Annotated in this window: 116 protein-coding genes, 1 tRNA gene and 1 pseudogene (1 of these 118 cut by a window edge); 50 read left to right on the top strand and 68 right to left on the bottom strand. The window is 69.1% G+C overall.

Translation table 11 applies throughout. The features are described 5' to 3' along the window. A tRNA-Lys gene (locus tag E1202_RS01795) sits at positions 1-64 on the top strand (it extends 12 nt beyond the left edge of the window). A 53-nt stretch (positions 65-117) separates the two neighbouring features. On the opposite strand, the gene E1202_RS01790 is transcribed toward E1202_RS01795, so the two are convergent. From E1202_RS01790 to E1202_RS01740, 11 genes are all read right to left on the bottom strand, one after another. Next, positions 118-1,314, bottom strand: coding sequence for a tyrosine-type recombinase/integrase (locus tag E1202_RS01790; RefSeq protein ID WP_132680496.1), 1,197 nt, complete (start codon positions 1,312-1,314; stop codon positions 118-120). A gap of 1 nt (position 1,315) precedes the next feature. Beyond that, positions 1,316-1,495 (bottom strand): helix-turn-helix transcriptional regulator, encoded by a 180-nt coding sequence (locus E1202_RS01785; protein WP_132621655.1) that lies wholly within the window; start codon positions 1,493-1,495, stop codon positions 1,316-1,318. A gap of 2 nt (positions 1,496-1,497) precedes the next feature. Then, positions 1,498-2,871 (bottom strand): replication initiator, encoded by a 1,374-nt coding sequence (locus E1202_RS01780; RefSeq protein WP_132680495.1) that lies wholly within the window; start codon positions 2,869-2,871, stop codon positions 1,498-1,500. Between the two features lie 115 nt (positions 2,872-2,986). Continuing rightward, a complete protein-coding gene (locus tag E1202_RS01775) occupies positions 2,987-3,865 on the bottom strand; it encodes a hypothetical protein (RefSeq protein WP_132680494.1) in 879 nt (292 codons plus the stop codon). 12 nt (positions 3,866-3,877) lie between these two features. Next, entirely contained in the window at positions 3,878-4,063 is a 186-nt protein-coding gene (locus E1202_RS01770) for a hypothetical protein (RefSeq protein WP_132671907.1), read from the bottom strand. Between the two features lie 12 nt (positions 4,064-4,075). Further along, positions 4,076-4,603 (bottom strand): GGDEF domain-containing protein, encoded by a 528-nt coding sequence (locus tag E1202_RS01765; protein ID WP_235877551.1) that lies wholly within the window; start codon positions 4,601-4,603, stop codon positions 4,076-4,078. A 118-nt stretch (positions 4,604-4,721) separates the two neighbouring features. Further along, positions 4,722-6,203, bottom strand: coding sequence for an FtsK/SpoIIIE domain-containing protein (locus tag E1202_RS01760; protein WP_132680492.1), 1,482 nt, complete (start codon positions 6,201-6,203; stop codon positions 4,722-4,724). An 82-nt stretch (positions 6,204-6,285) separates the two neighbouring features. Continuing rightward, entirely contained in the window at positions 6,286-6,465 is a 180-nt protein-coding gene (locus tag E1202_RS01755; RefSeq protein WP_132680491.1) for a hypothetical protein, read from the bottom strand. Further along, complete coding sequence (locus E1202_RS01750; protein WP_132680490.1) at positions 6,465-6,713, bottom strand: hypothetical protein; 249 nt, start codon at positions 6,711-6,713, stop codon at positions 6,465-6,467. The genes E1202_RS01755 and E1202_RS01750 overlap by 1 nt, the downstream gene beginning before the upstream one ends. A gap of 104 nt (positions 6,714-6,817) precedes the next feature. Continuing rightward, positions 6,818-7,051, bottom strand: coding sequence for a hypothetical protein (locus E1202_RS01745; RefSeq protein ID WP_132680489.1), 234 nt, complete (start codon positions 7,049-7,051; stop codon positions 6,818-6,820). Positions 7,052-7,344: 293 nt separating this feature from the next. Then, positions 7,345-7,704: a hypothetical protein gene (locus E1202_RS01740; protein WP_165943703.1), complete on the bottom strand. Its 360-nt coding sequence runs from the start codon at positions 7,702-7,704 to the stop codon at positions 7,345-7,347. Positions 7,705-7,843: 139 nt separating this feature from the next. On the opposite strand from E1202_RS01740, the gene E1202_RS01735 reads away from it, so the two are divergent. Continuing rightward, complete coding sequence (locus tag E1202_RS01735) at positions 7,844-8,689, top strand: winged helix-turn-helix domain-containing protein (RefSeq protein ID WP_132680487.1); 846 nt, start codon at positions 7,844-7,846, stop codon at positions 8,687-8,689. Continuing rightward, complete coding sequence (locus E1202_RS01730) at positions 8,686-9,357, top strand: HAD family hydrolase (protein ID WP_235877549.1); 672 nt, start codon at positions 8,686-8,688, stop codon at positions 9,355-9,357. The genes E1202_RS01735 and E1202_RS01730 overlap by 4 nt, the downstream gene beginning before the upstream one ends. Position 9,358: 1 nt before the next feature. On the opposite strand, the gene E1202_RS01725 is transcribed toward E1202_RS01730, so the two are convergent. Continuing rightward, the gene (locus tag E1202_RS01725) at positions 9,359-9,544 is read right to left on the bottom strand and encodes a helix-turn-helix domain-containing protein (RefSeq protein ID WP_132680486.1); all 186 of its coding nucleotides are present in this window, start codon (positions 9,542-9,544) and stop codon (positions 9,359-9,361) included. A gap of 95 nt (positions 9,545-9,639) precedes the next feature. Here E1202_RS01725 and E1202_RS01720 point away from each other — a divergent pair, with 95 nt between their 5' ends. Then, entirely contained in the window at positions 9,640-9,840 is a 201-nt protein-coding gene (locus tag E1202_RS01720; RefSeq protein WP_132680485.1) for a hypothetical protein, read from the top strand. 343 nt (positions 9,841-10,183) lie between these two features. Then, the gene (locus E1202_RS01715) at positions 10,184-10,432 is read left to right on the top strand and encodes a hypothetical protein (protein WP_132680484.1); all 249 of its coding nucleotides are present in this window, start codon (positions 10,184-10,186) and stop codon (positions 10,430-10,432) included. A 687-nt stretch (positions 10,433-11,119) separates the two neighbouring features. Here the strand turns inward: E1202_RS01715 and E1202_RS01710 are convergent. Further along, positions 11,120-11,758: a LysE family translocator gene (locus tag E1202_RS01710; protein WP_132680483.1), complete on the bottom strand. Its 639-nt coding sequence runs from the start codon at positions 11,756-11,758 to the stop codon at positions 11,120-11,122. Between the two features lie 62 nt (positions 11,759-11,820). Here E1202_RS01710 and E1202_RS01705 point away from each other — a divergent pair, with 62 nt between their 5' ends. Further along, positions 11,821-12,354, top strand: coding sequence for a CGNR zinc finger domain-containing protein (locus tag E1202_RS01705; RefSeq protein ID WP_132680482.1), 534 nt, complete (start codon positions 11,821-11,823; stop codon positions 12,352-12,354). Positions 12,355-13,284: 930 nt separating this feature from the next. Here the strand turns inward: E1202_RS01705 and E1202_RS01700 are convergent. Then, the gene (locus tag E1202_RS01700) at positions 13,285-14,805 is read right to left on the bottom strand and encodes a serine/threonine-protein kinase (protein WP_132680481.1); all 1,521 of its coding nucleotides are present in this window, start codon (positions 14,803-14,805) and stop codon (positions 13,285-13,287) included. Positions 14,806-15,032: 227 nt separating this feature from the next. Next, positions 15,033-16,058, bottom strand: a complete 1,026-nt coding sequence (locus E1202_RS01695; RefSeq protein WP_132680480.1) for an LCP family protein — start codon at positions 16,056-16,058, stop codon at positions 15,033-15,035. Positions 16,059-16,375: 317 nt separating this feature from the next. On the opposite strand from E1202_RS01695, the gene E1202_RS32010 reads away from it, so the two are divergent. Beyond that, positions 16,376-16,816 carry a hypothetical protein gene (locus tag E1202_RS32010; RefSeq protein ID WP_235877547.1) on the top strand — a complete coding sequence of 147 codons (441 nt, stop codon included), beginning with the start codon at positions 16,376-16,378 and terminating at the stop codon, positions 16,814-16,816. Positions 16,817-17,186: 370 nt separating this feature from the next. Here E1202_RS32010 and folP (E1202_RS01685) read toward each other — a convergent pair whose 3' ends face one another. The 3 genes from folP (E1202_RS01685) to folP (E1202_RS01675) all read right to left on the bottom strand — a co-directional run bounded on the left by folP (E1202_RS01685) (position 17,187) and on the right by folP (E1202_RS01675) (position 19,766). Further along, positions 17,187-18,002 (bottom strand): dihydropteroate synthase, encoded by an 816-nt coding sequence (folP, locus tag E1202_RS01685; protein WP_132680619.1) that lies wholly within the window; start codon positions 18,000-18,002, stop codon positions 17,187-17,189. 151 nt (positions 18,003-18,153) lie between these two features. Further along, on the bottom strand, positions 18,154-18,900 hold the full coding sequence (locus E1202_RS01680; protein WP_132680479.1) for a pyrimidine reductase family protein: 747 nt from the start codon (positions 18,898-18,900) through the stop codon (positions 18,154-18,156). Then, positions 18,900-19,766, bottom strand: a complete 867-nt coding sequence (gene folP, locus E1202_RS01675) for a dihydropteroate synthase (RefSeq protein WP_132680478.1) — start codon at positions 19,764-19,766, stop codon at positions 18,900-18,902. The genes E1202_RS01680 and folP (E1202_RS01675) overlap by 1 nt, the downstream gene beginning before the upstream one ends. Before the next feature lie 115 nt (positions 19,767-19,881). Here folP (E1202_RS01675) and E1202_RS01670 point away from each other — a divergent pair, with 115 nt between their 5' ends. Together E1202_RS01670 and E1202_RS01665 are read left to right on the top strand one after the other, a co-directional pair. After that, positions 19,882-20,160, top strand: a complete 279-nt coding sequence (locus E1202_RS01670) for a hypothetical protein (protein WP_132680477.1) — start codon at positions 19,882-19,884, stop codon at positions 20,158-20,160. 197 nt (positions 20,161-20,357) lie between these two features. After that, positions 20,358-20,729, top strand: a complete 372-nt coding sequence (locus tag E1202_RS01665; protein WP_132680618.1) for an ArsC/Spx/MgsR family protein — start codon at positions 20,358-20,360, stop codon at positions 20,727-20,729. 21 nt (positions 20,730-20,750) lie between these two features. Here E1202_RS01665 and E1202_RS01660 read toward each other — a convergent pair whose 3' ends face one another. Continuing rightward, positions 20,751-21,050, bottom strand: coding sequence for a hypothetical protein (locus tag E1202_RS01660; RefSeq protein ID WP_132680476.1), 300 nt, complete (start codon positions 21,048-21,050; stop codon positions 20,751-20,753). Between the two features lie 425 nt (positions 21,051-21,475). On the opposite strand from E1202_RS01660, the gene E1202_RS01655 reads away from it, so the two are divergent. From E1202_RS01655 to E1202_RS01625, 7 genes are all read left to right on the top strand, one after another. Then, entirely contained in the window at positions 21,476-22,102 is a 627-nt protein-coding gene (locus E1202_RS01655; protein ID WP_132680475.1) for a superoxide dismutase family protein, read from the top strand. A 126-nt stretch (positions 22,103-22,228) separates the two neighbouring features. Continuing rightward, positions 22,229-23,383 (top strand): tRNA dihydrouridine synthase DusB, encoded by a 1,155-nt coding sequence (gene dusB, locus E1202_RS01650; RefSeq protein WP_132680474.1) that lies wholly within the window; start codon positions 22,229-22,231, stop codon positions 23,381-23,383. A gap of 9 nt (positions 23,384-23,392) precedes the next feature. Then, positions 23,393-23,788 (top strand): hypothetical protein, encoded by a 396-nt coding sequence (locus tag E1202_RS01645; protein WP_235877544.1) that lies wholly within the window; start codon positions 23,393-23,395, stop codon positions 23,786-23,788. A gap of 268 nt (positions 23,789-24,056) precedes the next feature. After that, positions 24,057-24,911, top strand: a complete 855-nt coding sequence (locus E1202_RS01640) for a GGDEF domain-containing protein (RefSeq protein WP_408006067.1) — start codon at positions 24,057-24,059, stop codon at positions 24,909-24,911. A 251-nt stretch (positions 24,912-25,162) separates the two neighbouring features. Beyond that, positions 25,163-27,454: an LCP family protein gene (locus tag E1202_RS01635; protein WP_235877543.1), complete on the top strand. Its 2,292-nt coding sequence runs from the start codon at positions 25,163-25,165 to the stop codon at positions 27,452-27,454. 103 nt (positions 27,455-27,557) lie between these two features. After that, positions 27,558-28,205 (top strand): phosphate signaling complex protein PhoU, encoded by a 648-nt coding sequence (phoU, locus tag E1202_RS01630; protein ID WP_132621699.1) that lies wholly within the window; start codon positions 27,558-27,560, stop codon positions 28,203-28,205. Positions 28,206-28,356: 151 nt separating this feature from the next. Then, complete coding sequence (locus E1202_RS01625; RefSeq protein WP_132680472.1) at positions 28,357-29,196, top strand: helix-turn-helix domain-containing protein; 840 nt, start codon at positions 28,357-28,359, stop codon at positions 29,194-29,196. A gap of 268 nt (positions 29,197-29,464) precedes the next feature. Here the strand turns inward: E1202_RS01625 and pstB are convergent, their stop codons facing one another. The 6 genes from pstB to E1202_RS01595 form a co-directional block, all read right to left on the bottom strand. Further along, positions 29,465-30,241 (bottom strand): phosphate ABC transporter ATP-binding protein PstB, encoded by a 777-nt coding sequence (gene pstB / locus E1202_RS01620; protein ID WP_132621701.1) that lies wholly within the window; start codon positions 30,239-30,241, stop codon positions 29,465-29,467. A gap of 11 nt (positions 30,242-30,252) precedes the next feature. After that, positions 30,253-31,167, bottom strand: coding sequence for a phosphate ABC transporter permease PstA (pstA, locus tag E1202_RS01615; RefSeq protein ID WP_132680471.1), 915 nt, complete (start codon positions 31,165-31,167; stop codon positions 30,253-30,255). Then, on the bottom strand, positions 31,164-32,129 hold the full coding sequence (gene pstC / locus E1202_RS01610; RefSeq protein WP_235877578.1) for a phosphate ABC transporter permease subunit PstC: 966 nt from the start codon (positions 32,127-32,129) through the stop codon (positions 31,164-31,166). Before pstC ends, pstA begins: the two co-directional genes overlap by 4 nt. Positions 32,130-32,294: 165 nt before the next feature. Next, the gene (pstS, locus tag E1202_RS01605; protein ID WP_132680469.1) at positions 32,295-33,410 is read right to left on the bottom strand and encodes a phosphate ABC transporter substrate-binding protein PstS; all 1,116 of its coding nucleotides are present in this window, start codon (positions 33,408-33,410) and stop codon (positions 32,295-32,297) included. A 221-nt stretch (positions 33,411-33,631) separates the two neighbouring features. Further along, a complete protein-coding gene (gene mshD / locus E1202_RS01600) occupies positions 33,632-34,585 on the bottom strand; it encodes a mycothiol synthase (protein ID WP_408006066.1) in 954 nt (317 codons plus the stop codon). A gap of 77 nt (positions 34,586-34,662) precedes the next feature. Continuing rightward, positions 34,663-35,421, bottom strand: a complete 759-nt coding sequence (locus E1202_RS01595; protein WP_132680468.1) for a winged helix-turn-helix transcriptional regulator — start codon at positions 35,419-35,421, stop codon at positions 34,663-34,665. A gap of 209 nt (positions 35,422-35,630) precedes the next feature. Between E1202_RS01595 and E1202_RS01590 the strand changes: the two genes are divergently transcribed. From E1202_RS01590 to E1202_RS01565, 7 genes are all read left to right on the top strand, one after another. After that, positions 35,631-36,401, top strand: coding sequence for an alpha/beta hydrolase (locus tag E1202_RS01590; RefSeq protein WP_235877541.1), 771 nt, complete (start codon positions 35,631-35,633; stop codon positions 36,399-36,401). Next, the gene (locus tag E1202_RS01585; protein WP_132680466.1) at positions 36,398-37,201 is read left to right on the top strand and encodes an LmeA family phospholipid-binding protein; all 804 of its coding nucleotides are present in this window, start codon (positions 36,398-36,400) and stop codon (positions 37,199-37,201) included. The genes E1202_RS01590 and E1202_RS01585 overlap by 4 nt, the downstream gene beginning before the upstream one ends. Further along, the gene (locus E1202_RS01580; protein WP_132680465.1) at positions 37,198-37,635 is read left to right on the top strand and encodes a TlpA family protein disulfide reductase; all 438 of its coding nucleotides are present in this window, start codon (positions 37,198-37,200) and stop codon (positions 37,633-37,635) included. The genes E1202_RS01585 and E1202_RS01580 overlap by 4 nt, the downstream gene beginning before the upstream one ends. Positions 37,636-37,726: 91 nt before the next feature. Continuing rightward, positions 37,727-37,792 (top strand): putative leader peptide, encoded by a 66-nt coding sequence (locus E1202_RS32885; RefSeq protein WP_363786369.1) that lies wholly within the window; start codon positions 37,727-37,729, stop codon positions 37,790-37,792. Positions 37,793-37,922: 130 nt separating this feature from the next. Then, complete coding sequence (locus E1202_RS01575) at positions 37,923-38,366, top strand: DUF4395 domain-containing protein (protein ID WP_132680464.1); 444 nt, start codon at positions 37,923-37,925, stop codon at positions 38,364-38,366. A 32-nt stretch (positions 38,367-38,398) separates the two neighbouring features. Further along, complete coding sequence (locus tag E1202_RS01570) at positions 38,399-39,238, top strand: sulfurtransferase (protein ID WP_132680463.1); 840 nt, start codon at positions 38,399-38,401, stop codon at positions 39,236-39,238. Between the two features lie 34 nt (positions 39,239-39,272). Continuing rightward, positions 39,273-39,572 (top strand): DUF1416 domain-containing protein, encoded by a 300-nt coding sequence (locus E1202_RS01565; protein ID WP_132680462.1) that lies wholly within the window; start codon positions 39,273-39,275, stop codon positions 39,570-39,572. A gap of 52 nt (positions 39,573-39,624) precedes the next feature. Here E1202_RS01565 and E1202_RS01560 read toward each other — a convergent pair whose 3' ends face one another. Further along, on the bottom strand, positions 39,625-40,368 hold the full coding sequence (locus E1202_RS01560) for a class I SAM-dependent methyltransferase (RefSeq protein ID WP_132680461.1): 744 nt from the start codon (positions 40,366-40,368) through the stop codon (positions 39,625-39,627). A gap of 257 nt (positions 40,369-40,625) precedes the next feature. Between E1202_RS01560 and E1202_RS01555 the strand changes: the two genes are divergently transcribed. Next, positions 40,626-41,267, top strand: coding sequence for an FABP family protein (locus E1202_RS01555; protein WP_132680460.1), 642 nt, complete (start codon positions 40,626-40,628; stop codon positions 41,265-41,267). A 252-nt stretch (positions 41,268-41,519) separates the two neighbouring features. Here the strand turns inward: E1202_RS01555 and E1202_RS01550 are convergent, their stop codons facing one another. Next, positions 41,520-42,368 carry an aminodeoxychorismate lyase gene (locus E1202_RS01550; RefSeq protein WP_132680459.1) on the bottom strand — a complete coding sequence of 283 codons (849 nt, stop codon included), beginning with the start codon at positions 42,366-42,368 and terminating at the stop codon, positions 41,520-41,522. 96 nt (positions 42,369-42,464) lie between these two features. Between E1202_RS01550 and E1202_RS01545 the strand changes: the two genes are divergently transcribed. From E1202_RS01545 to E1202_RS01525, 5 genes are all read left to right on the top strand, one after another. Then, positions 42,465-42,893 (top strand): Fur family transcriptional regulator, encoded by a 429-nt coding sequence (locus tag E1202_RS01545; protein WP_246536093.1) that lies wholly within the window; start codon positions 42,465-42,467, stop codon positions 42,891-42,893. 37 nt (positions 42,894-42,930) lie between these two features. After that, positions 42,931-44,073 carry a CAF17-like 4Fe-4S cluster assembly/insertion protein YgfZ gene (ygfZ, locus tag E1202_RS01540; RefSeq protein WP_132680458.1) on the top strand — a complete coding sequence of 381 codons (1,143 nt, stop codon included), beginning with the start codon at positions 42,931-42,933 and terminating at the stop codon, positions 44,071-44,073. A 212-nt stretch (positions 44,074-44,285) separates the two neighbouring features. Then, entirely contained in the window at positions 44,286-44,846 is a 561-nt protein-coding gene (locus E1202_RS01535) for an RsiG family protein (protein ID WP_132671944.1), read from the top strand. After that, positions 44,843-45,760, top strand: coding sequence for an asparaginase (locus tag E1202_RS01530; RefSeq protein WP_132680457.1), 918 nt, complete (start codon positions 44,843-44,845; stop codon positions 45,758-45,760). Before E1202_RS01535 ends, E1202_RS01530 begins: the two co-directional genes overlap by 4 nt. 160 nt (positions 45,761-45,920) lie before the next feature. Then, positions 45,921-46,727, top strand: coding sequence for a methyltransferase domain-containing protein (locus E1202_RS01525; protein WP_132680456.1), 807 nt, complete (start codon positions 45,921-45,923; stop codon positions 46,725-46,727). 114 nt (positions 46,728-46,841) lie between these two features. Here the strand turns inward: E1202_RS01525 and E1202_RS01520 are convergent, their stop codons facing one another. Further along, the gene (locus E1202_RS01520) at positions 46,842-47,720 is read right to left on the bottom strand and encodes a hypothetical protein (protein WP_132680455.1); all 879 of its coding nucleotides are present in this window, start codon (positions 47,718-47,720) and stop codon (positions 46,842-46,844) included. 246 nt (positions 47,721-47,966) lie between these two features. Here E1202_RS01520 and E1202_RS01515 point away from each other — a divergent pair, with 246 nt between their 5' ends. Further along, on the top strand, positions 47,967-48,155 hold the full coding sequence (locus E1202_RS01515) for a DUF3073 domain-containing protein (protein WP_093419982.1): 189 nt from the start codon (positions 47,967-47,969) through the stop codon (positions 48,153-48,155). A 656-nt stretch (positions 48,156-48,811) separates the two neighbouring features. On the opposite strand, the gene purM is transcribed toward E1202_RS01515, so the two are convergent. From purM to E1202_RS01485, 6 genes are all read right to left on the bottom strand, one after another. Next, positions 48,812-49,924 carry a phosphoribosylformylglycinamidine cyclo-ligase gene (purM, locus tag E1202_RS01510; RefSeq protein WP_132680454.1) on the bottom strand — a complete coding sequence of 371 codons (1,113 nt, stop codon included), beginning with the start codon at positions 49,922-49,924 and terminating at the stop codon, positions 48,812-48,814. A gap of 82 nt (positions 49,925-50,006) precedes the next feature. Continuing rightward, a complete protein-coding gene (purF, locus tag E1202_RS01505; protein ID WP_132680614.1) occupies positions 50,007-51,569 on the bottom strand; it encodes an amidophosphoribosyltransferase in 1,563 nt (520 codons plus the stop codon). A 163-nt stretch (positions 51,570-51,732) separates the two neighbouring features. Beyond that, a complete protein-coding gene (locus tag E1202_RS01500; protein WP_132680453.1) occupies positions 51,733-52,122 on the bottom strand; it encodes a sterol carrier family protein in 390 nt (129 codons plus the stop codon). A gap of 167 nt (positions 52,123-52,289) precedes the next feature. Further along, positions 52,290-53,078, bottom strand: a complete 789-nt coding sequence (locus E1202_RS01495) for a helix-turn-helix domain-containing protein (protein ID WP_132680452.1) — start codon at positions 53,076-53,078, stop codon at positions 52,290-52,292. Positions 53,079-53,347: 269 nt separating this feature from the next. Continuing rightward, a complete protein-coding gene (locus E1202_RS01490) occupies positions 53,348-54,520 on the bottom strand; it encodes a S8 family peptidase (RefSeq protein ID WP_132680451.1) in 1,173 nt (390 codons plus the stop codon). Between the two features lie 289 nt (positions 54,521-54,809). Further along, entirely contained in the window at positions 54,810-55,226 is a 417-nt protein-coding gene (locus tag E1202_RS01485; RefSeq protein WP_132680450.1) for a PRC-barrel domain-containing protein, read from the bottom strand. Between the two features lie 184 nt (positions 55,227-55,410). On the opposite strand from E1202_RS01485, the gene E1202_RS01480 reads away from it, so the two are divergent. Further along, positions 55,411-55,986 carry a type VII secretion system-associated protein gene (locus E1202_RS01480; RefSeq protein WP_132680449.1) on the top strand — a complete coding sequence of 192 codons (576 nt, stop codon included), beginning with the start codon at positions 55,411-55,413 and terminating at the stop codon, positions 55,984-55,986. Positions 55,987-56,139: 153 nt separating this feature from the next. Continuing rightward, entirely contained in the window at positions 56,140-58,026 is a 1,887-nt protein-coding gene (locus E1202_RS01475) for a glycoside hydrolase family 15 protein (RefSeq protein ID WP_207918419.1), read from the top strand. On the opposite strand, the gene E1202_RS01470 is transcribed toward E1202_RS01475, so the two are convergent. Continuing rightward, positions 58,002-60,140: a putative bifunctional diguanylate cyclase/phosphodiesterase gene (locus tag E1202_RS01470; protein ID WP_207918418.1), complete on the bottom strand. Its 2,139-nt coding sequence runs from the start codon at positions 60,138-60,140 to the stop codon at positions 58,002-58,004. The genes E1202_RS01475 and E1202_RS01470 overlap by 25 nt on opposite strands. 417 nt (positions 60,141-60,557) lie before the next feature. Between E1202_RS01470 and E1202_RS01465 the strand changes: the two are divergent. Together E1202_RS01465 and E1202_RS01460 are read left to right on the top strand one after the other, a co-directional pair. Beyond that, positions 60,558-61,340, top strand: a pseudogene (locus E1202_RS01465) (lysozyme). A gap of 133 nt (positions 61,341-61,473) precedes the next feature. Continuing rightward, positions 61,474-62,457, top strand: a complete 984-nt coding sequence (locus E1202_RS01460) for a pentapeptide repeat-containing protein (protein ID WP_132680447.1) — start codon at positions 61,474-61,476, stop codon at positions 62,455-62,457. A 6-nt stretch (positions 62,458-62,463) separates the two neighbouring features. On the opposite strand, the gene purL is transcribed toward E1202_RS01460, so the two are convergent. From purL to purS, 3 genes are all read right to left on the bottom strand, one after another. Further along, complete coding sequence (gene purL, locus E1202_RS01455; protein ID WP_207918428.1) at positions 62,464-64,734, bottom strand: phosphoribosylformylglycinamidine synthase subunit PurL; 2,271 nt, start codon at positions 64,732-64,734, stop codon at positions 62,464-62,466. Between the two features lie 35 nt (positions 64,735-64,769). Then, on the bottom strand, positions 64,770-65,447 hold the full coding sequence (gene purQ, locus E1202_RS01450) for a phosphoribosylformylglycinamidine synthase subunit PurQ (protein WP_132680446.1): 678 nt from the start codon (positions 65,445-65,447) through the stop codon (positions 64,770-64,772). Between the two features lie 136 nt (positions 65,448-65,583). Beyond that, positions 65,584-65,823 (bottom strand): phosphoribosylformylglycinamidine synthase subunit PurS, encoded by a 240-nt coding sequence (gene purS, locus E1202_RS01445; RefSeq protein ID WP_132680445.1) that lies wholly within the window; start codon positions 65,821-65,823, stop codon positions 65,584-65,586. A gap of 233 nt (positions 65,824-66,056) precedes the next feature. Between purS and E1202_RS01440 the strand changes: the two genes are divergently transcribed. Continuing rightward, positions 66,057-66,470, top strand: a complete 414-nt coding sequence (locus tag E1202_RS01440; protein WP_132680444.1) for a hypothetical protein — start codon at positions 66,057-66,059, stop codon at positions 66,468-66,470. A 103-nt stretch (positions 66,471-66,573) separates the two neighbouring features. Next, positions 66,574-67,209 carry an MBL fold metallo-hydrolase gene (locus E1202_RS01435; RefSeq protein ID WP_132680443.1) on the top strand — a complete coding sequence of 212 codons (636 nt, stop codon included), beginning with the start codon at positions 66,574-66,576 and terminating at the stop codon, positions 67,207-67,209. A 66-nt stretch (positions 67,210-67,275) separates the two neighbouring features. On the opposite strand, the gene E1202_RS01430 is transcribed toward E1202_RS01435, so the two are convergent. Both E1202_RS01430 and E1202_RS01425 read right to left on the bottom strand, forming a co-directional pair. Next, on the bottom strand, positions 67,276-68,019 hold the full coding sequence (locus tag E1202_RS01430; RefSeq protein WP_132680442.1) for a DUF2334 domain-containing protein: 744 nt from the start codon (positions 68,017-68,019) through the stop codon (positions 67,276-67,278). Between the two features lie 212 nt (positions 68,020-68,231). Further along, the gene (locus tag E1202_RS01425) at positions 68,232-69,122 is read right to left on the bottom strand and encodes a phosphoribosylaminoimidazolesuccinocarboxamide synthase (RefSeq protein ID WP_132680441.1); all 891 of its coding nucleotides are present in this window, start codon (positions 69,120-69,122) and stop codon (positions 68,232-68,234) included. Positions 69,123-69,194: 72 nt separating this feature from the next. Here E1202_RS01425 and E1202_RS01420 point away from each other — a divergent pair, with 72 nt between their 5' ends. Continuing rightward, on the top strand, positions 69,195-69,842 hold the full coding sequence (locus E1202_RS01420) for a TenA family protein (RefSeq protein ID WP_132680440.1): 648 nt from the start codon (positions 69,195-69,197) through the stop codon (positions 69,840-69,842). Positions 69,843-69,967: 125 nt separating this feature from the next. Here the strand turns inward: E1202_RS01420 and purB are convergent, their stop codons facing one another. From purB to E1202_RS01390, 5 genes are all read right to left on the bottom strand, one after another. Further along, on the bottom strand, positions 69,968-71,401 hold the full coding sequence (gene purB, locus E1202_RS01415; protein WP_132680439.1) for an adenylosuccinate lyase: 1,434 nt from the start codon (positions 71,399-71,401) through the stop codon (positions 69,968-69,970). A gap of 215 nt (positions 71,402-71,616) precedes the next feature. Continuing rightward, complete coding sequence (locus E1202_RS01410) at positions 71,617-72,843, bottom strand: threonine synthase (protein WP_132680438.1); 1,227 nt, start codon at positions 72,841-72,843, stop codon at positions 71,617-71,619. A 508-nt stretch (positions 72,844-73,351) separates the two neighbouring features. Further along, on the bottom strand, positions 73,352-73,936 hold the full coding sequence (locus tag E1202_RS01400) for a TetR/AcrR family transcriptional regulator (protein WP_132671967.1): 585 nt from the start codon (positions 73,934-73,936) through the stop codon (positions 73,352-73,354). An 89-nt stretch (positions 73,937-74,025) separates the two neighbouring features. Beyond that, the gene (locus tag E1202_RS01395; RefSeq protein ID WP_235877537.1) at positions 74,026-74,643 is read right to left on the bottom strand and encodes a hypothetical protein; all 618 of its coding nucleotides are present in this window, start codon (positions 74,641-74,643) and stop codon (positions 74,026-74,028) included. 51 nt (positions 74,644-74,694) lie between these two features. After that, positions 74,695-75,210, bottom strand: a complete 516-nt coding sequence (locus E1202_RS01390; protein ID WP_132680435.1) for a SigE family RNA polymerase sigma factor — start codon at positions 75,208-75,210, stop codon at positions 74,695-74,697. Between the two features lie 167 nt (positions 75,211-75,377). Between E1202_RS01390 and E1202_RS01385 the strand changes: the two genes are divergently transcribed. Together E1202_RS01385 and E1202_RS01380 are read left to right on the top strand one after the other, a co-directional pair. Then, on the top strand, positions 75,378-76,400 hold the full coding sequence (locus E1202_RS01385; protein ID WP_132680434.1) for a threonine aldolase family protein: 1,023 nt from the start codon (positions 75,378-75,380) through the stop codon (positions 76,398-76,400). A 21-nt stretch (positions 76,401-76,421) separates the two neighbouring features. Continuing rightward, positions 76,422-77,018 (top strand): HAD family hydrolase, encoded by a 597-nt coding sequence (locus E1202_RS01380; protein WP_132680433.1) that lies wholly within the window; start codon positions 76,422-76,424, stop codon positions 77,016-77,018. Between the two features lie 221 nt (positions 77,019-77,239). On the opposite strand, the gene E1202_RS31205 is transcribed toward E1202_RS01380, so the two are convergent. The 3 genes from E1202_RS31205 to purD all read right to left on the bottom strand — a co-directional run bounded on the left by E1202_RS31205 (position 77,240) and on the right by purD (position 80,005). Next, the gene (locus E1202_RS31205; protein ID WP_165943701.1) at positions 77,240-77,404 is read right to left on the bottom strand and encodes a hypothetical protein; all 165 of its coding nucleotides are present in this window, start codon (positions 77,402-77,404) and stop codon (positions 77,240-77,242) included. 118 nt (positions 77,405-77,522) lie between these two features. Next, positions 77,523-78,686, bottom strand: a complete 1,164-nt coding sequence (locus E1202_RS01375; protein WP_132680432.1) for a pyridoxal phosphate-dependent aminotransferase — start codon at positions 78,684-78,686, stop codon at positions 77,523-77,525. 56 nt (positions 78,687-78,742) lie between these two features. Then, positions 78,743-80,005, bottom strand: coding sequence for a phosphoribosylamine--glycine ligase (gene purD, locus E1202_RS01370; RefSeq protein ID WP_132680431.1), 1,263 nt, complete (start codon positions 80,003-80,005; stop codon positions 78,743-78,745). A gap of 185 nt (positions 80,006-80,190) precedes the next feature. On the opposite strand from purD, the gene E1202_RS01365 reads away from it, so the two are divergent. Both E1202_RS01365 and E1202_RS01360 read left to right on the top strand, forming a co-directional pair. Further along, a complete protein-coding gene (locus E1202_RS01365) occupies positions 80,191-81,291 on the top strand; it encodes a glycerophosphodiester phosphodiesterase (RefSeq protein ID WP_132680430.1) in 1,101 nt (366 codons plus the stop codon). Between the two features lie 218 nt (positions 81,292-81,509). Next, positions 81,510-81,887 carry a hypothetical protein gene (locus E1202_RS01360; RefSeq protein ID WP_132680429.1) on the top strand — a complete coding sequence of 126 codons (378 nt, stop codon included), beginning with the start codon at positions 81,510-81,512 and terminating at the stop codon, positions 81,885-81,887. Positions 81,888-81,890: 3 nt separating this feature from the next. On the opposite strand, the gene E1202_RS01355 is transcribed toward E1202_RS01360, so the two are convergent. Beyond that, on the bottom strand, positions 81,891-83,177 hold the full coding sequence (locus E1202_RS01355) for an adenylosuccinate synthase (RefSeq protein WP_132680428.1): 1,287 nt from the start codon (positions 83,175-83,177) through the stop codon (positions 81,891-81,893). Positions 83,178-83,343: 166 nt separating this feature from the next. Here E1202_RS01355 and E1202_RS01350 point away from each other — a divergent pair, with 166 nt between their 5' ends. The 3 genes from E1202_RS01350 (at position 83,344) to E1202_RS01340 (ending at position 85,110) form a co-directional block, all read left to right on the top strand. Next, entirely contained in the window at positions 83,344-83,982 is a 639-nt protein-coding gene (locus E1202_RS01350; protein WP_132680427.1) for a hypothetical protein, read from the top strand. A 152-nt stretch (positions 83,983-84,134) separates the two neighbouring features. Then, complete coding sequence (locus E1202_RS01345; protein ID WP_132680426.1) at positions 84,135-84,767, top strand: HNH endonuclease family protein; 633 nt, start codon at positions 84,135-84,137, stop codon at positions 84,765-84,767. 100 nt (positions 84,768-84,867) lie between these two features. Continuing rightward, on the top strand, positions 84,868-85,110 hold the full coding sequence (locus E1202_RS01340) for a hypothetical protein (RefSeq protein WP_132680425.1): 243 nt from the start codon (positions 84,868-84,870) through the stop codon (positions 85,108-85,110). Between the two features lie 116 nt (positions 85,111-85,226). On the opposite strand, the gene E1202_RS01335 is transcribed toward E1202_RS01340, so the two are convergent. The 4 genes from E1202_RS01335 to E1202_RS01320 all read right to left on the bottom strand — a co-directional run bounded on the left by E1202_RS01335 (position 85,227) and on the right by E1202_RS01320 (position 88,733). Further along, on the bottom strand, positions 85,227-86,312 hold the full coding sequence (locus tag E1202_RS01335; RefSeq protein ID WP_235877534.1) for an FUSC family protein: 1,086 nt from the start codon (positions 86,310-86,312) through the stop codon (positions 85,227-85,229). 196 nt (positions 86,313-86,508) lie between these two features. After that, positions 86,509-86,919, bottom strand: a complete 411-nt coding sequence (locus E1202_RS01330) for a DUF3151 domain-containing protein (protein WP_132621800.1) — start codon at positions 86,917-86,919, stop codon at positions 86,509-86,511. Positions 86,920-87,211: 292 nt separating this feature from the next. Beyond that, on the bottom strand, positions 87,212-88,246 hold the full coding sequence (fbaA, locus tag E1202_RS01325; RefSeq protein WP_132680424.1) for a class II fructose-bisphosphate aldolase: 1,035 nt from the start codon (positions 88,244-88,246) through the stop codon (positions 87,212-87,214). Positions 88,247-88,454: 208 nt separating this feature from the next. Beyond that, complete coding sequence (locus E1202_RS01320; protein ID WP_132680423.1) at positions 88,455-88,733, bottom strand: YciI family protein; 279 nt, start codon at positions 88,731-88,733, stop codon at positions 88,455-88,457. A gap of 94 nt (positions 88,734-88,827) precedes the next feature. On the opposite strand from E1202_RS01320, the gene E1202_RS01315 reads away from it, so the two are divergent. The 3 genes from E1202_RS01315 (at position 88,828) to E1202_RS01305 (ending at position 91,670) form a co-directional block, all read left to right on the top strand. After that, a complete protein-coding gene (locus E1202_RS01315) occupies positions 88,828-89,397 on the top strand; it encodes a SigE family RNA polymerase sigma factor (protein ID WP_132680422.1) in 570 nt (189 codons plus the stop codon). Between the two features lie 125 nt (positions 89,398-89,522). Then, the gene (nagA, locus tag E1202_RS01310) at positions 89,523-90,677 is read left to right on the top strand and encodes an N-acetylglucosamine-6-phosphate deacetylase (protein ID WP_132680421.1); all 1,155 of its coding nucleotides are present in this window, start codon (positions 89,523-89,525) and stop codon (positions 90,675-90,677) included. Positions 90,678-90,998: 321 nt separating this feature from the next. Beyond that, positions 90,999-91,670, top strand: coding sequence for a DedA family protein (locus tag E1202_RS01305; protein WP_132680420.1), 672 nt, complete (start codon positions 90,999-91,001; stop codon positions 91,668-91,670). A 120-nt stretch (positions 91,671-91,790) separates the two neighbouring features. Here the strand turns inward: E1202_RS01305 and E1202_RS01300 are convergent, their stop codons facing one another. From E1202_RS01300 to E1202_RS01280, 5 genes are all read right to left on the bottom strand, one after another. Further along, entirely contained in the window at positions 91,791-92,435 is a 645-nt protein-coding gene (locus E1202_RS01300) for a TrmH family RNA methyltransferase (protein ID WP_132680419.1), read from the bottom strand. Continuing rightward, positions 92,432-92,974, bottom strand: coding sequence for an orotate phosphoribosyltransferase (gene pyrE / locus E1202_RS01295; RefSeq protein ID WP_207918417.1), 543 nt, complete (start codon positions 92,972-92,974; stop codon positions 92,432-92,434). The genes E1202_RS01300 and pyrE overlap by 4 nt, the downstream gene beginning before the upstream one ends. Positions 92,975-92,992: 18 nt before the next feature. Next, complete coding sequence (locus tag E1202_RS01290; protein ID WP_132680418.1) at positions 92,993-93,766, bottom strand: SDR family NAD(P)-dependent oxidoreductase; 774 nt, start codon at positions 93,764-93,766, stop codon at positions 92,993-92,995. Positions 93,767-93,800: 34 nt separating this feature from the next. Beyond that, the gene (locus E1202_RS01285; RefSeq protein ID WP_328590932.1) at positions 93,801-94,499 is read right to left on the bottom strand and encodes a type III secretion system chaperone family protein; all 699 of its coding nucleotides are present in this window, start codon (positions 94,497-94,499) and stop codon (positions 93,801-93,803) included. 109 nt (positions 94,500-94,608) lie between these two features. After that, positions 94,609-95,232, bottom strand: a complete 624-nt coding sequence (locus tag E1202_RS01280) for a TetR/AcrR family transcriptional regulator (RefSeq protein WP_132680416.1) — start codon at positions 95,230-95,232, stop codon at positions 94,609-94,611. Between the two features lie 90 nt (positions 95,233-95,322). Here E1202_RS01280 and E1202_RS01275 point away from each other — a divergent pair, with 90 nt between their 5' ends. Further along, a complete protein-coding gene (locus tag E1202_RS01275; protein ID WP_132680415.1) occupies positions 95,323-96,528 on the top strand; it encodes an MFS transporter in 1,206 nt (401 codons plus the stop codon). 93 nt (positions 96,529-96,621) lie between these two features. Here E1202_RS01275 and clpB read toward each other — a convergent pair whose 3' ends face one another. Further along, complete coding sequence (gene clpB, locus E1202_RS01270) at positions 96,622-99,207, bottom strand: ATP-dependent chaperone ClpB (protein WP_132680414.1); 2,586 nt, start codon at positions 99,205-99,207, stop codon at positions 96,622-96,624. Positions 99,208-99,433: 226 nt separating this feature from the next. Here clpB and E1202_RS01265 point away from each other — a divergent pair, with 226 nt between their 5' ends. Next, entirely contained in the window at positions 99,434-101,011 is a 1,578-nt protein-coding gene (locus tag E1202_RS01265; protein WP_132680413.1) for an alanine/glycine:cation symporter family protein, read from the top strand. 186 nt (positions 101,012-101,197) lie between these two features. On the opposite strand, the gene E1202_RS01260 is transcribed toward E1202_RS01265, so the two are convergent. The 5 genes from E1202_RS01260 to E1202_RS01240 form a co-directional block, all read right to left on the bottom strand. Further along, positions 101,198-102,064, bottom strand: a complete 867-nt coding sequence (locus tag E1202_RS01260) for a YceI family protein (protein WP_132680412.1) — start codon at positions 102,062-102,064, stop codon at positions 101,198-101,200. Between the two features lie 121 nt (positions 102,065-102,185). Continuing rightward, positions 102,186-104,693 carry an MFS transporter gene (locus tag E1202_RS01255; RefSeq protein WP_132680411.1) on the bottom strand — a complete coding sequence of 836 codons (2,508 nt, stop codon included), beginning with the start codon at positions 104,691-104,693 and terminating at the stop codon, positions 102,186-102,188. Beyond that, positions 104,690-105,181, bottom strand: a complete 492-nt coding sequence (locus tag E1202_RS01250) for a MarR family winged helix-turn-helix transcriptional regulator (RefSeq protein WP_132680410.1) — start codon at positions 105,179-105,181, stop codon at positions 104,690-104,692. Before E1202_RS01250 ends, E1202_RS01255 begins: the two co-directional genes overlap by 4 nt. A gap of 156 nt (positions 105,182-105,337) precedes the next feature. Continuing rightward, a complete protein-coding gene (locus E1202_RS01245; RefSeq protein WP_235877532.1) occupies positions 105,338-105,802 on the bottom strand; it encodes a MarR family winged helix-turn-helix transcriptional regulator in 465 nt (154 codons plus the stop codon). 320 nt (positions 105,803-106,122) lie between these two features. Next, entirely contained in the window at positions 106,123-106,884 is a 762-nt protein-coding gene (locus tag E1202_RS01240; RefSeq protein ID WP_408006064.1) for a pyridoxamine 5'-phosphate oxidase family protein, read from the bottom strand. 306 nt (positions 106,885-107,190) lie between these two features. On the opposite strand from E1202_RS01240, the gene E1202_RS01235 reads away from it, so the two are divergent. Beyond that, positions 107,191-108,294 carry an FAD-binding oxidoreductase gene (locus E1202_RS01235; protein WP_132680608.1) on the top strand — a complete coding sequence of 368 codons (1,104 nt, stop codon included), beginning with the start codon at positions 107,191-107,193 and terminating at the stop codon, positions 108,292-108,294. A gap of 285 nt (positions 108,295-108,579) precedes the next feature. Here E1202_RS01235 and E1202_RS01230 read toward each other — a convergent pair whose 3' ends face one another. From E1202_RS01230 to dnaK, 4 genes are read right to left on the bottom strand one after another with little or no spacing between them, the layout of a single operon-like run. Continuing rightward, the gene (locus tag E1202_RS01230; RefSeq protein WP_165943708.1) at positions 108,580-109,008 is read right to left on the bottom strand and encodes a heat shock protein transcriptional repressor HspR; all 429 of its coding nucleotides are present in this window, start codon (positions 109,006-109,008) and stop codon (positions 108,580-108,582) included. Between the two features lie 44 nt (positions 109,009-109,052). Further along, positions 109,053-110,246, bottom strand: a complete 1,194-nt coding sequence (gene dnaJ, locus E1202_RS01225; protein WP_132680408.1) for a molecular chaperone DnaJ — start codon at positions 110,244-110,246, stop codon at positions 109,053-109,055. 25 nt (positions 110,247-110,271) lie between these two features. After that, positions 110,272-110,976, bottom strand: coding sequence for a nucleotide exchange factor GrpE (gene grpE, locus E1202_RS01220; RefSeq protein WP_132680606.1), 705 nt, complete (start codon positions 110,974-110,976; stop codon positions 110,272-110,274). Positions 110,977-110,993: 17 nt separating this feature from the next. Beyond that, positions 110,994-112,868 carry a molecular chaperone DnaK gene (dnaK, locus tag E1202_RS01215; RefSeq protein ID WP_132680407.1) on the bottom strand — a complete coding sequence of 625 codons (1,875 nt, stop codon included), beginning with the start codon at positions 112,866-112,868 and terminating at the stop codon, positions 110,994-110,996. Positions 112,869-113,056: the final 188 nt, after the last annotated feature.

Here is a 113,056-nt window from a genome sequence, read left to right as displayed (position 1 = left end):
CAACTGGCAGAGCAGCGGACTTTTAATCCGCGGGTTCAGGGTTCGATCCCCTGGCGGCCCACCAAAAACCCCAGGTCACAGGCCTGGGGTTCTTTGTTGCCGAGGCCCGGTTGCCAATTAATTGCCAACTTTCCCCGGCCCCTCGATGGGCACCACGAAGGCCAGGGCTTCGGCACTGGCGCGGGACTGCTGACCCCGACCGAAGTACACGTCTTGGGTCATCGACACCCGCGAGTGGCCCAGCAGGTCGGCCACCTGGCGAGCGGTCAGGCCAGCTTCGTCCAGCAGAGTCGCGACCGTCTTGCGCAGCGTGTGGAAGGTCACCCACTCGTAGCCAGCGCGGGTCCGGAACGGTGCCCACGTCCGGTTGTAGACGTTCGACGCGTTGAGGTACCCACCCTTCGTGTTGACGAAGATCGGCTTACCAGGATCAACCTCACCCAGTTGCTCAGCACGTTCCCGGAGCATGTTCACCGCCCAATCGGGGAGCGCGATGTCTCGCGCCGATCCGTCCGTCTTCCCATCGTTGCGCAGCGCACCCTTGCCGCGTGCACGGATCAGGTTGCCGCTCATCCGCAGCTTCTTGGACTCCGGATCGAAGTCCTCCCAGTGAGCACCCAGAGCCTCACCGGCTCGTTCGCCCGTCGCGATGAAGAAGCGCACCAGGTCAGGCAGGTCCCGCTTCTTCGCCTTCTCATCCTGGTCAAGGATCTTGAGCAGGTCGCTCAGTTCGCCCTTGGTCAAAGCCCGCGGCTTCTTCCGCTTGATCTTGGCTCTCCGCTCGGACAGGGCAGCGATGCCCTTCGTTGGGTTGGTCTCGACAGCCCCAGCCTGAATCGCAAAGATCATGACGTTGCTGATCACCGCTTTGACGAGCTTCGCCAGAGTCAGGCTGTTGCCCTTGAGCTTCGACTGACAGAGCTTGTTCACCACCGGTGTCTTCACCTCGTACAGCCGCAGCTCACCAAGACTCGGCTTGACGTGGTTCTCGTAGACGTTCTCGTACGTGTCCAACGAAGTCAGCGAGTATGTGCCGTTCTCGGCGTCCTTCCTGAACTGGTCGAACCAGGCTTCGGCAGCATCCGCGAACAGCGATGTGGCCGCGAGGTCGATGCCGTCAGACACCGGCACCAGGTCTTTGATCGCATCCCGGACAGCCTGCCGAGCCAGCTCCTTGGTCCGGCCGCGGCGACGCACGTCGGCATAAGTCCCGTCCTCACGCCGGTACCAGGCCCTTGCCGACCAGGACTTCCCGACCTGCTTGACCGAGACCTCCCCCATCGTTCCCAGCGGGAGCGGCAAACGACCCGCCATCTCAGATCACCCCCGCAGCTTGGGACTCGAACCAGTCCTCGACGTCCTCGGGCTTGAACCTGACGTACTTTCCGATCTTGCGCCCAGTCGGGCCGTATCCACGGCTGCGCCACTGGTAGAGCGTGCCGACCGGCACACCCAGGTAGCTGGCGACGTCGTCAATTCCCCACAGATTGCGCATGGTCAGTCCTTCCTTTCGTTGGCGTAGCGGTGTTTTCGTGCCTCGCGTTGGCGGTCGGCGATGGCGAGTGCGAGTTCCTGTTCCTCGGGGTCGCGGTGGCCGATGCTGGTCATCGCCCAGTGGTTGATCACGGCCACGGACTCGGCGGTGACGCCGATTTCGTCGAGATTCTTTTCCAGCCGCCAGGTCTGGCGGTCGCCCCGGATCTGCTTGAAGGTCGTGGAGTAGCGCTGGGACTTGGACAGGAAGTGCCCTCGGAAGGCGAGCATGTGACACCAGCGCCGCAGGTTGAGACCTTCGAGCTCGTCCAGGCCGCCGAGGTCCCACGCGGTGCGCATGATCTGCTTGTGGTGCTCGCTGGCGTCCAGGAGCTCGATGTGCTCGCGGGAGCGGATCGGCCGGTCTGCGGCTTCGGACTTGCCGGTGCCCTTGGTGGCGTACTTGGCGACGTAGGAGGCCAGCCGGTCATCGGTGATGGCGCCCTGGTCGTCTTCGACCTGGTGGGCATCCACCGCACGGATCAGGCGGACGTCGATCTGTTCGCCCCAGGTCAGCAGCCGCGTGCTGGGGTCGATCTCGGGAGCTTCGACGCCGGTCGCGGCGTGTGCGGCGTGGACGGCGTCGGTGAGCAGATCAGCCGTGGCCCACGAGGGCGCGGCGTCAGCGGCTCCTTCGGGGCCGTCGAGGCGGATCATTGCGTGGAAGTGGATGGTGCCGCGCTTCTGGAACTCGGCGACCTTGGCGTAGGACAGCCGGGCGTGGTCCTTGAGCTGCTTCTCGGTGATGCCGGCCGCGCGGGCGATGTGCCGCCGGAGATAGATGGTGAAGCGGTTCCACAGCTTCCCGGCGTGGGCCTGCCACAAGACGTGGCCGGTGTAGTCGTAGCCGCTCGGGTCGATGGGCTGGCCGATGGCCGGGTCGTGTTCGTGGTGGTAGCGACCGCAGCGGCACGGGACGTGCTTGCCGTTGGCCGAGGTCCGGCGGTTGTGGACCGGCCCGAAGCTCGGTGCGGTCAGGGTGACGAACAACCGCGGTTTGTCGGCCACGGTGACCGGCACGCCCTTGGAGCCGCCGGACATCCCGGCACGCACGAGGTGGAACGCGTCAGCGGCGTAGCGGTCCGAGCATGCGGGGCAGACGGACTCGCGGCGGTTGCCGCAGGGGGCAAACAGGTGCCCGGACTTCATCGCCGGGGTGCCGTCGGGCTTGGAGAGCACCGTGCCGGTGGTCTTGTCTGTGAGCATCCAGTGTCCGGACAGTCGGACCGGGTGAGCGCATCCGCCGGTGGCTTCCACCATCGAGCGCCACTGCTGGTAGTCCGGGGACTGGAGCCGCCGGGCGAGGCGGTCCACAGCCGGTAGTTCGGGCAATGCCATGTGACCTCCCAGGAGAGAGCTCGGCGGAGCACCCACGGAGGTCGTTCCCGTGCCCGGTGGATGCCCGCCGAGCAGGGGTTGAACTCGCGATATTCAGTTGAGCGATGCCGTCGCATCAGGCCACGGCGTGGCCGTTGGTGACGGGCTTTTCGGTGGCGTTGAGATCGGCGACGATCTGCGCGGCCATCGGTTCCGGCAACCGGACAACCTGACGGACATCAGCCGGAGTGAACTCCCGGCCCTCGGTCTTCGCGCGCTCCCAGGCGTCGGAAATCCCCTTGAGGACGCCCGCCGGAAGGTTCATCGATTTCCCGATGACCGAGGTGGTGTCCGGTCGTTCCACCGGTCGCGGACGTTCGATGGACTCGGTGGCCGCCCTTTCCGGCACCTCCGGCTGTTCCGGCGGAGGTGGTGGGTCTGCGGCGGCGTAGGCGGCCAAGATGACCTGCCGTTGCCGGGCCTGAATGACCGGGATGACTTCGGCGATGCCGTAGACGATCACCGGGATGATGCCGTGCACGACCGCCGAACCGGCGTTGAACTCCGCCCACCGGCCCGCCAACAGCGGGATCAGTTGCGGGATGACGTTCATCAAGAGCGTCGAGGTCAGCAACACCCGCTTGAGCCGCGACCACCACTGATGATCAGGTGAAACCCCGTGGGCGAGGATCACCGCCTCGAAGTTCAGCAGCACGATCAACAGCCCCGCGAACATCGGCTCCACCGTCCAGGCCGCCCACCACAGCGGGTCATCCCGTGTGGAATCCCCGGCGAGGAACTGCTGCACCCCCGTGGTGGTGAACACCAGCCCCAACGCCAGGAAGAACCACAGCCCGACGAGGGTCCGCCTCCCGTTGCGCTCCATCTCCACGGCCTGAAGGTCAGGGTCGCGGATCAAGCCCCGTAGATGTCGAGCCTCGGAGATCCGGTCTCCGAGCTTGCGGACCCGCCGTGTCTTGCCCTCTTCGGCATCGTCCTGCTCTGACTGCGCCATCGGTTTCCTCCCCTACTGCGCCGGGCTGAACAGCTTGATCAGGCCCCGCACGAGCAGCACCAGGCCGACGCCGATGCCGATCGCCACAGCCGGGCTGAACACCAGCCAGACCAGCGCCAGCACGGCCAGCACGAACGCCAGGACGCCGAGACTCATCAGGACACCCTTGCCGGACAGTTCAACGTGGACGATGTGCATAGGTGAATCTCCTTACTGTGATTGAGGAATCGCGATCTCGATGCTCGATCGAGCAGCGTGCTTGTCGCCGTACATCCGGTCGTCAGCCGAACCGAGCAGGCGGCTCAGGTCCGCCGATTCGGCCGGCATCGTCATCACCCCCAGAGCCATCGAGACCTCGACCGGCTGGCCGTCGATGGTCGTGATCCGGGCGATGGCGCTTTGAAGCTGCCGCACGCGGTGTTCGGCCGTGCCCTGGTCGGTCACCCCGGGCAGCAAGACGGCGAACTCATCGCCGTGCAGCCGAACCGGGAGTTCACCGCGGTTCGTTTCGCGTGCCAAAACCCGAGCGACCTCGATGAGGACCTGGTCGCCGAAGCGGTGGCCGTAGGTGTCGTTGAACGCCTTGAACCCGTTCATGTCCCCGATCGCCACCGCCACGGGACCGGAGCGACGCCGCCGCCGGAACTCGGTCTCCAGTGCGGCCCGGTTGGCCAGTCCAGTTAACGGGTCAGTGAGGGTCCGTTGCCGGTATCGCCACGCGCAGCCGGTGGCTGCCACCGTGGTCACCGTCGTGACACTCAAAGCGAGTCGTGCCAGCATGGGTCTTGCCTCCATTCGAGGTAAGGCCCGCCCGACTCCGCCAAGAGTTCTCGGGCGGGCCGCTTGAATTTCCTGGTTAGGCGATCTCTTCGTCGTCTTCGTCGTCGCCTTCGAAGTGCTCGATCTCTTCGAGCTCGTCGTCCTCGAAGTCTTCGAAGTCGACTTCGTAGGGGTTGGTGAAGGTGCCGTCCGGAAGTTCGATCTCCTTGCGGATCGGGGTCACGTTGGACAGCTCGGTGCAGAAGGCCACCAGCTCGGCGATGTCGTCATCGGTGCTGAAGGCCGCCCGTACGCGTTGGGGCTCCTTGCGGCCGTCGTTCTTGGCGTAGGCGACACCGGCGAGGTAGGTGGGGATCTTGTCCGCGAAGGCGCCGAGGTCCCGCATCCCTTCACCGAGGCACATGTCCACGTACGAGGCGGCGTCGACCCGGAGCGCGATCTTGGTGGGGAACAGTCCGCGCATCGGGACGACGTCCTTGGTGGGTTCCTGCGTCGCGGCGATAATGCGGCCGCCTACCGCGCGGAACTGCGTGAGGCCCTTGGACAGCAGCTGGTGGAACTCCACCCGGATGTCCCGGTCGGTGTAGGCGGTCATCGCGGCCAGCTCGTCGCAGATCAACACGTCCAGCGGGGTTTCCCGGGACGGAGTCGCGTTGCGGATGCCCTGACGGCCGAGCTCGAACTTGCGCTCGTCCAGGGTCTCGACGTACTCCCGCATCAGCGCCAGTCCAGCGCGGTCGGAGTCGGCGAAGCGGTGATACATCTCCCGGCCGCCGCCGAGTTCCATGCCGCCCTTGGGGTCGATCACCCACAGCCGGACGTGACCGGCTCGGATCAGCGGTGCCAGCGCCCGCTGGATGCCCCAGAGCCACGAGCCCTTGCCCGCGCCGGTTTCCCCGGCCAACAGGACGTGGACGTCCCGCTTGGCCAGGTCGAGTTGGAAAGGCCGGCCGAATTCAGTCCGGCCGATCTCCAGCTTGCGCAGGTCCACCGCGTCCACCGATTCCGGCATCGCCGGGAGCGGGATCACCATCTCGTTGAAGGGCTCGCGTCGCTGGAAGTCCAGGGCGATCTTGCCGGGCTGGAGGATGCGCATCGAGGCCGCGTGGGCCTTGAAGGAGTTCGCCAGACGGTCGAGCGCCTGGCCGTAGTCCTCGGGTTCCTGGCCCTTGGCCATGCGGATGTGCAGCGAGTCCCACACCCAGTTCGAGCGCACCGCGACCAGCTTCGGCACCAGCGAATCGCCCCGGTGGTCAGCGGTGACGAGTCCGCAGGAGGCGACCACGCGCATCCACTGACGCTGGTAGATGACCCATCGTCTCCACCAGGCCCGCAGGAGCCGTCCGGCGAAGCGGTCGAAGGTCGGGGCGTCCAGCAGCCGCCAGGAGGCACCGGCCAGTACCGCGATCCCTGCGGCCCACAGCACCGTCTGATAGCCGAGCGTCACGCCCGCCGTGCCCACCGCGGTCGTGCTGGCCATCGTGCGGGGGTGCCGCAGCATCCAGCCGCCGACCACTCGTGCCGGAGTCCGTTCCGTGCCCACTCGCGTGTCTCGCATGACTGCCTGCCCTTTCCATGAAGAAGGGCGTCGGACTCCCGCTATGGGAATCCGACGCCCTGCCGTGCTTGGGGTTGTTCAGTTAGCTTCTGCGCTGCGACATCTCCAGGTGAGCGACCAGATCGCCCACGGCTCGCTTGAGCCCGTTCAACGGACCACCCAAGCCCTTCGGGACACCGAAGCTGGTCACGGTCTTGGTCAGCTCCAGCATGGTCGCGTCGATCTCGCGCACCGTGCCGGTCACACCGTCTGCATTGGCCATTACTTGTACTCCTTCGCAACACTCGATCCACCGTGTTCAGCGATGCCCTCACGCACCGCGTCCGCCGCCTTCGCGACCGCAGCGGCCAACTCCTGGGCCTCCGCGTAGTGCCGGTCCTCGACGAACTCGCCGTCGAGGAATTCGACCTTGTTCACGTCCTGGTTCAGCTGATCCATCAGCGAACCGATTGCCGACAGCCGCTTGATTCCGCGCGAATTGCGCCGGAACAGCTGTTTCGAGATCTCCACCAGCGATCACCCTCTTCCTTTCACCCGGGACGTTCCCGGGAAAACCTGGTTACCGACCGCCGACGCAGCCCGAACCGTGAAAACCGATCGGCGAATTGAACAGCTCACTCATCGCTCTCGCCCTCCTGCTCTTCAACCCTGCGGATGACGGTCACAACGGTCTGGAGCGACGCGAGCAGTTGGCTCGTGACCTCGTGCATGTCAGCGCCGCACGCGGTCGGCCCACCCGGAACGTCCACCGCGTATGCCACGTCGCCAGCGGTCCCGAAGGCCTCTGTGAGCTCTGTGGAGAGCCGACGCAGGTCCTCCAGCGCCTGATCCCTCTGAAGACTGTTCACAGGTACACCACCCACTTTCGATCCGAGCAGTACTGGTCGTGCGAGTGCCGGTAGAGCCACTTGTCGCAGTGGCACGCCGGGCAGTACTTGAGCGACATTTCCAAAATCTCCTTTCCCGAAGGCCATAAAGACCCCCGGAACATCCGCAGACGGCCGGGGGTCAATAAAGCCCTACCGGTGCAATTCCTACCGGTTTTGGGCATAGCTCGGCCCACTATGGAATTCTCAAACAACAAGCAGCCGGAATCGGCTTAGAAAAAATCAGAACGAAACGGTCAGGATCAGCGGCTCAGTCAGGCGGCGGCCGAGACCTGCGCGCCGACCGGGGTCATGCCGTGGGCCCGGAAGGACAGGCCCGAGCGGCCGTTTCGCTCCCAGTAGCTGACCGTCGCGTCGATGAGCTCGACGTAGGCGCCTTCCTCGAAGCCCTCGCCGGGGTCGGCGGTCAGGGTCACCTTGATCTCCTCGCCCTTGCCCGCGAACTCGCCGGGCTGAGCCTTGCGCTTGGCGAACAGCGACACCACGAACTGCTGGACGCCCTGCCGGTCGGTCACGACCTCGGAAACGCCTCGGTCGTTCTCGAACATCTTCAGCGTCGGGGCCTCGGTGATCATGAGCTTGTGACCCTGCAGGTTGACCGGGATGTTTCGCACTGTCTTACCTCCGCTTGATCTCTCTGAATGTTGGCCAGCTTGGCTAGCCATGTACAGATTAGACCAGCTTGGCTAGCCATGTCAACAAGTTGGCCAGGCTGGCTAGTCAGATCAAGGGACGCTGCGTTAACCTGGGCAAATGACAGAACTTGACCCGGACGACCCCCGGCCGCCGTATCAGCAGGTCGCGAACTCGCTGCGAGCTTCAATCCTCACGAAGAAGCTCAAGCCGGGCGACAAGCTGTCGTCACAATCCGAGCTGGCGCAGCGGTACGGCGTCGCACGGATGACGATCCAGCAGGCGCTGCGGATCCTGCGCGAGGAAGGCCTCGTGGTCTCGCGCCAAGGGAGCGGGGTCTACGTACGGGAGCGAACCGAACGCCCCGTCGGCCTGCGTCCGCACCTGGAGCGCGCGTTCGAAGAGCCCGAGGTGCGGATCGACTTCGCGGGTTTCTCAGGCGAGACGCTCCACGGCGCGCTGACCGAACCGCTCGACAAGATCCGGAGCGGGCGCGTACGTCCTGAGCTCGTTCGCGTGCGCCTCCTGGTCCCGGACACGGACGTGCCGTGGACGCTTCCCGCCCGCGTCGAGGACATGGGCGACAGTCCCGAGTTCCGCAAGCGCGCGGCCGGCATCATGGAGCGCCACACGTTCGCCATCGTTGACGCGGTCAATGAGATGGAGCGCATCGGTCTGATCGCAGATGCCAAGGCAGAGCTTCGCGTTTACCCAGCCGTGCCGCTTTTCAAGCTCTACCTGATCAACCAGCTCGAAGCGTTCTTCGGCTACTACCCGGTCCGCGAGCACGTCGTGAACCTGGAAGGTGCCGATACACCGATCTGGGATCTCATGGGCAAGGACGCCACCCTGTTCCACCACGCTGCCGAACCTGATGAGGAGTCTCTGAGCTCGCTGTTCATCCAGCAGTCGCAGATGTGGTTCGACAGCATCTGGAACACCGTCGCGCGGGAGGTGTCCCGATGACCCAGGCTGCCGAAATCCTCGACCGCAGCAGGGTTGTGCTGCTGGACTTCGACGGACCGGTATGCGCGGTGTTCGGCGGCATGAGCAACCAGGACGTAGCCGTCGAGCTCCGCGCGCTCTTCCCGGAGCCTCTGCCAGAAGGCATTGAGCAGAGCCCTGATCCGTTCGACGTTCTTGAGTACGCCACCCAGTTCGGAGACCTGGCGACCCAGGTCGAGGAACGCCTGCGCCAACTCGAAGTCCGCGCGGTCTCAGTTGCTCCCGCCACCCCTGGGGCAACCGACGTTCTCGAAGCTCTACAGCGCCGCGGACTATCGGTAGTCATCGTCTCCAACAACTCCGAGGCAGCAGTCCGCGCGTACCTCCACGCCAACGGCCTTGAAGCACTCGCCCAAGGGGTGTCGGCGAGGACCAGTGCCGAGCTCGCCGAGCTGAAACCGTCGCCCTTCCTCTTGCAGCAGGCCATCACCAACATCACGGCGGATGCGGCGGAATGCGTGATGGTCGGCGACTCGGCGACAGACATCCAAGCTGCGCACGCCGCAGGTACAGCCGTCATCGCCTATGCCAACAAACCGGGCAAGCGCGACCGGTTCACCCCGCACAGGCCGTCAGCGATCATCGAGCACATGACCGACCTTCTCGGCGACGGATCTGCTCTGACCTGAGTCAGGAGTCGGACCGGCGCATCTTCCTCAGCTGCTCTTTGAGGTCATCTACGTCCCACCGCTGATGGCCCCCAGGTGTCACGAGCGCAGGTTCAACAACACCTTCTGCCGCCCATCGCTGAAGCGTCCGGCGGTCAACACCGATCGCTTTCGCAGCGTCGCCGGTCGAGACGTAGTTCGAGGTCACTCGCCTACGTTCAACCGCATTCCGACGCTAAGCTAGTCGAATGTCGCTAGTGCCTACCTATACCCACATATGTCGCGTTTGCGTACGATTGCCGCGTGCCAGAAATCAGCGTGGGACGCTGGCGACTCGAGTTGGGTGTAGCCATCATCGACGGGCGCACCTGGTGGACCTGCCCAGTTGGTGGCGAAGACTGCGGAAAGGTGCTTGCCGACCTCGGAGCTTCGGCCATCGACTGCATGGCGTGGCACGTCGAACACGCCCACCTCCGGACCCTCAGCTATCGCAGCCCGGTGTGAGCCGCGGCGACGACAATTGGTAACCCACAGAAGTTCGGCGACTGCTGGTCGCGACAGAACCAGGCGATGAGCATCACAAGCCCCACAGAGAGCAACTGGCGCGTTTGCTGATGATCAGCCAATCGGGTGACCATCCCACCCGTGAATCGGAACCAGGACCTCCGATGTGAGCGGCGAAGTGTTGCGTTCGGCGGGACCGGTTGCGCGCTGAGCGCGATCGGAACCGGTATGAGCGCGGTGAACGGCAGTCATCCGGTGTTCGCCGGGGTGGTCGCCGTTCTGTGCGCGCTCGGCTCCGTGCTTGCCGGTGCGCGGTACGTCCGTCTCCGCCGGGGTGATCGCGATGCGTGAACGGCTGCGAGCCTGGTGGTGGTCTGGGCCGACATCGATGCGCTGGGAACGTGCAGTGTTGTCGCTGTATGTCCTGTTATGGCTTCCGTACTTCCTGTCTGAGTCGCAATCAGTTCGGTTCGCGTGGCTCGCCATATGGGCTATCGGAGCCATCGTGATCGGCACCGGTCACATTCGGGCGCTGCGGCGGGAAGGCAAACCGTGGTGGCACATGTTCCGGCGGGGCGACCGCGATGCATGAACGGTTACGTCGATGGGCGGATCGTTACCAACTTGCGCTCAAGGTGACCTCGGTGATGTGGATTGCGGGGGCCTTCAATGGCTTTTCGAAGACGATGGCCCGCCCTTCTGGTTTCACATCGTGTGGGGCTTGCTCTGCGGTGCCGCGGTGTTCGCCTGGGTCGCGGTGGGCAACGCGATCACGGGAGCCCGAGTCCGCCGAAGCGACAGGGACGGGTGACCACAACTAGCGATAGTCACACGCTCAAGGTCCCCTGCGTCTGACCTGCGGTAGCGGTCCGCGTGTTTAGACTTTCTCTACTTCATCAAGGGCGGCCCCTGCGGGGCCGCCTGCCGCTGTATGCGAGCCAGGGGGAGCTGCCAACCTTCCTGTATGCGAGCCCGGCCAGGCCTGCCGCCTGGCCGGGCGTGCGGCTTCGCCGGTCCCGGCCAGGCGGCGGCGGCCGGGCGCAAGCGGAAAGGTCGGCAGCTGCACCCTGGCGCCAGCGGTGACAGGCGGCCCCGCAGGGGCACACCCGAAGCAGGCCAACTCAACCGCGGTTTCCTCACCACAGACCATCGCCCACTTGGGCAAACTCAGGGCACAGTGCTGGGCACGCTGCCGAGCTGGTCGCCTTACCACTCCAGCGAGCACAAAAGTGCCGGCCGCGAAGGTGCTCACCGGCTTGTGGTCCATTTTCACGGGCGCTTAGCGAACGGTGTCGGCCAGCAAGACGGTCGCCAGTGCACCGTAGACGCCTGCTGCGAGCCGTTCCAGGAGCATCCTGACCCGCGTGTGATGCAGTACCCGATCTCGGATCACGCCCGCCGCGCACCCGATCGCGAGATCCGCCAGGAGCCCGAGTAGCTGAAGAATCAAACCCAGCATCAGCAGCTGAAGAACGGGATTCTCCTTGGTGTCGCCGAGGAACTGCGGCAGAAATGCAGTGAAGAAGAGCGTGATCTTCGGGTTGGCGATGTTCACTACGAACCCCCGCCGAAACACATCCGCCGACGGGACGGCGGAGGCCGCTGGCTCCGACCCGCTGGACCTCCAGCTCGCCCATGCGAGATACGCCAAATACACAGCGCCGCCGAGCTGGATCGCGCCGACCACCCCCGGCGCAGCAGCGAGGAACATGCCGAGACCGAGGGCCGTGAGAACCACGTAGACGCTGACGCCCGCTGTGATGCCGAAGGCGGCTCGCGTCGCGCCCTTCCGGCCATCTCTCAAGCCCGTGGCGACGATGAAGGCCATGTCAGGCCCCGGTGCCAGAAGAAGGATGACGACGGCAGCGAGAAAGGCAGGCAGGACGCTCAGGTCCACCCATTCGTAACCCGAAGACACGATTTTTCAGGTTACCAGCCGTGTAACCCTAAGAATAGGAGGTCAGGGTTACACTTAATTTCGTGCCTGCTGTCCCTGCGCTCGACATGCCCAGCGTGGTCGAGTTCGTGAACGAGTACGCCGGTCTCCCCCGCGCGGCCGCAGACGAGCTAGAGGCGCCATACCCTGATGCAATCGAGATCTTGGCGTGGCCGAGACACCTGCCCATCCCCGATGCCGATGACCTCGTCGCTACGGCGAATGCGACCTTCCGGGTGTTCTCCTCCGCGCAGGACGGCCGGGCGTTCCAGGAACTCAACGACCTCCTGCGGTCAGCGCGGCCCTTGCCGGTCGCGTCCGAGACGGGTCTGCGCTGGACGGTTGAGGCGGCGAACGAAGTGCTCCCCGCGGCCCTGGCCACATGCATATTGCAGTGGCTGCTGAACCATCAACAGGCCCGCCTCGGAACGTGTCATGGCGCCAAGTGCGTCGACGCGTATGCCGACGCATCCCCAGCGGGCAAACGGCGCTTCTGCTCATCGACCTGCCTGAACCGCCACAAGGTCGCCGCGTACCGCCTGCGTGCGAAGTCGAATCCGGGTACAGAGGAGAACTGATAGTCGCCAACTGGCGATCATTCGCACGCGTGTTCTAACCTCAGCGTGTCGGGCGGGAGGATGGGGAAGATCCAGAACGCTCGGCACGGGTCGGTCACTGCACCTCTCTGGCCGACCCGACCAAACTTCACGTCGGAGCGGGCACCAGGTGGCGAACGAGGGTGGCGATGGCTGGCAGGGCACACGGCGACGGCCGGACACCCCGCAACCCATCTGGGTCCACTTGGTGCAGGCTCTACCGCCCCAACGCGGCGTCGGCTACGGCAACACCCCGCTCCGCGTACGAGCGGGCGGCATCGATATCTCAGCCACAGTCCCCGGCATCCTGCTAGCTTGGCACCAGACCTGCGTTGGCGACTGGTGGGCGCTCGCCACGTTCGAGCTGACGAACCGCTCCGGCAGGCCCGGCCTGGTGGTCACTCAGCTGGTCCCCGCGAAGGCCGTCAAGCCACGGCAAGGGACAGCAGATTTCGCCGATTAATTGCCAAGAACCAGCCGCAGATGACGGCAGATGAAGCCAGGCAAGGCGAACTTCCAAATCGCCATCCACGCAGCTAACCAAAGGTACTGTCAGACAACGACAAGCACTGTCCACCATGGATCGACAATCCGCGGGTTCAGGGTTCGATCCCCTGGCGGCCCACCAAAACCCCAGGTCACATGGCCTGGGGTTCTTTGCTTTCGATGCCCGGTTGATCGCCCACTTCCCCGGTCCCTTGATGGGTATCACGAGGGCCAGCACTTCGGCACCGCCGCGCGACCGCGTCCCGAGCGCACGCCTCGGAGCATCAACACCCGTGAGTGGCTCACCTCGGTCGCCTGGCGGGCGGTCAGGACCGCTCGACCCGGGAGCGTGGCGACTTTCTTGAGCAGCGGGGTTCACCAGATGGCGCGAGCCCCGGAGGTGCTCACGGGCGCGTGGTCACCCCGTCAGTCGTCTTCACCCTTCTTGTCCTCCTCGCCTTTGCCTTCCTGCTCCTTGGTCCTCGTCGGTGTCGGAGCAGGCGGGGGCGGCGGGGTGATGGTCTCGGCGTGGAGAACGGTGTCGGTGTTGATCAGAGGCGCGCTGTCGTCGGCCACCAGCCCGAGTTGGTGGAACTCCTTGATGCGGGTTCCGTCGGGTTGGGTCAGCTCGATGCCGACGTGCACGGTGTTGTTGCCGGTGGCGACCGGGGGCGAGAAGACGGCCACGTCGGTGACCTGCGCCCACGTCGCGTCGTAGGTCTGGTGACCTTGGGCTCGCAACTGCGGGCCGAGGCGGGTCCAGGCGTTGCCGGGGTGCTGGGGCAGCAGGGCGTAGTAGTCGGAGACGACGCGTTCGAGTTCGGCGGGCGAGGCCGTGCGCGCAACGCTCGTTGGCGTCGGATCTTCCGAGGAGAGCCGGGTGGTCGCGAGGGCGATCAGCAGGATCGCCACGGCCGCGAGCGCGGCGAGGATCAGCGGGCGCCGAGTTGCGCGGGTGCTGCGCTGCCGCTCGGGGGACTCGTCCCAGGCGGCGACGGGCGCGCTGTCCAGCCGCGTGCCGTGACCGCCCTGAGGCGGCACAACCGTCGTGGTGTGCCCCGGGATTCGGCCGATGACCTGAGTGCGGTCGCCCAAGGGAGCCGCAAACTCCGCGGGAAGAGGCTGCCCGGAGGCCACGGCGTGCAACATCGCGTGCAGCCGCTCCGGCGTGGGGCGTTGGTTCGGGTTGGTGTCGAGCATGCGGTCGAGGACGGGTCCGAGCGAACCGGCGTGTTCGGTCGGCCGGATCACACCGGCGGCGACGCGGTGCAGCAAGGCCAAGGAGTTCTCGGTGTCCTCGCCGGAGGGCGGAAGACCTTCCACGGCGGTGTACAGGGTGGCCCCGAGGGAGTACATGTCCGAGCCCGGGCTGGGGGCACTTCCGCGGGCGATCTCGGGTGCCAGGTAAGCCGGGGTTCCGGAGAGGATTCCGGTTCTGGTCACGGCGATGTCATCGGCGGCGTGCGAGATCCCGAAGTCGGTGATCTTGACGGAGCCGTCATCGCCGAGGAGCACGTTGCCGGGTTTGATGTCGCGGTGCACGATGCCGGCCTGGTGCGCGGCGCCGAGAGCTTGTGCGGCCTGGGAGCCGATGACGGCGACGACGTCCGGGGCCATGCGGTGCTGTTCGGCCAGGACGTCGGCGAGACTGCGCGAGGGCAGGTATTCCATGACGAGCACGGGAAGCCCGTCGTGCTCGGTGACGTCGTGCACCGCGATGGCGTTGGGGTGCTGCAAGCGGGCGGCCAGCCGCCCTTCCCGCATGGCGCGTTGCCGCGCCTCGTCGGCGGCCCGCGGGTCCATGCCGTGCGTGGCGTGGAGCTGTTTGACCGCGACCGGGCGGTGCAGGAGTTCATCGGTGGCCAGCCACACCACGCCCATGCCGCCGCTGCCCAGCTGCCGTTGAAGGCGGTACCTGCCGGCCAGCAGCGTGCCGATCTCGCTCACTCGTCGCCCTTCGTGCTGACCTTGCCCGAACCGCGCCTGTAGCAGCGGGTTTCGGGGGCACCAAGGCAGGTGCCGACGCCCGCGACCGAGATGGTGCGTGACCGCCATCCGCGGCGGGCGTCGGCCCGGCCGATCCTGCGTAGCCCGGTCGGATTGGTGAAGATGGTCCTCACTGGCTGATTTCACCCGGATTCTCGGGTGACGCGTGCGGGAGCCTTCCCCTCCGCTCAGCCGCCCATCGACTCGGCGGTGGTGATGACCTCGGGCGGAACCGGGGAGTCGGAAGCCAGCGCCTCGAAGAGGGTCTGGGACTCCTGCTTGTCCCACTTGACCACCGACCCACCTCCGTCGGTCTCGCCGAAGCCGCCGAAGGGCACGGTCGTGGTGATGCCGTCGCCGGAGGCGATGCCGTTCATGGCGAAGGCCAGACCGCCCAGGTGCCACACGTGGTCGTCGCGGTTGACCAGGAACGTGCTGGAGGTGTTGAGGATCAGCGGGAACAGCCGCAGCGGGTTGAGGAACACCTCGGGGCTGGACGCCTTCTCGGACAGCGCGCTGAGGAACTCGCGCTGCCGCTCCACGCGGTCGAGATCGCCGCGAGCGGTGGCGCGGGTGCGCACGTAGCCCAGCGCTTGCGGGCCGGCCAGCGTCTGGCAGCCCGGCTGGAGGTCCAGGTTGGCCTTGGGGTCCTGCATCGGCTCCTTCACGCACAGGTCCACGCCGCCGACCGCGTCGGTCATGTCCGCGAACCCGCCGAGGCCGACCTCGGCGTAGTGGTCGACGCGCAGCCCGGTGTTCGCCTCGATCGTCTTGACCAGCAACTGCGACCCGCCGTAGGCGAAGGCGGAGTTGAGCTTGTCCTTGCCCTGGCCCGGGATCGACACGTAGGAGTCGCGCGGCAGGCTGACCATCGTCGGCTTGCCACCGGCGGCCGGCACGTGCACCAGCATCATCGTGTCGGTGCGGCGACCCCCGGTGTCGCCGGTGCCGAGCTCGGCCTGCCGTTCGGAGTCCAGGCCCTCGCGCGAGTCCGAGCCCACCAGCAGCCAGTTCGTCCCCGGCCCATCGGCCGGGCGTTCACCATCGGTCGGGATGGCGTCCTCGCGCTTGAGCGAGAAGTCCACGTAGACCAGGAAACCCACCAGGACCAGCAAGAGCACCGCGAGGACCGCGAGAATCCTGCGGCCCGGGCGACGGCGCGGTCGGTGGTTCTGCGGCGGCCCGTAGGGACGCTGTCGCTGTGCGTAGGTCATATCGCCTTCCGAAACAATCGCCGGACACGTACCCGCCCCCCGACGGCACGGCGCGAAGCATCGCAGAGCAATACCGACGAAAGTAGGGCGTAGCCCACATGGGTGACATACGTTCTGAACACAGAGTCATCACACCGGGATAACCATCCACTCAAAGTGCAATTTAGTTGCAGCAAGAAACCCGGCATCCCAGCAGCACACGATGGAGAAATGATTCGGATTCAGATTTTCCGCCAGTTCCGGTGAGCCTTCTCTCGCCACACCCGTAAGAGCGACGGGTTGTTTCAACCCCGCCCAACTGGACACAATCCGCAACCATGAATTACGACCCGCGCTACGGCCCGCCGCCCCAGCAGGGCCACCCCTACCCGCCGCAGCAGCCAGGTCCGTACGCCCAGCAGCCGGGTCCGTACGCGCAGCAGCCCGGGCACCCGCCTCACCAGGGCGGATACTACGACGAGCCGCCGCACGACCGGCGCCGGAGCGACAGCAGCGAAAGCATCGCCCACATCATCCGCATCGTCGTGGGCGTGGTCATCACGATCTTCACGCTGCACGTGCTCTTCGTGGTCTTCGACGCCAATCAGGGAAACGGATTCGTTTCCTTCATTTACACGATGGCGCAGGTCTTCGTCCTCGGCCTCGGCGACGTCTTCACGCCCGACGACGAAATCCTCGGAGTCGTCCTCAACTACGCCCTCGCCGCCCTCGTCTGGGCCGTCGGCGGCAAGCTCATCATCAAAGCCCTCCGTCGCTGACACCCGCAAACCAGAAGGCTCGAGGCGAAAGCAGGAGTGCGAATTCCGCTCGTTCCGGCTCGGATCGCCGGAAATGATTCCGGAGAAGGAATCTCCACTTGGTCGGACTTCTGGACGATCGATGAACCGCCGTCCACCGGCGCGGCATTCCGGCCCACCAGCGCATCGGCCGGTGGGCACTCGCCAGCTCCGAGGTGACCCGCCAAGGCGGCGTCGCTCGCGACTCAGCCCGTACCGGCGAGCGCCGTCAGACGCCCCACCTTCAGCGGTGCGGGCGACCGGAGGCGTTGTCAGGAACAGTCCACCGTGGACGGACGGTGCTCAGCGAAGAACCCCAGGCCGTGCGGCCTGGGGTTCTTGCACTTCCGGGTCAGGAGATCCACTGCTGCTCTCGGATCGGGGGGCGCATGCCTCGGATGCAGGCCACCATCTCCAGGGTCCGCCGGGTGGGCAGGACCTGGTGGGAGCGGAACATGATCGCTCCGGCGTGGGCTGCCACCGCGGTGGCGGCCAGGGTTCCTGTGAGGAGCTCGTCCTTGTCGGCGGCGTCCAGGTCCAGGCTTTCGCGGACGAAGGTCTTGTTCGACAGCGCCATCAGCACCGGCCAACCCGCGGAGACGATCTCCTCCACGCGCGCCACCAGTTCCAAGTGGTCGACCGTGTTCTTCCCGTAGCCGGTGCCGTCGATGAGGATGCCTTCGCGGGGCACGCCCTTGGATTCGGCGAGTGCGGCCAAGCGCGTGGTCTCCTCGACGACCGCGGAGACGACGTCGTCGTAGTCCGAGCGGACCGGCTCGGCGCGGGGGTCGCGGTTGGCGTGGGTGCACAGGTACCCGGCGCCGTGGTGCGCCGCCACGTCGAGGATCTGCGGGTCAGCCGCGCCCCAGGCGTCGTTGATGATGTCCGCGCCCGCGCGGCAGACCGCGTCGGCCACCTCGTGCCGCCAGGTGTCGACGCTGATCAGCACGTCCGGGTGGTTCTGGCGGGTCCACTCCACCGTCGGGAGCACGCGCCGGATCTCTTCGTCGGTGTCGACCTCGGCGCCGGGGCTCGCGGTCACCCCGCCGATGTCGATCACGTCGGCGCCCTCCGAGACAGCGCGCTCCACCGCGGCCTTGGCCGCGTCTTCCTCGAAGGTGGAGCCCCGGTCGTAGAACGAATCCGGCGTGCGGTTGACGATCGCCATCACCAACGCGCGGTCCCGAACAACTCGGCGACCGCGGAACACCAGGTCGACCGCGCTGGAGCCAAGATCTCGCAATGCCCGTTCCTTCCTGCGAGGGCCTGGAAAGCCCGTTACGGGCAGTTTGCCAGAGCGGCCGCGCCGCGAGGAGCGCTCAGCTGTTCGAGACCAGGTAGCGGACCAGCAGGGTGTCGTCCTGCGCGAGCACCGAGGCGAGGCTGAGGCGGGCGGGGTCGATGCCGGTGCCCTTGGCGATCCGGTCCGCCGTTCCGGACACCAGCAGCGGTGAGATCGTCAGGCGCAGCTCGTCGACGGCGCCCGCTTCGAGCAGCGAACCGAAGAGCCGCGGCCCGCCGTCGCAGTGGATCCGCCGAAGACCTCGCTGTTGCAGAGCCGCTGTCGCCGCGGCGAGGTCCACCTCGGACTCACCGACCAGCACGACCTCCGCACCGGCCGCCTCCCACTGCTCCCGCAGCTCGGGAGGCGCTGAAGCGCTGGTGATCACGATCGTCGGGACCTGGGCGTCGGTGATGACCGGCGCGTCCGGCGGGAGGGTTCGGCCGGACGTGACGACCGCGATGCGGGGGATCGGCGCCAGGCCGTGGCGCTCGCGGAGCTCGGCCTGGTCCTCGTCGGGTTCGATGCCGCGGAACTCCTCGATGACCGCGGTGTTCGACCCGACCAGGATGACGTCGGCCAGCGCGCTCCCCAGCGGGTACACCTCGCGGTCGGCCGCGTTCGTCAGCCCGCCGGAGCGTCCGGCGACCTCGACGGCACCGTCCGCGCTCGACACGAAGTTCACCGCCAGCCACTTGGATTCGCCCTCGGGGTAGCCGTAGAGGCGCACGAGCTCCGCGCGATCGACGTTCCCCGCCTCGTCGGGCGGCCACAACCGGTACATCAGTTCAGATACCTCACGACGTTCGAGGGCTCGCGCCCGCCGGTGATGCTCGCGACCATTTCCAGGGTGTGCCGGGTCTGCCGAACCTGGTGCGCGCGGAACATGACCGCCCCGGCCTGCGCGGCGAGCGCGGTCGCGGCGAGCGTGCCGGTCACGCGGTCGTCGAGCTCCACGTCGAGCGTTTCGCCCACGACGTTCTTGTTGCTCATCGCCATCAGCACCGGCCAGCCGGTGTCGATCAGATCCGGCAGCCGGCGGAGGATCTCCAGCGACTGGTAGGTGTTCTTGCCGAAGTCGATCGCGGGGTCGATCAGCAGGCCTTCGCGGGGAACGCCGAGCGAAACCGCCTTCTCCGCCAGCTTCGTCGTCTGGTCGATGACGTCCGCGACGACGTCGTCGTACTGCGGGCGCGAGGGATCGGTGCGCGGTTCGAGTCCGCCCGTGTGGGAGCAGACGTAACCGGCGCCGTACTGGGCGGCGACGTCGAGCATCTCGGGGTCGTAGCCCTGCCACGTGTCGTTGAGCAGGTCGGCACCGGCCTGGCACACGCGGTCGGCGACCTCGTGCCGGTAGGTGTCGATGCTGATGATCAGGTCGGGGAACTCCGCGCGACTCCACTCCAGGGTCGGGAGCACGCGGCGGATCTCCTCCTCGACCGTCACCTCCGGCCCCGGGCTCGCCGGGATGCCGCCGATGTCGAGGACGTCGGCTCCTTCTGCGACGGCGTCGGCGATGGCTGCCCGTGCACGGTCTTCCTCGAAGGTGGCGCCGTGGTCGTAGAACGAATCCGGCGTGCGGTTGACGATCGCCATGATCAGAGCTCGATCGCTGACCACCGCTCGACCCCGGAAGGCCAACTCAAGCATCCAGCCCCCTATCTGGGAAAACTCGGCGCGTACCGCTTCGCGCCGAGCCTACCGAACCGCGCCTCTCCAGCGGCCCGCTCACCCACCGCCTCCGGGGTCGTCGCTGCCGCCGGACATGACCGCCGAGCAGTACCTCCGGCTGGCCACCGAGAGCGTGGGGATGCCGACCCCGCCCGCGACGTCGGAACGCCTTCGCGCCGCTCGCACGAGCATGGGCGAACGGCCCTGCTGGGACGCGGCGGTCGACCTCGGCCCGATCTCCGATGCGCCCTGGCGGTCGATGGTCATCGTCGGCCACTGGGCCGACGCCCCGGCCTCCTACGGCAACTCGCGGGCGAACCGCTCGCCATCGCCGCCCAGGTTCTCGTCGAGCGGATCGGCGCGGAGCTCCTGACGGTGCCCGGCCTCTACCCGCACGTCCAAGAACCCGAAACCGTCAACACCGCCCTCCAGAACCTGTGGTCCCGGGCCTGAACGGAGCCGCACGACGGCAGTTCCTATCCGCGAGATCGGGGGTGTGCGGGACGTTCTCGCTGCTTACAAAGGGCATCAGGGGGTGCGGGCGGGCGGTCTGGGTACTGTGGGGCCGTGATGGAGATCTGGGTCAACCCGCAGTGCTCGAAGTGCCGTTCCGCCGTTGGCGAGCTCGACGCCGCCGGGGCCGGGTACACCGTGCGGCGCTACCTCGAAGACCCTCCGTCCGTCGCCGAGCTCGAAGCCGTGCTGGGGCGGCTCGGCTTGGAGCCGTGGGACATCGCGCGGACCGGCGAGGCCGTGGCGAAGGAGCTCGGGCTCCGGGAGCTGCCGAAGGACGCCGAGCACCGCGACGACTGGCTGCGGTTGATGAGCGAGAACCCGAAGCTGATCCAGCGGCCGATCATCACCGCGTCCGAGGGCACCACCGTCGTCGGCCGCGACCCGGAATCGGTGAGCCGCGTCCTGGGCGCCGAGAAGAACGCTTAGCCACCGAGGGTTTTCGGCGGATCAGTCGCGGCGGCTGAGCCGCTCGCCGACGCGGATGATGCGCTCACCGACGTTGTCGGCCAGGCCGCTGGTGGCGTGGGCGACCCGGTCCGCCGCGGTCCTGCTCACCGCCGCCGCCTTGGTCGCGGCGTCCTCGGTGAACTCCGCCGTCGCGGCACCGGCCTGATCCGCCCAGCCGGCGGCACGCCCGGAGAACCGCGCGACGTGCTCGGCGGTGTCCTCGCGAACCTGCTCGTAGAACCTCGTGGTCTGCGCGACCGTGCTGTCGACCAGTTTCGAGAACGCTTCGGGAACCGGCACCGCAACCTCCTCCGGAGACGCCGAGAGAACCTGTTACTTCGAGTAACACATTAGGCACATCGCACCCCGCCCGCAACGCCCGCCACAGCGATGGGCCGAACGGAGCAGCGGGACCGGCATCGGCCGGAACCCGCTGGGACGCCGGGTCTCGTCCAATGTGGATCCTTCGCCGCCTAGCGTGACGAGCACCGCTCCGGATGAGGGCTTGATCGTGCCGAGCTGGGGCTACTTCTCCCCGTAACCGGAAGTTGGGATTCCACGTGGCCCGGGTGATGCCGGACCGCAACCTTGGGCACATAGGATCAAAGCCCAGGGAAGGGATTGCCCGCACGGCCGCTGAGCAGGCGTTCACCTGAATATGCCAAAACCGTTCATGCGGGCAGAAACAGCGCCGATACGTCGGCAACCACTAAGGACAGATACCTATGCTTCAGCAGCGGACGCGACTGTTCGGTTCCATCGCGGGCCTGTGCACCGCCGGCGCACTGCTCGCCGGCTGCGGCGGTGGCGAATCGGCCGAGCACGCGCAGCACCAGCCCGCGCCGCAGGCTCCCGCCCAGGGGCAGTCCGCTGCGGGCAAGCAGACCTCCGGGACGTTCGAGAACTTCTCGCCGGCCGCCAAGGCCATCACCTACAAGCCGGACCAGGTGCCGGTGGGTGGGCAGATCAACGTGTCCTCCTCCAACGCCGACGGCAAGAGCAAGGTGACCGTCGAGGTCAAGGGCCTGCAGCCGAACCGCGCCTACGGTGCGCACGTGCACGTCAAGCCGTGCGGCCCGACCGGCGAGGACGCCGGCTCGCACTACCAGGAGAAGGCCGACCCGGTGAAGCCCTCGGTCGACCCGGCCTTCGCCAACCCGCAGAACGAGGTCTGGCTGGACTTCCACACCGACGCCCAGGGCAACGGCACCGCCACCGCCGAGGGCACGTGGGCGCTGGCCACCCGCGACGACGCCCAGTCGGTCGTCATCCACGAGACCCACACCCACTCCGAGCCCGGCAAGGCCGGCTCCGCGGGCGGGCGCCTGGCCTGCATCTCCGCGGACTTCTGAGCCGCCTGAAGCACCGCGAAGGGCACTCGCCGGCAGGTGGGTGCCCTTCCCGCGCTTCCGGGCGCGGAAACGACCGCGACGCAGGTCACGGGTGATCGAGGTTCGGCGTCAGGGACAATGGGTGCGATGACCGCTCTGGACCTGCCCGCCGCGACGGGCGCCAAGACGCTGCGGATCGGGCCCCACGAGGTCGATCCGCCGGTGGTGCTCGCGCCCATGGCGGGGATCACCAACGTCGCGTTCCGGCGGCTGTGCCGGGAGTACGGCGCCGGGTTGTACGTGTGCGAGATGATCACCAGCCGCGCGCTGGTGGAACGGCACCCGAAGACGCTGGAAATGATCACCTTCGACGCCGACGAGCACCCGCGCTCGATGCAGCTCTACGGTGTCGACCCGGTGACCATGGGCAAGGCCGTGCGCATGATCGTCGAGGAGGACCTCGCCGATCACGTCGACATGAACTTCGGCTGCCCGGTGCCGAAGGTGACCCGCAAGGGCGGCGGATCGGCGCTGCCGTACAAGCGGCGGCTGTTCGCCGACATCGTGCGCGCCGCCGTCGACGCCGCCGAGCCCGCCGGGGTCCCGGTCACCGTGAAGTTCCGCATCGGCATCGACGACGAGCACATCACCTACCTCGACGCCGGTCGCATCGCCGAGGACAACGGTGCCGCCGCCGTCGCGCTGCACGGCCGGACCGCCTCGCAGCGCTACTCCGGCACCGCCGACTGGTCGGCGATCCGCACCCTCAAGGAACACGTCACCTCCATCCCGGTGCTCGGCAACGGCGACATCTTCAGCGCCGACGACGCGCTGCGAATGGTGGCCGAAACCGGTTGCGACGGCGTGGTCGTCGGCCGCGGCTGCCTCGGACGCCCGTGGCTGTTCCGCGACCTGCAGGCCGCGTTCACCGGACGGCCCGTGCCGGAAGGCCCGAACCTGGGCGAGGTCTCGCGCGTGCTGCGGCGTCACGCCGAGCTGCTCGCCGACCACATGGGTGAGGAGAAGGGCCTTCGGGACCTGCGCAAGCACATGTCGCAGTACCTGCGGGGATTTCCCGTGGGATCGGATCTGCGGCACGGTTTCGGCCTCGTCTCCAGCCTCGCGCAGCTCGACGACCTGCTCGCTCAGCTCGACCCGGACGTGCCGTTCCCGGTCGACGCCGAAGGACCGCGCGGACGGCAGGGATCGGCGGGCAAGGTCGTGCTGCCGGAGGGCTGGCTGGACGACCCCGACGACCTCACCGTGCCCTCGGGCGCGGAGATCGACTCCAGCGGCGGCTGACCCGTGCGAGTGGTCTGGCCGCTCCTGGTCGCGCTGTGCGCGACCGGGTGTGCGACGGCCCCGCAGCAGCCGGACTTCCGCGGCTACTTCGCGGACAACAACGCCGCCGCGGCAGCCGGTCCGCAGGCGCAGCAGGAGTTCTTCCGCCGCTCGCAGCACCCCGATTTCACCGACAGCACGTGCGAACTCGGCGATCTCACGGTCCAGCTCGACCCCGCCTGGAGCACGCTGCGGCCCGACCCCGGATTCACCGCCGACGGGGTGGTTCCGCGCGGCGAGGTCTGGGCGATCGGCGTCGAAGTCACCACCCGCGTGAACGGCAGCGCCACCGGTCATCAAATCGGGTCACAACACCTCGTGGTCCTCGACGGGCGGACCTTCGGGTTCGCACCCTGTCCCCAATAACCGAAAATCTCGACATGCGGCCACGATCACCTCGATGCGGTTGCAGGGCGGTGATATGAAACCGACACTGGTTTGCTCGTCCGTGCGGGTGGGTCCGAACCGATTCGCTTCCACATCCGCCCCTCCGCCCGGTACACACCTAGGAGCCGAAGGCTCGGTCTCCGATCGCCGACGTTGTCACCCGATCGCGCGAATTGAGACGTGGGGCGAGTCCAACCGGCATGATCGTTCCGTCAGATGACGACAGCGCGGACGGGAGGTGGTCGACGTGATCCGCAACAGGTACGCCGGGCAAGACCCGCACTCCGGTGGCGGTGACCTGCCGCAACCGCCCACGCCTCGCAGCCGTGAGGAAGTCGCCAACGGCACGGGCATGGCGGAGCTGCACGAGTCCATAGCGCGCCTGCTGGCCTCCCGGGGCCAGTGGCGGCAGGCGTACCACCACCTGCGGTCCGCGCTGGACATGATGTCCTCGGACAAGCCCGCGGTGCCCGAGCAGCTGCGCAGCGAGGTCGAACTGCTGCGCAAGGAGCACGCCAAGGCGCGCGAGGAGAGCCTGCGCGACAGCCTCACCGCCAGCTACAACCGTCGCTACCTCGACGAACGTCTCGCGGACCTGGTCACGGAGAACTCCATGACCGGCGAGGGCATGGCCGTGGCGCTGATCGACCTGGACTGGTTCAAGCTGGTCAACGACACCTACGGACACCTGTTCGGGGACCGGGTGCTGCAGCGCGTCGTGGACCTGCTGCAGGAGGCGCTGCCGGACGGCGCGTTCTGCGCCCGCTACGGCGGTGAGGAGTTCGTGCTGGTGCTGCCGCACATCCTGCCCAACTCCGCGGTGCAGGTCTGCGAGGCGGCCCGGCAGCGGGTGGAGCACTTCCCGTGGGAGACCATGGCGCCCGGTCTCGGCGTGACCATCAGCATCGGCATCGCGCACGAGCAGGGAATCGGCGGGCACGTCTCGGGCGAGCAGCAGCTCATCTCGGCCGACGCGCTGCTGTACGCGGCGAAGCGGGCCGGCCGGAACGCCGTCGCGTACCGCAAGGGCGCGGAGATCCGGTTGGCCGGGGCCGCGGGCGAGCGCGTCACCGAGGCGGGGAGAAGAGCCGCCGGCTACTGATGGCGATCAATCAAGGACACAGGGTGCTTTCAGATTCCGCGCATACCGATCATCTGGCTTAGCACGGTTAGTCGTAACAGACCAGTGGGCCGGTAGCATCGTGCACTGATTGTGAAGAAACTGTCGGCGCTATCGTCAGTTCGGGCGATCAGCCGTACTATCTTTGAGGCGCAACGCGATACATGTCGGGGAGTATCGAGCGCGTCAAGATCCGCAGCACGATGACTGAGGCAGGTTGGGAGGGAACACGCGTGCCGCAAGACCCCCGGCATGGCGACTTCGGGCACCGGCGTACCCGCCCCGACGAGGACGCCGATGCCACCGGTTCGGCAAGTGGTTCCGGACGTCGCCGACGAGCGTTGTCCGAGGACGGCACGGGTGGCACCCGCGTGATCGACCTGCTGTCCAAGCACGGCAAGGGCCCGGGCACCTCCGGCCACCGCCGCGCGGCTGAACCGGAGCCGTCGTCGGCACCTCAGCATCCGCAGAAACCTCCGCAGACCGGCCCGCGCCGGGCCGCTCCGCAGGCGCCGCCGGAACCTCCGCAGGCGTGGACCTCGCCCGAGCCGACCGGCAGGCGCCCCCGGCAGGCGCCGCCGAGCCGCCCGATGCCCACGCCGCCCGCTCCGCCGAACAACCCGGCGCCCCCGGCCGGCTGGACGCCGCCGAGCACCGGCCCGCGGCCCGTCCAGCAGCCGCCGGCAGGACCGGTGTCCCCGCCTTCCGGTCGCGACCAGCGACCCACCCCGCCGCCGCCCGCCGCTCCGGGTGCCGCCGCCGCGTTCGCCGGTGGCGCCGCCGCGCGTCCCGCCCGGCGCAGCCCCGAGCCGCCCGCGGACGAAGCCACCCGGATCAGCCAGGCGCTGAGCACCGACGCCCCGCAGCGCGTCTCACCTCCGTCCGGCCGCAACCCGCGCCCGAACCCCGCGCGCCCGCCCGCCGACATGGACGCCACGACGCAGCACCCGCGCGTGCCGGCGGCCCCGCAGCAGGAGCGGCCCGCGCGGCCCGCCGCACCGACACCGCCGGCCGAGCAGCAGGCCGAGAAGACCGCGATCGTGGCCCCCGCCGACGGCTACTCCGAGCTCGACGAGTTCGACGACGAAGCCGGCATCGCCGAGGACTTCGGCGACGACGACGATCGCAAGAACGACATCGAGCAGATCGACCTCACGCTCGCCCGGTTCTCCGCGGTGCACGACGAGATCGCCGCCGAGGAGGCCAAGCGCCGCAAGCGCTACGCGTGGCTGCCCGGCAACAAGAAAGAACCCGAGCTCGGCAGCGACATGCCCTTCGACTTCCGCGACGACCGCGGTGGCGGGTCGCGCATGGAGTGGAAGAAGAAGCAGCGCAAGCGCCGCACGCACCTGATCGTCATGGCCGTGGCGGTCGCCGCGTCGCTGACGGTCTTCCTGTCGCTGGGCTTCGCCTGGGGCGCGACCGCGCTGTTCGGGCCGTCCGCCGTGCTGGCGCTGGACCCGAACTCCTCCGACATCAAGGACGCCGCCGGGCAGGCCGGCGACCAGAACTTCCTGATGATCGGCTCCGACACCCGCGCCGGAGCCAGCGCGTCCGACGGCGTCGGCGACGAGAACGACGAGCCGGGCGCGCGCTCGGACACCACGATGGTCGCCCACGTCCCCGCCGACCGGAGCCGGGTGGAGCTGGTGTCCTTCCCGCGCGACCTGCAGGTCGACAGGCCCGACTGCCAGCGCTGGGACCCCAAGACCGGCAAGTACAGCGACGAGATCGTCCCGGGCAAGAAGGGCGCGCGCCTCAACGAGGCGTACGCGGTCGGCGGCCCGCTGTGCACCACCAAGGTCATCCAGCAGGTCTCCGGTCTGCGGATGGACAGCTTCCTCGGCATCGACTTCAACGGCTTCAAGTCCATGGTCGACGCCGTGCACGGCGTCGAGATCTGCACCGAGAAGCCCGTCGTGGACTCCACGCTCGGCACGGTCATCCCCGAGGCCGGACGGCACAACCTCACCGGCGACCAGGCCCTGACCTACGTCCGCGCCCGGCACGTCAAGGGCGACCCGACCTCGGACTACGGCCGGATGCAGCGCCAGCAGATGTTCCTGTCGTCGCTGCTGCGCAAGACCATGTCCAGCCAGGTGCTGCTGGACCCGCGCAAGCTCAGCGACTTCGTCAAGGCCGTCAGCGCCAACACCTTCGGCGACAACATCGGCGCCGACCGGCTGATGGACCTGGGCCAGCAGCTGCAGGGCCTGGACCCGAACAAGGTCACCTTCGTGACGGTCCCGACCACCGGCTACGCCAACGAAGAGGGCATGGAGGTCCTGCGCGAGGACGCCGCGAAGGCGCTGTTCCAGTCGATGATCGACGACGCGCCGGTGACCACCGACGGCACTCCCCAGAAGGCCGCCCAGTCCACGCCGACCGGCGGATCCGGCGGATCCGGCGGATCCGGCGGATCCGGCGGCGCCGCCGGCGCCGGCCGGGTGCTGCACCAGCAGCCCGCGGAGCCGTCCCTGCCGGGCGACTCAACCGTGAACGCCGGAACCGATATCTGCGGCTGACCTGCGGTTATCGTCAACTTCGAGCCGGTCGATCACGGCGATTTCACCTCCGGTTCATCACAGGTCATTCTGTCCGATTCCGCGGGGAAGTACGCTGGGTGACATGCGCGAGGTCTACCAGGAACAACTAGGCATGCTCACCGACGTTCTCGCCTCGATGTCGGCGATGGTCGGCACGGCGATGGAGCGCGCCACCAAGTCGCTCCTGGAGACCGACCTGAGCCTGGCCGAGCAGGTCATCGACGAGGACGCGCTGGTCGACGAGGCGCGGTCCCGGGCCGAGGAGTACGCCTTCGGGCTGCTGGCCCTGCAGGCGCCGGTGGCCGGTGACCTGCGCAGCGTCATCGCCACCATCCACGCCGCCGAGGACATGGAGCGCATGGGCGACCTCGCCCTGCACGTGGCCAAGGCCGCCCGGCGCCGGCACCCGAACGCGGTGCTGCCGGACGACGTCGCCGCCTACTTCGCCGAGATGGGCCGCATCGCCGTGAAGCTGGCCCACCAGGTCAGCACCGTCATCCGCACCCAGGACGTCGAGGCCGCGCGGCTGCTGGACGAGGTCGACGACGAGATGGACGACCTGCACCGCCACCTGTTCACCGTGCTGATGAGCCCGGACTGGGAGCACGGCGTGGCCACGGCCGTCGACGTGACGCTGCTGGGCCGCTTCTACGAGCGCTTCGCCGACCACGCGGTCGCGGTCGCTCGCCGGGTCGAGTTCATCGTGACCGGAAAGATGCCGTCCCGTTGATCGGTTTCCACAGCTAGGTGACGATCTCGCGCGGAAAGTATTAATAGTCGGTCTCAGCACTCGATGTTGTGATCTTCGTGTGCCATCCTCTTTCGAGTGAGAAGCGACCGAACTCGTACCGATGAGGTGCTCGGTGGGTAAGAGTCCGACCGTGCACCGACGTCGACTGGGAAGTGAACTGCGGCGCCTCCGCGAGATCGCCGGCCGCACGCACCGCGAGGTCGCCGCCCACCTGGACTGCTCGCAGGGCAAGATCAGTCAGATCGAGCTGGGCCGGGTACCGGTGCGCACCTCCGACGTGCGCCTGATGGCCGAGTTCTACGGCGCCGCGGGCGACCAGCTCGACGCGCTCATCGACCTGGCCCAGGACTCCAAGCAGCGCGGCTGGTGGCAGCAGTACCCCAGCACGGCGGTGCGTCCCGGCCTGCAGACCTACCTCGGGCTGGAGACCTCGGCGAAGGCCGTCAGCTGCTTCGGCAGCGACCCGCTGCCCGAGCTGCTGCAGACCACCGACTACACGCGCGCCCTGCTGGCCTCGGACTCCCAGGTGTTCACCGACGACGAGATCGCCGAACGCCTCAAGGTGGTCTCCACGCGCCAGCAGCGGCTGCTGGGCGAACAGCCCCTGGAGCTGTGGGCAGTCCTCGATGAGTCGGCGCTGCGGCGCCGCGTGGGCGGTCCTGCCGTGATGCGGCAGCAGCTGGAGCACCTGGTGCTGCTGGGCTACCGCCGCAACGTCACCATCCAGGTCCTGCCGTTCCGCAACGGCGGCCACCCGCTGATGGGCGACCGCGCAGCGGTGTTCTCCTTCACCAACGAGGCAGACCCCCAGGTCGTGCACCTCGGCGACTCGGCCAACTCCCGCTTCCTGGACAAGGCGGCGGACACGGCCGACTACCTCAAAGCCTTCGAGCAGGTCTGCACCAGCGCCCTCACCCCCAAGGACTCCAGCGCCTTCATCTCCTCTGTCGCGGACGAACTGCCGGTGTGACGGGACCACGAAAAGCGGGGCCTCCCAAGGGAAGCCCCGCTTTTTTAGAGCCAACAGACATCAGGCGAGCGAGAAGTCGCTTTCTCCGTGCCCCACCTGAGCAACTCGCAGCGCCTCGGGTTCTCAGACGTCTTCTGGGGAGGACAGCCGTAGCGCCGTGCACTTGGTCATACAGCAGTCTCGGGTCCCGGAGCCAGAAGGCGTCTGAGGTTCCGCCACCCGCACCGCTGCGCAGCAAGACCACAGAGCATTTGCCACCGAAGAAGGATCAGCCGAAGCGGCCGGAGATGTAGTCTTCCGTGGCCTTCTGGGTGGGGTTGGAGAAGATCTTGCCGGTTTCGTCGATCTCCACGAGCTGACCGGGCTCACCGACCGCGCGCAGGTTGAAGAACGCGGTCTGGTCGCTGACGCGGGCGGCCTGCTGCATGTTGTGCGTGACGATCACGATCGTGTAGTCCTGCTTGAGGTGCGAGATCAGGTCTTCGATCGCCAGGGTCGAGATCGGGTCGAGCGCGGAGCAGGGCTCGTCCATCAGCAGCACGTCGGGACGCACGGCGATGGCGCGGGCGATGCACAGGCGCTGCTGCTGACCGCCGGAGAGGCCGCCGCCCGGCTTGTTCAGCCGGTCCTTGACCTCTTCCCACAGGTTCGCGCCGCGCAGCGCCTGCTCGGCGACCTCGTCGAGGTGCGACTTGTTCTTCTCACCGGCGAGCTTCAGCCCGGCCACCACGTTGTCCCGGATGGACATGGTGGGGAACGGGTTGGCCCGCTGGAAGACCATGCCGATGGTCTTGCGGACCTGCACCGGGTCGACGTTGTCGGCGTAGATGTCCTCACCGTCGAGCATCACCTTGCCCTCGACGCGGGCACCCGGGATGACCTCGTGCATCCGGTTGAGCGACCGCAGCACGGTGGACTTGCCGCAACCGGAGGGACCGATGAACGCGGTGACGCTGCGGGCAGGCACCTGCAGGGTCACGTCCTGCACCGCGTGGAACTTGCCGTAGTGCAGGTTCAGGTCTTTGATGTCGAGACGCTTGGCCATGTCGAATGTCCCTACTTGGTCTTGATCGCGAAGATCTTGGACAGACCGGTCGCGGCAAGGTTGATCAGCATGATGACGATCACGAGAGTGAGCGCCGCTCCCCACATCCGGTACTCACCGGCGATGGTTCCGGTGCTGCGCTCCATGAAGATGGTCAGCGGCAGCGACGCCATCTCCCCGTTGAAGAGGTCGAAGTTGATCGACGAGGAGTAGCCGACCAGGATCAGCAGTGGCGCGGTCTCACCGAGCACGCGCGCCAGGCCGAGCATGACACCGGTGACGATGCCCGACAGCGCGGTCGGAAGCACGATCCGCACGATCGTCTTCCACTTCGGCAGGCCCAGCGCGTAGGCCGCCTCGCGCAGCTCGTTCGGCACGATCAGCAGCATCGTCTCGGTGACCCGGACGACGACCGGCAGCATCAGCAGCAGCAGCGACAGCGCCACCGCGAACCCGCTGCGGGTCATGCCGAAGGTCGTGATCCACAGCGCGTAGATGAACAGGCCGGCCACGATCGAGGGCAGACCGCTGAGGATGTCCACCATGAAGGTGGCGGCCTTGGCGAGCTTGGACTGCTGGCCGTACTCGACCAGGTAGACCGCGACCATCACGCCCAGCGGAACCGCGAAGACCAGGCAGACCAGGCCTTCGAAGATGGTGCCGACCAGGGCGTGGTAAACGCCGCCACCGAAGTCGGTGGGCAGCAGGCCCTTGAAGGAGTGCGACCACCAGTCGGCGCTGAGGAGGGGCTTGAGACCCCGCTCCAGCAGCGTCCACAGCACCCACAGCAGCGGGACGACCGCGATCGCGAAGGCCGCCGCGAACAGGACGGTGGCCAGGTTGTCCTTGAACTTCCGGCCGAAGCCGATGCTCTGGAAGGCCGGCGCGGTTGCGAGCTGCTCCACGTCGGCAGCGTCGGTCCTCATGACTTCCCCTTAGCGCCGGCCGCACTCTCGATCCAGCGCGCGATCGCGTTGACTGCGAAGGTGATGATGAACAGCACCAGACCGGCCGAGATGTAGGCCCCGACCTGCAGGTTGTTGTTGAACTCCGCGGACCCGAGAGCGATCTTGGAGGCGAAGGTCGCCCCGCTGTCGAAGATGCTGTACCCGGGGGGCGCGGTGGTCGCGCTCAGGATGATGGTCAGCGCCATCGTCTCGCCAAGCGCGCGACCGAGGCCGAGCATCGAGCCGCCGACGAAGCCGTTGCGGCCGAAGGGCCACACCGTGGTCTTGATGACCTCCCAGCGGGTGGCGCCGAGCGCCAGCGCGCCTTCGATCTGCGCGTCCGGGGTGCGGGCGAAGACCTCGCGGGTCACACCGGTGATCGTCGGGATGATCATCACCGCGAGCACGATCCCGGCGGTGAACACGTTCGCCCCGGAGTCGACCTGGGCGATGTTGCCCTGGCCGAAGATCGGGATCCAGCCCAGCGTCTCGTTCAGCCACGTCGACACCGGCTTGAGGAACGGCCCCAGCACCAGGAAGCCCCAGAGGCCGTAGACGACCGAGGGCACCGCGGCCAGCAGGTCGATGACGTAGGCGAACGGGCGGGCCAGGCTCTTCGGCGCGTAGCGGGTGAGGAACAGGGCGATCCCGCCGGACAGCGGCATCGCGATCACCAACGCGACCACGGAGCTGGCGACGGTGATCCACGCGAGGTCGAAGATGCCGAAGCTCATGTTCGCCGGATCCCGGGTGTCCCACTCCCGGCTGAACAGGAAGTTCACGTGGTTCACCTGCAGCGCCGGAACCGCCCGGATGAGCAGGAAGATCGCGATCGCGGCGATCACCGCCACCACGAACGCGCCGGACGCGGTGGCGAGCGAGGAGAACACCTTGTCGCCGACGCGGGAGGACTTGCCCGCTGTCTTCTCTGGAGCGGAAATGGGGGCCTCCGGTCCGGAACTGGGCGCCGAAACGCCCCGCTGGGCACCGGTGGTGCTCGCGGGGCGCGTGGCGGCTCTCGTCGAGTCGGTCACTGCTGTTTGCAGCCTCTCATCTAATCCGTTGGACCAGGGGCCCGCCCGGGGTGCGGGCGGGCCCGGTCACTCTCACGAGATGGCGTTGACGGCCTGGAGGACCTTGCCCTTGAAAGCCTCGGGCAGCGGGACGTAACCCGCCTTCTCCAGCTCCTGCGGGTTGGCGTTGGCCGCCACGGTCAGGAAGGCCTTGACCGCCTTGGCGGTCTCCGGGTCGTAGCCCTTCGAGCAGACGATCTCGTAGGTGTTCAGCACGATCGGGTAGACGCCCGCGGACTTGTTGCCGTAGATCGACTCCAGGTCGACCTTCAGGTCGTTGCCCTCGCCCTCGATCTTGGCACCCTCGATGGCCTTGCCGACGTTGGCGGTGTTGAGCTCGACCGGGCCGGCGCCGCTGTCGATCTTGGCGATGCCCAGGCCCAGGTTCTTCGGGAAGGACCACTCGACGTAGGTGATGCCGCCCTCGGTGGCCTTGACCGACTGCGCGACCTGGTCGGAGCCGTCGCGGCCCTGGCCGACGCCCTGGCCGCCCTGGAGGGTCTTGCCCTCACCGGTGAACGCGCCGTTGGTGGCGGTCTTGAGGTACTTCTGGAAGTTCTCGGTGGTGCCCGACTCGTCCGAGCGGAAGAACGGAACGATGTCGATCGACGGCAGCTGAGCGTTGGGGTTCAGCGCCTTGACCGCCGGGTCGTCCCACTTCTTGATCTCGCCCTTGTAGATCTTGGCGATCACGTCGGGGTTGAGGGTCAGGTCGCTGACGCCCGGGATGTTGTAGGACATCGCGATGGGACCGAACACCATCGGGATGTTCCAGGCCGGGTTGCCCTGGCAACGCTCGGCGGCCTTGGCGACCTCGCCCTTCTCCTCCTTGAGGGCGGAGTCGGAGCCACCGAAGTCGATCTGGCCGGCGGTGAAGGCGGCGACGCCCTTGCCGGATCCGGACTTGGTGTAGTTCACCGTCTGGTTGGCGCACTTGAGGCCGTAGTCGCGCGCGAAGACGTCGACAGCGTTCTTCTGCGCCGACGAGCCCTCACCGGAGATCGGCTTGGTGCCGCACTCGACCTGCAGGCTGTCGAGAGCCGGGTTGCCACCGCCCTGCGGGACGTTCTGGTCCGAGCCGCAGCCGGCGAGCACGAGCGCGCCCGCGGCGACGACGGCCATCGCAGCGCTGTGCCGCTTGATTCTCACTTCGTTCCTCCACCCAAGGGACAAACTGCCGGGCGCGGCGGAGCCACGCAGGCTCGTGCTTCATGCCGCTTGGGGCTGACGCTAAGCAGCGCGGATGGACTGCCTTCGCCATCCAAGTGAACGCGAGGTGAACAAGGCACGCTTAGTAAGCGGAGACACACCCCAACGGGCGAGCAGGAGTCAGATCTTCCGGTCCGACCGTGACTCACAGCATTCTCGGATCAGCGTCCGAATTGCACGTCGCTGTCCAACTTGGCGAAGCCCAACCGCTGGTAGACCTTCACCGCCGGAACGTTGTCGGCTTCGACGTAGAGCATGACGTGACTACGCCCGGTATCCCGGAGGTGACGCAGACCGACCACGGTCAGTGACCTGCCCAGGCCACCGCCTTGCGCGTGCGGGTCCACACCGACGACGTAGACCTCACCGGTCCCGTCGGGGTGCACCTTCGTCCAGTGGAACCCCAGGAGCTCGCCGGAGGAATCGACCGCCAGGAAGAAGCCCTCCGGGTCGAACCAGTCCTCCTTCTCCTTGGCGCGCACGTCCGCCTCGGTCATGTCGCCCTGCTCCGGGTGCCAGACGAACGCGCGGTGGTTCACCCGGACCACGTCGGCCTCGTCCTTCCCGGGCCGGAAGGTGCGGATGGTCACGCCCTCCGGCGGCTGCGCGTCGGGCAGCTCCGGCTCGGCCAGCTCGCGACCCATCCGCCACAGCTCGCGCGGCCGGTGGAAGCCGTAGCGCTCGGACAGCCGAAGCGCACCCGGGTGCTCGCCGTGCGACCAGATCCGCAGCCGCCCGGTGTCGGTGTCGGGCTCGGCACCCAGATCGGCGCGCTCCAGCAGCGCCTCGACGAGCCGGGTGCCCGCACCCAGCCTCCGGTGCTCGGGGTGGACGGCGAGCTCGGCGACCAGCTGGCCCGAATCGGCCTCGTGCTCGGTGTCCAGGTGCGCGTAGCCGATCAGCACCCCGCCGGAATCGCGCACGATGAAGTGCTCGGACCGCACGTCGGCCTGCACCGGCTCGATCTGGTGGACGACGTCGCGGTGGGCTTTGAGCCGCAAGATCACGTGCTCGCCGACCGGAGCGACACCGTCGGCCTTCTCGGTCTCGGCGAGCAGGCCCATCACCTCGGCCGTCTCGCTGTCGTCCAGTCCATTACGCCAAGTCAGCTGCACACCGACGACCCTACCCACGCGCACGCGACGAAGCCCCCGATCGTCGAGATCGAGGGCTTCGCGGTTCGATCTCGCGGTTACGCGTTGATGGTCCGGAAGTCCGCCTGCTCCACGGACTCGGCCGACTCGGCCTCCGCGACCTCGGCGGCCAGCGGGGAGGTCGAACCTCCGCGGTTCGGGCGGACGAACTTGTAGCCCACGTTCCGCACGGTGCCGATCATCGAGTCGTGCTCCGGGCCGAGCTTGGCGCGCAGCCGCCGGACGTGCACGTCCACGGTGCGGGTGCCGCCGAAGAAGTCGTAGCCCCAAACCTCCTGCAGCAGCTGGGCGCGGGTGAACACCCGGCCCGCGTGACCCGCCAGGTACTTCAGCAGCTCGAACTCCTTGTAGGTCAGTTCGAGCGCCCGGCCGCGGAGCCGGGCGGTGTAGGTCGCCTCCTCGATCACCAGGTCGCCGACGCTCAGCGAACCCTCGCCGCTGGAGGAGGACTCGCCGTGGCGGGCGACCAGCAGGCGCAGCCGGGCGTCGATCTCGGCCGGACCGGTGGTCGGCAGCAGGATGTCGTCGACCCCCCACTCGGCGTTGACCGTCACCAGACCGCCTTCGTTGACCAGGGCGATCACCGGGGCATCACCGGCGGCGAGCAGGCGGCACAGGTCGCGGGCACCGGCGAGGTCGGTGCGGGCGTCGACGATGACCACGTCGTGCGCGCCGCCGGACAGGATGGCCCCGGGGTCCGCGGGCAGGACGCGCACCCGGTGCGGCAGCAGCGCCAGCGACGGAAGGACCACGTCGCAATCGGATTCACTGGTCAGCAGGAGCAGCTCGGAGCTCATCTGGGTGCCTCCATCTCCAGGCGAGAACGACCGACGGCCGTGAAGTGGCCATCACCCGCAGTCATCGGATGACTTGGCGTCGTTGCCTGTGGATGGCAAGGAGAATAACCGACATGCGGCGGAAAAACCCAGGTCCAACCGAGGGCATCACATTTGTGAACAGCAGCGCACCGCATGTTTCGCAGGTGTTTCGAGATCGCCCCGTCACGTTGCGCGCTGAAGACGGAACCCGGCTGCGCGGCGTCCTGCACCCCGGCCCGGGGCTTCCGGCGCCCCTGGGTTTCGTCGTCGGGCACGGCTTCACCAACCACATCCGGAAGCCCGGTGTGCGCAGAGTCCTGGAACGGCTCGCCACGCACGGGCCGGTGCTGGCGACGGACTTCCGCGGCCACGGCCGCTCCGGCGGCCGGACCACCGTCGGCCCGAACGAGGCCATGGACATCGACGTCGCGGTCGCGCACCTGCGCGCGGCCGGGTGCGCGCGCGTGGTCACGGTCGGGTTCTCCCTCGGCGGATCGGTCGTGCTCCGGCAGGCGGCGCTCGGGACCCCGCCGGACGCGGTGATCTCGGTGAGCAGCCCGGCGCGCTGGTTCGTGCGCGACACCCCGGCGATGCGCAGGGTCCACTGGCTGCTCGAACAGCCCCACGGCCGGCTGAGCGCCCGCCTGCTCGGCGTGCGGCTGGCCGGTCCGTGGCCCCGGGTTCCGGTGTCGCCGATCGAACTCGCCACCCGCATCGAGGTCCCGCAGCTGATCGTGCACGGTGCCGAGGATCACTACTTCCCACCGGCCGACGCGCGCGCCCTCAGCGAGGCGGGCGGAGCGGAGTTCTGGCTGGTCGAGGGCATGCGGCACGCTGAGAGCTCGACCACCCCGGAGCTGGTGGACCAGATCGCGGCGTGGGCGGTCGATACAGTGGGACCACCCGATCGAGCCCCGTCGGGCTCCCGGCGCCCCGACAGAACGGAACGCGCGGAGTGAAGAAGCTCGCGATCACCCTCGTCCTCGTCATCGGCCTCCTGGTCGCCGCCGACTTCGGCTCGGCCGCGTTCGCGGAGTACCAGGTGTCGAAGAAGGTCGCCCAGCAGCTCAAGCTGCCGGAGCAGCCCGAAGTCTCGATCAACGGCTTCCCGTTCCTGACCCAGGTCGCCGCGGGCAACTACCGCGACGTGCAGCTGGTGGCCAACGCGGTGCCGGTCGAGCCGTTCAACGAGGTGGGCATCGAGGCCGACCTGCACGGCGTGAAGGTCGCGACCTCCGAGGTCATCGCGGGCACCGCCGAGCAGTTCACCGTCGACCAGCTGGTCGGCCGGGTGAAGCTGAAGGCCTCCGACGTCGCGCGCCTGATCGGCATCCAGGACCTGACCATCGAACCCGCGGCCCCGGACGCGCTCGCCGACGACGACGGCAACATCAGCGAGTCCGACAAGCGGCTGGCCGAGGGCGGCGACGACCAGCGCGCCCCGGTGCAGCTCGACGGCACCGTCAACATCGCGGGCTCGGACAACAAGGTGCGGGTGATCGCGGTGTTGTCGCTGGTCAACGGCAAGATGGAGATCGAGCCGCGCAAGCTGGAGCTGAACAACAGCGCGCTGGGACCGATCGATCTGCCGCCGATCTTCGAGCAGTCCGTGCTCAAGCAGTTCAACACCACCCTCGACCCGGGGATGCTGCCCTTCGAGGTGCAGCCCACTGCGGTGCGCGCCGAGCGCGGCGCGCTGGTCGTCGAGGGCACCGCGGAGAACGTCACGATCAACGGCGACGGGGTGACCACGGGATGAGCCCAGGTGTGATCGCACTGCTGATCGTCGTGCCGGTGGCCCTCGTGCTCGGGCTGATCTGGCAGGCCCGGCAGGGCAAGGTGCGCAAGAGCGGCGGTGAGGAGATCGTGACCGACAACTTCCCCGACGGGCTCAGGCAGCGGCTCGCCGACGCCCCGGAACCCGACGCGAAGGTGACGCTGCTGCAGCTGTCGACCACCTTCTGCCAGCCTTGCCGGCACGCCCGCATCCTGCTGGCCGACTTCGCGGGCAAGACCACCGACGTCCGCCACGTCGAGGTAGACCTCACCGACCACCCCGAGTGGTCCACGCCGCTGCGCGTCCACAGCACCCCGACGACCCTGGTCCTGGACGGCGCGGGCCGCGAGCTGTTCCGCGTCGGCGGAGTGCCCCGCCCCCAGGCCCTCTCCGAGGCGATCCAGCCGCACCTGTGACGCGTCGCGAAGCGATCGGCCACCTGTTGGATCCGTCCCACTGTATGAACGTTCTTCCCGGCGATCGGTCCATCCGGGTAACCTCCGACTCGTGCATGTACTGCTGACCCGAAGGCGCGCGGTTGATCTCTGCCGCGTGGGAAGCAGCCTGTGTTGATGGCACTGACCGGGCGGTAGTACGCGTTCCAAGCACGGCCTCGTCATGCCCTCATGACCCTCGCCGGCGCGCGCCCTCCGCCTGACGGACTCGGCAGACCCAGTCCACATCGTCAGGAGGCCCTCGAAAGATGTCTGTCACGACGCTCGACCCACGCGGGGTCAGGTTCACCGCAGCGATGACCAGCGTGATCCTCGCGTTGGGCCTGGTCACCACGAGCTGGCGTGTCATGGCGGCCCAGATGGTTCTGTTCGGTCTGTGCGCGTTCATCGGAATGCAGCTCAACCCGTGGGGCGCGCTGTACCGGACCACCGTGCAGCCCAAGCTCGCTCCGGTCGCTCCGGAAGAGCGCGAGGACCCCGCACCCGTTCGCTTCTCGCAAGGAGTGGGCTTCGTCTTCACCCTCGTGGCCACCATCGGCTACGCGGCGGGCCTGACCACTCTCGGCATCGCGGCAAACGCCTTAGCCCTGGTGGCGGCACTGCTCAACGCGGTGTTCGGCTACTGCCTCGGTTGCCAGATGTACCTGGTGCTCCGCCGGTTCGCGCCGGCCGGGGCGTCCACAACCGACTGACCAAGTTCGAAGATCAACGAAGGAGTCGCTCGATGAGCCGCGCAGAGGTCCTGGTCTCCACCGAGTGGGCCGAAGAGAACCTGAACACCGCCGGGGTGGTGTTCGCCGAGGTGGACGAGGACACCACCGCCTACGACGGCGGCCACATCCCCGGGGCCATCAAGCTGGACTGGAAGAACGACCTGCAGGACCCGGTCCGTCGTGACTTCGTCGACCGCGAGGGCTTCGAGAAGCTGCTGTCCGCCAAGGGCATCGGCAACGACGACACCGTGGTGCTCTACGGCGGCAACAACAACTGGTTCGCCGCCTACGCCTACTGGTACTTCAAGCTCTACGGCCACAGCGACGTCAAGCTGATCGACGGTGGCCGCAAGAAGTGGGAGCTCGACGGACGCGAGCTGACCAAGGAAGGGCCGACCAAGGCCGCGACCACCTACAAGGCCCAGGAGCCGGACACCTCGATCCGCGCCTTCCGGGACGAGGTCGTCGACGCCATCGGCACCAAGAACCTGGTCGACGTGCGCTCGCCCGACGAGTTCTCCGGCAAGCTGCTGGCCCCGGCGCACCTGCCGCAGGAGGCCGCGCAGCGCGGTGGCCACATCCCCAGCGCGATCAACGTGCCGTGGAGCAAGGCCGCGAACGAGGACGGCACCTTCCGCTCCGACGAGGAGCTCAAGGAGATCTACGGCGAGGCCGGGCTGGACACCAGCAAGGACACCATCGCCTACTGCCGCATCGGCGAGCGCTCCTCGCACACCTGGTTCGTGCTGCGCGAGCTGCTCGGCCACCAGAACGTGAAGAACTACGACGGTTCCTGGACCGAGTACGGCTCGCTGATCGGCGTGCCGATCGAGAACCCGTCCGGCGCCTGATCACCCCGGTAACACCGAGCAAGGAGCTTGTGTCATGAGTGGATGCGGAGCGCCGCAGCAGTCGGCAACCGCGGTCGACGAGGCCACTGACCAGGTCGTCGTGGCCGGCAAGGTGCGGGCCGGGGAGTCGCCCGTCGGCGGGGCTTTCGTCCGCCTGCTGGACTCCTCCGGCGAGTTCACCGCCGAGGTCGTCACGTCCGAGGAGGGCGACTTCCGGTTCTACGCGGCTCCGGGCGACTGGACCGTCCGCGCACTGCACCGCAGCGGCAAGGGCGAGTCCCAGGTCTCCCCGACGGGCACCGGCGTCCACGCCGTGGACATCGCGGTCGCCTGATCTGCGCAGTCGAAGGGCCGGTACCTCGATGAGGTGCCGGCCCTTCGCCGTGTCAGGCCTTGCGGGAGCGCAGCAGCGCGAAGGCCCGCTCGTCGCGGTCCGGGGTCCGGGGGTCGGAGTCCTCCTGGCAGCCGACCGTGGTGAAGTCGACGACCTCCCAGCCGGTCCGGTCGAAGATCCGGCGGAGCCCGGTCTCGCTGAAGATCCAGAAGTTGGTGGCGTCGTCGTTGGCCTCGGCCGGGTCAAGCAGGTAGGCCACGGGCTGGTCGGCGATGCGCGTGCCGTCCGGGGTGACCTGGGCGATGCGGGTCGAGACGAAGCACAGCTCCGCGCGCTCGGCCAGGCGCTCCAGCACCAGGAACGGGTTCTTCAGGTGGTAGAGCAGGCCTAGGAAGAACACCGCGCCGTAGCGCTCGGCGGGCAGCCGGAACTGGGTGTCCAGGTCGATCTCGTGCACCTGCGCGCGCGACGGCAGCTCCTCGACCAGGCGCCGGGCGCCGCGCAGGCCGTTGAAGTTGGTGGGCGCGTTGTCGATCAGATCGACCTCGCAGCCCAGCTCGTCCTCCAGGAAGAACCCGAAGTCGCCGTCGGCGGCGCCGATGTCGGCGATGCGGGTGCCTGCGATGCTGTCGAACACCTGCCGCTGCGGCCCGCTGAGCAGGGCGTCCAGGTGGAAGATGTTGGCCATCGTGTCGTACGGGTACCAACCGAAGTCGGCCGGCGCGATCTTGTCCTTGCGCGCCAGCAGCTCCTCGCGGTAGGCCAGCGCGCGCTCGCGCAGCGTCTCGAAGTCCATGTGATCCTCGTCCCGGCTCTGACGTTCCTGGTGTTCAGCGGCCTGTTCCCGCCGCTCACCACGCCGATCATGCCGCACGCCACACTCCGCCGGGACCTCGCCGTGGTTATCCTTCATCCGTGGAACTCCTCGACTTTCTGCACTACGGCCTCGTCACGCTCGTCGGACTCGCTGCGGTCGCGACCATCTGGTTCGCCTTCTACGTCGTGTACCGCCTGTACAACGACTGATGACGGCCTCGTTGTAGCCTCGATGCGATGACTGCAACGCCGAACGAACCGCAGCCGGGCAGCGGCGATGCCGCAGTTGCCGCGGCGGCGGAACGAGCCAAGATCACCCGGGAACTCAACATCCCGGAGTTCGACGACCTCCCGGGCGAGGGCGACACCGCGAACCTGCGGCTGGGCCCCTCGCTCGATGACGCCTGCCTGTCGCTGCTGCCGCTGGTCGGCGTGTGGCGCGGCGAGGGCGAGGCTTCGCACCCGTCGCTGGAGGAGACCTTCCGGTTCATCCAGCAGGTGACGATCTCGCACGACGGCCGCCCGTTCCTCATGTACTCCAGCCGCGCGTGGCGGCTGGACGGCGAGGGCGGCAACGTCGTGGCACCCGCGTTCCGCGAGACCGGCTTCCTCCGCCCGCAGCCCGACGACACGATCGAGTTCATGCTGATGCACTCGACGGGTGTCTCGGAGCTGTTCATCGGGCAGCCGCGCAATACCACGACCTGGGAGTTCGGCACCGACGCAGTGCTGCGCACCCCCACGGGCGAGGACGTCACCGCCGCCAGCCGCCTCTACGGCGTCGTCGACGGAGCCCTCGCCTACGTCGAGGAGCGCGCCACCTCCGCGCACGAACTGCAGCCGCGCCTCTCAGCCAAGCTCGACCGAGTCGCGGGCTGATCTCTGGTCGCCTTCCGTGGCGGTGGGGGTGGGGAACCTGAGCGGCTCCGTGGACTCCGCGCGCCACTCCTGATGCATGCCATACACGGCGTCGCGGCGTGCTCGCCACGAAGCCGCTGGAGAACCCCCGGCGGTGCAGGCTGCTCAGGTGGTGAAGGAGAAAGCGGCTGGTTCACACATCAGTCTCGGATCCCGGAGCCAGAAGACGTCTGAGGTTCCGCCACCCGCACCGCTGAGCAGGTCAAGCGAGGTTCAGTAGTTCGACTCGTAGAGGTTGACGATCTCGGTGTGCAGCGCGTCGTCGGCCTTCACGGACGTGCCGTTGATGGCGCGGACCTGGGTGAGGCGGCGGATGCTGGAGGCGAGCCAGACGCCGTCGGAGTCGAAGAGCGCCGAGGTGGGGAAGTCGACCACCTCGGTCTCCCAGCCCGCCTGCTCGGCCGCGCGGAACAGCGCGCCCTGGGTGGTGCCCGCCAGGACGCCCGAGGCGGGTGGCGTGGTCAGCAGCTTGCGGCCCTGGGCCAGCACGACCGTCGAGGTCGGGCCCTCCAGCACCGTGCCCTCGCTGGCGGTGAAGATGACGTCGTCGGCACCGCGCGCCTCGGCTTCGCGGAGCGCGGCCATGTTCACCGCGTACGACAGCGTCTTGGCCGACAGCAGCAGCCACGGGGCCCTGTCCATCAGGTCCGGCGCGTAGCCGCGGTCCAGGGTCACGACCTCGACCCCGCTGTCGCGCTTGCGCTTGGTGTCGGGACCGACGTCCATGCCCATCGCGAACCCGTGCGGCGTGCCGTCCCCACCGTCGATGCCCCTGGTGCAGACGAACTTCAGGCCCATCTCCGGCTCGGAATCCCACGGCCAGGCGTCGATGACGGCCTGCCCGGCTCGCTCCCAGGCCGCGCGCTCGGGAAGCGGCATCTGCAGCAGCCGCGCGGACCTCTCCATGCGGTCGAGGTGCGGCCCGAGCTCGCGCGGCTCCCGGTCGACGACCAAGATCGTCTCGAAGCAGCCGTCACCTCGCATCACACCGAGGTCATCGGCCCGGAACAGCGGAGCTTCGGGATCGGCGAGGGTCCCGTCCAAAAGTGCCAGTACGCGCATGCCGGAAGGGTAGAGCGTCCAGATCCCGGAGTCGGCTCGGAGGTTACGATCGAGGTGGGTTTCCCCATCCGAGCGCGTCGAGCACGGGAGCGGGCATTGAGCGACCAAGGATCGCTGCGCAGCACTCTGCACCAACGGGGCATGCGCATGACGCCGCAGCGCCAGCTGGTGCTCGACGCCGTGCGCGAGCTGGGCCACGCCACGCCGGAGCAGGCCTGCAAGAAGGTGCAGGAGATCGCCCCGACGATCAACATCACCACCATCTACCGGGCGCTCGACCTGCTCGAACAGCTCGGGCTGGTGCGGCACACCCACCTCGGCCACGGTGCGCCGACCTACTCCGCCGAGGAGCACGAGCACGTCCACCTCGCCTGCCACCGCTGCGGCCGGATCGACGAGGTGGCCATCGAGACGATGGACGAGCTGGCCGACAAGCTGCGCGCCGAGCACGGCTTCGCCCTCGACGCGACGCACCTGGCGCTGTCCGGCACCTGCCGGGAATGCCAGGCCGCCGACATCGGCTGAACCCGGTGTCGCACGAGCACGACTCAAGGAGCGTTGAATGAGTTCACCCACGCTGGATCTGCCGGGCGCGGTGCCCGCGCCGGAGGACTCGGTGGACCGCGGCGTTCCCTGGCACTTCGGCGACCCGTTCGCCGAGCAGCGCTCGGCGGCGCGTTCGGCCGTCCTGGTGGACCGCTCGCACCGCGAGGTCATCGCGGTCCCGGGTGAGGAGCGGCTGAGCTGGTTGCACCTGGTGCTCTCGCAGCACCTCACGGAACTGCCCGACGGGCAGGGAACCGAAGCGCTCGTGCTCGACACCCACGGCCGGGTGGACAGCCACGTGCTGGTCGCCCACCACGAGGGCGTGGTGTACCTGGACACCGACGCGCCCTCGGAGGTCACCAGCGCGCTGCCGACGATCGGCGTGAACGGCAGGCAGTCGCTGCCGGAGTACCTGGAAGCGATGCGGTTCTGGTCGAAGGTCGAGCCGCGCGACGTCACCTCGGAGTTCGCTGTGCTGACGGCGATGGGCCCGGACGCCGGCGGCATCCTCGCCGGGTTCACCGAGGTCCCCTCCGACGCCTACGGGGTGCGCGGACTGCCGGGAGGCGGGTTCGTGCGCAACGTGCCGTTCCGCGCGCTGCAGACCTACGACCTGCTGGTTCCGCGCGAATCGCTGGTCGACTGGTGGCTCAAGCTCACCGACGCCGGCATCCGCCCGTCGGGCACGATGGCGTTCGAGGCGCTGCGCGTGGAGGCGCTGCGGCCCCGGGTCGGGATGGACACCGACGACCGCGCGATCCCGCACGAGCTGGGCTGGATCCACCTCGCCGCGCACGTGGCCAAGGGTTGCTACCGCGGCCAGGAGACGGTCGCGAAGGTCCACAACGTCGGCAAGCCCCCACGCCGGATGGTGCTGCTGCACCTGGACGGGTCGGTGGAGGTCTCGCCGGAGATCGGCGACCCGGTGTTCCACGGCGACCGCAAGGTCGGCCGGGTGGGCAGCGTCGTGCAGCACCACGAGCTCGGGCCGGTGGCGCTGGCGCTGCTCAAGCGCACGGCACCGGTGGACGGGGAGCTGATGGCCGGTGATCCGGAGGAGGAGCGCGCGGTGGCCGCAGCGGTCGACCCGGACTCGGTGCCGCCGGACAGCGGTGAGCCGCCCGGCCGGGTGGCCGCCGACCGGCTCCGCGGCCGGTGACCGGTTAGTTTCGGTAACGGTCCTCAAGTTCTGCGCGCCAAGTGACGTCGGTGTTTGACAGGGCGGGTATGCCTTGAGGCATGCCGGTCGCCCGATCAGGGGTCGTTTCGAACACCGAGGAACGCTGATCGAACGCTCGGCGTCACACTGTTGTCGTAACGACATCACCCGAACTGTTGGCGAGCTCGACCGAATTGCCGGAGGATGGCCACGTGATCGAAGTCCGCCCGGGTGGACGGCGCCGTATCGACAGGGTCCTGTCCCCGGACTACACCAGTGGCATCGAACAACACGTGCTGGGTGATGTGCGCGCGTTGCGGGACGAGGCCGCCCAGGAGGAGACGGACCTGTCCTACCTGCGACGGGTGCTGCACGCGCGCATCGACATCGTGCGCGCCGAGCAGCGCCGCCGGCGCGAGGACGGTTCGCGGTCCGTGGTCGAGCAGCTGGTGAACATCCTGTCCGACAACGCCGTCGGCCCGGCCACCGGCTCGGGCCGCTACCAGACCACCGAGCCCTCGCGGGCCGAGGCGCACCGCAGGCACGTGGAAGCGCTGGTCTCGGACGTGGACCTCTCCGACGTCATGTCGCTGTCCGATGAGAAACTGGACCGGGCGCTGAGCGCCTACACCGCCGAGGAGGACTCGGTCTCGCAGCGCCGTCGCGAGGTTCAGCAGGTCGTGGATCGACTCAACGCAGAGATCGCCCGCCGCTACCGCGAGGGCGCCGCGTCGGTGGATGACCTTCTGGCTGAGGAGCGAGACCGGCGTTGATCCCCCCTGTTCCACTCGTCGAGATCGTCCGAAGTGGACTTCGGGAAGGCGTGCACCACGCTTCGGTGGTGGTGATCGACCCGGACGGTGCGCCCCTGCTCACGCGGGGCGATGCGACCGCTCCGATGTACCCCCGCTCGTCGCTCAAGCCCGCGCAGGCGGCCGGGATGCTGCGCTGCGGGCTCGAACTCCCCTCCGCCGACCTGGCGCTCGCCGCCGCTTCGCACAGCGGCGAGCAGGACCACGTCGCTGGTGTCTCCGAGATGCTGGAGCGGTTCTCGCTCACCGAGGACGACCTGCGCTGCCCGCCGGACCTGCCGCTGGGCCAGGCCGCGCGCCGAGGTGTCTCGCAGGAGCGGCGGATCACCATGAACTGCTCCGGAAAGCACGCCGCGATGCTCGCCACCTGCGTGATCAACGGCTGGTCCACCGCCGACTACCTGGACCCGAAGCACCCGCTGCAGGTCGCGATCGCCGATGCGGTCGTGGACCTGGCCGGCGAGCCGCTGGCCAACACCGCGATCGACGGCTGCGGCGCCCCGCTGTTCGCGATCTCGCTGACCGGGCTGGCCCGGGTGTTCCAGCGGCTGGTCACCACCCCGGTCGGGCAGGCGATGCACGAGCACCCGTGGCTGGTCTCGGGCACCGGCCGCGAGGACGTCCGGCTGATGAGTGCGGCCCCGGGGCTGATCAGCAAGATCGGCGCGGAGGGCGTGTTCGCCTTCGCCCTGCCGGACGGCCGCGCCGCGGCGATCAAGATCGCCGACGGCGGTGACCGCGCCCGGCTGCCGATCGCGGTCGGCATCCTCTCCGCCCTGGGCGTCACGGGCCTGGACGACCTCGCCGAGGAGCCGGTCTACGGCGGAGGCCACCCCGTCGGCTCGGTTCGCCTCATCCCCAACGCCCTGGACTGACCACCCGCTGAAAATTCAGGGCCCGGAACTGCGCGGAGTTTCGGGCCCTGATTTTTCAGCGGCACGCGGATCCTGTCGACCTTGAACGCTTCTCACCTGCACCGCGCACGCGATATGCTCATATAGCGGAACAGATATCCCACATTTCGGGACGGTGAGCATGAGCGCGCAGGACACCTACACGCACGGGCACCACGAGAGCGTGCTGCGGTCGCACCAGTGGCGGACGGCTGAGAACTCGGCCGCGTACCTGCTCGGCGACCTCCGCCCCGGCATCCAGGTGCTCGACGTCGGATGCGGCCCGGGAACGATCACCCTCGACTTCGCCGAACGGGTCGCGCCGGGCCAGGTGCTGGGCGTCGACAACGTCGAGGAACCGCTGGTGATCTCGCGCGCCGCCGCGGCCGAGCGCGGGGTGGACAACGTCCGGTTCGAGGTCGCCGACGTCTACCGCCTGCCGCACGCCGACGACTCCTTCGACGTCGTGCACGCCCACCAGGTCCTGCAGCACCTCACCGACCCGGTCGCCGCGCTCCGCGAGATGCGCCGCGTGTGCAAGCCCGGCGGGGTCGTCGCCGCCCGCGACGCCGACTACGGCGGCATGCGCTGGTCGCCCGATCACCCGGGCATGGACCGCTGGCTGGAGCTCTACCGCGAGGTCGCCCACCGCAACGACGCCTACCCCGACGGCGGCAAGCACCTCAAGACCTGGGCCCTGCAGGCGGGTTTCAGCGATGTCGAGTGCACCGCCTCGGCCTGGTGCTTCGCCACGCCCGAGGAGCGAGCCTGGTGGGGCGATCTCTGGGCGGACCGCATCCGCCAGTCCTCGTTCGCCGAGCAAGCCATCGCCTACGGCCTGACCACCCCGGGCGAACTGGAGTCCCTCGCCCGGGCCTGGCACGCCTGGCGTGACGCCGAAACCGGCTGGTTCGCCGTCCTCAACGGCGAAGTCCGCTGCCGCCCGTGACCTCATCGCCTGCGACGGGCATTCGATTTCAGCGGAAATCGGTTCCCTGATTTCCACTGATATCGGGAAGACCACCCTCGCGGGGCGACCTCCGGAGCATGGGTCGAGCGGGGATCAGTTGTGGTGTTCGCGGGCGGCGAACTCGGACCAGAAGTCCCGGAGCTGCTCGTAGCGGGTGGCGACCTCTTCCGCGTCGTCGGCCTCCATGGCGTCGACGATGGCGTGGACGTCCTCGGCCGAGGTGTCGGCGTCGAGGTCCGACTGGGTCATCAGCTGCACGAGGCCGCCGTAGTCGAGCTCGACGGCGCTGTGCGGGTGGAAGCGCTCCAGCCAGCGCCCGGTCTCCTTGAGGATCCGCGTCGGGCCGTCCTCGCCGATCGACTGCTTCGACACCGAGTGCGCACGGGCCACCCGGCGGCGGGCGTCGGCCATCGCGACCCGCCAGCAGACGCGGCGGCGATCAGGTTCGGTGAACACGCAGCGCTCGGTCGGATCCACCACGACGAACCAGGGCAGCGGAACGGTCCAGGTCGACGACAGCACGTGCACGGCACCGCCGGACAGCTCGCTGACCACCGCACCGGCGCGGGTGCGGGCCTTGTCCACCGACTCCGGCAGAGCCGCCGTGCGCAACGGGATCTCCGCGTCGCCCAGGAACCCCACCAGGGCCGCCGCAGCGCGCCCGTGCACGTCCAGCGGGCACACCAGCGGTCCCGGGCCGACCGTGGCGGCCGGGGCGGTGGGCACGTCCTCGGGGTCCAGCACTAGCACCCCGCCCACGCCTTGGACCTCGCCGTCGGCGTTCTCGCCCGGCAGCAACCTCGGGGGCGCGGCGAGCTGGCTGCGCAGCCACAGGTGCTGCTCCCACAGCCCCGCGTCGAACGGGTCGACGGACCCGCGCTCCACCGCGGCGTCGACTTCCTCGCGCAGCGGTGATTCGAACGACGACAGGGGCTCGTAGACCCTCAGGTAGGCGACGAACGGCTCTGGCACAGCGAGCATGGTGTCATGCCCCCGACGAGCCGGTTCGCGCGACTCACGGCCCTCCGCGAGCCGCGGCGAGCGGTTGATCGAATCGGGCGAGGGCGACGTCACCCAAGACACGGCGGCCAACTCCTGGCACCACGTCGCGTTGAACCGCCTCGACACGGTACGGTAGTTACAGGAAAAGTTGTCGAGATCATGCGGGGCCGGCTTTCCCCTGTCCGCCCCGCACACCCTGTGCGAGGGGGTCGAGCCATGGGGCGCGGCCGGGCTAAGGCCAAGCAGACGAAGGTGGCCCGCGAGCTTAAGTACAGTTCCCCGTCCATGGACATAGAGGCGTTGCAGCGAGAGCTGTCGACCTCGGAGTCCGGCGAGTGGTCCAGCGAAGACCGCGATGACTCGCACGACGACGGGTACGACGACTACGACTACGGTCGACGTTGACGCACTCCTCCGGTGAGAACAGCGGTTTTCGCGCTGTTCGTTCGATGGCGGAGTGCGTCGCTTAGCTCGCAGGACCAACAAGTACGTGGATGGCGCCGCCGGTCACGACCGGCGGCGCCACTCACGTCTGAGAAAACACCCGGAAGCGGAACTGGACACGGCAGGGGCGGTGCGGGATCAACTCCCGCACCGCCCCTCGTGCTGCGCGCGCGAGGACCCTCCAACGGGTGATCGTCACCATGCCGGGAATCCTCGGCGGGGTCCGCTCGTTGTACCCGGTGCCGGCGTCGTGCGCGTGCCCCCGGGCTCCAACTATCGCCTGCTGGGAATACCGTTCGGCTGGAGCCCATCAGTGCCACCCGCCGAGAGGCGGCCCGCACGACCCGGCGTCAACTTCAGGTTCCCATCACCTTGCTCAGCGGTGCGGGTGGGGGAACCTGAGCGGCTCCGTGGACTCCGCGCGCCACTCCTCATGTATGCCAATACGCATCGTCGCGGCGTGCTCGCCACGAAGCCGCTGGAGAACCACCGGCGGTGCGAGTTGCTCAGGTGGGGCAAGGAGAAAGCACCTTCGGTGCTTGCCTGACGGGGTTTTCTTTGTGCGTATGCGAGAAGCCGCAGCTCCCTGGTGGGGGCTGCGGCTCTTTCGTGGTTCGTCAGAAGCGGGGGTGGTTGCCTCGGAGGACGACTCGGTCGTCTTCTCCGGCTCCCTCGACCGTGGGCTGCTTGGCGACCTCGCCGAGGACCCAGGCGGGCACGTGGCGGGCGGTGAGCACGGCCAGGGCGCGGTCGACGTCCTCCGCCGTGACCACGGCGACCATGCCGATGCCCATGTTGAACGTGCGCTCCATCTCCTCCGCCTCGACCCGGCCGCGCTGGGCGATCATCCGGAACACCGGCGCAGGCGTCCAGGTGCCGCGGTCCAGCGTCGCGGTCAGGCCCGACGGGATGACCCGCGCCAGGTTCTCCGCGAGACCACCGCCGGTGACGTGCGCGAACGTTCGGACCTCCGCCTCGGCGGCCAGCGCCAGGCAGTCCTTGGCGTAGATCCGGGTCGGCTCCAGCATCTCCTCGCCGAGGGTGCGGCCGAACTCCTCCACGTGGCCTTCCAGCGGCATCCGCGCCAGGTCCAGCAGCACGTGCCGGGCGAGCGAGTAGCCGTTGGAGTGCAGACCGGACGAGCCCATCGCGATGACCACGTCGCCGGGGCGGACCTTGTCCGGCCCCAGCATCCCGTCGGCCTCCACGACGCCCACGCCGGTGGCGGAGATGTCGTACTCGCCGGGCGCCATCATCCCCGGGTGCTCGGCGGTCTCGCCGCCCAGCAGCGCGCAACCGGCCTGCACGCAGCCCTCGGAGATGCCCTTGACCAGGTCCGCGATCCGGTCCGGGACGACCTGGCCGACGGCGATGTAGTCCTGCAGGAACAGCGGCTCGGCACCGGCGACCACGAGGTCGTCGACGACCATGGCGACCAGGTCGATGCCGACCGTGTCGTGCTTGTCGACGGCCTGCGCCACGGCCAGCTTCGTGCCCACTCCATCGGTGGAGGAGGCCAGCACCGGCTCCTTCCAGCGGTCGAGCTTGAGCTGGAACAGGCCCGCGAACCCACCGAGGGAACCGAGCACCTCCGGCCGGGTCGCGCGCTCCGCCCAGGGGCGGATCTTCTCCACCGCCTCGTCACCGGCCTCGATGCTCACTCCCGCCGCGGCGTAGGTGGCCTTCGGGGTTTCGGATTGGGCAGACCCTGCGATCAGGTCTTCGGACACGACTGGCTCCACATCTAGTGCGATTTGCGATTCGCCGGACGCGCAATCCTGGCACGGCCAACGCTACGCGGCGAAGGTGAGGTCAAGGACGTTGCAGCGCGTCTTCCGCCCCGTAACCGCTGGGTAGCACGGGCTCGGCGGGTCCGGCCACGCCTCGCTCGTTGCCGAGTCCCTCCAGCAGGTACTTGCCGATCCGCGCGTCGTCCGGCAGAGGGATCGGGTACTCGCCGTCGAAGCACGCCGCGCACAACCGGTTGCGGGGCTGCTCGGTGGCGGCGATCAGGCCGTCCAGCGAGACGTAACCGAGGCTGTCGGCGCCGATCGAGCGCCGCACCCCGTCGTCGTCGAGGCCGTTGGCGACCAGTTCGGCGCGGGAGGCGAAGTCGATGCCGTAGAAGCACGGCCACTTCACCGGCGGCGAGGCGATCCGCACGTGGACCTCGACGGCTCCGGCCTCGCGCAGCATCCGCACCAGCGCGCGCTGGGTGTTGCCGCGCACGATGGAGTCGTCGACCACGACCAGCCGCTTGCCGCGGATGACCTCGCGCAGCGGGTTGAGCTTGAGCCGGATGCCGAGCTGCCGGATCGTCTGCGAGGGCTGGATGAACGTCCGGCCCACGTAGGAGTTCTTCACCAGGCCGTTGCCGTAGGGGATGCCGGACGCCTGGGCGTAGCCGACCGCGGCCGGGGTGCCCGACTCCGGGACCGGGATGACCAGGTCGGCGTCGACCGGGTGCTCCTTGGCCAGCTTGCGGCCGATCTCCACGCGGGTGCCGTGCACCGTGCGGCCGGAGATCGTGGTGTCCGGGCGCGCCAGGTAGACGTACTCGAACACGCAGCCCTTGGGCTTGGGGTTGGCGAAGGACTGCGAGCGCAGCCCGTCGGCGTCGATGGCCAGCAGCTCACCGGGCTCGACCTCGCGGACGAACGACGCGCCGACGATGTCCAGCGCGGCGGTCTCGCTGGCCACGACCCAGCCGCGTTCGAGGCGACCGAGCACCAGCGGGCGCACGCCCTGCGGATCGCGGACCGCGTAGAGGGTGTCCTCGTCGCAGAAGACCATCGAGAACGCGCCCGAGACGGTCGGGAACAGCTCCATCGCGGCCTGCTCCAGGCCGATGTCCGCGGCCTTGGCCGCGAGCATGCCGGTGACCAGGTCGGAGTCGCTGGTGGCGCGTTCGCATCCGTTGGCGGGCGACGACAGGTTACCGCCGTCGACCTTGCCGAAGTCGCGCGCGCGTTCCAGCAGCTCGGCGGTGTTGACGAGGTTGCCGTTGTGGCCGAGCGCGAGGCCGCTGCCGGCACCGGTGGTGCGGAAGGTCGGCTGCGCGTTCTCCCAAGAACCTCCACCGGTGGTGGAGTACCGGCAGTGCCCGACCGCGACGTGACCGTGCAGCGAAGCGAGCGTCTGCTCGGTGAACACCTGGCTGACCAAGCCCAGATCCTTGTAGACGACCACCTGAGAGCCGTCGCCGACGGCGATGCCGGCGGCTTCCTGGCCTCGGTGCTGGAGGGCGTAGAGCCCGTAGAACGAGAGCTTGGCGACTTCTTCGCCGGGGGCCCAGACGCCGAACACGCCGCATTCTTCGCGGGGGATGTCCCGCTCCAACGCGTCGGCGGAGGTGTCGAAGGTCGGAAAGGGCAGGTCCGTTGTCGTGCTGGCACTAGCCGGACGGTCGGTGACCACCGAGAACTCCCTGGATGACGGAGTCGGAGTTACACCTCAGTGTAAGGCGCGGGAAACCTGGGCGAACCCCACCCGAAGCGTGTCGGCCATCTCATCACAACACGTAGCAGGTCCGAAGCCCTCAGCCCTGCTCCACGCGCACGATCGGGAGCCACTGGGAGACGTCGGAGCGCGAGCCCGAAGCGGTCAGCAGACCGCCTTCGACGGCGTCGGACCAGGTCAGGCGCCCGGTCGCGAGCAGCAGCCAGGTGCGCGGATCGGTCTCGACGACGTTCGGCGGGGTGCCGCGGGTGTGCCTGGGCCCTTCGACGCACTGCACGGCCGCGAACGGCGGGACCCGCACCTCGACGCTGTTGCCGGGCGCGATCTGCTCCAGTGTCCGCAGGCTCAGCCGCACGGCCTTGGCCATCTCGGGCCTGGCCGGACGACGTTCGGCGTCGTCGAGCCACTCGCGCACGGCGGTGACCGCCTCGCGCATCTCCCCGGGGTCCACCGCACCGCGCTTCGGCATGGCGCGAAGTCTAGTGCCGGGCGGTCGTGGTCCGAGCTGACCGGGGAAAAGGGACTTCGATCATGGAAGCTCAGGGCTGGAAACGCCCGATCGTGCGCCTCGGTGCCGGTGCTCAGATGTGCAGAACCGGTGCCGAGACGCCTGATCGATTCACCCGCCAGATCGATTCACAGCCAGCCGAGCTTGACCGCCTGCATACCGGCCTGGAACCGCGTCTCCACGCCGAGCCGCGAGATCAGCTCGCGCACCCGCCGGTGCGCCGTGCGAGCGCTGAAGCCCATCAGCCGGCCGATCGTGTCGTCGGTGGCGCCCGAGGCCAGCAGCGACAGGATCCACCGCTCCTCCTCGGTGGGCCGCAGCTCGTTGCCCTCGAGGTCCTGGTTGGCCGTGAACGGCGCCGCGTAGCGCCACAGGTCCTCGAAGATGCGGGCGATCGCCGCCAGCATCGCCGAGCTGCGCACCACGACCGCGCTCTCCACCGAGGTCTCGGTGACGGTCAGCGGCAGCAGCGCGATCTCGTTGTCCACCATGATCAGCTTGGTCGGCGCCACGTGGATCACCCGCGCCTGCTCGCCCAGCGCGACGAGCTTGGTCGTGATGTCCAGCTGCGGGGGACGAGCGAGCGCGGAGCGGTCGTAGAGCACCTGGTAGCGCACGCCTTCGGCGAGCTTGCGCGATTCCAGCGAGTCCAGCGTGCCGGTCTGCGCGTAGGGCGGTTTGGCAACGCCCTGCACCAGGTGCGTGGCGCTGGCCTGCAGCTCGTACGCCGCCCAGCCGACCCGCTTGGCCCCGTGCACGACCTGCAGCACTCCGCCGCTGCCCGCCTGCGCCCGAGCCGCTCGGGTGACCGATGCGACCTGCGCCTGCACGGCGCGCTGGCTGAGCTGTTCCGGTGCGCCCGGCTCGGCCACCCCGGTCGGTGCCTTGGTCAGTTCCTCGGTGTATCCGGGTAACACGGCACATCCCTCCTCGATGTGCCCCGGCGACGCCCGCCTGCGATCAGGCGCGGGCACCGCAATGGACACTGAGCTCCCCCTGTTGTTGGCAACGTATCCACCGGGAACAACCGCCGGAACCGACTTTCGCCGGACAAGATGGGCGACGAACGTGTTTACGCCCGGTCAGCGGAGCCCCGATACCCCCGAAAGCAGCGCCTTCACGCAGCGCGGGCCCTCCCTGAAGCGCTCAGGAAGGGCCCGCGACGGCGCTCTATCGCGTCAGGCGATCACAGGTCGCCGATCTGCAGGAGGTCGGCGAGGGTGCCCTGCGGGGCGCCCTGGACGACACCCGCGGACGCCTGGCCCTGCAGGCCCTTGATGACGTCGGCCGGAGCGGTGCCCGGGTTGGCGCCCAGGAACAGCGCGCCGACGCCGGCCACGTGCGGGCTGGCCATCGAGGTGCCGCTCATCGCCTCGGTGCTGCCACCGGGAACGGTGGAGACGATGTCCACGCCGGGGGCGTAGCCCTCGACGGTGGCGCCGAAGTTGGTGAACTCGGCGGAGGTGTCGGTGTTGTCCGACGCGGCCGTGGTGAACACGCCCTCGGCGCTGGCCGGGGACACCTGCTCGGCGTCCTGCGACTCGTTGCCGGCGGCGACGGCGAGGAACACGCCGCTGTTGACCAGGTTGGTGGCCGCCTCGTCGAGGGCCGGGTCCTTCGGACCACCCAGCGACATGTTGGCGACGGAGTTCTCGTCGTGGTTCTGGGCGACCCAGTCGATGCCGCCGACGACGGACTCGGTGGTGCCCTGGCCCTGGTCGTCCAGGACGCGGACGCCGACGAGCTTGACGGCCGGGGCGACACCGTAGGTGTTGGAGCCGATGGTGCCGGCGACGTGCGTGCCGTGGCCCTGCTTGTCGATGCCGTCGCCACCGGTGGCGTCGAAGCCGACCGAGGCGCGACCGCCGAAGTCGGGGTGGTCGGGCGCGATGCCGGTGTCGATGATGTAGGCGGTCACGCCCTCACCCTTGCCGGTGGGGGTGTAGCTGTCGTCCAGCGGCAGGGCCGGCTGGTCGATGCGGTCCAGGCCCCACGAGCCGACGGCGGCCGGCTTCACGTCGGGCTCGACCGCCATGCGGTAGCTCTGCGAGATGTTCTGGACCTTGTCGTTGGCCCGGACCTTCGCCAGCTGCTCGGGGTTGAGCTTGGCCGAGAAGCCGTTGATCGACTTGGTGTAGGTGTGCCGGGCCTGGACGCCCAGTTCCTCGGCGACGCCCTGCGGGGCGATGCCGTCCTTGAGGTTGACGATGTAGACGTCCGCGGTGTCCCTGGACTGAGCCTGCGGGTGCAGGGTCAGCGGGGCGAGTTCGTCCTGCGGCTGTGCGCCGGCGGGAGATCCGGCGAACACGAGCGCCGCCGCGGCAACCCCTGCCCCGGTGCCGAAGAGCAGCTTCCTCATGCGTTCCCCTCCTTCAAACGGTTCCGCTCGGGTGGGGCCGAGCGGAGGTGTTTCAGAGCGGAACGTAACCAGCGAGTGCACTCATATGGGCGACGTTGGCGATTTTGCGCCAAACAATCGGACGTTGGGGTTAACGCGTTCCCAATCGGACCAGACTTACCGGGAATGAGCAGCTGAAACCTTCGAAAGCGCAAGGGGCTGAACGGCCCGGCGATCGCCGGATTTCCCAGTTGTTACCCGCAAGTAGGGGTAACACTGCGTACTCAATATAACGGAGGGTGCGGACGCTCTAACGGGTGGCGGCTACCCAGCGCCGCAACCGCAGCCGGACCTCCTCGACGTACTCGTCGGACTGCTCGGCATCGCCGTCGGCCGACTCCGGATCCACGCCGTAGGTCATCCCGTAGTAGCGGTACAGCGCCCGTTCCGTCGCCAGCGGCAGGTCGCCCTTGTCCAGATCGACCCGCGGCGCCTGGCGGACGGCCTCCTTGCCGACCGAGACGGTGACCGTGTCGCCGTCGAAAGCGGCGCCGTCGAGCGGCACGAAGCTCTCGTTCGTGCCGAACAAGCCGGTTTGGACCGTGATCCACGCGGGTTGTTCGGTGTCGTCGTCGATGAACAGCTGTCCCACGATGCCGATGCGCTGCCCCGCCGGATCGAAGACCTCGCACCCGAACATGCGCAACGCTTCCCGCTGACCGATCATCGAGCACCCCTCCCCGCAAAGCCCGGGAACCAAGTCTCCCCCTTCGTCGCGCGGGGCGGCACCTCAAAACGGCGGACTGACCTCTTCGGACCACGCCGGGCGAAGAATGGGACCCTTCAACGGGAACGCTCGGCAGTCGCGGGGCGTGTTCTTGTCCAGCCGAGCTAACGGAGTCTCGAACCTCATGACCGAACCCACGCCGCCGATCACCGACGAGATGCGGGCGCACGCCAAGGAGAACCCGAACACCTGGCTGTACATCGCCGACCCGGGCTACGCCCAGGACGAAGAGGGCGACATGCCGCCGGAGGGCGTCGTCGGTGCTTACCGGATCGATGAGAACGGCGTGATCGACGAGGAGTTCCAGTTCAACGAGCAGTACGTCCCCTCGGACCTGATGCTGCACCGGCCGGAACCGAGCAACGACCTGGAGCGCGTGCTCGACGAGATCGCCGACGGCGAGCGCCCGGAGGACGACCTGCCGCAGGCCGTGCTGGACGGCGAGGTGATGCTCTACGCGCCGTCGGCCGACGACCGCAACGTCTACACCGCCGAGATGTCCGACGGCACCACGCTGGTCCCTGCCTGCACGTCGGCCTCGCGGGTTCCCGAGGACTGGCCGGGCTACCGCACGGTTCCCGGCTCCTGGCTGCCCGACGTCCTCGGCGGCTACGACCTCGGCCTCAACCTGCACGAAGCCGTCCAGGCCGTCATCCCCAACGGCGTCCTCGTCCAGTTCGCCGAGGACCGAGGTGAATGAAGCAGCGCCTCTCGCTCAGCGGTGCGGGTAGCGGAATCCGACCGGCGGTGCCGGCCCGCGAGGGCGGCGCGCTGAGGAGCCGGCTTCGCCGGTGGCCGTCGCGACTCGATCGACGGATGGCCGGTCGCTCACGTCGAACCTAGGGTCGGCGGGGTGACCGGACCAGGACTGATCGAGGACTACGCGCTGCTGTCCGACCTGCGCACGGCCGCCCTCGTGGGCAAGGACGGCTCTCTCGACTGGTTGTGCCTGCCGCGCTTCGACGCACCCGCCTGCTTCGCGCGGCTGCTCGGCGGTGAGGGCCGCTGGGCGATCGCCCCGACGGAGCCGGTGCGCGAGGTCCGCCGCCGGTACCGGGAGAACTCCCTGGTGCTGGAGACGGAGTTCCGCACCGACTCCGGCGTGCTGCAACTGATCGACTTCATGCCGCCGCACGAGGTGAACCAGCACGACGAGCCGTGCGTGGTGCGGATCGTCGAGGGCGTGTCCGGCGAGGTCGGCTTCCAGCTCGACTGGGTGCTGCGCTTCGACTACGGCGATTCGGTGCCGTGGGTGCGCCGGGTCGGCGAGACCGACCCGGTGCTCGACGAGTACGTCCTGGGCATCGCCGGTCCGCACACCGTCGTGCTGCGCGGCGAGGAACTGCCCACCCGGGTCGACGGCGAACGCGCCCACCGCCACACCGGGACGATCTCCGCCGGTCAGCGCATGTCCTGGGTGCTGCAGTGGTCCTCGGACCCCGACCAGCTGCCCGCGCCGATGGACCCGGAGCAGGAACTGCTGGAGTGCGAGGAGTTCTGGCGGAACTGGTCGGCCAAGATCGTCTACGACGGGCCCTACCCGAAGGCCGTGCGCCGCTCGCTCGCCACGCTCAAGGCGCTGATCTACGCGCCCACCGGGGGCATCGTCGCCGCCCCCACCACCTCGTTGCCGGAAGCCGTCCCCGGCAACCGCAATTGGGACTACCGCTACTGCTGGCTCCGCGATGCGACGCTGGTGCTGCTCGCCCTCGACGACCTCGGCTGCACCTCCGAAGCCGAGGCGTGGCGGCGCTGGCTGGTCCGCTCCGTCGCCGGCGACCCCGCCGACCTGCAGATCATGTACGGCGTCGGCGGCGAACGGCACCTGATCGAGTGGGAAGCGGACTGGCTGCGCGGGTACCGGGACACCGGCCCCGTCCGGGTCGGCAACGCCGCCTACCGGCAGCGGCAGCTGGACGTCTACGGCGAGGTGATGGACGCGCTGCACCTGGCCCGCGAACGCGGGCTGGTGGAGAGCGAGGACTCGTGGGCGGTGCAGCGCGGCATGCTCTCCCACCTGGAGCGGATCTGGCGGCAACCCGATCGCGGGCTGTGGGAGGTGCGCGGGCCGGACCGGCACTTCACGCACTCGCAGGTGATGGTGTGGGTCGCCTTCGACCGCGCGGTGCGCGGAGCCGAGGAGGACGGGCTGCCGGGACCGGTCGAGCACTGGCGGCAGCTGCGCGACGAGGTCCGCGAGGAGGTGCTGCGGCGCGCGTGGAACCCCGAGATCCGCGCGTTCACCCAGTTCTACGGCGGAACCTCGCTGGACGCCTCGGTCCTGCTGCTGCCCGCGGTCGGCTTCCTCTCCGGCCGCGACGACCGGATGCGCAGCACCGTCGACGCGATCCAGCGCGAGCTCCAGCACGGGGTGCTGGTCGACCGCTACACGACCACCGACGAGCCGAGCGAGCTCGACGGTCTGAGCGGGCGGGAGGGCTCGTTCCTGGCCTGCTCGTTCTGGATGGTCGACGCGCTGGTCTACTGCGGCCGGCGCGGCGAGGCGGAGCGGATGTTCGCCGAACTCGTCGAGATGGCCAACGACGTCGGCCTCTACTCCGAGGAGTTCGACGCCGAGAGCGGTTGCTTCACCGGCAACTTCCCGCAAGCGTTCAGCCACCTCGCGCTGGTCAACTCGGCGGCGGTCCTCTACGGCGGCCGCACGCGGGAGCAGAAGTCCCGCCGGAACGGGACGGCGGCCGACACCTCGGCCGCTCAGTCCAGGTGGGAGAAGATGTAGTCGGTGACCGTCTGGGGATCGCCCGGCTTGGCCCAGAGGTAGCCCTGCCCGGTCTCGCAGCCGATCTCGGCCATGCGTCGGGCCTGGGCCTGGGTTTCCACGCCCTCGGCGGTGACCGTGAGACCGAGCGTGTGGGCGAGGTCGACGAGGGTGCCGACGATGCGGGCGTCGACCGGATCGGCGCGTTCGGCGTCGCGCAGCCCCTCCATGAACGAACCGGCGATCTTGAGCTCGTGCACCGGGAGATGCCGCAGGTAGGCCAGGTTGGAGTAGCCGGTGCCGAAGTCGTCGATGGCGATGCGCACGCCCATCCGCGACAGCGCGCGCAGCTTGTCCAGCGGCTCGTCGGCGGTGGACATGATCGTGCTCTCGGTCAGCTCCAGCTGGAGCCGGTGCGGGGCGAGTCCCGTGTCCTCCAGGATCTCGGCGACGTCGCGGACCAGGTTCGGGTCGCGCGACTGCCGGACCGCGAGGTTGACGCTGACGAACGGTGCCGAGTCGCCGAACCGGTCCTGCCACCGCTTGGCCTGCTCGCACGCCTTGTGCAGCACCCACCGGCCGAGCGGGACGATCAGCCCGGTCTCCTCGGCGAGCCCGATGAACTTGTCCGGCCCGAGCCTGCCGAGGTCCGGATGCGCCCAGCGCACCAGCGCCTCGACGCCCACGACCGAGCTGTCCCGCAGCCCGATCAGCGGCTGGTAGTCCACGTAGAACTCGTCGCGCTCCAGCGCCGCGGGCATCGACGCGGCCAGCCGCAGCCGGGCGACCTCGTTGGCGTTGCGCTCCTGGTCGAACTGCGCCCAACGGCCCTTGCCGTCGGACTTCGCCCAGTACAGCGTCACGTCGGCGTCGCGCATCAGCTCGGCGGCGGTCTGCCCGTCGACGTTGCGCTCGACGATGCCGATGCTGGCCGAGACGGTCAGCTCGTGGCCGTCGATGCGGATCGGCTCGTCGATGACCGACAGCACCTGCTCGGCGATCTCGACCGCCTGCTCGGTTCCGGTGGAGTTCTGCAGCAGGATGACGAACTCGTCGCCGCCCATGCGCGCGACCAGCCGGTCGTCGCCGTGCACCGCGGCGGCGAGCCGCTCGGCGACGGTCACCAGCAGTTCGTCGCCGACGTGGTGACCGAGGCTGTCGTTGATGACCTTGAAGCCGTCGAGGTCCATGTAGCACAACGCGATCCGGTCGTCGGGATCGTGGCGCCTGAGGATCGACTCCAGCCGGTCGAGGAACAGCGCCCGGTTCGGCAACGTCGTCAGCGGATCGTGCATCGCCTGGTAGCGGAGCCGTTCCTGCAGCTCGCGGCGGTCGGTCACGTCCTCGATCAGGGCGACCTGGTAGAGCGGCTTGCCGTCGTCGTCGCGGATCAGCGACACGAACAGCTCGGTCCACACCGTCTTGCCGCTGGGCCGGGAGAACTGCTTCTCGACCCGGAACTGCTCGCGCTCGCCGCGGACGAGCTCGTCGTAGAGCCGCCATGTCCGGTCGGGGTCCTCCGGATGCATCATGTCGGCCACCTGCATCCGCCGGATGTCATCGGCCGAACGCCCCATGATGCGCGTCAGCGAGTCGTTGACCTCCAGTATGCGGCCCTCGGTGTCTCCGATGCCGATGCCGATGGCGGCCTCGGAGAAGATCGCCCGGAAGCGGGCCTCGCTGGTGCGCAACGCCAGCTCGACGGCGTCGCGCGCGTCGAGCACGGCCTGCCGGATGGCCTCCTGCTCGTCGAGCGTGCGCTTGCGCGCGGCCTGCACCGCGGCGACGCGCTTGCGCCACACCGGGTCGTCGCCGAGCCGCAGCACGTCGAGCATCTCGTCACCGATGAGCTCGACGGTGCGGGCCAGCGACTCGGAGCTGGTGAAGTGCACACCGATGAGGTCAGCGCCCACCGCGCGGGCGGGCGAGGCGTCGAAGGGTTCGCCGACCAGCGCGTCGACCAGGCGGTCGGTGTAGCCGTGCAGACGGCCTTCGACCTCGGCGCTGGTCATCGGCACGTAGCTGGTTCCCATCAGCGCCTGCGCCCAGACCGCGGCGAAGCGTCGTCGGTCCGTTCGGTTCACCTTGGCGGCCACCTCGTGAGCGCTGGGCACCGGCGCGGTCCAGCCAGTCATGCCTGGGCGCCCTCCACTCGTCGTCCTAGCCTGGGCCGTTTCTCGTCGGAGCATACGACCGGTTGAGCCTGGCGGTCGAACATCATGTACGGCACCCGGTGCAGTCTCGACACCTGTGTCGGGCGGCCATCCGCGTGGCCGAGAGACCAATACCGCTACCGCCCGCGATCAGTTCATCGATGAACGGCGACGGAGTTCGAACCCCCACTGTTAGACGCTCAACCCACCCCTAGAGGTTGCGCTGGCAATTCTTCGCCAAAACCCCTGTTCGGGTGCCCCGCAGCTGTACGGATTGAGCCGATCCGGTCAAAAGCTAACACAGGATCTTCTGCTTTCGGAAAGCGTTCGCCACACTTTCGGGGCACGATGCGTAGCCGCTCGACATGCTCCACGACTATCCGTGAATGCGAGGCCACGATGACTGCACGCGGTCGCTCAGCCCTGGTCATGATGGTCGCACTGGCGTGCTCGGTGCTCACCGCCCCGGCTCAGGCGAGTCCCTCCGACGAGGACAACGCGACGCTGGGATCGCAGATCCGCGAGTTCGAGCCCCTCGACCCGCTGCCCGAGCCGAACCTCGACCCGCTGGCCACCGTGCCGGGCATGGACGTCGCCAGCTACCAGGGCAACGTGGACTGGGCGTCCTGGTACGGGCAGGGCAAGCGCTTCGCCTACGTCAAGGCGACCGAGTCCCACAGCTACACCAACCCGTACTTCGCGCAGCAGTACAACGGGTCCTACGACGTCGGCATGATCCGCGGCGCCTACCACTTCGCGATCCCCAACGCCTCCAGCGGAGCCGCCCAGGCGAACTACTTCGTCGACAACGGCGGCGGCTGGTCGACCGACGGCCGCACGCTGCCCGGCGCCCTGGACGTGGAGTACAACCCGTACGGTTAGGTCTGCTACGACATGAGCGGGGACGCGCTCACCGCGTGGATCAAGGACTTCAGCGACACCTACCACGGGCGCACCGGCCGCTACCCGGTCATCTACACGAGCACGAACTGGTGGAACCAGTTCGTCTCCGGGACCTTCGGCACCACCAACCCGCTGTGGATCGCCCGCTACGCCGACAGCCCCGGCCAACTCCCCCGGGGCTGGCTGCTGTGGACGTTCTGGCAGCACACCTCCGACCCCCTCGACCAGAACACCTTCAACGGCCCCATGTCGGGCCTCCAAGCCCTCGCCAACGGCTGACCCGCCCCTGACCACGGCCGTGTTCAGGACACGGAACCCCGCCGTGATCGGGGACCGGAACACGGGAGCAATCCGGCCATCCCGGCGCGGAAGGGCAGCTCGCCGATGATCGTCTTCGTGGACAATCACCGGCATGGGTGAACGCAAGGTCGGGTTGGTCTTGACGATCTCGCTGGCGATCCTCGTGCTGTGCGGGGTGAGCGCCGGGTTGCTGGTGTTCGACCCGCGGACCACCGGGGCCGACGCCTTGCGGACCGGCGGGCTCGCGGCCGGATCGGTGGTCGCGCTGTACGCGCTGTGGCTCAACGATCGGCGGCGGCGGGTCGAGGAGCAGCGGCAGAGCCTGGAGAGCCGCCGCACCGACCTGGACCGCGACCGCGTCGCCGACGAGCGCTTCGCCCGCGCGGTCGAGCTGCTGGGGCACGAGACCGACCAGGTCAGGGTGGGTGCGCTGCACGCGCTGGCAGGTCTGGCGCGCAGCAACCGCGACTACGCCCAGACCGTCCTCGACGTGCTCTGCTCCTACCTGCGCCGCCCCTTCCAGCACCCGCGCTACTCGTCGTCGCAGCGCTGGACGCCGGAGGAGTCCGACGACGCCGAGCGCCAGCTGCAGGTGCGGCTGACCGCGCAGCGCCTGATCACCGAGCTGCTGCCCGGTGCGGACGACACCGACGAACCGGCCTTCGACCTGGACCTGACCGGGGCGACGCTGGAGTACTTCGCGCTGTCCGACCGCAAGGTCGGCACCGTCCTGCTGCGCTACGCGCACCTGTTCAGCAGCAACAACCTCAGCCGCAGCGTCTTCCACGGCGACGTCTACTTCACCGGCAGCGCCTTCGGCACCGGCCGGCTCAGCGGCAGGTTCCGCTGCGACGACGCGGTGTTCCACCGCCGCGCGTGGTTCAGCGGCGTGCACTTCGGCGGGCCGATGCGCTGTCGGCGCAGCACGTTCCACGGGCCCGTGAAGTTCTCCGACAGCACCTTCACCGACGAGGTGACGCTGGCCGGTTCGACGTTCGAGGGGCGGTCGGACTTCGACGGCGTCGTGTTCGACCGGACCCCGGACCTGACCGGGACGACAGGAGCCCCGACCATCGCGGTCGGGGCTCCTGAGTGAGCGGACTCAGCCGAACAGCTTCGGCAGGGTGCCTTCCCAGGCTTCGCGGAGCTCCGGCAGCGGGATCTCGGTGACGTCCTGGATGTCCAGGGAGTTCGAGCCCGCGTCGGCGACACCGACCTTGGCCCACGGCAGGCCGCGGGCGGTGCACATGTCGGTGAAGCGCAGCTCCTCGGAGCGCGGGACCGCGACGAGGACGCGACCGGCGGACTCGGAGAACAGCTGGACGAACGGGTCCGCGCCCTCCGGCAGCACCACGCGGGCGCCGCACTCGCCGACCAGCGCGGTCTCGACCAGCGCCTGCGCCAGACCGCCCTCGGAGAGGTCGTGCGCGGCGGAGATCATGCCGTCGCGGGAACCCGCGAGCAGGATCTCGGCCAGCAGCTTCTCGCGGGCCAGGTCGACCTTCGGCGGCGTGCCGCCGAGGTGGTCGTGCGCCACGCGGGCCCACTCCGAACCGCCGAACTCCTCGCGCGTCTCGCCGAGCAGGATCAGCGTCTCGCCCTCCTCGCCACCGATGCCGGTGGGGATGCGGCGGGTGACGTCGTCGATCGTGCCGAGCACGCCGACGACCGGAGTCGGCAGGATCGCCTGCTGACCGGTCTGGTTGTAGAAGCTGACGTTGCCGCCGGTGACCGGGATGCCCAGCTCGGCGCAGGCGTCGGCCAGGCCGCGCACCGCCTGCTGGAACTGCCACATCACGCCCGGGTCCTCCGGCGAACCGAAGTTCAGGCAGTTGGTGACGGCCATCGGCGTGGCACCGGTGGTGGCCACGTTGCGGTAGGCCTCGGCCAGCGCCAGCTGCGCGCCCGTGTACGGGTCGAGCCGGGTGTAGCGGGCGTTGCAGTCGGTCGCGATCGCGATGCCGCGACCGGTCTCCTCGTCGATGCGCAGCACGCCGCCGTCGGACGGCTGGGCCAGCACGGTGTTGCCCCGCACGTAGCGGTCGTACTGGTCGGTGACCCACGCGCGCGAGCACAGGTTCGGCGAGGCGGCCATCGTCAGGATGGTCTCCCGCAGCTCTTCCGGGGAGGACGGACGGGCCAGGGTGTTGGCGTTGTCGGCGGCGATGAGGTCCTGCTCGCCCGGCCGCTCGACGGGACGCTGGTAGACCGGACCGTGGTGGGCGACGGTCCGCGGCGGCACGTCGACGACGAGCTCGTCCTGCCAGTAGATCTCGAGGTTCTCGCCGTCGGTGACCTCACCGATGACGTTGGCCGTGACGTCCCACTTCTGGCAGACCTTCATGAACTCGTCCACCTTGGACGGGTCCACGACGGCGCACATGCGCTCCTGGGACTCGCTGGAGAGGATCTCCGCGGCGTTCATGCCGGCGGCGCGCAGCGGGACCTGGTCCAGGTCGACGCGCATGCCGCCGTCACCGGCCGCGGCCAGCTCGGAGGTCGCGCAGGACAGCCCGGCACCGCCGAGGTCCTGGATGCCCACGACCAGGCCCGAGTGGTACAGGTCCAGGCAGCACTCGATGAGCACCTTCTCCGCGAACGGGTCGCCGACCTGCACGCTGGGCAGCTTCTTGCGGCCACCCCCGCTCTCGTCGCCGTCGAAGGTCTCCGAGGCCAGCACGGACACGCCGCCGATGCCGTCGAGGCCGGTGCGCGCGCCGAACAGGATGATCTTGTTGCCCTTGCCGGAGGCGTGCGCGAGGTGCAGGTCCTCGGTCTTCATCACGCCGACGCACATGGCGTTGACCAGCGGGTTCCCGGCGTAGGACTCGTCGAAGACGACCTCGCCGCCGATGTTGGGCAGACCCAGGCAGTTCCCGTAGCCGCCGACTCCGGCGACGATGCCCGGCAGGACGCGCTTGGTGTCCGGGGCGTCGGCCGGGCCGAAGCGCAGCGGGTCGGCGACGGCGACCGGGCGGGCGCCCATCGCCATGATGTCGCGGACGATGCCGCCCACACCCGTGGCCGCGCCCTGGTAGGGCTCGACGTAGGACGGGTGGTTGTGGCTCTCCAGCTTGAAGGTGACCGCCCAGCCGTCGCCGATGTCGACCACACCGGCGTTCTCGCCGATGCCGGCGAGCATCTTGGCGCGCATCTCGTCGGTGGTGGTCTCGCCGAAGTACTTGAGGTGGACCTTCGAGGACTTGTAGGAGCAGTGCTCGCTCCACATCACCGAGTACATCGCCAGCTCGGCCTCGGTGGGCCGGCGACCGAGGATCTCGCGGATCCGCTGGTACTCGTCGTCCTTCAGGCCCAGCTCGCGGAACGGCTGGTCGACGTCCGGAGAGGTCTTCGCCCGGTCGACGGAGTCGATGTGGCCGGCTCCACCGGCCGTGTCGATCTTGTCGGTCACGCTGCCACCAAAGAATCCAGAACGGACAGGAACATGCCGAGGCCGTCGTCGGTGGGCCCGGTCAGCGGGTCGATCGCGTGCTCGGGGTGCGGCATCATGCCCGCGATCCGCCCGCGCGCGTCGGTGACGCCCGCGATGTCGCGCCGCGACCCGTTCGGGTTCTCACCGGCGTAGCGGAACAGCACGCGGCCTTCGCCCTCGAGCTGGTCGAGCACGGCCTCGTCGGCCACGTAGTTGCCCTCGCCGTGCTTGATCGGGACGAGCAGCTCGGCGCCGACGTCGTAGCGCGTGGTCCAGGCGCTGGAGTTGTTCTCCACCTTCAGCCACTGGTCGCGGCACACGTAGTGCAGGCCCGCGTTGCGGGTCAGCACGCCGGGCAGCAGCCCGGACTCGCACAGGATCTGGAAGCCGTTGCACACACCCAGCACCGGCATCCCCTTGCCCGCCGCGATGATGACCTCGGTCATCACCGGCGCGAACTTGGCGATCGCGCCGCAGCGCAGGTAGTCGCCGTAGGAGAAGCCGCCGGGCACGACCACCGCGTCGACGCCCTTGAGGTCGTGGTCGGCGTGCCAGAGGGCGACGGCCTCACCACCGGCGCGGCGGACCGCGCGCGCGGCGTCGACGTCGTCGAGCGTGCCGGGGAAGGTGATGATGCCGATCTTCGCGCTCATGCCAGTACCGCCTCTCCGCGATTCACAGTGGTGGTTGCGCCCGGCTGAATCTCGCGTTCCGCGGTTCCTCGTGGCCGGCTCGCGTCACGCTCCACTGAGGTGCGGTTGAGCAGGGCTGAAGTGGGCCACATGGTGATCATGCTTCCGCCCGGCGCACGACGAAGTCCTCGATGACGGGGTTGGCCAGCAGGGTTTCAGCGATGTTGGCGAGCGTGGCGTCGTCGACGTCGTCGGCGACCTCCAGCTCGAACCGCTTTCCCTGGCGGACTTCGGTGATGCCGTCGAACCCGAGACGGGGCAGCGCGTTGGCCACCGCCTGTCCCTGCGGGTCGAGGATCTCCTGCTTCGGCATGACGTCGACAACGACTCGGGCCACGGGTGCTGCTCCCGGTTTCCGTGCAGATCCGCCGGTACCGGCGGATGGCCAGCAGTACGTTCGCAGCGTAACTGAGCTGGGAGTTCACCCCTCCGAGCAGGGGCCTGACGTGCGTCGCAGCTCACCCATCGACTGTGTTCCGCATCACGAAAACGGGTGGTTGTCCGAACCTCTTCGCGGGTGGGACGTCTTCAGGACATCAACGACATCGCTCGCACTGAGGGGGATTCACGATGCGCAGCTTGAAGACCGCGCTCGCCGGAGCCGCGCTCGCCGGCCTCGCGCTGACCGCCGCCGCACCCATCGCCACCGCCGTCCCGGCCACCACCGGCACCGCGCCGGCCGCCGCGGTCACCGCCCAGGGCGGCGGCCTGACCGTCGACCACGCCGTGGTGCGCCCGGGCGAGCAGCTCAAGATCCACCTCGACCACGGCCCGGAGGCGCTGAGCTGGATCTCCTCCGGTTCGTTCGTCCGCGACTCCGGGCACCCGATGGGCGCCGACGAGGGCGTCGCCCACGTGGTCCGCGACTCCGGCGGCAGCGCCGACGCGGTCGCCACCATCGGCGACGTCCCGCCCGGCCAGTACGTCGTGCACGCGCGCGTGGGCGGCGGCTCCGTTCCGGGCGTCACCATCACCGTCCGGTGACAGGAGGCGAAGACCGGCGGGGCTCGGGGGTCCGCCGGTCTTCGCCCTCGCGCGGGTGGTGGCAGAGTGGGCGCGGATTTCGCCGCTGCTGAGGAGGATTCGCGTGCACATCACCCACTTCGGACACGCGTGCGTGCTGCTGGAGACCGGTTCGGCCAGGCTGCTGCTCGACCCGGGCGCGTTCTCGACCGACTTCGAGGACCTGCGCGACCTCGACGCCGTGCTGATCACCCACCAGCACCCCGACCACCTCGACTTCGACCGGCTCCCGGCGCTGCTGGCCGCCAACCCGGACGCCCGGCTGGTCGTCGACCCGGGCAGCGCTCCGGCCGTCGCCGAGAAGGGGCTGACCGCCACCACCGCTCGACCCGGTGATGCCCTCGAGCTGGGCGGATCCTCGATCAACATCGTCGGCGGGCAGCACGCGGTGATCCACCCGGACATCCCGAACATCGACAACATCGGCTACCTCGTCGACCACGGCGCCTTCTACCACCCGGGCGACGCGTTCCACGTCCCCGAGCAGCGGGTCGACGTGCTGGGCCTGCCGACCGGCGCGCCCTGGCTCAAGCTCTCCGAGGCCGTCGACTTCCTGCGCGCCGTCGCGCCGCGCGCCGCCGTTCCGATCCACGAAGCGGTCCTGGCGATGCCCGCGATGCACTACCGCAGGTTCGAAGAGCTCAGCCCCTCGGAGACCACGGTCGACGTCCTCCCCAGGGCCTCGGCGACGGAGGTCTAGGGCGGTTCTGGCCCGAACCGCCCTGGATCGATGTCCCTCGTGCCCGGGCGGTTCGGAGCAGAACCGTCACCAGGCCTCGTGCGGAATCCGCGGCTTCGGGATCCGGTCCAGCTCCGAGCGGACCGTGGCGAACGACGCGTAGGTGACCGGCTCGGCGCCGTGGTGCAGTGCCAGGTCCACCGCGTCCAGGATCGCGTGCCGCACCGCCGGTTTCGCCAGCGTCTGCGCCTCCAGCGCCAAGCGGACGGCGCGTCCGCGGCGAGCAGCGCGACCGGCGCCCAGCACCAGCGCCCGGCACCACCACGGCTCCGCGACCTCGCCAGGGCCCAAGATCCGGATGCGGGAGCGCAGCACGCTGCCGGTGCCGAGGTCGCGCACGCCCATGGCGTCCGCGCACACCGCGAAGCCGCGTCGCTGGGCGGCCAGGACCGTGCCCGGCGAGGCCAGCCAGCGCGGCGGGATGAACGTGTGCGTGCGCAGCCCGGCCTGCTCCAGCACCGCCGAGGCGGCCACCAGCCGCAAACCCGCTTCGTGCGCGGGAAGCCTGGCCGCGGGCGCGAGCCGCGAGCGCAGACCGGGCGAGGTGCGGGCGAAGCCGTGCAGGCTCACCGTGTCCCGGCCGTTGAGCCGATCGGCCACCCAGCCGAGCAGCGGCGACCTGCGGTCGCGGGAGTCGAGGTCGGTCGGGCTCGGAGAGATCAACAAGGACAGCGGGACGCCCCGTCGGTCCAGCTCCGCGGCGAAATCCGCGCAGCTGTCCAGCGACCGGTGCTCCAGCCCCGACAACGACACCACGAGCGGCGTGCTCACAAACACCCATTCGGCCTGGCGCGGGTGACCGTTACCTGAAAGCCAGGTGTCCCCCCGGCGCAAATCCGGCGAACCTCCACCCCGCAACCATCAAACGCGCAGGCCAGGTCCACCCCGCGACACGCCGCCCAATCCCGCTACCGGGTGAAGCATTCGAATCTCGCGCGAAATTCGACCCCGAATTTCCGGACTCGAAACTGGAATGCCGGTGGTCAGGAGGCCTGGGGCCAGTCCGCGAAGGAGCGGCCGGTGATGCGTTCGTAGGCCTCGACGTAGCGGGCGCGGGTCGCCTCGACGATGTGGTCCGGCAGCGCGGGCGGCGGGGTGTCGGAGTGCCGGTCCCAGCCGGACTCCTGCGAGGTCAGCCAGTTGCGGACGAACTGCTTGTCGAAGGACGGCTGGACCTTGCCCGGCTCGTAGCCGTCGGCAGGCCAGTAGCGGGACGAGTCCGGGGTGAGCACCTCGTCGCCCAGCACCAGCTCACCGGCGGCGTTGTGGCCGAACTCGAACTTCGTGTCCGCCAGGACCACGCCGCGCTCACGCGCGTGCTCCGCCGCGCGGGCGTAGACGCGCAGCGTCAGGTCGCGCAGCTCGGCGGCGAGCTCGGCGCCCTCCTTCGCCGCGACGGCCTCGAAGCTCACGTTCTCGTCGTGCTCGCCGAGCTCGGCCTTGGTCGCCGGGGTGAAGATCGGCTCCGGCAACCGCGACGACTCGACCAGCCCGTCCGGCAGCGCCACGCCGCACACCGAACCGGTGCGCTGGTAGTCGATCAGCCCGGACCCGGTCAGGTAGCCGCGGGCCACGCACTCGACCTGCACCATGCTCAGCCGCTCGACCAGCAGCGCGCGGCCGCGGACCTCGGCGGGGATGCGCGGGTCGTCGTAGGCCACCAGGTGGTTGGGCAGCTCGTCGGCCAGCAGCTCGAACCAGAACACGCTCATCGCGGTGAGCACGGCGCCCTTGTCCGGGATCGGCGTGTCCAGCACGTGGTCGTAGGCCGAGATGCGGTCCGAGGCGACCAGCAGCAGGTGTTCGTCGTCAACGGCGTGCAGCTGGCGAACCTTGCCTGCCGCGATCTGGGGGTAATCGGCGAGTGCAACCACGACGCGATTGTCTCCCACCGCAGGTTGGCGGCTCGCACGTGGTGGGATTGAGGGGATCAGGAGGAGGAGATCGTGACCGAGAATTTCACCGACTGGCTGCGCGGTCGCAGCGAACCCGACTGGACCCAGGTCGTGGAGCACCCGTTCACCGACGCGCTGTTCGACGGGTCGATGCCCGACGAGTACATGAGCTCCTACCTGGTGCAGGACTACCAGTTCGTGGACGACTTCCTGGCGCTGCTCGGCGCCGCCGTCGCCCGGGCCGACCGGTACTCCTCGCGGCTGGCGCTGGCCGGCAGCATCGCGGTCGTCACCAGCGAGGAGAACACCTACTTCCAGCGCTCCTTCGACGCGCTGGGCATCGGTGAGTCCGACCGGGTCAGCCCGGAGCTGGACCCGGCGACCGTGGCGTTCCGCGACCTGATGCGCGACACCCGCGACAACGGCGATTACGCCGAGATCCTGACGGTGCTCACCGTCGCCGAGTGGACCTACCTGGAGTGGGCGGTGCGCGCACCGGCGAAGCCGGACAACTTCGTCCACGCCGAGTGGATCGAGCTGCACGCCAACCCGGACTTCCAGTCGTGGGTGAGCTGGCTGCGCTCGGAGCTCGACCGCGTCGGCGCGGGCCTCGACGAGCGCGAACGAGCACGCTGCCTGCGCCTGTTCCAGCAGGCCACCAAGTGCGAGATCGACTTCTTCAACGCCCACTGGGACTGAGACCCGCGCAGAACCGCTGGTCACCGGCCGGGGTTTCGGACTTCAGTGGAAATCCGCGCACGGGTTCCACTGAAGTCCGGTCCCCGATTTCCACTGAGATCCGGAACGCCACGGGTCGGAGCGGGTCAGAGGATGTCGCTCGGGGAGTAGGCCGCGGCCTGGGGGTACTGGGTCGCGACCTTCTCCACTGCGGCGATGACGTCGCTGACCTGGGACGACGCCGCGCCGGTGAAGGCCAGCTTGTCGGCCAGCAGCGCTTCGAGCTGCTCGCGGCCGAGCGGCAGCCGCTCGTCGGCGGCGAGCCGGTCGAGGAGGTCGTTGCGCTCGGCGCCCTGCTCGCGCATGTCCAGGGCGACCGCGACGGCGTTCTCCTTGATCGCCTCGTGCGCGACCTCCCGACCCACGCCCGCCCGAACCGCGCCCATCAGCACCTTGGTGGTGGCCAGGAACGGCAGGTAGCGGTCGAGCTCGCGGGCCACGACGGCCGGGAACGCGCCGAACTCGTCGAGCACCGTCAGGAACGTCTCCAGCAGGCCGTCGAAGGCGAAGAACGCGTCCGGCAGCGCCACCCGGCGGACCACCGAGCACGACACGTCGCCCTCGTTCCACTGGTCACCGGCCAGTTCCGCGCTCATCGAGACGTAGCCGCGCACGATCACCGCGAGACCGTTGACGCGCTCGCAGGAGCGGGTGTTCATCTTGTGCGGCATGGCGCTGGAGCCGACCTGGCCGGGCTTGAAGCCCTCGGTGACCAGCTCGTGCCCGGCCATCAGCCGGATCGTCTTGGCGACGCTGGAGGGCGCGGCGGCCAGCTGCGAGAGCAGGCTCAGCACCTCGAAGTCCAGCGACCGCGGGTAGACCTGGCCGACGCTGGTGAGCGTGCTGGCGAAGCCCAGGTGACCGGCGACGCGGCGCTCCAGCTCGGTGAGCTTGTCGGTGTCGCCGCCGAGCAGGTCGAGCATGTCCTGAGCGGTGCCGACCGGGCCCTTGATGCCGCGCAGCGGGTAGCGGTCGAGGAGCTCTTCGAGGCGGCGGAAGGCCACCAGCAGCTCGTCGGCGGCGGTGGCGAAGCGCTTGCCCAGCGTGGTGGCCTGCGCGGCGACGTTGTGCGAACGACCGGCCATGACCAGCTCGGCGTTCTGCCCCGCGAGCTTGGCCAGCCGGGCGAGCACGGCGACCGTGCGGTCGCGGACGTGCTCCAGGCTGCGGCGGACCTGCAGCTGCTCGACGTTCTCGGTCAGATCCCGCGAGGTCATGCCCTTGTGGATCTGCTCGTGACCGGCGAGGGCGTTGAACTCCTCGATCCGGGCCTTCACATCGTGCCTCGTCACGCGCTCGCGCTCGGCGATGGAGTCGAGGTCGACCTGCTCCAGCACCCGCTCGTAGTCGGCCACGGCCTGCTCCGGCACCTCGATGCCGAGGTCGGCCTGGGCGCGCAGCACGGCCAGCCAGAGGCGCCGCTCGAGAACGATCTTGTGCTGCGGCGACCACAGCTCGACCAGCTCCGGAGAGGCGTAGCGACCGGCGAGAACATTCGGAATGCTGGGCTTGTCCGTCACCCGCCCAGGATAACCAGCGCGTTCTCCGTGGTCGTTTCGCGTGGCGGTGCGGGTGGGGGAACCTGAGCCGCGCTGTGGGCTCCGCGCGCCACTCCTTGAGCATGTGAATACGCGGCGTCGCGGCGTGCTCGCCACAGCACGGCTGGCGCCCCCGGCGGTGCCAGCTGCTCAGGTGGTGAAGGAGAAAGCGGCTTCGCCGCTTGCCTGACGGGTGTTCAGAATCCGGTCTTCCAGGCCGGGGAGTTCGCTGGGACCACCTCCGGCGTGGCCGGGACGAAGTCCGGGTACTTCTGGCCGGCCCCGGTGTTGAAGAGCACGACGCGGTCGGTGCCGGTGACCGCACCGGTGTCGCGGAGCCGGTGGAGCGCGGCGAGGGTCGCGGCTCCTTCCGGCGCCGGGTAGATGCCCTCGGAGGCGGCGAGCTCCCGGGTGGCCTCGCGCATCTCGTCCTCGCTCACCGACACCGCCGTGCCGCCGGAATCGCGGACGGCGTCGAGGATCAGGTAGTCGCCGACGGCGACGGGAACCCGCAGGCCGCTGGCGTCGGTGGTGGCGTCGTCCCAGCGCGGCGCGTGCCGTTCGCCCTGGTCGTGGGCGCGGACGATCGGGGCGCAGCCCTCGGCCTGGACGACGACCATGCGCGGGCGCTTCTCATCGATCCAGCCGAGCTCGGTCATCTCGGCGAACGCCTTCCACATGCCGACCAGCCCGGTGCCACCGCCGGTCGGGTAGATCACCACGTCCGGCAGCTCCCAGCCGAGCTGCTCGGCCAGCTCGTAGCCGAGCGTCTTCTTGCCCTCCACGCGGTAGGGCTCCTTGAGCGTGGAGACGTCGAACCAGCCGCGCGCCTCGGAGGTCGTGCGCACCAGCCGTCCGGCATCGTCGATCAGGCCCTCGACCAGCCACGTGTCGGCACCGGAGACGACGGCTTCGACCTGGTTGATGCGCGGGCAGTCCTCGGGCATCACCACCCCGGCGGCGAGTCCGGCGCGCGCTGCGTAGGCGGCGAGCGCCCCACCGGCGTTGCCCGCCGACGGAGCGGCGACGGCCTTGGCGCCCAGCTCCCGGGCGCGGGACACGGCCGCGGACATGCCGCGCGCCTTGAAGCTGCCGGTCGGGTTCTGCCCCTCGTCCTTGATCCGCACGTCGGCGATGCCCAGCCGCTCGGACAGCCGCGGCGCGGCCAGCAGCGGCGTGAACCCCTCGCCGAGGCTGACGACGTGCTCGGCGTCGCGGATCGGCAGCACCTCCCGGTACCGCCACATCGAAGGCTCCCGGAGCAGCAGGTCCGACGGCCGCAGGCGGACCTCCGCCAGGTCGTAGCGCGGGTACAGGACCTTGCCGCACTCCTCGCACAACCGGTGCAGGACGTCGGCGTCGAAGGTCCGCCCGCACGCCGTGCACTCGAGGTGGCTGAGGGTGCTGCCCGTGGAGTTCACCATGAGCGAATCCTGACCCGCCGAACCCGCCCGGTCCAGGGCGTTCACGTCGTGAAACTTTTCCAGTCAATCACTGATTCGGCGAAATCATCAATTGCGCTCGATCAGGTGTGGGATTCTGGACTAATACAACGGCGCGATCTTATCGTTGGCCGACGCATTCGCGGCTGTGCACAGGAACGGGAGCGGATGAACACCACCAGGTTCTCCGAAGATCGGCAGGACGTGTTCTGGATCGTGGGCGCAGGTCAGGCGGAACGCCACGCGACGACCATGCGACCAGGGGCGGTGTATGCCGGGCAATGCGTAGTGGCGCTCTGCGACGTTCGGATCAAGATCCCGCAGCCAACCCCGCTCGGGCGCGATCCACAGACGAAGAAAGTCTCAAGGAAGTGCCCAGCGTGCGAAGGAATCGCCGAGGTCAAGAATTACGCGGAAACCTGTTGGGACTTTTAACGTGAAAAAACGTTCTCGGTTCGCCAGATGACCGAGCGGCGTTCTTGCACGCGAATCAGGAGAGCTGGGTCCGCAACATTCTGCGGGCCACTCCGCGCGGATCGGGATCGGACTCGATCAGCGCGTTCACCACGGCTCCGTCGACCAGCGCGACCAGTTCGGTGAGCCGCTCCGCGCCCACCTCCACACCGCTGCGGTAGAAGATCTCCGCGAGCAGCTTCTGCAGTTCGACGGCCATCTCGCGCATCAGCGGGGCCAGGTAGGGGCGGCGCGGCGAGCCGACCAGCCGCTCGTAGCGCAGCAGCACCGGCTCGACCCCGCCGTGCCGGGAGTCGACGCCCAGCAGCAGGTCCAGCAGGAGCTCGATCACCGCGTCGGTGCTGCGCTGCTGCTCGGACAGATCGGCGAGGCGAGCTCGCCCGGCGGCGAGCTCCTCCCTCGCGTTGTGCTCCACCGCTGCGGTGATCAGGTCTTCCAGCGAGGAGAAGTAGTAGGTGGTCGACGCCAGCGGGAGCGCGGCGCGCTCGGCCACGGCGCGGTGCCGCACCGCGTCGAACCCGCCCTCGACGAGCAGCTGCGCCGCAGCCGCCACCAAGGCCTGCCGCCGCCGCTCGCCCTTCGGTGTGCTGGCCGCTGTCATGACCCGCGATCCTATGCCGTGTCCGGAACGTCCGGTTGATCGCCGCTGCGGAGGAGCCCCGCGGCACGGACGACCAGCCGCTTCACCGATCAGAACCGGGTGGCGAGGTCCCCGGCGATGCTGCCGACCCGCGCGACGAACGGAGCCGCCGGCGAACCGGCCTCGGGCTCGCTGAGCACCACCACGAGCTTGCCGCTGCGCGCCTTGCGCACCGACTGCTGCGCACCGTCCGGGCGCTGCACGTCGCCCGGGGCGGACTGGCCCGCCTGCGCCGCGCCCGCCGGGCTGATCATCACCGTCACCCGCCCGGCCGCGGCACCGTCGCGCAGCGAGAACGCCGCCGCCTTCGCGCCGGTCGGGCACGTGCGCACCGATGTCGGTGTGGTGCTCTCGGCTTCGGGCAGCGTGGCCTCGACCGCTTCGACCAGCGACGCGTCCGGCTGGCAGCCGGACGAGCGCGGGGTGATCCCGCCGGACTCGACCTGCGGTCCGGGCGCCACCGTCAGCGGTGCCACCGGCGGCGGGCTCGCCACCGTGCCGGTCGTCGACGAGAACCAACCGGCTCCCACACCGATCCCGCCGACCAGCACCGCAGCCGCCACCGCCGTCCCACCGGCGGTCGCGGTCATCCGGCGCCGGGCCGTGATCCGCCGCGACGCCGTCGAGATGTCACCTTCGTCGAACGACGCCGGCGGAACGGCTCGCACCGAGTCACGGAAAAGCTCTTCGAGCTTGCGCTCGTCCAACCCGCACCCCCTTCACGCGGACCTCAGATCCCCGAGCTCGTCTCCCAGCACCTCTCGCAGCGTCGCCAACCCCCGGGCGCACTGGCTCTTCACGGTTCCTTCGCTGCAGCGCATCACCGCCGCCGCTCCCGCGACGTCCAGCCCCTCGAGGAACCGCAGGACCAGCACGGCGCGCTGCTTCGGCGGCACCTTGCGCAACCCCGCGATGAGGGTCTGCCTGGTGGACACCGAGTCGTCCACGTCCGGGTCGTCGACCGGACTGTCGGGCAGTGTCTCGGCGGCCCTCTCCCGTCGCCAGGGCCGCCTCGACTCGTCGATCACCGCTCTGGTCAAGGTCCGGCGCACGTACGCGTCGAGCGCGCCCTTGTCCCGGACCTTTCGCCAGTGGCGGTGCAGGGCGATGAACGCGGTCTGGGCGAGATCGTCCGCGCGGTGCCAGTCGCCGCACATCATGTACGCCATCCGACGCACCGCCTCCCGCCGAGCCACGAAGTACTCCGCGAACTCCTGCTCTTCGCGCTGGTCCACGCGGAACTCTCCGCTCGTTCGTTGCCTGCACTGCTATGACGGGATCGCGTGCCCGAACCGTTGCACGCTGTTTCGAGCCGATCCACCTGTGATTGATACCGCAGCGGTGAGATCACGTCCCACAGGGCCATTGCCTCGACCCCGTGCAGGTGTGATGTGATCTGTTCGTGACCACTCCGGCGCCCATCGACCTCCGCTCCGACACGGTGACTCGTCCCGACGAGCAGATGCTTGCCGCGATGGCCGCCGCCGAAGTCGGCGATGACGTACTCGACCACGATCCCACCATGCGCGCGCTGGAGGAACGGGTGGCCCAGCTTCTGGGCACCGCCTCGGCGTTGTGGGTGCCCAGCGGCACGATGGGCAACCTGATCGCGCTGATGCTGCACCTCAAGCGGGGCGATCGCTTCCTCGCGCCGCGCGGTGCGCACGTGCTCAACCACGAGCTCGGTTCGGCGGCGTGGCTGGCGGGCGGGATGCCGGACCCGCTGGAGTGGGACGGCGGTCCGGGCGCGCCCACGGCCGAGGCGGTGCGCACGCAGGCGAACCTGACCATGGCCTACGACGCCCTGCACACCACGTTGCTGTGCCTGGAGAACACGCACAACGGCGCGGGTGGCGCGGTCCTGCCGCCGCACGAGCACGCACGGTTGGCGGCCGCGGCCAAGGAACTCGGCCTCAAGGTGCACCTCGACGGCGCCCGGTTGTGGAACGCCTCGGTCGCGCTCGGAGTCCCGCCCGCCGCGCTGACGGTGGGCGTGGACAGCGTGCAGGTGTGCCTGAGCAAGGGCCTCGGCGCGCCGGTCGGCTCGGTGCTGGCCGGAGAGGCGGAGTTCATCAAGGCCGGGCGGCGGATCCGCAAGATGCTCGGCGGCGGCGTCCGGCAGGGCGGCGTGCTGGCCGCGGCCGGGCTGATCGCGCTGGACCGCGTCGACGCGCTGACCGATGATCACGACAACGCGCGGGTCCTCGCCGACGGCCTGACCGAGCGCGGCTGGCAGGTGACCGCGCCGCAGACGAACATGCTGCTGGCAGCGGTCCCGGACGTGCAGCTGACCTTGCAGCGGCTGCGCTCGGTGGGCGTGCTGGCGGTGCCGATGAACGGCCAGGTCCGGTTCGTCACGCACCGGGACGTGTCCAAGTCGGACGTGGAAGAGGCGTTGCGCCGGATCGGCGAAGCCGGGATCTAGCGCGAGGAGCGGAGGGTCGCAATGCCGCGGTGGATCGTGTTCGACTACGGCGAGGTGATCAGCCGGCCCACCCGCGCGCTGCCCGACATGGCCGCGCTGCTGGGCACCGATCCCGCGCGGTTCGAGGAGGCCTACTGGGCCGAGCGCCGGGACAACGACGCGGGTCTGTCCGACGCCGACTACTGGCGCGCGGTGGCGGCACGGCTGGACCGCGAGCTGGACGACTCGCTGATCCACCGCCTGACCAGCGTCGACGTCGACGGCTGGATGTCCGCCGATCCTGATTCGCTTTCGCTGCTGGAAGATCTGCACCGGCGCGAGGTCCCGCTGGCGCTGCTGTCCAACGCCTCGACGACGTTCGCACGCGCCGGTGAGAGCAAGCCGTGGGCGCGGTTCTTCGACCACCTGCTGTTCTCCGGCGACCTGCGCGTCACCAAACCCGCGCCGGAGATCTGGCGGGTCCTGCTCGACACCATCGGCGCCGAGCCCGCGGAGTGCCTGTTCTTCGACGACCGCGCGGAGAACATCGCAGGCGCCCGGCAAGCAGGCCTCCACGCCGAGCTCTGGCACACGGCAGACCACGCCCGAGGCCTCCTCCAACAACAACTGGCCGCCTGAGCAGCGCACACGCGTCCCGCAGCCGACCGTGGCGCCCAGGAGTCGCGGAATGCGGCGCAGCCGCCGTCTCAGGTGCGCTGCGGGTTCTGACGCGACGCCTGGATGAGGACGACGCGACGCCGTGCACGGGCATGCACCAGTCGTGGCGCCCGGAGGCCGGGCGGCGCGTCAGGTTCCGCTACCCGCACCGCCACGCAGGCCGACCACTGTCAACCGACGGCTCAAGGCTTGATCTGCTTCTTGTCCTTGGTCCAGCCGAGGGCGGCGGTGGCGACGAACAGGACCCCGCCGATCACGGCGAGCCAGAACAAACCCTTGATCAGCACTCCGGCGACGGAGACCACCAGCCACAGGACCAGCAGACCGCCGATCACCTTCCACACCATCACGACCACCTCTTCACCGGGAGCGTCCCGCACGTCCAGCGTGCCAGAGCGAACGCCGGAATCGGCAGGTCGAAGGCCCGGTTCCGGGAAACATCAGGGTGTCCCTGAGCCCGGCGACCTACAGCCAGGCTCCGAGCCGCTGCACGGCCTCGGTGATGTCGCGGGGGTCGCCCGCGAAGGACAGCCGCAGGTAGTGGTGTCCGCGGGCCGGGTCGAAGTCGACGCCGGGGACCAGCGCCACGCCCGTGTCGTCGAGGAGGCGGCGGCAGAACGACGCCGCGTCGTCGGTGTGATCGCTGATGTCCACCCACGCGTAGAAGGCGCCGTCGGCCGGGGCGACCTTGGTGATGCCCGCCTCCGCCAGGCCGTCCAGCAGCAGCGTCCGGTTCTCCCGGTAGCGCTCGACGTGGGCCTCCACCTCGTCGTAGGCCTCCGGGCTGAACGCCGCGACGGCCGCCTGCTGCGAGATCGCGGGTGGGCAGAGGGTGAAGTTTCCGGTCAGCGAGTCGACCGCGCGCAGCAGGCGCGGTGGCACGAGCATCCAGCCGAGCCGCCACCCGGTCATCGACCAGAACTTGGAGAAGCTGTTGACCACGATCGCCTCGGCGGAGAACTCCCGCGCGGTGTGCAGCGGTTCGCCGTAGCTGAGGCCGTGGTAGATCTCGTCGCTGATCAGCTGCACCCCGTTGGCCTCGCACCAGCCGGCGAGCCCGGCGAGCTCGTCGCGGGAGAGCACGGTGCCGGTCGGGTTGGCGGGGCTGGCGACGATCAGCCCGCGCACCGGCTCGTCGAGGGCTTCGAGCATCTCGACGGTCGGCTGGAACCGGGTGGACGCGTCGCAGGGCAGCTCCACGACCTCGCAGCCCAGCGCGGACAGGATGTTGCGGTAGGCGGGGTACCCCGGGCTGGCCAGCGCGACCCGGTCACCGGCGTCGAAGGCGCCGAGGAACGCCAGCAGGAACGCACCGGAGGCACCGGTGGTCACCACGACCTCGTCGACCGGGACCGAGCGGCCGTAGGCCTTCTCGCAGTGCCCGGCGATGGCTTCCCGCAGCTCCAGGACGCCCAGCTGCTCCGTGTAGCCGAGCGCGTTGCTCTCCAGCGCCCGCGCGGCCGCCTCGCGGACCGCCTTCGGTGCCGGGGTGGAGGGCTGACCGGCGGCCAACGACACGACGTCACCGCGCGCCCGCTGGCGGGCGGCTGCGGCCGTGAGGACCTCCATGACCTGGAACGGGTCTACGTTCGCGCGTTGAGCTGCGACCAGCGCGGCGGGCTTCACCATGCGAGCCAGCGTGCCAGATGCCGGCGCGGATCCCGAGGACCTGGAGCGCCTTCGCGTCAGGACTTCGGGACGCTGATCGCGCCGTCGACGGCGCGACGGGCGATGTCGGTGCGCCAGTGCGCGCCGGGCAGGTGGACGCGCTCGACCCGCTCGTAGACCTCGTCGCGCGCGGCGCCGAGGTCCGGGCCGGTGGCCACGACCGACAGGACCCGTCCGCCCGACGACAGCACGGCGCCGTCCTCGCGGCGGCGCGTGCCGGAGTGCAGCACGCCCTGCAGGTCCGAGCCCTGGATGACGTCGTCGACGCGCGGGCGGCCCGGGTAGCCCTCGGCGGCCAGCACGACCGTCACCGCCGAGCCCTGCTCCCACTCCAGTTCCGGCTGATCGGCGAGCTCACCGCGCGCCACGGCGTTGAACAGCTGCGCCAGCGGGGTGTGCAGCAGCGCCAGCACGGCCTGGGTCTCGGGGTCGCCGAAGCGGCAGTTGAACTCGATGACCTGCGGGCCGTTCGAGGTCAGCGCGAGACCGGCGTAGAGCAGGCCGGAGAACGGGGTGCCGCGGCGGTCGAGCTCGTCGACGGTGGGCTGCACGACCGTGCGGACCACGGTGTCGACCAGGTCGTCCGGGGCCCACGGCAGCGGCGCGTAGGCGCCCATGCCGCCGGTGTTCGGGCCCGCGTCGCCGTCGCCGACGCGCTTGAAGTCCTGCGCGGGCAGCAGCGGGACCACGGTGGTGCCGTCGACCAGGCAGAACAGCGAGGCCTCGGGTCCGTCGAGGAAGGACTCCAGCAGCACCGGGTGGCCGCCGTCGAGCAGCTTCATGGCGTGCGCGCGAGCGGCGTCGAAATCGCCGGTGACCAGCACGCCCTTGCCCGCGGCCAGACCGTCGTCCTTGACCACCCAGGTCGGGCCGAAACCGGCCAGCGCGGCGTCCAGCTTCGCGGGGTTGTCGACGATCTCGCTGCGCGCGGTCGGCACGCCGGCGGAGACCATGACGTCCTTGGCGAAGGCCTTGGAGCCTTCGATGCGGGCCGCCGCCTTGGACGGGCCGAAGCACGGGATGCCCGCGGCGCGCACGGCGTCGGAAGCGCCGGCGACCAGCGGTGTTTCCGGTCCGAAGACGACCAGGTCGGCCTTCCAGCGAGTGGCCAGCGCGGCCACCTCGTCGGGCTTGGCGACGTCGACGGCGTAGGACTCGGCGAGCGCTGCGGTACCGGCGTTGCCGGGCGCGCAGGCCAGTGCCGTCACGGACGGATCACGGGACAGCGCCAACACGATCGCATGCTCCCGGCCGCCGCCGCCGATCACGAGGATTCGCACAAAACGCAGCGTAGAGCGTGCGGTGGGCCACTTGGCGGTTGCCCCCGGGAAGTGTTGCCGCCGGATGGCGCATCGCAGGTCGCGCGGCGTTCACCCGGCGGTCGGCCGCTCGTCGCACAGGTGTGCACCGGGCGTCGGTTGCGGGGAGTTGGGTGAGGCCGCCACAGTCGGAACGGGGAGAAGACATGACGATTCGGGGACGGTTGATCGCTTTGTCCGTTGCGGGCACCGCCGCGCTCGGGCTGATCACCTCGGTGGGGCCCGCTGCCGCTGAGCCTGCCCGGGACACCGCGCAGATCGAGGTGTTCGGCCACCGCGGCGCCTCCGGTTACCGGCCGGAGCACACGCTCGCCTCCTACGAGCTGGCCGCCCGGATGGGCGCCGATTACATCGAGCCCGACCTGGTTCCCACCAAGGACGGCGTGCTGGTCGCCCGGCACGAGCCCGAGATCGGCGGCACCACCGACGTCGCCGAGCACCCGGAGTTCGCCTCCCGCAAGACCACCAAGGTCATCGACGGCACCGAGATGACCGGCTGGTTCACCGAGGACTTCACCCTCGCCGAGCTCAAGACGCTGCGCGCCAAGGAGCGCATCCCGGACATCCGCCAGCACAACACGGTCTACGACGGCCTCTACGAGGTGCCGACCTTCCAGGAGGTGCTGGACCTGCGGGAGCGGCTGTCGAAGGAGCTCGGCCGCGACATCGGCGTGGCGCCGGAGACCAAGCACCCCAGCTACTTCCGCGGTCTCGGCCTGGAGCTGGAGCCCGGCGTGGTCGAGGCGCTGGACACCAACGGCCTGAACAAGCGGGGCGCGAAGGTCGTCGTGCAGTCCTTCGAGGTCGGCAACCTCAAGGAGCTGCGCGGACAGCTCCAGGTGCGGCTGGTGCAGCTGATCAGCAACAGCGGCGCGCCGCAGGACTTCATCGAGTCCGGTGACCCGCGCACCTACGCCGACATGGTCACGCCGGAAGGGCTGAAGGAGATCTCGACCTACGCGGACGTGATCGGCCCCGACACCAAGGTGATCCTGCCGGTCGACGAGAGCAACCACCTCACCGAGCCGACCGCGGTCGTCGCCGACGCGCACGCCGCCGGCCTGCAGGTCGTGCCCTACACCGTCCGCGCCGAGAACACCTTCCTGCCCGCCGACTTCCAGTCCTCGCAGGACCCGGCCCAGTGGGGCGACGCCCTCGGCTTCTTCCACGCCCTGTTCGACCAGGGCGTGGACGGGATCTTCAGCGACATGCCCGACCTCGCCATCACGGCCCGAGACCAGCGCTGACCCACCGGCTCCCCACGGGGTGAAGCGGATTTCAGCGGAAGTCGGGTCCCCGATCTCAGTGGAAATCGGAACTCTGAGGTCCGTGGAAATCCGGTTCCCCCGGGGTGGAGCGCGGGATGCGTGAGACCGTCGTCCTCTTTCGGGGGGCGGCGGTTTCGCCGTTTCGGGTGATCGGCACGCAGCGCACCTAGGGTGTCCATCGTGGACGGAGGTGCGAGTTGGTTCAGCTGATCCTGGTCCTGATCGGGGCGCTGCTGGTCACGGCGTTGGCGCGGAGCCGGGAGATCGCGGCTCCGCTGCTGCTGGTGGCGGTCGGTCTGGCGGTGTCGCTGGTGCCCGGTGGTCGCCAGGGTGCGGGACATGGTCGAGCACCAGGGCCTGGCGGCCGCCGAGCAGGTGGGGCGCACTCCGGGGAGCGCGCCGACACCTCGGCCCGGACGCTCTCCGAGCTGCGCCGCAACATCATCGCGGTGCAGCGCTCGGCGATCGCGGACGAACGCGACGCAGGACACCTCGACGACGAGGTGCTGCGCCGCGTCCTCCGCGAACTGGACCTGCAGGAGGCCGCCCTGGAAGGTTCCTGGCGGAACCGGTGAGGATCAGGCCATCGAGTGGCGCACGATCGTCTGATCGCGCCCCGGGCCCACGCCGACCGCCGACACGCGGGCACCGGAGAGCTCCTCGATGCGCTCGATGTAGGCGCGGGCGTTGGCCGGCAGGTCCTCGAAGCTGCGGCAGTCGCTGAGGTCCTCCCACCAGCCCGGCATCTCCTCGTACACCGGAACCGCGTGGTGCACTCCGGTCTGGGTCATCGGCATGTCCTCGACCCGCTCGCCGTCGACGTCGTAGGCGACGCAGATCGGGATGGTCTCCAGGCCGGAGAGCACGTCGAGCTTGGTCAGGAAGTAGTCGGTGATGCCGTTGACGCGGGTCGCGTAGCGGGCGATCACCGCGTCGAACCACCCGGTCCGCCGCGAGCGACCGGTGGTCACGCCGAACTCGCCGCCCTGCTTGCGCAGGTTCTCGCCGGCCTCGTCGGTCAGCTCGGTCGGGAACGGGCCCGCCCCGACGCGCGTGGTGTAGGCCTTGAGGATGCCGATCACCGCGCTGATCTTCGTCGGGCCGACGCCGGAACCGGCCGAAGCGCCACCGGCGGTCGGGTTCGACGAGGTCACGAACGGGTAGGTGCCGTGGTCGACGTCGAGCAGCGTGCCCTGGGAACCCTCCAGCAGCACCCGCTCGCCGCGCTCCAGCGCCTTGTTGATCAACAGCTTGGTGTCGGCGATGCGGCCCGCGAACTTCTCCGCCTGCCCCAGCACGGTGTCCACGACCTCCTCCGCGTCGATCGCACGGCGGTTGTAGACCTTGACCAGGATCTGGTTCTTGATGTCGAGGGCGGCCTCGACCTTCTGGCGCAGGATCTTCTCGTCGAGCAGGTCCTGCATCCGGACGCCGACGCGAGCGATCTTGTCCTGGTAGCAGGGGCCGATGCCGCGGCCGGTGGTGCCGATCTGCTTCTTGCCCAGGTACCGCTCGGTCACGCGGTCGATGGCCACGTGGTACGGCATGATCAGGTGCGCGTCGGCGGACAGCAGCAGCCGCGAGGTGTCGACCCCGCGCTCCTCCAGACCTGCGAGCTCCTCGAGCAGGACGCCCGGGTCGACGACGACGCCGTTGCCGATCACGTTCGTCACGCCGGGGGTCAGGATCCCCGACGGGATGAGGTGCAGCGCGAAGTCCTGCCCGTCCGGGAGCACGACGGTGTGCCCCGCGTTGTTGCCGCCCTGGTAACGCACGACCCACTGCGCCTGCTCGCCGAGCAGGTCTGTCGCCTTACCCTTGCCTTCGTCGCCCCACTGGGCGCCGATCAGCACGATCGCCGGCATGTGAAACTCCAACCTGGACTGGGTGGTCGCCAGCGTGACCGCACGCTTCGCCCGCTCCCACCACGGGGTATGCCGGTCGATCAGGGTAAACCAGGAGCGAATCGTGAGTACCACCGCATTGTCCTGCGGAAACGTTGATGGCGCAGCGCGTCCGTCTGGTGACTCTGTGCAATGGCACGAGGTTTCCGCCGCGCCGGGTCGCAACGAGGTCGATCCGCTGCTGGCAGAAGCAACCGATCGGGTGGTCGTGCACGGCACGGACATGGACCTGGCGGCCGTCGTGCTGCGGTTGCTGCGCAAGGAGCGGCTGACCGAGCTGACCGTCGGCTACGTGCCGGTGGCCGACTCGCCGGTGGCCCGGCTGTGGGGCCTGGACGTCGGGGACTTCGAGCGCGCGCTGACCGCGTCGCCGCGGCCGGTGCCGCTGATCAGGGACGACTCGGGCGGGATCCTGCTGGGCGAGGGCGTGATCGCACCGATCACCGGGCAGGCGTACTGCGACGACGAGCAGGTCCTCAACGGCGCCGCGCAGAGCCTCGTGGTCTCCCCGGACCCGGACGCGGCACCGCTGCCGGACCCGACGGCCGATCCGCTGAACCACACGATCGATCCCCCGATGGACGGGCTGCGGGTGAACGTGACCCGGCGCGGGCTGCTGCGCCGTCGCACCGGCTCGGCCCGGGGACGGGCGTTCCAGGCGTCGTTCCGATCGGCCACCGTGCGGCACGACGGCAGCGATCACCCGCGGCCGATGGAGAAGTGGGTCTGGTACCGGCACACCGAGGACCTCAACCTGGCCCGTTGATCACCGAGTGTGTGGAATTCACATTTCGCTAGCACGATCGGTGGCGACTTCACGCCATGTCACCTTCCGGCCACTCCTCGGCATTGAATCAGCCACCCACGTGGGCAATCGTCATCACGAAGCAGGCGATCTAGCCCACTGCGGAGGAAGCCATGACACGTTCGTTGCGCGCCACCCTGACCGCCCTGCCGCTGGCCGGACTGATCAGCATCGGGCTCGCCATCCCGGCCGCCGCCGAGCCGCCGGGCGTCCCCGACCCGACCACCGCCAAGGCCGAGCTCGCCGATCTGACCGTCGCCGCCGAGGGCTCGATGGACGGCTACAGCCGGGAGAAGTTCCCGCACTGGATCGACGGGCCGGACAACTGCAACACCCGCGAAGCGGTGCTCAAGCGTGACGGCGACGGCGTCGAGGTCGGCTCCGACTGCTACCCGACCGCAGGCAGCTGGGTCAGCCCGTACGACGGCGAGACCTGGACCCAGCCGTCCGACGTGGACATCGACCACATCGTGCCGCTGGCCGCCGCGTGGCGCTCCGGTGCCGCCGAGTGGACCCAGGACCAGCGCCAGGCGTTCGCCAACGACCTGGAAGGCCCGCAGCTCATCGCGGTCACCGACAACGTCAACCAGGAGAAGGGCGACCAGACCCCGGACACCTGGATGCCGCCGGCGACCGACTACCACTGCACCTACGCCTCGATGTGGGTCGGCACCAAGCACAAGTACCAGCTGACCATCACCGAAGCCGAGAAGGGCGCCCTCCAGACCGCCCTGGACGGCTGCTGAAGCGGCGCAGCGGGCGACACCGCTTGCGAACGCAGTGGAAACGGGCACGTCCCGGCGTGGAGGTGCCCGTTTCCGTCACGTGGAAGGGCATACTGCGGCCATGGGCGAGTTGCGCACGACTTTGACCGCACCTCCCGGTGGGGTGATGACCGATGAGGTCGGCGTGATCACCGGCGACCTGGAGCTGGCGACCTCCTGCGAGCAGGGCGCGGTGCAGGTGTGGATCCGCTACTCCGGCGCCGAGGAGTGGTACCGCCTCTCAGCCGCCGACTGCGAGCTGCACGACCCGCGCGACCACGAGCCGCTGCACGCCTGCCTGGCGGCCGTGCTGAACCGTCCCTAGGAGGAGCTGTGGGGAATTGCTTTGCGTAGGCGGTGCGGGTAGCGGAACCTCGGCGGCGGTGCCAGTGCCTCGGGTGGCGGAAGAAGATGCGGCTCCGCCGCATGCTTCAGCAGCTCCTACTCGTCCGGGTGGAGCGGTGGCAGGGCCGCGACGGCTTCGGTGCGGGTGAGGCCGGAGGCCTGCAGCAGGTCGACGGCGATCGAGCGCACCTGCAGGACCACGACCTGCATCGAGAAGTCGCCCTCGCCCAGCAGTTCCACTGTGGACTTCTTGGCGACCGAGCGCGCGGCTTCCCTGGCCTGCAGCGGATCCTTGCCGCTGGCCAGTTCGTCGCGCAGCAGCACCACGGTTCCCGCGAGCTCTTCCAGCATGCCCGGTAGCGGGCGCGGAACGGGTTCTTCGTCGCGCAGCGCGGCCAGCGCCCGCCGGGCCAGCACGCGGGTGTTGCGCAGCGCGCGGTCGACGGGTGTGGCGGCGGTTTCGTAGCGCTCCAGGTCGCCGCGCCTGCGCCAGCGGATCGGCGCGAAGCGGGCGATCTCGGCCCCGGCCTCCAGCGCGGCGCGGAACTCCTCGACGGACTTGTGGCTCTTGCGGGCGTCGGCCAGGACGTCGGCGGCCATGGACACGTCCCGGTGCGCGACGGCGCTCGCGACCCCGCGCAGCGCGTCGGCGAGCGCTCCCAGCACCACGCGACCGTTGCGGTGCGCGACCGCGAGGGGGTTGGCGGGCAGCAGCGCGGCGACGGCGAAGCCGACCAGCCCGCCGATCGCGGCGTCGAGCATCCGCGTCAGCCCGCCGGCCGTGGCGGGCGGTAGCAGCGTCGCGACCAGCACGGACGACGACGCGGCCTGCAGCACGATCACGCCGCCGCTGTCCAGCAGCACGGCGGTGGACATCGCCAGCGCGACGACCAGCGCGATCTGCCAGGTCCCGGTGCCGATCACCGAGATCAGCACGTCGCCGACCCCGACGCCGATGCTCACGCCGACAACCAGCTCCAGAGCTCGCCGCATCCGCTGCCCGAGCGAGACGCCCAGCGAGATCACCGCGGCGATGGGCGCGAAGAACGGTGCGACGTGCCCGACGATGTCGTGCGCGAGGAACCAGGCCACCCCGGCGGCCAGCGCGCACTGCACGATCGGCACACCGGTGCGCAGCAACCGCCGGAGCCGGCGGGTCAACTCCTCACGCAAACGCAGCACGACACCATCCTCCGCCACCGAACGCCCGCGCCCGCCGGGCGGTCCCGGGTCTCAGTGGAAATCAGGGGCCGGAATTCACCGAGATCGGGTTCCCGATTTCCACTGAGATCCGGTCGCCCCGGGACGGGTGGGACGCGGGTGCGACGAGCCCGGCCACGTGCGGCAACGCGTCCGCGCGTGGCCGGGTTCGTGGTCGTCAGGCGAGGTCGTTGGCTTCCAGGGAGGCCGGGTCGGAGTCCTCGAGGAGCTGGCGGCAGCGGTCGAACTCCTCGGTCTCGCCGATGGCGCGAGCCGCCTTGGCCAGTGCCGCGATCGAGCGGAGCACGCCGCGGTTGGGCTCGTGGCGCCACGGGACCGGGCCGAAGCCCTTCCAGCCCGAGCGGCGCAGGGCGTCCAGGCCGCGGTGGTACCCGGTGCGCGCGTAGGCGTAGGCGGCGATGTTCTCCCCGCTGTTCAGGGCGTTGTCGGCGAGCGCGGCCCACGCGGCGCTGAACGCCGGGTGCTGCGCGGCGACCTCGGCGGGGTCGGTGCCTGCGTCCAGGGCGCCCTGCGCCTCCGGGCTCTCCGGCAGCAGCGTCTCCGGCGGCTCCAACAGATTCCTCGTCATGCCCTCATCCTCGCACTTCACCCAAGACGACGACGGTCCGTCCACCCACAGGGCAGACGGACCGTCAGAACAACGAGAAACACGCCAACAAACGTCAGGCAAGCGACGAAGTCGCTTCCTCTTTCACCACCCGAGCAACTCGCACCGCCGCGGGTTCTGAGCGGCTCTCTGGGGAGGACAGCCGACACGCCGTGTATTGGCTGGCATACATCAGTCTCGGATCCTGGAGCCAGAGAGTCGCTCAAGTTCCGCCACCCGCACCGCCGAGCAACACGAGCAGCAACATCGATAATCAGCCGGCGATCATGCGGCCTGCGGACTTGAGGACCTCGCAGCCCTGGGCGACGCGAGCGGCCATGGCCTGCTCGGCGACCTTGAGGTAGCTGCGCGGGTCGTAGGTCTTCTTGTTGCCGACCTCGCCGTCGATCTTGAGCACACCGTCGTAGTTCTTCAGCATGTGGTCCGCGATGGGCCGGGTGAAGGCGTACTGGGTGTCGGTGTCGATGTTCATCTTGATCACGCCGTAGGAGACCGCCTCGTGGATCTCCTCCAGCAGCGAACCGGAGCCACCGTGGAAGACCAGGTCGAACGGCTTCGAACCGGCGGCCAGGCCCAGCTTCTCCGACACCACGTCCTGACCCTGCTTGAGGATCTCCGGGCGCAGCTTGACGTTGCCGGGCTTGTAGACGCCGTGCACGTTGCCGAAGGTCGCGGCCAGCAGGTAGCGGCCCTTCTCGCCGGTGCCGAGGGCTTCGACGGTCTTGATGTAGTCACCGGGCGCGGTGTAGAGCTTGTCGTTGATGTCGTTGGCGACGCCGTCCTCTTCGCCGCCGACGACGCCGACCTCCAGCTCCAGGACGATCTTGGCCTTGGCCGACAGCTCCAGGAGCTCCTGCGCGATCTGCAGGTTCTCGTCGAGGTTGATCGCCGAGCCGTCCCACATGTGCGACTGGAACAGCGGGTTCTCGCCGCGGTTGACCCGCTCCTGGCTGATCTGGATCAGCGGCTTGACGTAGCCGTCGAGCTTGTCCTTCGGGCAGTGGTCGGTGTGCAGCGCGATGTTCACCGGGTACTTGGCGGCGACGACGTGCGCGTACTCGGCGAGCGCGGTGGCACCCGTGACCATGTCCTTGACCTTGGTGCCGGAGGCGAACTCGGCGCCCCCGGTCGACACCTGGATGATGCCGTCACTCTCGGCCTCGGCGAACCCGCGCAGCGCCGCGTTGAGCGTCTCCGACGAGGTCACGTTGATCGCTGGGTAGGCGAACTCACCGGTCTTCGCCCGGTCCAGCATCTCCGTGTAGACCTCGGGGGTCGCGATGGGCATCGGTCATCCTCCTCAGATGGAGTTCGGTCGTGAAGTGACGCGAGATCGCGCAGCATCCTAGGAACCCCAGCGCACCGTCCGCGGCGCGTCGGGGCACATACCACTCTTTCGCGCGTCACAGTGCCCCAGCGGTGTTGTTTTGAAAAGTTGGTGCAAGGATTCAGAAAACGATCCTGTGCACATACTCACACGCCGGAGGGCCCGCCGCCTACAGCCAGGCGCCGGTGACGACTTCCCACTGGCGGATGGTGGTCGAGGCGATCACCCCGGCCTTGGTGTACGGGTCGGCGGCCAGGACGTCCTCGAGCTCGGCCTCGTCGGCGGTCTCGTAGACGATCTGCGCGCCCTTGCCGTCGGTGTAGGGTCCGCCCGCCAGCAGCGTGCCCCGCTCGGCCAGTCCGCGCGAGTACTCGCGGTGCTCCGGGCGGACCGCCAGCCTCTTGTCCTCGTCGGCCCCGTAGACCAGCTCGACAACGAACCTCGCCATGTTCTGCCTCCCTAGCGGCGGTTTCCACGATCGCCATGGACGCTAACCCGAACCCGCCCCGCGAACCCATCCTCGCCCGGTAAGTTCTTCGATCATGGGCGGTGATTCGGAAGGGATCGAGCGCAGCGTCGAGAAGACCTTCGGCACGCTGCGCAAGTTGGACGGAGTCCACCGGCAGACGCAGCAACCGCTGTCCCTGGAGGACATCTACAAGCAGCAGCGGATGCGGATGGTCCGGCTGGCGATCCTGCTGGTCGACGACATCAGCAGCGCCGAGGACGTGGTCCAGGAGGCCTTCACCGGGCTCTACCGGAACTGGTCCGGGCTGCGCGACGCCAACGCCGCGATCGGCTACCTGCGCACGGCGGTCGTCAACGGTTCCCGCTCGATGCTGCGCCGCCGCAAGACCGCCCGCGAGTACCAGCCGCCGCACCAGGCCAACGCGCGTTCCGCGGAGTCGCTGGCGATGCTCACCGCCGAGCACCAGGCCGTGGTGGACGCGCTGGGCAAGCTGCCGCGCAGGCAGCGCGAAGTGCTGGTGCTGCGCTACTACGGCAACCTGTCGGAGGCCGAGATCGCCGAGGCGACCGGCGTCTCCAAGGGCACCGTCAAGTCGACGGCGAGCCGCGCCCTGGAGGCGTTGCAGAAGCACATCGCGAGCTGACGACGGTCTATATTCGGCGAATCGAACAATCGCTCCGGTCTCACCGTCCGTGACCGGTTCAGCGGGTTCGGCTGAGCCGCAAAACACCGGTTTTGGTGTAGACCACTGCTCGCGTTTGGCGGAGGATCGTCGTTGTGAACACTGCCGAACTGATCCTCACCGGCGCGCGGGTCGTCACCCCGGGCGGCGTCGCGCAACCGGGCTGGGTGCGGGTGTCCGCGGGCGAGATCACCGCTGTCGGCGACGGCGCCGTCCCCCAGGGCCCGGCGATCGAGCTGTCCGGGCGCTGGCTGGTGCCGGGTTTCGTGGACATCCACTGCCACGGCGGTGGCGGCGGTTCGTTCACCTCCCTCGAACCCGAGCAGACCGAGACCGCGGTGGCCCACCACCGCGCGCACGGCACCACCACGATGCTGGCGAGCCTGGTGTCCGCGCCGGTGCCGGAGCTGGTCAAGCAGATCGCCACGCTGGCCGAGCTGACCGCCGAGGGCCTGCTGGCGGGAGTTCACCTGGAAGGGCCGTTCCTCTCGCACGCCCGCTGCGGCGCGCACGCTCCGGAGGCGCTGCGCGCACCGGAGGCCGACGACGTCCGCCAGCTGCTCGACGCCGGTCGCGGCGCGGTCCGGATGGTCACCCTCGCCCCCGAGCTGCCCGGTTCGCGGGACGCGGTCCGGCAGCTGGTCGACGGCGGTGCGATCGCGGCCGTCGGGCACACCGACGCGGTCGCCGACCAGGTGCTGGAGGCCGTGGACGCCGGAGCGACCGTGGCGACGCACCTGTTCAACGGCATGCGTCCGCTGCACCACCGCGAGCCCGGGCCGGTCGGCGCGCTGCTGGACGACGAGCGCGTCAGCGTGGAGCTGATCTGCGACCTCGTGCACCTGCACCCGACCGTCGCCCGGCTGGCCGCCACCCACGCCGGAACCGACCGGACGATCCTGGTCACCGACGCCATCAGCGCCACCGGAGCCGGTGACGGCACCTACGAGCTGGGCGCGCTGCCGGTGACGGTCGTCGACGGCGAGCCACGGCTGGCCGACGGCTCGCTGGCCGGGAGCACGCTGACCATGGACGTCGCGTTCCGCAACCTGGTGCGCAGCTGCGGGCTGTCCGTGCCGGCCGCGGTCGCGGCCACCTCGACGAACCCGGCGCGGCGGCTCGGGCTGACCGGCGTGGGCGAGATCCGTCCCGGCGCGGCGGCGAACATGGTCGTGCTCGGTGACGACCTCGACCTGCAGGGCGTCATGCACGGCGGCAAGTGGCTCACCGAACCCGCGTGACCTGGTGCATCGCCGATCCGCATCCGTTCAGCCGTGAGGCTGGTTAGGGTCGGGGGATGAACGGCCGGGAAACCGAGGACACGCTGTCCGCCGCCTTGCGGGCGCGAGCGAGCGGCCGTCCGTCCTCATCGCAGCGCACGCTGCGATCCAGTCCCGCGGGAGTGCTGCTCTTCGTGATCGTTCTGGGACTCATGTCCGGATTGCTCGCGGCGGGCGTCACAGTCCTTTACCCCATCGGGTGATCGCGGGTGTGCGCTGCGTTGATGTCCCGCAGCTCTCCCGAAATCCGGGCGAAGCGGCGTCACGGTACCGTTGGCAAGCGTGACGTCCGAATTCGCCGCCGCGGCACAGCCCGCGCTCGCTCTGCTTCCGGATTGGCTGAATCCGGAGAACATCGTCTCTGGTCTCGGCCCGTTCGCGCTGATCGGCGTCTGCCTGATCATCTTCGCCGAATGCGGTCTGCTCATCGGCTTCTTCCTGCCGGGTGACTCGCTGCTGTTCGTGACCGGCATGTTCGTCGCCATCGGCGCGATCAACACGCCGGTCTGGCTGGTCTGCGTGCTGCTGGCGGTGTGCGCCTTCGTCGGCAACGTGACCGGGTACTGGATCGGGCGCAAGGTCGGCCCGGCGATGTTCAACAAGCCCGACTCGAAGCTGTTCAAGCGCGAGCACGTCGACAAGACGCACGCCTTCTTCGAGAAGTACGGCGCCCGCGCGATCATCCTGGCCCGCTTCGTGCCGATCGTCCGCACGTTCATCACGGCGGTCGCCGGCATCGGCCAGATGGACCAGAGGAAGTTCTTCAGCTACTCCGCCATCGGCGGTGTGGCCTGGACCCTGAGCATGACGCTGCTCGGGTTCTTCCTGGGCAACATCCCGTGGATCCGGAACAACATCGAGGCCATGGCCCTGGTCATCGTCGTGATCTCGATCGTGCCGATCATCGTCGAGTACATCAAGGGACGCCGCGAGAAGGCCCGCGAAGCGGCCTGACGGAACCCTCGGAAGAAGAGCCGGCACCCATCGGGTCCGGCTCTTCTTCCGCATCAGGGGGCGGTTCTGGTCCGAGTCGACCGGGCGGAGCGGACTTCGATCAGTGACGGATCGGAGTCCTCACCACGCCAACCCGAGGTCCGCGTGCTGCTGCACCCAGGTGTGCATGACCACGCCCGCGGCGACCCCGGCGTTGATCGATCGGGTGGAGCCGAACTGCGCGATCGAGACCACCAGGTCGGCCTCGCGACGGGACTCCTCGTGCAGGCCTGGCCCCTCCTGGCCGAACAGCAGCACGCACCGGCGCGGCAGCTCCGCGCGCTCCACCGGGATCGCACCCGGCGTGTTGTCCACCGCGACGATCGCCAGGCCCGCGTCCCGCGCCCACGCGGTCAGCGACTCGACGTCCGGGTGGTGGTGGACGTGCTGGTACCGGTCGGTGACCATCGCACCGCGCCGGTTCCAGCGGCGGCGACCCACGATGTGCACCGCTTCCGCGAGGAACGCGTTCGCCGTGCGCACCACGGTGCCGATGTTGTGGTCGTGCTGGAAGTTCTCGATGGCCACGTGGAAGTCGTGCCGCCGCTGGTCCAGGTCGGCGACGATCGCCTCCCGCTTCCAGTACCGGTAGTGGTCGACGACGTTGCGGCGATCACCGTGCTCCAGCAGCTCCGGGTCGTGGCGCTCGTCGTCCGGCCAGGGGCCCTCCCACGGGCCGACGCCGACGCTGGTGCCCCACTCGGTGGGCCCGACGTCCTCGCTCACGCCAGTCCGAGGTCGGACAGCCCCAGCAGCGTGCGGTAGGGCAGTCCCGCTTCCTCGATTGCCTCGCGAGCCCCGGTGTCGCGGTCGACGACGGTCGCCACGCCGACCACCTCGGCGCCCGCCTCGCGCAGCGCCTCGACGGCGGTGAGCACGCTGCCGCCGGTGGTCGAGGTGTCCTCCACGGCCAGCACCCGCCTGCCGGTGATGTCCGGACCCTCGATCTGGCGCTGCATGCCGTGGGCCTTGGCGGACTTGCGCACCACGAAGCTGTCCAGCGCAGGGCCGTCGGCGTGCATCATGGCCGCGGCGACCGGGTCGGCGCCCAGGGTGAGCCCGCCGACGGCGGCGTAGTCCCAGTCAGCGGTGATCTGCCGCAGCAGACTCCCGATCAGCGGGGCCGCCTGGTGCTGCAGGGTCGCCCGGCGCAGGTCCACGTAGTAGTCGGCCTCCTTGCCGGAGGACAACATCACCTTGCCGTGCACCACCGCGAGCTCTTTGACCAGACGGGCCAGTTCGGAGCGCTGCTTCTCGTTCACCACGAGACCCGAGGATAGTTCTCAGGTCCGGCCGGGAACGGTGCGGGTGACCACCATGCGCTGCAGCTTCTTCGGGATCAGCCGTCCGATGGCGACCAGCGCCTTGTACTGGGCGCCCGGGATCGACACCGCCTTGCCCGCGCGGAGGTCGGCCAGCGACTCGTGCACGACCTGGTCGGCCTGCAGCCAGAAGGCGCGCGGCAGCTTGCTCATCTCCAGACCGGCGCGCTCGTGGAACTCGGTCCGGGTGAACCCGGGGCACAGCACCATGACCCGCACACCGGTGCCCGCCAGGGACGTCGCCAGGCCTTCGGAGAAGGCCATCACGTACGCCTTGGTGGCGGCGTAGGTGGAGCCGGAGACCGTGAAGAACCCCGCCACGCTGCCCACGTTGATCACGTCGCCGCGCCCGCGCTCGCGCATCGTCCGCACGGCCGCGTGGGTCAGCTCCAGCACCGCCGCGACGTTGACGTCCAGCTGCTGCCGCAGCACCTCGGGCGCGAGGTCCCAGAACGCTCCGCCGGTGCCGAAACCGGCGTTGTTGATCAGCACGTCCACCGGCCTGGTCGCGTCACCGACGCGCTCGGCGACCTTCGCCCGCTGCGCGCCGTCGGACAGGTCCGCCGGGAGAATCTCGACCCGCACGTTGTGCCTGGTCCGGAGCCGGTCGGCGAGCTCTTCGAGCCGCTCGGTGTCGCGCGCGACCAGGACCATGTCGTGACCTTCAGCGGCCAGCCGACGAGCGTAGGTGCGGCCGATACCCGCGGTGGCACCGGTGACGAGTGCGGTAGGCATGAACCCGAACCTACCGGTCTCGCATGTGCCCGACCTACTGGATGTGTTCCGAGGTTTCTTCCGCTTCGGTTTCGGCCGGGGTGCTGTTGGGATCGCTGTCGAACGGGTCGATCAGGTCGGCGAGGTCGCCGAGATCGCGCAGCAGGCGCTCCAAGCGGGCCGGGTCGGCGTCAGCGGGGTGCATCGCGGCCAGCACCCAGTCGTTCTCCAGCCAGACCACGGTGACGTCCTGGCCGATCTCCTCGGTGGCGTCGACCAGGTCGGCGGTGACCAGCGGGCGGGCCGAGGCGACCTCGGTGACGAACGCGTAGCGCGAGCCGACCGGCCCCAGCAGGTCCAGCCCGGAGTCCTGGGGCACCGGCACGTCCGGCAGCCACAGCTCGATGGTCGCCGGGGTCGTGCGGCGGCAGCGGACGCCCACCAGGACGGCGACGTTCTTGCCCCCGGCCTCCAGGTCCAGCACGTAGACCTGACGACGGCCGTCGGCGGTGAACGTCGAGCCCGCCACCACGTCCATCGCGGTCGTCGCGCCGTACTGGGCGAGCACGCCGCGCTCCCACCGCGTCGGCAGGACGCGGTCCACTTCGGCGAACTGCCAACCGCGCAGCGCCGCCCAGCGACGCCGCTCCCGGTTGTTGGAGGTGCGCTGCGATCGACCGGAGATCAGCAGCGCGACGCCGGCGACGATCGCGACGACGGCGACGAGGAACCAGAGCCACGCAGGTATGCCCACACGGGGCAGGGTAGTCCGAACATCGCGGAACTCGAAGATCACCTGGGCATCGGAATCCGAACCGCTCGTTCGGCTGACATTGACGTGCGAAAACCCTGATCCTGGCGGATCAATCGGCGCGGTTGTCGCAGAGCGCTCGCCACTCGGCCGTGTCGGGCGCCGGGCCGCGCAGGGCGGCGCCGTCGGTGCGGAGGCCCTCCAGGACCAGGCCCAGGTAGCGGGCGCGGAGTTCGGCGCGGCGGGCTTCGGTGGTCGGCAGCGACGGGTTGAGGTGCTTGAACAGCAGCAGGACGTCGGTCCAGTCGACGTCGGCGCGCAGCTCCCCGGCGAGTTGGGCGTCGTCGACCAAGGCCTCGATCACCTCGGCGACGCGCTGCTGCAGGTCGCGGAACTCGACCGAGAAGGTGTGCCGCTTCTCCAGCTGCGGCAGCACGGTTCCGATGCCCGAGCCCTCCCGAAGGCAGCGGTGCATGAAGCGGCTCAACGCCCGCCACGGATCGCTCTCCTCGGCGCGCGCGGCCTCGGCCTCGTCGATGACCAGGCGGAACGCCGCGATGCGCACCTGCTCGACGAGCTCGGCCTTGCTCGGGTAGCGGCGGTAGATGCTGGCCACGCCGACCCCGGCGCGCTTGGCGACCTCGGCCATCGGAGCGGCCATCCCGTGCTCGGCGAAGACCTCCCGGGCGGCTCGGATGACGGCGTCGTCGTGCCGAGCGGTCGTTGCTGTGGCCATGCGCACAAGGGTACGCCGCGCGGAATGGTTCGTTCCGCTAAGAGGTTGTCGTTGCCGGAAACTCCCCGAACCCGACCGCAGAGGAAATCCATGACCACCGAACTGGCACGCCCCAGCCTCACGCGCGAGCGCGGGTTGTCACGTTCCGGATCGTTCTGGTTCATCGGCGGGGTCTACGCCCTGTTCCTGATGGCCTCCACCGCCCCGTCCCCGATGTACTCGATCTACCAGCAGCGGTGGGGGTTCACCAATACCGTCCTGACGGAGGTGTTCGCCTCCTACGCGGTGGCGATCCTGGTGGCGCTGCTGCTGTGCGGGTCGCTGTCCGACCACATCGGACGGCGCCCGGTGCTGATCGGCGCGCTGGTGGTGGAGATCGCCGCGGTGCTGGTGCTCGCGCTGGCCACCGGCGTCGGCGGACTGTTCGCCGGTCGCGTGCTGCAGGGCCTGGCCACGGGTGCGGCGACGAGCGCGATCAGCGGTGCGCTGCTGGACTTCCAGCGCCCCGGATCCAGCCAGGGTTCGCTGGTCAACGGTGTCGCCGCGGCGCTGGGCATGGCGGGCGGATCGCTGCTGTCGGGAGTCCTGGTGCAGTTCGTCCCGGGACCGACGTTGACCAGCTACCTGTTGCTCGCGGCCGGTTTCGCCGCGGCGATCCCGGTCGTGCTCGCGATGCCGGAACCGGTGGCGAAGACCAGCTCGATCGGTGAGGCGCTGCGGCCGCGCAGGCCGGTCGTGCCGGCGGGCCAGGGCGTCCGGTTCGCGTTGATGTCGACCATGGTGCTGGCCTCGTGGATCGTCGGCGGGATGTTCATGTCGCTGGCCCCGTCGGTGGCCAAGGGCATGGTGCACGACCTGCCGAACCTGATCAGCGGGCTTCCGGTGGCGGTGCTGGCCGGCGTCGGTGGCCTCACGCAGCTGCTGCTGGCCCGCTGGGCCGCCGAGCGAGCGGTGCGCGTCGGAGCGGTGCTGATGATCACCGCGATGGCGGGGATCGCCGCCGCGGTGCTGTCCCACCACGCCGACCTGTTCTTCGTGGCCACCGCCGTGCTCGGCGTCGGCTGGGGACTGATGTTCATGGGCGCCTTCCGGATGCTCACCGGCCTGGCGGCGCCGCACCAGCGCGCGGGCACGGCGGCGATGATCTACGTCGTCGCCTACCTCTCGGCCACCGTCCCCGCGGTCGTGCTCGGCTACATCAGCACCATCACGGACCTGACGACGGCCACCCTGGTCTTCACCGCAGCGGCCTCCCTCTTCGCCGCCATCGCAGCCCTGTCCACGATCCGCCGTTGAGGCCGGGGCGATTCGAATTTCGCTCGAAGTGCGAACGCCGAAGTTCGGGCTCGAACTTCGCGCGAGATTCGAATCGTTCACCCGACCGCGAGGTCACTCCGCGGGTTCGACGGTGAGGGCGTCGTTGTCGTCGGTGACGTCGATGCGGACCTTGTCGCCCTCGCGGATGTCGCCCCCGAGGAGCTTGCGCGCCAGCTGGTCTCCGATGGCCGACTGCACCAGTCGACGCAGCGGACGAGCGCCGTAGACCGGGTCGAAACCGTTGAGCGCCAACCAGTCCCGCGCCGCCGGCTGGACGTCGAGGCTCAGCCGCCGCTGCGCGAGCCGCTTGGCCAGCCGGTCCACCTGGATGTCCACGATGGACGTGAGCTCCTCGGTGTTGAGCTGGTGGAACACCACGACGTCGTCGAGCCGGTTGAGGAACTCGGGCTTGAAGTGCCCGCGCACCACCGACATCACGGCCTCGTCGCGGTCCCGCTCGCCGAGGTTGGGGTCGGCGATGGCCTGCGACCCGAGGTTGGAGGTCAGCACCAGGATCGTGTTGCGGAAGTCGACCGTGCGGCCCTGCCCGTCGGTGAGCCGCCCGTCGTCGAGGACCTGCAGCAGCACGTCGAAGACGTCGGAGTGGGCCTTCTCGACCTCGTCGAACAGCACCACCGAGTAGGGCCTGCGGCGCACCGATTCGGTGAGCTGACCGCCCTGGTCGTGGCCGACGTAACCGGGCGGGGCACCGACCAGGCGGGACACCGAGTGCTTCTCGGAGTACTCGCTCATGTCGATGCGGATCATCGACCGCTCGTCGTCGAACAGGAACCCGGCCAGCGCCTTGGCCAGCTCGGTCTTGCCGACCCCGGTCGGCCCCAGGAACAGGAACGATCCGGTCGGCCGGTCCGGGTCGGCGACACCGGCGCGGGTGCGCCGGACCGCGTCGGAGACCGCGCGCACCGCCTCGGACTGGCCGACGACGTGGGCGCCGAGGGCGTCCTCCATCCGCAGCAGCTTGGTGGTCTCGCCCTCCATCAGGCGACCCGCGGGGATGCCGGTCCAGGCGCTGACGACGTCCGCGACGTCGTCGGCGGTGACCTCCTCCTGCAGCATCGCCTTGCGCTCGGTCTGCGCGTGGGTGGCGGTGTCGAGCTCCTTCTCCAGCGCGGGGATCCGCCCGTAGCGGAGTTCGGCGGCCTTGCCGAGGTCGCCGTCGCGCTCGGCGCGCTCGGACTCCCCGCGCAGCTGCTCCAGCTGGGTCTTGAGGTCGCGGACCTTGTCGATGGACTCCTTCTCCTGCTGCCAGCGCGCGGTGAGCTCGGAGAGCTTCTCGCGCCGGTCGGCGAGCTCGGCGCGCAGCGCGGCGAGCCGTTCGACCGAGGCCGGGTCGGACTCCTTGGCCAGCGCCATCTCCTCGATCTCCAGCCGGCGCACGGCCCGCTCGACCTCGTCGATCTCCACCGGGCGCGAGTCGATCTCCATGCGCAGCCGGGACGCCGCCTCGTCGACCAGGTCGATGGCCTTGTCCGGCAGGAAGCGGGCGGTGATGTAGCGGTCGGAGAGGGTCGCGGCGGCCACCAGGGCGCCGTCGGTGATCCGGACGCCGTGGTGGACCTCGTAGCGCTCCTTGAGCCCGCGCAGGATCGCCACGGCGTCCTCCGGGCTCGGTTCGCCGACGAACACCTGCTGGAAGCGGCGTTCCAGCGCGGCATCGGTCTCGATGTGCTCGCGGTACTCGTCGAGCGTGGTCGCGCCGACCATGCGCAGCTCGCCGCGCGCCAGCATCGGCTTGATCATGTTGCCCGCGTCCATCGAGCCGTCGCCGGAGGCCCCGGCGCCGACGATGGTGTGCAGCTCGTCGATGAAGGTGATCACCTGACCGGCGGATTCGGTGATCTCCTTGAGCACCGCCTTGAGCCGCTCCTCGAACTCGCCCCGGTACTTCGCACCGGCCACCATGGAACCGAGGTCGAGCGAGACGACTCGCTTGCCGCGCAGCGATTCGGGCACGTCACCCGCGACGACCCGCTGCGCGAGGCCCTCCACGATGGCGGTCTTGCCGACACCGGGCTCACCGATGAGCACAGGGTTGTTCTTGGTCCGCCGGGACAGCACCTGCACGACGCGGCGGATCTCGGCGTCGCGGCCGATGACCGGGTCGAGCTCGCCGGCGCGGGCGCGCTCGGTGAGGTCCTGGCCGTACTTCTGCAGCGCTTGGTAGGTCCCTTCGGGATCGGGGCTGGTCACGCGGGCCGAGCCGCGCACCTGGGCGAACGCCTCCCGCAGGGCGTCGGGGGTGGCGCCGTGCCTGCGCAGCAGATCGGCGACGCGGCCGCCCTCGGCGGCCAGCCCGACCAGCAGGTGCTCGGTGGAGACGTAGTCATCGCCCATCTCGGTGGCCAGGCGTTGCGCGCGGGTGAGCGCCTTGACGGCCTCACCCGACAGCTGCGGGGCGCCGACGGTGCTGCCGGTGGCGGCGGGAAGCGAGTTCGTCAGCGACTCGAGCTCGCGCCGCACGTCGGCGACGTCCGCCCCGACGGCGGTGAGCAGCGGTGCGGTCAGCCCGTCGCCTTGCGCGAGCAGGGCGCCGAGCACGTGCGCGGGGCCCACGTCCGGGTTTCCCGCCATGGTGGCCGCCTGGACCGCGGAGGAGATCGCCTGCTGGGTCTTCGTCGTCGGGTTGAACGCGTCCATTCCTCACCTCGTGCCGGTTGTCGTGCCTGGTCGTCCTGCTTGTCGGCACCAGACTCCACACGTCCAACGTAACAAAAGTTGAGCGTGTTCCGCTCAAGCCCAGTTTCACACTAATTTTCTCTTTTCACAGCGCGTAAACATAGGTCTGACCAAACAGACCAACCTTCCGCAGATTGTTACGCACAGTGCTTGCTTTCAGGGGTTTTGCTCGCTTTGCTATTGCGCCATGACCTACACCTTGGGGACACCACCGCCGGACGGCGAACTCGTCCTTGCGGCCGATGCCGGCGTGCTCGCCGGCATCGAGGACACCATCAACAACGTCTTCACGCCGATCTCGGAGGCCTTCTCCGGGTTCGTGTTCGGTGAGATCACCGTCTTCGGCGTGACCTTCCCGTGGATCGTTGCCTGGCTGGTGATCGCCGCGACGGTGTTCACGCTGGTCTTCGGTTTCGTGCAGATCCGCAACTTCAAGCTCTCGGTCGACCTGGTGCGCGGCAAGTACACCAGCAAGGACGAACCGGGCGAGATCAACCACTTCCAAGCGCTGGCCTCAGCGGTGTCGGGAACCGTCGGTCTGGGCAACATCGCCGGTGTCGGTGTCGCGGTCACCGTCGGCGGCGCGGGCGCCACCTTCTGGATGATCCTCTGCGGTCTGCTCGGCATGGCGACCAAGTTCGTCGAGTGCACCCTCGGTGTGAAGTACCGCGAGATCGACGCGAACGGCAACGTTCACGGCGGTCCGATGCACTACCTGCGCAAGGGCCTCGCCGAGCAGATCCCCAACGCCTTCGGACGCGGTCTGGGCAAGGTGCTCGCCGTGCTGGCGGCGATCATGATCCTGCTGTTCGGCGTCGGCGGCGGCAACATGTTCCAGGCCAACCAGACCTTCGCCCAGGTGCGCGACGTCACCGGCGGCGACGAGGGCCTGCTCGGCTCGGACGGCGCCGCGCTGATCTTCGGCATCATCCTGGCGATCATCGTCGGCGCGGTCGTGGTCGGCGGCATCAAGTCCATCGGAGCGGTGACCAGCAAGCTCGTCCCGGCGATGGCGATCATCTACGTCCTGGCCTCGCTGACGGTCATCGGCGTCAACATCACCGCCGTGCCGGACGCGGTCGTCACGATCGTCCAGGGCGCGTTCACCCCGGAGGCCGGGTTCGGCGGTCTCATCGGTGTGCTGATCGTCGGTTTCCAGCGCGCCGCGTTCTCCAACGAGGCCGGACTGGGATCGGCGCCGATCGCGCACTCCGCGGTCCGCACCAAGCACCCCGCCACCGAGGGACTGGTGGCGCTGCTGGAGCCCTTCATCGACACCGTCATCATCTGCACCATGACCGCGCTGACCATCGTCATCGCGCAGCCGCAGCTGTGGGTCGAGGGCCAGAAGGCCGTGCTGGCCGGAGGTGAGGAGCCGGACGGCGTTACGGTGACCTCCGAGGCGTTCGCCAGCGTCCTGCCCTGGTTCCCGTACGTGCTGACCGTGGCGGTCGTGCTCTTCGCCGTCTCCACGATCATCACCTGGGGCTACTACGGCCAGCGCGCGTGGCTGTTCCTGTTCGGCAACACCTCGGTGAGCCGCAACATCTACAACGTGGTGTTCTGCCTGTTCGTGATCGTGGGTTCGGTGCTGAGCCTGAGCAGCGTCATGGACTTCACCGACGCGGTGCTGTTCCTGCTGGCCCTGTTCAACATCATCGGCCTCTACATCATGATCCCGGTGGTCAAGCGGGAGCTGGCCGATTACAAGGCCAAGATCCGCTCCGGCGAGGTCCGCAAGGTCGACTCGAAGTCCGGCGTCTGACCGCAAGACCGAGGCCTGACCGGCTCACGGCCGCAACAGGGCTACCCGGATTACCGCCGTAATCAGGTCACCGATTACGGCGGTAATCCGGGTTGAGGCATGAAGAAGCCGTGCGCACCCCCGACGTGCGCACGGCTTCTTCTCTCTAGGAGCGGCCGAGCCAGCCACAGCAGACCGCTCCTGGTCTCATTCCTGCTCGTGCACCACCTGGATGTCGATCTGCACGCGCAGGGTGGTGCCGACGGTGGCGATGCCGCTCTTGAGGGACTGGCTGAACCGCACCGCGAAGTCGTCGCGACGCAGCTGCGCGACCGCCGAGGCCGAGGCCCGGGTGCCGCCCCACTGGTCGGGACCGACTCCGTCGAAGCGGGTGTCCAGCATGACCGGTTTGCTCACGCCGAGCATGGTGAGCTCGCCTTCCAGGTCCCACTTGTCGCCGCCGCGCGGGCGGAGCCCGGTGGAGCGGAAGGTGATCTCCGGGTACTCGGCGACGTTGAGGAAGTCCTCGGTGCGCAGGTGGTCGTCGCGCAGCGTGTTTCCGGTGTCGATGGTGTCGGCGTTGATGCGGGCCTCGACCAGCGACTTCTCGATCGGGGTGCCGATGCGCACCTCACCGGAGAACTCGTTGAAGCGGCCATGGATGCTGCTCAGGCCCAGGTGCTTGGCGGTGACCTGGATGGAGGAGTGCACCGGGTCGATCCGCCACAGCCCGGGGTCGGGCAGGTCGGCGCCGCCGATGCGGCGGACCTCGACGTCACCGAGGTTGGCGGTCGCTGCCTCGTGCACCAGGGTGGTGCGGGCGACCGGCTCGTGGCCGATCGCGGTGACGATCGCGGTGTAGGCGCCCGCGGCGAGGCCGGAGGCCATCACCGAGCCCTGCGCGTCACCTCGAGCTCGTGCGACCTGGGTACCGCCACCGTCGATGACGGTGAGCACCGCCTCCGGCACCGGCCAGCCGTCGCTGCCGCGCACCGAGGCGGTCACCGCCCCGGAACCCCGGGCGGCACCGGTCTCGCCGTGGGCGGCCGCGGCCTGCGGTTGGCCGAGATCCATCTGAGAACACTCCTTTGAAGCAGAGCTCGATCACGATCTTGCTCAGCGGGCGGGCCGACGTCCAGTCGATCCCGCCCGCCGCAGCACGACCGTGACCTCCGGGTGGTGCTGGTGCGACCGGTCAGCCTTCGGGGTAGCCCAGGTCGACGTCGTGCGACGTCTCCTGGCCCGTCAGCCGCAGCGAGCCGGCCACCGGCGGATAACCGCTGGCGATCACCGTGTACTCGCCGTCGGGCAGGTCGGTGAAGTGGTAGCTGCCGTCGATGTCGGTGGTCCCCGCGGCCACCACCGCGCCCGAACCGTCGAGCAGCGTCACCCGCGCGTCCGGCACCGGCACGCCCAGGTTGGCCGACCGGATGACGCCGCTGAGCTGCGCCCCGGTCTGCAGGGCGACGTCGAGGCGCATCCGCTCCCCGTCGGTGACCACGATCGGGTGGGCCACCGGGCGGTATCCGTCCGCGGTGACGGTCAGCGCGTAGGAGCCGCCGACCAGGTCGGAGAAGCCGTAGTCGCCGTCGGAGTCGGTGGCGTTGGTGGCCACGACCTCGCCGCGCACGTCGGTGAGCACCACCATCGCGCCCGGCACGCCGACACCGCCGACGTGCACCAGGCCGCTGAGCTCACCGGCGCCGAGCAGCTGCACGTCGTGCCGCACCGGGCGATCGGCCACGACCACCATCGAGGCGGTGGGCTGGTAGCTGCCGCCGGAGGCGATCAGCACGTAGGTGCCGCCGTTGTCGACGGCGAAGTGGAACTCGCCGTCGTTGTCGGTGCGCGCCCGCTCGACCTGGCGCCCGTTGGCGTCGGTGAGGGTCAGCACCACGCCGGACACCGGGGTGCCGATGGAGTCGTGGACGACTCCGTGCACGACCCGCTGCTGGGCGTGCTCCTGGCCGTCCATGAACCGGCCGGTCAGCGCCGCGCCGTTGGAGGCGAACGACGGGATCGACGGCTCGGTCCACGGGTCGGCCTGGGCGGAGTTCATCTGCGCGCCGTTGTTCCGGCCCTCTTCGTGTGCGGCCACTGAAGCCGTCTCCATTTCCTCGTTGCTTTCGATCGTGGTCCGCAACGGCTTCTCGCGGATGAACAGCACCGCGAGGAAGGTGACCACGGAGATGCACGCCGAGATGAGGAAGATGTCGCCGATGGCATCCCCGTACGCCGCGCGGACGATGGTCTGGATCGGCCCGGGCAGGTGCCCGATGTCCAGCGATCCCGTTCCGCCGCCGGAGGCCGCGGCCTGAGCCGCGCCGGGGATCTTCGCCAGACCTTCCACGATGTAGTCCTGAACGCGGGTGGCCAGCACCGCGCCTAGCACCGACACACCAGCCGAACCTCCCAAGGTGCGGAAGAAGGTGACGACGGAGGTCGTCGAGCCCATGTCCTTGGCGCTGGTGGCGTTCTGCACCGCCAGCACCAGGTTCTGCATGAGCATGCCCACTCCGGTACCCATCAGGAAGAGGTAGATCCCCACCAGCACCAGGTTCGTTTCATGATCGACGGTGCTCAGTAGCCCCATCGCAATGATCATCACGATCGAGCCGACCACGAGGAACGGCTTGGTCTTGCCGGTGTAGCGGGAGATGACCTGGCCGCTGACCGTGGAGGAGATGAACAGACCGCCGACCATCGGCAGCGTCATCAGGCCTGCGGTGGTCGGGCTGAAGCTGCGCGCGATCTGGAAGTACTGACCCAGGAACACCGCGCCGCCGAACATCGCGGTGCCGACCGCGACGGTGCCGATGGTGGCCATCGTGACCGTGGGGTTGCGGAACATCTTCAGCGGCACGATCGGCTCGCTGTGCTTGGACTCGATGATCACGGCGATGATCAGCGCGAGGACGCCGCCACCGACGAAGTAGCCGGTCTCCGGGGAGAGCCAGTCGAAGTTCTTGCCGGCCAGCGAGACCCAGATCAGCAGCAGCGACACGCCACCGACCAGGAACAGCGCGCCGAACCAGTCGATCTTGACCTCGCGCTTGATCACCGGCAGCTTGAGCACCCGGCCGAGCACGATGAAGGCGATGACGGCGATCGGCACGGTGACCCAGAAGCACCAGCGCCAGCCCAGCCACGGGGTGTCGACGATGACGCCGCCGACCAGCGGGCCGCTGACGGTCGCCACGGCGAAGGTGGCGCCGATGTAGCCGCTGTAGCGACCGCGGTCGCGCGGCGGGACCATCGCGGCGATCACGACCTGGATCAGCGCCTGCAGACCGCCCATGCCGATGCCCTGCAGGGCGCGGAAACCGATCAGGGTCTCCATCGACTGAGCGAAACCACCGGCCACGGAGCCGACGGTGAAGATGGTGATCGCGATCTGGTACAGCAGCTTCTTGCTGAACAGGTCGGAGAGCTTGCCCCACAGCGGCGTGGAGGCGGTGGAGGTCAGCAGCATCGCCGTGACTACCCAGGTGTACTGGCCCTGGGTGCCGTTCAGGTCGGCGATGATCCTCGGCAGCGCATTGGACACGATGGTCGAGCTGAGGATGGCGACCAACAGCGCCAACATCAGGCCGGACATGGCCTCCAGGATCTGGCGGTGCGACATCGCCTGGTCCTGGGCCGACTCGTGCGGCGCGCTCGGTTGAGTCGACACCCTCGGCGCCGTCTCCGTCGAGCTGGTCATCGAGTTCCTTCCCTCATCCCGGAGTCTGAGTGATCTCCGCTTTCGATCGTGTGGCGGCGGATGTCCGACATCGCGTCGCCGAGCAACCGGGCCAGTTCGCGGACCTTGGTGTCCTCCCAGTCGACCAGCGCCTCGCCGATCCACTCCGCCTTCTTCTGCTCGAGCTCGGCGACGACCCGGTCGCCGAGCTCGGTGGTCCGCAGCAGCGAGACCCGGCGGTCGGCGGGGTCCGGGCGGCGCGTGATCAGTCCGGCCTGTTCGAGCTGGTTCACCTGCCGGCTCACCACGGACGCATCGACGATGCGGTGGTGAGCGAGGTCGGAGACCCGGCATTCGCCGCGCTGCACGAGCTCGGTGAGCAGCCCCGCCGCGGCGTAGGGCACCTGGTCGGAGAGCTGCAACCCCCGTTGCAGCGCGACCTGCTTGAGGCCCATCAAGGCGCGGAGCGGGCGGAGCAGCTCACCGCAGGTCTCTGGTGTAGGTCCCATGCGAGCCCATCCTTTTAGTTGCTCTAGGCAACAATAGGACCACTTGGTTGCAGCACGCAACTGAAATGGGGGTGACTCGCACCACCGGCCGTTTTTGGCCGTTTTGCCTGATAGGAGATGATTCAGGGCCCGGGAAAGCGGGCCGGGACCGTCAGATCAGCTGGTCTGGTTCAGCTTGCCGAGCAGTCGGGCGAGGTCGGCGAGGTCCTGCGTGCTCCAGCTGGCGAACTGGCCGTGGAGGTGCTTGCGGCGCTCGGCCCGCACCCGCTCCAGGCGCTCCTGCCCCAGGTCGGAGAGCTGGATGCGGCGGGCGCGGCCGTCGTCCGGGTCGGGGGCGCGCTCCAGCAGCCCCAGGTCGACGAGGGTGGCGATCTGCCGCGAGACCGTGGACTTGTCCAGGCCGGTGCGGCCGGCCAGGTCCATGCCGCGCAGCGGCCCTTCGTTGGCCACCATCAGCAACATCGTGTAGGAGGCCGGGTCCAGGTCCGGGTGCACCAGCGCGGCGACGTGCGTGGAGAGGTTCCGCGCGTTGCGGAACATCATCACCAGCTCGCGTTCGATCTCCTCGGCCGCTTCGCGGCGCGCGGGGTCCTCCGCGATCTCGTCGTCCTGCTCGCTCACGTCTCTCCCCGCACCTCGCGACCGTTTCGCCCCACTCTAGGGAGCACGGCCGCAACGCAGAGCACCAGCCCGAGAACTCGTCAACCCGATTCCCAAACCGGAAGACGCCGCACCGATCACCGAGAACCGTCAGGCAAGCACCGAAGGTGCTTCCTCAGCGCCCCACCTGAGCAACCGGCACCGCCGGGGGTTCTCAGACGTCTTCTGGGGAGGACAGCCGTAGCGCCGTGCACTTGGTCATACATCAGTCTCTGGTCCCGGAGCCAGAAGGCGTCTGAGGTTCCGCCACCCGCACCGCTGCGCAGAACAACCACGGAGTCTTACGCAGAGACCTCATGCCAAGGACGAGGCATGCCCTTGGCGCTGAAGTAGTCGCCACCCTTGCGCTTGACGTCATCGGTGCCCCAGGTGCGTTCCCGCAGGACGGGCATCATCCGGGGGATGTGCTTGCGGCAGTGGATGTAGGCCTCCTCGACCTGCACCACCACCCAGCGCTCGGGCGTGCGGCCGCGGTCGAACTCCGAGGGCAGCGCGGGGTAGATGCCGCGCAGGTCGGCGTCCTCGACGATGCGGGCCTTGCCGTTGAGGTGAAGACCGATCAGGTCGGTGACGAAGTCCACCAGGAGGATGCCGACGTGCGGGTTCTCGCTGATGTTGCCGAGGCTGGCCATCACTCCGTTGCCCCGGTACTCCGGGTAGCAGACGTGCTGGTCGTCGAGGACTTCGACGAAGCCGGGCGGACCTGCCCGCAGGCTGGAATCGCACTCACCTCGGGCGTCGGAGGTGGCCACGAATGCCAGCTCCATGCGCCCGATGAACTCCTTCATCTCGTCGTTGAGCCGGTCGAGCACCTGGTCGTCGTAGAAGCGGCGGGCCCGCTTCTCGGTGCCGTAGGCGCTCTGGAGCAGGTGCTCACCGGCCGATCCGGGCAGAGTCGGGGATTCCTGCCAGAACGGGTCGGTGAGCTGCGGCTCGGATAATCGGGTGGGGATCGGGACGGGGGGTGTTGTGCTGTCGGACAGCTCTAGGTCCAGCATGGCATCGGGAGCCACGCCGACCGGGTTGATGTGATCGGGGGTCACGGCGGACCACAGTGTCATGTAGCCCCGTCCGGTAACAGGTTCGCCACTAGCTTTCCCCCGACCGATTGATGGATTATCTACGTGAAGTAGTTGCAAAGCACTCGAAAGTGCCATCAAGGCAGACGTGCGTACGATCAGGGGTTAGGGTCGCCCCTGATGTCGGGGGACGTTTGCAGGTAGCGGTTGCGCCCACCCCAGGTGCCTGCCGCCAACGTGGAGAAGACTGCGCCCGAAACGATGACGAACGCCGTACTGAGCCCCGGTCCGCCCCCGAACAACGAACCGTCCAACTCCGGTGTGAGCAAGATGGTTCGACTCATCCGCGAGAGCTACGCGGTGGTCGAACCGCATGCCGACGAGGTGGCCAAGTTCTTCTACGGCACCTTGTTCAGCATTGCGCCGCACACCCGCGAGCTGTTCGCCGCCAACATGGAGGTGCAGCGCAGCCGCCTGCTTCGGGCGCTCGTGCACGTCATCCAGATGGTCGACAAGCCCGACGAGCTGCTGCCGTTCCTGCAGCAGCTGGGTCGCGATCACCGCAAGTTCGGTGTCGTCACCCAGCACTACGAGGCGGTCGGCACCGCGCTGCTGGCGTCCATCAAGCGCTACGCCGGTGACTCCTGGACCGACCAGGTCGAACGCGCGTGGGCGGAGGCCTACACGGTCATGGCCTCGGCGATGACCGAAGCGGCCGCCGCCGACGACGGCCCCGCCTGGTACACCGGCCAGGTCCTGCACCACGAGCGGTTGAGCTGGGATCTCGCCGTGGTCCGCGTGCAGACCGATCACCCGGCGCCCTACCTGCCCGGTCAGTACGTCAGCGTCGAGGTCCCCCAGCGGCCCCGGATGTGGCGGTACCTGTCGCCGGCGAACGCGCCCAGCGACGACGGCGTCATGGAGTTCCACGTCCGCTCCGTCGAGGGTGGTTGGGTCAGCCGTGCCGTGGTCGGCCACGCTCAGCCCGGTGACCAGTGGCGGATCGGCTCGCCGATGGGCCGGTTGACGGTCGACCGGGAGAACTCGCCGGACGTCCTGATGGTCGCCGGCGGCACCGGCGTCACGCCGCTGCGCGCGATCATCGACGACCTCGCCCAGTACGGCGAGAACCCGCGCGTGCAGCTGTTCTACGGCGGACGCACCCGCGACGACCTCTACGACCTGGAGAACCTCCGCCGCATCGCGATGCACAACCCGTGGCTGACGATCACGGCCGTGCTGGAGAACGACCCGAACGTCGACGGGGTCGAGCACGGCACGATCGCCGACGTCGTCTCCCGCTACGGCGCCTGGGAGGGCTGGGACGTGCTGGTCTCCGGTTCCCCCGCGATGATCCGCGCCACGGTCTCGAAGATGCTGGTCGCGGGCACCACCCTCGACAACATCCGCTACGACCCTTTTACGTTGGACTGAGTCGTCCCGTCCTGATCAGCGGTGCGAACCGGCTTCGCCGCTCGCCTGACGCGAAAAGGCACCTCCCACGACGGGGAGGTGCCTTTTCGTCGCCTTCACAAGCGGCGTAGCCGCTTTCTCCTTCACCACCTGAGCAGCTCGCACCGCCGCGGGTTCTGAGGTGGTTCTCCTGTGAGGACGTGCCGACGCGGTGCATTGGCATACATGAGTCGGCGCGCCCGGAGCAGGAGGGCCACCTCAGGTTCCGCCACCCGCACCGCTGAGCACAACGACCACAACACCGCCCTACCGCTTGCGGTTGGGCTTCCAGACGACCAGGGCGGTCTCCTCGCGCACGGGGACGAGGTCCCTGCGGTAGGAGGCGTGGATCTGGGCCGCCGCCGATTCCGCCGCCGCGTAGGCCGCGGCGACCTCCTCGGTGAGCTCGGTGACCTTGGCCTGCAGCGCGTCGACCTGGTTCTCCAGGTCGATGATGCGCTTGATCCCGGCGAGGTTGACGCCCTCCTCCTGGGAGAGCCGCTGGACCTCGCGCAGCAGCGCGATGTCGCGCAGCGAGTAGCGTCGGCCGCCTGCCGCGGTGCGTCCGGGCGAGACGAGTCCGAGCCGGTCGTAGCTGCGCAGCGTCTGCGCGTGCAGACCGGACAGCTGCGCCGCCACCGAGATCACGAACATCGGGGTGTCCTCGTTGGAACCGGGCGGGAACGCGAATCCCATCTCCGGTCCGATCCCCCCGGGACCCGTCATGCGGCCGGCCATGCTTACCTCCCGAGCAACTCGTTCAGCTCGCTGCGCGGGTCGTGGTCGGCGGTGGCCTCGGCGTACTCGGCGAGCACTTCGGCCGCCTTGCCGTCGAGCTTCGACGGCACCGCGACCTGCAGCGTCACCAGGAGGTCCCCGTTGCCACCGGCCTTCTTGCCCACGCCCTTGCCACGCACCCGGAAGGTCCGTCCGCTGCTGGTTCCGGCGGGAACCTTCAACGTGACCTTCCCGTCCAGGGTCGGCACCGCCAACGTAGTGCCCAGCGCGAGCTCCGGGAAGGTGACCGGGACCGAGATCGTCAGGTCATCACCGGATCGTCCGAACACCTTGTTGCCGTTGACGTGCACCACGACGAAGAGATCACCCGAAGTGGCGCCTTGACGCCCGGGCTCGCCCTGTCCCGCCAGCCGGATCCGCTGCCCGTCGTCCACCCCTGGCGGGATGCGCACGGTCAGCGTCCGGGTCCGGGTGCTGATGCCCTCACCGGCGCAGTCCTCGCACGGGCTGTCGATGATCTGGCCGCGTCCCCGGCAGTCCGGGCACGGCTCGCTGAAGGCGAACGCGCCCTGGTTGCGGGTGACCAGACCCGCTCCACCGCAGGTGGAGCAGCCGCGCGGCCGGGTTCCGGGCTTGGCGCCCGAGCCCCGGCAGGTCTGGCAGGTCGCCGGGCTCGACAGCCGCAGCGGCACCGTGGCACCGCGCACCGCCTCGTAGAAGTCGATGCGCACCTCGGTCTCGACGTCGGCCCCGCGCCGCGGCCTGCTGGCCGTGGTCGGGCCCGCGCCGCCACCGGGTCGCCGGTTGCCGAACAACCCGCCGAACAGGTCGCCCAGGCCACCGGCCCCCTGCTGACCGCCGAAGAGGTCACCGAGGTCGAAGCCGCCACCGGCACCGCCGGGACCGCCGAACCCGCCCGGAGCCCCGAAGCCACCGCCCGCGCCGCCGAGCCCGCCGGCTCCGAAGAGCCGCCGGGCCTCGTCGTACTGCTTGCGCTTGTCGGGGTCGGACAGCACCCCGTAGGCCTCGGAGACCGCCTTGAACTTGGACTCGGCCTGGGCGTTGCCGGGGTTGGCGTCGGGGTGGTTCTCCCGCGCCAGCTTCCGGTACGCCTTCTTGATGTCCTCGGACGAAGCATCGGAGGAGACGCCCAGCTCAGCGTAGAAATCCTTGTCGAGCCATTCCCTGGCACTCACCGGACGCTCCTCCTTCCGCTCATGATCACTCTTGTTCGGTGGACTCGCCGGACTGGCCGGCACCGGCCTCGGACGCGGTTTCCCCGTCTGCCTCGTAGTCGGTCACCGCGACCATCGCCGGGCGCAGCACCCGCTCGCCGAACCGGTAGCCGCGGCGCATCACGGTGGTGACCGTGGGCCCGGAGACCTCCGACGAGGTGGTGTGCTGGACGGCCTCGTGCACCGACGGGTCGAACTCGTCGCCCTCAGCACCGAACGCCTCCAGACCGGAGGAGTTCAGCGTGCCGATGAGCTTGTCGGCCACCGCCTTGAACGCGCCGTTGAGGTCGCCGTGCGCCTCGGCCCGCTCCAGGTCGTCGAGCACGGTCAGCAGGTCGCCGGCCACCGACGCCTTCGCGGCGGCGATCACCGATTCGCGGTCGCGTTCCACCCGCTTGCGGTAGTTCGCGTACTCCGCGGTGACCCGCTTGAGGTCGGCGGTGAGCTCGTCGACCTGCTTCTGCAGGCCGGTGGACTCGCCACCCTGCTCGGGCGAGGCACCGTCGACGGGCTGTTCGGCCGGCTCGTCGGCCTGACCGAACTCCTCGTCGAGGGTGCCGGACATGCTTTCGGCCACCTGAGCCTCGTCTCCGTTCGGAGCAGGGGTCCGGCGCTCGCCGGTCTCGGGGTCGATTCGACGCCGATCCCGGACGACCACCGGCTCCTGCTGCTCGCCTTCGTTGCGCGACATTTCGGGCCTGTCCGAAGTCACTTCTTCTTCTCGTCCTCGTCGTCGACGATCTCGGCGTCCACCACGTCGTCGTCCTTGGCCGAGGAGCTGGCGCCCGCACCGGCCTCACCAGCGGCGTCACCGGCACCCGCGTCACCCGCGGCGGCGGCACCGGTGTCGGCGTAGAGGGCCTGGCCGAGAGCCTGCGACTCGGTGGCCAGCTTCTCCACGGCGCTGGAGATGGCGTCGACGTCCTCGCCCTTCAGGGCCTCGTTGACCTCGTCGATCGCGCCCTTGACCTTGGTCTTGGTCTCCTCGGGCAGCTTCTCGTCGTTCTCCTTGAGGACCTTCTCGGTCTGGTAGACCAGCGTCTCGGCCTGGTTGCGGGCCTCGGCCTCCTCGCGACGCTTCTTGTCCTCCTCGGCGTGGGCCTCGGCGTCGGAGACCATCCGCTCGATGTCGTCCTTCGGCAGCGCGGAGCCGCCGGTGATCGTCATCGACTGCTCCTTGCCGGTGCCCAGGTCCTTGGCGGAGACGTGCACGATGCCGTTGGCGTCGATGTCGAAGGTGACCTCGATCTGCGGGACCCCGCGCGGCGCCGGCGGCAGGCCGGTCAGCTCGAACATGCCGAGCTTCTTGTTGTGCGCGGCGATCTCGCGCTCGCCCTGGAAGACCTGGATCTGCACCGACGGCTGGTTGTCGTCAGCGGTCGTGAAGGTCTCGGAGCGCTTGGTCGGGATCGTGGTGTTGCGCTCGATCAGCTTGGTCATGATGCCGCCCTTGGTCTCGATGCCCAGGGACAGCGGGGTGACGTCGAGCAGCAGGACGTCCTTGACCTCACCGCGCAGCACACCGGCCTGCAGCGAGGCACCGACGGCGACGACCTCGTCCGGGTTGACGCCCTTGTTCGGCTCGCGACCGTCGGTCAGGTCCTTGACCAGGTCGGACACGGCCGGCATGCGGGTGGAACCACCGACGAGCACGACGTGGTCGATCTCGGAGAGCTTGATGCCCGCGTCGCGGATGACGGACTCGAACGGCTTGCGGCAGCGCTCGAGCAGGTCGGAGGTGATCCGCTGGAACTCGGCGCGGGACAGCGTCTCGTCCAGGAACAGCGGGTTCTTGTCACCGTCGACGGTGATGTAGGGCAGGTTGATGCCCGCGGTCGACGAGGAGGACAGCTCGATCTTGGCCTTCTCAGCGGCTTCCTTGATCCGCTGCATGGCCATGCGGTCCTTGGTCAGGTCGATGCCGTTGGACGACTTGAACTTCTCGACCAGCCAGTCGACGATCCGCTCGTCCCAGTCGTCACCACCGAGGTGGTTGTCACCGGAGGTGGCGCGGACCTCGACGACGCCCTCGCCGATCTCCAGCAGCGAGACGTCGAAGGTGCCGCCACCGAGGTCGAAGACCAGGATCGTCTGCTCGGCCTCGCCCTTGTCCAGACCGTAGGCCAGGGCGGCGGCGGTCGGCTCGTTGACGATGCGCAGCACGTTGAGGCCGGCGATCTGACCGGCTTCCTTGGTGGCCTGGCGCTGGGCGTCCTCGAAGTAGGCGGGGACGGTGATGACCGCGTCGGTCACGTCCTCGCCCAGGTACGCCTCGGCGTCGCGCTTGAGCTTCATCAGGACTCGCGCGGAGATCTCCTGCGCCGTGTAGTCCTTCTCGTCGATGCCGACCTTCCAGTTGGTGCCCATGTGGCGCTTGACCGACCGGATGGTGCGGTCCACGTTGGTGACCGCTTGGTTCTTCGCAGGCTGACCGGTGAGGATCTCGCCGTTCTTCGCGAAGGCCACGATGGACGGCGTGGTCCGCGAGCCCTCGGAGTTGGCGATCACCGTCGGTTCACCGCCCTCCAGGACGGAAACGACGGAGTTGGTCGTCCCCAGGTCGATGCCGACCGCTCGCGCCATGGGTGGTTCCTCCAGTACTAGTCCAGTCCGCCCAAGGCCGTCCGACGGCTCTTGAGCCTTGCTCGCTCAAGTTTTACCCACTACCCATGCGCACCGTCAAACGGGTTGAGCAAGGGCCACTCAAGCTTTCTGCCAGTCCAACGCCTGACCAGCCAGATCAGTTCCCGAATCCCCACCCGGTGACCCAC

It is taken from the genome of Saccharopolyspora karakumensis (assembly GCF_004349225.1).
Taxonomy (GTDB): Bacteria; Actinomycetota; Actinomycetes; order Mycobacteriales; family Pseudonocardiaceae; genus Saccharopolyspora; species Saccharopolyspora endophytica.
Note: the sequence above shows the minus strand (reverse complement) of the source record. Positions and strands in the feature narration are given on the sequence as shown.

Coding starts and splice junctions, on each gene's coding strand:
- E1202_RS01235 (WP_132680608.1), top strand. CDS start 107,191: ATGGTTCGACTCATCCGCGAGAGCTACGCGGTGGTCGAACCGCATGCC.
- E1202_RS01570 (WP_132680463.1), top strand. CDS start 38,399: ATGAGCCGCGCAGAGGTCCTGGTCTCCACCGAGTGGGCCGAAGAGAAC.
- E1202_RS01560 (WP_132680461.1), bottom strand. CDS start 40,368: ATGGACTTCGAGACGCTGCGCGAGCGCGCGCTGGCCTACCGCGAGGAG.
- dusB (WP_132680474.1), top strand. CDS start 22,229: ATGACCGCTCTGGACCTGCCCGCCGCGACGGGCGCCAAGACGCTGCGG.
- E1202_RS01780 (WP_132680495.1), bottom strand. CDS start 2,871: ATGGCATTGCCCGAACTACCGGCTGTGGACCGCCTCGCCCGGCGGCTC.
- E1202_RS01340 (WP_132680425.1), top strand. CDS start 84,868: ATGGGCGAGTTGCGCACGACTTTGACCGCACCTCCCGGTGGGGTGATG.
- E1202_RS01575 (WP_132680464.1), top strand. CDS start 37,923: ATGTCTGTCACGACGCTCGACCCACGCGGGGTCAGGTTCACCGCAGCG.
- E1202_RS01380 (WP_132680433.1), top strand. CDS start 76,422: ATGCCGCGGTGGATCGTGTTCGACTACGGCGAGGTGATCAGCCGGCCC.
- ygfZ (WP_132680458.1), top strand. CDS start 42,931: ATGAGTTCACCCACGCTGGATCTGCCGGGCGCGGTGCCCGCGCCGGAG.
- E1202_RS01580 (WP_132680465.1), top strand. CDS start 37,198: ATGAGCCCAGGTGTGATCGCACTGCTGATCGTCGTGCCGGTGGCCCTC.
- E1202_RS01500 (WP_132680453.1), bottom strand. CDS start 52,122: ATGCCGAAGCGCGGTGCGGTGGACCCCGGGGAGATGCGCGAGGCGGTC.
- E1202_RS01260 (WP_132680412.1), bottom strand. CDS start 102,064: ATGGATCTCGGCCAACCGCAGGCCGCGGCCGCCCACGGCGAGACCGGT.
- grpE (WP_132680606.1), bottom strand. CDS start 110,976: ATGTCGCGCAACGAAGGCGAGCAGCAGGAGCCGGTGGTCGTCCGGGAT.
- pstA (WP_132680471.1), bottom strand. CDS start 31,167: ATGAGGACCGACGCTGCCGACGTGGAGCAGCTCGCAACCGCGCCGGCC.
- E1202_RS01375 (WP_132680432.1), bottom strand. CDS start 78,686: ATGGTGAAGCCCGCCGCGCTGGTCGCAGCTCAACGCGCGAACGTAGAC.
- E1202_RS01770 (WP_132671907.1), bottom strand. CDS start 4,063: ATGCACATCGTCCACGTTGAACTGTCCGGCAAGGGTGTCCTGATGAGT.
- E1202_RS01345 (WP_132680426.1), top strand. CDS start 84,135: ATGACACGTTCGTTGCGCGCCACCCTGACCGCCCTGCCGCTGGCCGGA.
- E1202_RS01490 (WP_132680451.1), bottom strand. CDS start 54,520: ATGAGGAAGCTGCTCTTCGGCACCGGGGCAGGGGTTGCCGCGGCGGCG.
- E1202_RS01735 (WP_132680487.1), top strand. CDS start 7,844: ATGACAGAACTTGACCCGGACGACCCCCGGCCGCCGTATCAGCAGGTC.
- E1202_RS01320 (WP_132680423.1), bottom strand. CDS start 88,733: ATGGCGAGGTTCGTTGTCGAGCTGGTCTACGGGGCCGACGAGGACAAG.
- E1202_RS01355 (WP_132680428.1), bottom strand. CDS start 83,177: ATGCCGGCGATCGTGCTGATCGGCGCCCAGTGGGGCGACGAAGGCAAG.
- E1202_RS01250 (WP_132680410.1), bottom strand. CDS start 105,181: ATGGGACCTACACCAGAGACCTGCGGTGAGCTGCTCCGCCCGCTCCGC.
- E1202_RS01670 (WP_132680477.1), top strand. CDS start 19,882: ATGACCGCCGAGCAGTACCTCCGGCTGGCCACCGAGAGCGTGGGGATG.
- E1202_RS01695 (WP_132680480.1), bottom strand. CDS start 16,058: ATGACCTACGCACAGCGACAGCGTCCCTACGGGCCGCCGCAGAACCAC.
- E1202_RS01255 (WP_132680411.1), bottom strand. CDS start 104,693: ATGACCAGCTCGACGGAGACGGCGCCGAGGGTGTCGACTCAACCGAGC.
- E1202_RS01485 (WP_132680450.1), bottom strand. CDS start 55,226: ATGATCGGTCAGCGGGAAGCGTTGCGCATGTTCGGGTGCGAGGTCTTC.
- E1202_RS01550 (WP_132680459.1), bottom strand. CDS start 42,368: ATGCGCGTACTGGCACTTTTGGACGGGACCCTCGCCGATCCCGAAGCT.
- E1202_RS01525 (WP_132680456.1), top strand. CDS start 45,921: ATGAGCGCGCAGGACACCTACACGCACGGGCACCACGAGAGCGTGCTG.
- E1202_RS01280 (WP_132680416.1), bottom strand. CDS start 95,232: ATGGCCACAGCAACGACCGCTCGGCACGACGACGCCGTCATCCGAGCC.
- E1202_RS01330 (WP_132621800.1), bottom strand. CDS start 86,919: ATGACGAGGAATCTGTTGGAGCCGCCGGAGACGCTGCTGCCGGAGAGC.
- folP (WP_132680478.1), bottom strand. CDS start 19,766: ATGCTTGAGTTGGCCTTCCGGGGTCGAGCGGTGGTCAGCGATCGAGCT.
- E1202_RS01315 (WP_132680422.1), top strand. CDS start 88,828: ATGGGCGGTGATTCGGAAGGGATCGAGCGCAGCGTCGAGAAGACCTTC.
- E1202_RS01565 (WP_132680462.1), top strand. CDS start 39,273: ATGAGTGGATGCGGAGCGCCGCAGCAGTCGGCAACCGCGGTCGACGAG.
- E1202_RS01365 (WP_132680430.1), top strand. CDS start 80,191: ATGACGATTCGGGGACGGTTGATCGCTTTGTCCGTTGCGGGCACCGCC.
- dnaK (WP_132680407.1), bottom strand. CDS start 112,868: ATGGCGCGAGCGGTCGGCATCGACCTGGGGACGACCAACTCCGTCGTT.
- E1202_RS01265 (WP_132680413.1), top strand. CDS start 99,434: ATGACCTACACCTTGGGGACACCACCGCCGGACGGCGAACTCGTCCTT.
- E1202_RS01470 (WP_207918418.1), bottom strand. CDS start 60,140: ATGACTGGCTGGACCGCGCCGGTGCCCAGCGCTCACGAGGTGGCCGCC.
- E1202_RS01555 (WP_132680460.1), top strand. CDS start 40,626: ATGACTGCAACGCCGAACGAACCGCAGCCGGGCAGCGGCGATGCCGCA.
- phoU (WP_132621699.1), top strand. CDS start 27,558: ATGCGCGAGGTCTACCAGGAACAACTAGGCATGCTCACCGACGTTCTC.
- E1202_RS01760 (WP_132680492.1), bottom strand. CDS start 6,203: ATGCGAGACACGCGAGTGGGCACGGAACGGACTCCGGCACGAGTGGTC.
- E1202_RS01460 (WP_132680447.1), top strand. CDS start 61,474: ATGGGTGAACGCAAGGTCGGGTTGGTCTTGACGATCTCGCTGGCGATC.
- E1202_RS01775 (WP_132680494.1), bottom strand. CDS start 3,865: ATGGCGCAGTCAGAGCAGGACGATGCCGAAGAGGGCAAGACACGGCGG.
- E1202_RS01785 (WP_132621655.1), bottom strand. CDS start 1,495: ATGCGCAATCTGTGGGGAATTGACGACGTCGCCAGCTACCTGGGTGTG.
- folP (WP_132680619.1), bottom strand. CDS start 18,002: ATGGCGATCGTCAACCGCACGCCGGATTCGTTCTACGACCGGGGCTCC.
- fbaA (WP_132680424.1), bottom strand. CDS start 88,246: ATGCCCATCGCGACCCCCGAGGTCTACACGGAGATGCTGGACCGGGCG.
- E1202_RS01480 (WP_132680449.1), top strand. CDS start 55,411: ATGACCGAACCCACGCCGCCGATCACCGACGAGATGCGGGCGCACGCC.
- E1202_RS01665 (WP_132680618.1), top strand. CDS start 20,358: ATGGAGATCTGGGTCAACCCGCAGTGCTCGAAGTGCCGTTCCGCCGTT.
- E1202_RS01440 (WP_132680444.1), top strand. CDS start 66,057: ATGCGCAGCTTGAAGACCGCGCTCGCCGGAGCCGCGCTCGCCGGCCTC.
- E1202_RS01730 (WP_235877549.1), top strand. CDS start 8,686: ATGACCCAGGCTGCCGAAATCCTCGACCGCAGCAGGGTTGTGCTGCTG.
- E1202_RS01790 (WP_132680496.1), bottom strand. CDS start 1,314: ATGGCGGGTCGTTTGCCGCTCCCGCTGGGAACGATGGGGGAGGTCTCG.
- E1202_RS01715 (WP_132680484.1), top strand. CDS start 10,184: ATGCGTGAACGGCTGCGAGCCTGGTGGTGGTCTGGGCCGACATCGATG.
- E1202_RS01515 (WP_093419982.1), top strand. CDS start 47,967: ATGGGGCGCGGCCGGGCTAAGGCCAAGCAGACGAAGGTGGCCCGCGAG.
- E1202_RS01400 (WP_132671967.1), bottom strand. CDS start 73,936: ATGACAGCGGCCAGCACACCGAAGGGCGAGCGGCGGCGGCAGGCCTTG.
- E1202_RS01230 (WP_165943708.1), bottom strand. CDS start 109,008: ATGGGATTCGCGTTCCCGCCCGGTTCCAACGAGGACACCCCGATGTTC.
- E1202_RS01275 (WP_132680415.1), top strand. CDS start 95,323: ATGACCACCGAACTGGCACGCCCCAGCCTCACGCGCGAGCGCGGGTTG.
- E1202_RS01595 (WP_132680468.1), bottom strand. CDS start 35,421: ATGAGCTCCGAGCTGCTCCTGCTGACCAGTGAATCCGATTGCGACGTG.
- E1202_RS01680 (WP_132680479.1), bottom strand. CDS start 18,900: ATGTACCGGTTGTGGCCGCCCGACGAGGCGGGGAACGTCGATCGCGCG.
- pstB (WP_132621701.1), bottom strand. CDS start 30,241: ATGGCCAAGCGTCTCGACATCAAAGACCTGAACCTGCACTACGGCAAG.
- E1202_RS01755 (WP_132680491.1), bottom strand. CDS start 6,465: ATGGCCAATGCAGACGGTGTGACCGGCACGGTGCGCGAGATCGACGCG.
- E1202_RS32010 (WP_235877547.1), top strand. CDS start 16,376: ATGAATTACGACCCGCGCTACGGCCCGCCGCCCCAGCAGGGCCACCCC.
- purQ (WP_132680446.1), bottom strand. CDS start 65,447: ATGAGCGCGAAGATCGGCATCATCACCTTCCCCGGCACGCTCGACGAC.
- clpB (WP_132680414.1), bottom strand. CDS start 99,207: ATGGACGCGTTCAACCCGACGACGAAGACCCAGCAGGCGATCTCCTCC.
- E1202_RS01410 (WP_132680438.1), bottom strand. CDS start 72,843: ATGGTGAACTCCACGGGCAGCACCCTCAGCCACCTCGAGTGCACGGCG.
- E1202_RS01290 (WP_132680418.1), bottom strand. CDS start 93,766: ATGCCTACCGCACTCGTCACCGGTGCCACCGCGGGTATCGGCCGCACC.
- E1202_RS31205 (WP_165943701.1), bottom strand. CDS start 77,404: ATGGTGTGGAAGGTGATCGGCGGTCTGCTGGTCCTGTGGCTGGTGGTC.
- E1202_RS01655 (WP_132680475.1), top strand. CDS start 21,476: ATGCTTCAGCAGCGGACGCGACTGTTCGGTTCCATCGCGGGCCTGTGC.